This window comes from Gordonia sp. CNJ-863, from assembly GCF_001942325.1.
Classification (GTDB): Bacteria; Actinomycetota; Actinomycetes; order Mycobacteriales; family Mycobacteriaceae; genus Gordonia; species Gordonia alkanivorans.
This window is the reverse complement of sequence record NZ_MKKG01000088.1, coordinates 57672-173014: the sequence shown is the minus strand read 5'-3', so window position 1 is coordinate 173014 and position 115343 is coordinate 57672. Positions and strand designations below refer to the sequence as shown.

General features: G+C 68.6%; 87 protein-coding genes, 12 pseudogenes and 2 riboswitches (2 of these 101 cut by a window edge). Of the genes and pseudogenes, 31 read left to right on the top strand and 68 right to left on the bottom strand.

The features are described from left to right. Nucleotides 1-1000 (bottom strand): annotated as a pseudogene (locus BJF87_RS24540) (adenosylmethionine--8-amino-7-oxononanoate transaminase); it reaches 316 nt to the left of the window's first position. Between the two features lie 132 nt (nucleotides 1001-1132). Between BJF87_RS24540 and BJF87_RS24535 the strand changes: the two are divergent. From BJF87_RS24535 to treY, 4 genes and pseudogenes are all read left to right on the top strand, one after another. Then, entirely contained in the window at nucleotides 1133-1690 is a 558-nt protein-coding gene (locus BJF87_RS24535; protein WP_006359648.1) for a TetR family transcriptional regulator, read from the top strand. A 142-nt stretch (nucleotides 1691-1832) separates the two neighbouring features. After that, nucleotides 1833-4010, top strand: coding sequence for an acyltransferase family protein (locus BJF87_RS24530; RefSeq protein ID WP_006359649.1), 2178 nt, complete (start codon nucleotides 1833-1835; stop codon nucleotides 4008-4010). 119 nt (nucleotides 4011-4129) lie between these two features. Next, nucleotides 4130-6571 (top strand): glycogen debranching protein GlgX, encoded by a 2442-nt coding sequence (gene glgX, locus BJF87_RS24525; protein WP_035752618.1) that lies wholly within the window; start codon nucleotides 4130-4132, stop codon nucleotides 6569-6571. Between the two features lie 17 nt (nucleotides 6572-6588). Further along, nucleotides 6589-8894: pseudogene (gene treY / locus BJF87_RS24520) on the top strand (malto-oligosyltrehalose synthase). A gap of 9 nt (nucleotides 8895-8903) precedes the next feature. Here treY and BJF87_RS24515 read toward each other — a convergent pair. Genes BJF87_RS24515 through BJF87_RS24475 form a run of 9 tightly spaced genes read right to left on the bottom strand, consistent with a single transcriptional unit; the run spans nucleotide 8904 to nucleotide 18224 of the window. Further along, a complete protein-coding gene (locus BJF87_RS24515; RefSeq protein WP_006359652.1) occupies nucleotides 8904-9701 on the bottom strand; it encodes a hypothetical protein in 798 nt (265 codons plus the stop codon). 27 nt (nucleotides 9702-9728) lie between these two features. After that, nucleotides 9729-10901, bottom strand: a complete 1173-nt coding sequence (locus BJF87_RS24510) for an MlaD family protein (RefSeq protein ID WP_035752767.1) — start codon at nucleotides 10899-10901, stop codon at nucleotides 9729-9731. Continuing rightward, entirely contained in the window at nucleotides 10898-12055 is a 1158-nt protein-coding gene (locus BJF87_RS24505) for an MlaD family protein (RefSeq protein ID WP_372512876.1), read from the bottom strand. Before BJF87_RS24505 ends, BJF87_RS24510 begins: the two co-directional genes overlap by 4 nt. Continuing rightward, complete coding sequence (locus tag BJF87_RS24500; RefSeq protein ID WP_075864066.1) at nucleotides 12052-13155, bottom strand: MCE family protein; 1104 nt, start codon at nucleotides 13153-13155, stop codon at nucleotides 12052-12054. The genes BJF87_RS24505 and BJF87_RS24500 overlap by 4 nt, the downstream gene beginning before the upstream one ends. Beyond that, nucleotides 13149-14138 (bottom strand): MCE family protein, encoded by a 990-nt coding sequence (locus BJF87_RS24495; protein ID WP_075864074.1) that lies wholly within the window; start codon nucleotides 14136-14138, stop codon nucleotides 13149-13151. The genes BJF87_RS24500 and BJF87_RS24495 overlap by 7 nt, the downstream gene beginning before the upstream one ends. Then, complete coding sequence (locus tag BJF87_RS24490) at nucleotides 14135-15169, bottom strand: MCE family protein (RefSeq protein ID WP_042377405.1); 1035 nt, start codon at nucleotides 15167-15169, stop codon at nucleotides 14135-14137. Before BJF87_RS24490 ends, BJF87_RS24495 begins: the two co-directional genes overlap by 4 nt. Further along, nucleotides 15166-16488 (bottom strand): MlaD family protein, encoded by a 1323-nt coding sequence (locus BJF87_RS24485; RefSeq protein ID WP_035752626.1) that lies wholly within the window; start codon nucleotides 16486-16488, stop codon nucleotides 15166-15168. The genes BJF87_RS24490 and BJF87_RS24485 overlap by 4 nt, the downstream gene beginning before the upstream one ends. Before the next feature lie 10 nt (nucleotides 16489-16498). Further along, a complete protein-coding gene (locus BJF87_RS24480) occupies nucleotides 16499-17365 on the bottom strand; it encodes an ABC transporter permease (protein ID WP_035752627.1) in 867 nt (288 codons plus the stop codon). A 1-nt stretch (nucleotide 17366) separates the two neighbouring features. Beyond that, complete coding sequence (locus BJF87_RS24475) at nucleotides 17367-18224, bottom strand: ABC transporter permease (protein ID WP_035752628.1); 858 nt, start codon at nucleotides 18222-18224, stop codon at nucleotides 17367-17369. A 350-nt stretch (nucleotides 18225-18574) separates the two neighbouring features. Between BJF87_RS24475 and treZ the strand changes: the two genes are divergently transcribed. Continuing rightward, a complete protein-coding gene (gene treZ / locus BJF87_RS24470) occupies nucleotides 18575-20299 on the top strand; it encodes a malto-oligosyltrehalose trehalohydrolase (protein ID WP_035752629.1) in 1725 nt (574 codons plus the stop codon). A gap of 1 nt (nucleotide 20300) precedes the next feature. On the opposite strand, the gene ilvA is transcribed toward treZ, so the two are convergent. Then, nucleotides 20301-21680 (bottom strand): threonine ammonia-lyase IlvA, encoded by a 1380-nt coding sequence (gene ilvA, locus BJF87_RS24465; protein ID WP_035752631.1) that lies wholly within the window; start codon nucleotides 21678-21680, stop codon nucleotides 20301-20303. Nucleotides 21681-21971: 291 nt separating this feature from the next. On the opposite strand from ilvA, the pseudogene BJF87_RS24460 reads away from it, so the two are divergent. Beyond that, a pseudogene (locus tag BJF87_RS24460) lies at nucleotides 21972-22879 on the top strand (SMP-30/gluconolactonase/LRE family protein). Here the strand turns inward: BJF87_RS24460 and BJF87_RS24455 are convergent. From BJF87_RS24455 to lspA, 5 genes are all read right to left on the bottom strand, one after another. Beyond that, entirely contained in the window at nucleotides 22822-23091 is a 270-nt protein-coding gene (locus tag BJF87_RS24455) for a hypothetical protein (RefSeq protein ID WP_005198846.1), read from the bottom strand. The pseudogene BJF87_RS24460 and the gene BJF87_RS24455 sit on opposite strands and share 58 nt — an antisense overlap. A gap of 111 nt (nucleotides 23092-23202) precedes the next feature. Further along, on the bottom strand, nucleotides 23203-26745 hold the full coding sequence (dnaE, locus tag BJF87_RS24450) for a DNA polymerase III subunit alpha (RefSeq protein WP_035752637.1): 3543 nt from the start codon (nucleotides 26743-26745) through the stop codon (nucleotides 23203-23205). A gap of 221 nt (nucleotides 26746-26966) precedes the next feature. Continuing rightward, complete coding sequence (locus tag BJF87_RS24445) at nucleotides 26967-28358, bottom strand: serine/threonine-protein kinase (RefSeq protein ID WP_035752638.1); 1392 nt, start codon at nucleotides 28356-28358, stop codon at nucleotides 26967-26969. An 88-nt stretch (nucleotides 28359-28446) separates the two neighbouring features. Further along, a complete protein-coding gene (locus BJF87_RS24440) occupies nucleotides 28447-29373 on the bottom strand; it encodes an RluA family pseudouridine synthase (protein WP_005198843.1) in 927 nt (308 codons plus the stop codon). Then, the gene (gene lspA / locus BJF87_RS24435; RefSeq protein ID WP_127962844.1) at nucleotides 29366-30019 is read right to left on the bottom strand and encodes a signal peptidase II; all 654 of its coding nucleotides are present in this window, start codon (nucleotides 30017-30019) and stop codon (nucleotides 29366-29368) included. Before lspA ends, BJF87_RS24440 begins: the two co-directional genes overlap by 8 nt. Before the next feature lie 40 nt (nucleotides 30020-30059). Between lspA and BJF87_RS24430 the strand changes: the two genes are divergently transcribed. After that, nucleotides 30060-31004, top strand: coding sequence for a hypothetical protein (locus BJF87_RS24430; protein WP_187346543.1), 945 nt, complete (start codon nucleotides 30060-30062; stop codon nucleotides 31002-31004). Between the two features lie 38 nt (nucleotides 31005-31042). Here BJF87_RS24430 and BJF87_RS24425 read toward each other — a convergent pair whose 3' ends face one another. Continuing rightward, nucleotides 31043-31534: a hypothetical protein gene (locus BJF87_RS24425; protein ID WP_006356894.1), complete on the bottom strand. Its 492-nt coding sequence runs from the start codon at nucleotides 31532-31534 to the stop codon at nucleotides 31043-31045. Nucleotides 31535-31772: 238 nt separating this feature from the next. On the opposite strand from BJF87_RS24425, the gene BJF87_RS24420 reads away from it, so the two are divergent. Then, nucleotides 31773-32747, top strand: a complete 975-nt coding sequence (locus tag BJF87_RS24420) for an asparaginase (protein WP_006356893.1) — start codon at nucleotides 31773-31775, stop codon at nucleotides 32745-32747. Between the two features lie 25 nt (nucleotides 32748-32772). Here the strand turns inward: BJF87_RS24420 and BJF87_RS24415 are convergent, their stop codons facing one another. Then, nucleotides 32773-34332, bottom strand: a complete 1560-nt coding sequence (locus tag BJF87_RS24415) for a DNA polymerase IV (protein WP_042377403.1) — start codon at nucleotides 34330-34332, stop codon at nucleotides 32773-32775. A 39-nt stretch (nucleotides 34333-34371) separates the two neighbouring features. Beyond that, on the bottom strand, nucleotides 34372-34827 hold the full coding sequence (locus BJF87_RS24410; protein ID WP_006356891.1) for a nitroreductase/quinone reductase family protein: 456 nt from the start codon (nucleotides 34825-34827) through the stop codon (nucleotides 34372-34374). 120 nt (nucleotides 34828-34947) lie between these two features. Between BJF87_RS24410 and BJF87_RS24405 the strand changes: the two are divergent. After that, nucleotides 34948-35639: pseudogene (locus BJF87_RS24405) on the top strand (TetR/AcrR family transcriptional regulator). Between the two features lie 4 nt (nucleotides 35640-35643). Here BJF87_RS24405 and sigJ read toward each other — a convergent pair. The 24 genes and pseudogenes from sigJ to BJF87_RS24285 form a co-directional block, all read right to left on the bottom strand. Beyond that, a pseudogene (gene sigJ / locus BJF87_RS24400) lies at nucleotides 35644-36561 on the bottom strand (RNA polymerase sigma factor SigJ). A gap of 29 nt (nucleotides 36562-36590) precedes the next feature. Next, nucleotides 36591-37793, bottom strand: a complete 1203-nt coding sequence (locus BJF87_RS24395) for an NAD(P)/FAD-dependent oxidoreductase (RefSeq protein WP_006356888.1) — start codon at nucleotides 37791-37793, stop codon at nucleotides 36591-36593. An 86-nt stretch (nucleotides 37794-37879) separates the two neighbouring features. Then, nucleotides 37880-41021 (bottom strand): annotated as a pseudogene (ileS, locus tag BJF87_RS24390) (isoleucine--tRNA ligase). Between the two features lie 367 nt (nucleotides 41022-41388). Beyond that, nucleotides 41389-42186, bottom strand: a complete 798-nt coding sequence (locus BJF87_RS24385; protein WP_075864065.1) for a hypothetical protein — start codon at nucleotides 42184-42186, stop codon at nucleotides 41389-41391. Between the two features lie 34 nt (nucleotides 42187-42220). Then, complete coding sequence (locus BJF87_RS24380) at nucleotides 42221-43036, bottom strand: DivIVA domain-containing protein (RefSeq protein ID WP_035752654.1); 816 nt, start codon at nucleotides 43034-43036, stop codon at nucleotides 42221-42223. Between the two features lie 301 nt (nucleotides 43037-43337). Further along, nucleotides 43338-43679, bottom strand: coding sequence for a YggT family protein (locus BJF87_RS24375; protein ID WP_006356884.1), 342 nt, complete (start codon nucleotides 43677-43679; stop codon nucleotides 43338-43340). A 56-nt stretch (nucleotides 43680-43735) separates the two neighbouring features. Beyond that, nucleotides 43736-44449: a cell division protein SepF gene (locus BJF87_RS24370; protein ID WP_035752657.1), complete on the bottom strand. Its 714-nt coding sequence runs from the start codon at nucleotides 44447-44449 to the stop codon at nucleotides 43736-43738. A 122-nt stretch (nucleotides 44450-44571) separates the two neighbouring features. Next, nucleotides 44572-45336: a YggS family pyridoxal phosphate-dependent enzyme gene (locus BJF87_RS24365; RefSeq protein ID WP_040003905.1), complete on the bottom strand. Its 765-nt coding sequence runs from the start codon at nucleotides 45334-45336 to the stop codon at nucleotides 44572-44574. Nucleotides 45337-45362: 26 nt separating this feature from the next. Continuing rightward, on the bottom strand, nucleotides 45363-46088 hold the full coding sequence (gene pgeF / locus BJF87_RS24360; RefSeq protein ID WP_006356881.1) for a peptidoglycan editing factor PgeF: 726 nt from the start codon (nucleotides 46086-46088) through the stop codon (nucleotides 45363-45365). A 5-nt stretch (nucleotides 46089-46093) separates the two neighbouring features. Then, nucleotides 46094-47269 carry a cell division protein FtsZ gene (gene ftsZ / locus BJF87_RS24355; protein ID WP_006356880.1) on the bottom strand — a complete coding sequence of 392 codons (1176 nt, stop codon included), beginning with the start codon at nucleotides 47267-47269 and terminating at the stop codon, nucleotides 46094-46096. Between the two features lie 293 nt (nucleotides 47270-47562). After that, nucleotides 47563-48264: a cell division protein FtsQ/DivIB gene (locus tag BJF87_RS24350; RefSeq protein ID WP_006356879.1), complete on the bottom strand. Its 702-nt coding sequence runs from the start codon at nucleotides 48262-48264 to the stop codon at nucleotides 47563-47565. Further along, nucleotides 48261-49871 (bottom strand): UDP-N-acetylmuramate--L-alanine ligase, encoded by a 1611-nt coding sequence (murC, locus tag BJF87_RS24345; RefSeq protein WP_075864073.1) that lies wholly within the window; start codon nucleotides 49869-49871, stop codon nucleotides 48261-48263. Before murC ends, BJF87_RS24350 begins: the two co-directional genes overlap by 4 nt. Before the next feature lie 71 nt (nucleotides 49872-49942). Beyond that, nucleotides 49943-51205: an undecaprenyldiphospho-muramoylpentapeptide beta-N-acetylglucosaminyltransferase gene (murG, locus tag BJF87_RS24340; RefSeq protein WP_372512875.1), complete on the bottom strand. Its 1263-nt coding sequence runs from the start codon at nucleotides 51203-51205 to the stop codon at nucleotides 49943-49945. Between the two features lie 18 nt (nucleotides 51206-51223). Next, entirely contained in the window at nucleotides 51224-53086 is a 1863-nt protein-coding gene (gene ftsW, locus BJF87_RS24335) for a putative lipid II flippase FtsW (protein ID WP_035752664.1), read from the bottom strand. 5 nt (nucleotides 53087-53091) lie between these two features. Further along, a pseudogene (gene murD / locus BJF87_RS24330) lies at nucleotides 53092-54677 on the bottom strand (UDP-N-acetylmuramoyl-L-alanine--D-glutamate ligase). Beyond that, nucleotides 54670-55767, bottom strand: coding sequence for a phospho-N-acetylmuramoyl-pentapeptide-transferase (gene mraY, locus BJF87_RS24325; protein WP_075864064.1), 1098 nt, complete (start codon nucleotides 55765-55767; stop codon nucleotides 54670-54672). The pseudogene murD and the gene mraY overlap by 8 nt, the downstream one beginning before the upstream one ends. A gap of 94 nt (nucleotides 55768-55861) precedes the next feature. Continuing rightward, nucleotides 55862-56386 (bottom strand): UDP-N-acetylmuramoyl-tripeptide--D-alanyl-D-alanine ligase, encoded by a 525-nt coding sequence (locus BJF87_RS24320; RefSeq protein ID WP_075864063.1) that lies wholly within the window; start codon nucleotides 56384-56386, stop codon nucleotides 55862-55864. Further along, entirely contained in the window at nucleotides 56383-58068 is a 1686-nt protein-coding gene (locus BJF87_RS24315; RefSeq protein ID WP_035752773.1) for a UDP-N-acetylmuramoyl-L-alanyl-D-glutamate--2,6-diaminopimelate ligase, read from the bottom strand. Before BJF87_RS24315 ends, BJF87_RS24320 begins: the two co-directional genes overlap by 4 nt. 170 nt (nucleotides 58069-58238) lie before the next feature. Further along, nucleotides 58239-60173 (bottom strand): penicillin-binding protein 2, encoded by a 1935-nt coding sequence (locus BJF87_RS24310; RefSeq protein WP_006356871.1) that lies wholly within the window; start codon nucleotides 60171-60173, stop codon nucleotides 58239-58241. A gap of 103 nt (nucleotides 60174-60276) precedes the next feature. Then, on the bottom strand, nucleotides 60277-61185 hold the full coding sequence (locus BJF87_RS24305) for a hypothetical protein (protein ID WP_035752672.1): 909 nt from the start codon (nucleotides 61183-61185) through the stop codon (nucleotides 60277-60279). 2 nt (nucleotides 61186-61187) lie between these two features. Continuing rightward, nucleotides 61188-62174, bottom strand: coding sequence for a 16S rRNA (cytosine(1402)-N(4))-methyltransferase RsmH (gene rsmH, locus BJF87_RS24300; RefSeq protein ID WP_035752675.1), 987 nt, complete (start codon nucleotides 62172-62174; stop codon nucleotides 61188-61190). Nucleotides 62175-62418: 244 nt separating this feature from the next. Beyond that, entirely contained in the window at nucleotides 62419-62859 is a 441-nt protein-coding gene (mraZ, locus tag BJF87_RS24295) for a division/cell wall cluster transcriptional repressor MraZ (RefSeq protein ID WP_006356868.1), read from the bottom strand. Nucleotides 62860-63290: 431 nt separating this feature from the next. Continuing rightward, nucleotides 63291-63692, bottom strand: coding sequence for a DUF3040 domain-containing protein (locus BJF87_RS24290; RefSeq protein WP_035752676.1), 402 nt, complete (start codon nucleotides 63690-63692; stop codon nucleotides 63291-63293). Nucleotides 63693-63869: 177 nt separating this feature from the next. Further along, nucleotides 63870-64334: an SAV_6107 family HEPN domain-containing protein gene (locus BJF87_RS24285; protein ID WP_006356866.1), complete on the bottom strand. Its 465-nt coding sequence runs from the start codon at nucleotides 64332-64334 to the stop codon at nucleotides 63870-63872. 320 nt (nucleotides 64335-64654) lie between these two features. On the opposite strand from BJF87_RS24285, the gene BJF87_RS24280 reads away from it, so the two are divergent. The 3 genes from BJF87_RS24280 to BJF87_RS24270 are packed head-to-tail and all read left to right on the top strand — an operon-like array spanning nucleotide 64655 to nucleotide 67895. Further along, nucleotides 64655-65326, top strand: a complete 672-nt coding sequence (locus BJF87_RS24280; protein WP_035752678.1) for an N-acetyltransferase — start codon at nucleotides 64655-64657, stop codon at nucleotides 65324-65326. Between the two features lie 46 nt (nucleotides 65327-65372). Further along, nucleotides 65373-66986, top strand: coding sequence for an NAD(P)/FAD-dependent oxidoreductase (locus BJF87_RS24275; protein WP_035752679.1), 1614 nt, complete (start codon nucleotides 65373-65375; stop codon nucleotides 66984-66986). A 12-nt stretch (nucleotides 66987-66998) separates the two neighbouring features. Beyond that, nucleotides 66999-67895 carry an LppM family (lipo)protein gene (locus tag BJF87_RS24270; protein ID WP_035752681.1) on the top strand — a complete coding sequence of 299 codons (897 nt, stop codon included), beginning with the start codon at nucleotides 66999-67001 and terminating at the stop codon, nucleotides 67893-67895. 24 nt (nucleotides 67896-67919) lie between these two features. On the opposite strand, the gene BJF87_RS24265 is transcribed toward BJF87_RS24270, so the two are convergent. Then, a complete protein-coding gene (locus tag BJF87_RS24265) occupies nucleotides 67920-68897 on the bottom strand; it encodes a methylenetetrahydrofolate reductase (RefSeq protein ID WP_035752683.1) in 978 nt (325 codons plus the stop codon). Between the two features lie 11 nt (nucleotides 68898-68908). On the opposite strand from BJF87_RS24265, the gene BJF87_RS24260 reads away from it, so the two are divergent. Both BJF87_RS24260 and BJF87_RS24255 read left to right on the top strand, forming a co-directional pair. Continuing rightward, nucleotides 68909-70057 carry a polyprenyl synthetase family protein gene (locus BJF87_RS24260; RefSeq protein ID WP_035752684.1) on the top strand — a complete coding sequence of 383 codons (1149 nt, stop codon included), beginning with the start codon at nucleotides 68909-68911 and terminating at the stop codon, nucleotides 70055-70057. Further along, on the top strand, nucleotides 70054-71640 hold the full coding sequence (locus BJF87_RS24255; RefSeq protein WP_035752685.1) for an alpha-(1->6)-mannopyranosyltransferase A: 1587 nt from the start codon (nucleotides 70054-70056) through the stop codon (nucleotides 71638-71640). The genes BJF87_RS24260 and BJF87_RS24255 overlap by 4 nt, the downstream gene beginning before the upstream one ends. On the opposite strand, the gene BJF87_RS24250 is transcribed toward BJF87_RS24255, so the two are convergent. Next, on the bottom strand, nucleotides 71609-71974 hold the full coding sequence (locus BJF87_RS24250; RefSeq protein WP_035752774.1) for an Rv2175c family DNA-binding protein: 366 nt from the start codon (nucleotides 71972-71974) through the stop codon (nucleotides 71609-71611). The two genes, BJF87_RS24255 and BJF87_RS24250, sit on opposite strands and share 32 nt — an antisense overlap. 137 nt (nucleotides 71975-72111) lie before the next feature. On the opposite strand from BJF87_RS24250, the pseudogene BJF87_RS24245 reads away from it, so the two are divergent. After that, a pseudogene (locus tag BJF87_RS24245) lies at nucleotides 72112-73358 on the top strand (protein kinase). Nucleotides 73359-73361: 3 nt separating this feature from the next. Here BJF87_RS24245 and BJF87_RS24240 read toward each other — a convergent pair. Then, entirely contained in the window at nucleotides 73362-74759 is a 1398-nt protein-coding gene (locus BJF87_RS24240) for a class II 3-deoxy-7-phosphoheptulonate synthase (RefSeq protein WP_006356857.1), read from the bottom strand. A gap of 41 nt (nucleotides 74760-74800) precedes the next feature. Continuing rightward, nucleotides 74801-75295 carry a polyadenylate-specific 3'-exoribonuclease AS gene (locus BJF87_RS24235; RefSeq protein ID WP_075864062.1) on the bottom strand — a complete coding sequence of 165 codons (495 nt, stop codon included), beginning with the start codon at nucleotides 75293-75295 and terminating at the stop codon, nucleotides 74801-74803. Between the two features lie 135 nt (nucleotides 75296-75430). Between BJF87_RS24235 and BJF87_RS24230 the strand changes: the two genes are divergently transcribed. Next, nucleotides 75431-77023, top strand: coding sequence for a glycosyltransferase 87 family protein (locus BJF87_RS24230; RefSeq protein WP_006356855.1), 1593 nt, complete (start codon nucleotides 75431-75433; stop codon nucleotides 77021-77023). Between the two features lie 123 nt (nucleotides 77024-77146). On the opposite strand, the gene BJF87_RS24225 is transcribed toward BJF87_RS24230, so the two are convergent. The 6 genes from BJF87_RS24225 to BJF87_RS24200 form a co-directional block, all read right to left on the bottom strand. Beyond that, nucleotides 77147-77854 (bottom strand): 1-acyl-sn-glycerol-3-phosphate acyltransferase, encoded by a 708-nt coding sequence (locus BJF87_RS24225; protein ID WP_006356854.1) that lies wholly within the window; start codon nucleotides 77852-77854, stop codon nucleotides 77147-77149. Nucleotides 77855-77991: 137 nt separating this feature from the next. Beyond that, entirely contained in the window at nucleotides 77992-78996 is a 1005-nt protein-coding gene (locus tag BJF87_RS24220) for an ROK family protein (protein WP_075864061.1), read from the bottom strand. Then, nucleotides 78996-79430, bottom strand: coding sequence for a hypothetical protein (locus tag BJF87_RS24215; RefSeq protein ID WP_075864060.1), 435 nt, complete (start codon nucleotides 79428-79430; stop codon nucleotides 78996-78998). The genes BJF87_RS24220 and BJF87_RS24215 overlap by 1 nt, the downstream gene beginning before the upstream one ends. A gap of 177 nt (nucleotides 79431-79607) precedes the next feature. Then, nucleotides 79608-80801 (bottom strand): ArsA-related P-loop ATPase, encoded by a 1194-nt coding sequence (locus tag BJF87_RS24210; protein WP_075864059.1) that lies wholly within the window; start codon nucleotides 80799-80801, stop codon nucleotides 79608-79610. A gap of 20 nt (nucleotides 80802-80821) precedes the next feature. Then, nucleotides 80822-81259 carry an SRPBCC family protein gene (locus BJF87_RS24205; protein WP_006868119.1) on the bottom strand — a complete coding sequence of 146 codons (438 nt, stop codon included), beginning with the start codon at nucleotides 81257-81259 and terminating at the stop codon, nucleotides 80822-80824. Next, entirely contained in the window at nucleotides 81259-81702 is a 444-nt protein-coding gene (locus BJF87_RS24200; protein WP_035752694.1) for a hypothetical protein, read from the bottom strand. The genes BJF87_RS24205 and BJF87_RS24200 overlap by 1 nt, the downstream gene beginning before the upstream one ends. 108 nt (nucleotides 81703-81810) lie before the next feature. Between BJF87_RS24200 and BJF87_RS24195 the strand changes: the two genes are divergently transcribed. Together BJF87_RS24195 and BJF87_RS24190 are read left to right on the top strand one after the other, a co-directional pair. Beyond that, on the top strand, nucleotides 81811-83619 hold the full coding sequence (locus BJF87_RS24195) for a long-chain fatty acid--CoA ligase (protein ID WP_035752697.1): 1809 nt from the start codon (nucleotides 81811-81813) through the stop codon (nucleotides 83617-83619). A gap of 116 nt (nucleotides 83620-83735) precedes the next feature. Continuing rightward, entirely contained in the window at nucleotides 83736-84683 is a 948-nt protein-coding gene (locus BJF87_RS24190; protein WP_035752700.1) for an NADP-dependent oxidoreductase, read from the top strand. A 317-nt stretch (nucleotides 84684-85000) separates the two neighbouring features. Here BJF87_RS24190 and BJF87_RS24185 read toward each other — a convergent pair whose 3' ends face one another. From BJF87_RS24185 to BJF87_RS24165, 5 genes and pseudogenes are all read right to left on the bottom strand, one after another. Then, entirely contained in the window at nucleotides 85001-86125 is a 1125-nt protein-coding gene (locus BJF87_RS24185) for a glycosyltransferase family 4 protein (RefSeq protein ID WP_035752701.1), read from the bottom strand. Further along, entirely contained in the window at nucleotides 86125-87525 is a 1401-nt protein-coding gene (locus BJF87_RS24180; protein ID WP_035752702.1) for a hypothetical protein, read from the bottom strand. Before BJF87_RS24180 ends, BJF87_RS24185 begins: the two co-directional genes overlap by 1 nt. 9 nt (nucleotides 87526-87534) lie before the next feature. Continuing rightward, nucleotides 87535-88583, bottom strand: a pseudogene (locus BJF87_RS24175) (NlpC/P60 family protein). Between the two features lie 167 nt (nucleotides 88584-88750). Next, entirely contained in the window at nucleotides 88751-89431 is a 681-nt protein-coding gene (locus BJF87_RS24170; protein WP_006356842.1) for a C40 family peptidase, read from the bottom strand. 17 nt (nucleotides 89432-89448) lie between these two features. Continuing rightward, nucleotides 89449-89679, bottom strand: a riboswitch (cyclic di-AMP (ydaO/yuaA leader). A gap of 107 nt (nucleotides 89680-89786) precedes the next feature. Then, nucleotides 89787-90017: a hypothetical protein gene (locus tag BJF87_RS24165; protein WP_231380869.1), complete on the bottom strand. Its 231-nt coding sequence runs from the start codon at nucleotides 90015-90017 to the stop codon at nucleotides 89787-89789. A 333-nt stretch (nucleotides 90018-90350) separates the two neighbouring features. Here BJF87_RS24165 and BJF87_RS24160 point away from each other — a divergent pair, with 333 nt between their 5' ends. Both BJF87_RS24160 and BJF87_RS24155 read left to right on the top strand, forming a co-directional pair. Next, nucleotides 90351-92216, top strand: a complete 1866-nt coding sequence (locus BJF87_RS24160) for a DEDD exonuclease domain-containing protein (RefSeq protein ID WP_075864058.1) — start codon at nucleotides 90351-90353, stop codon at nucleotides 92214-92216. Beyond that, on the top strand, nucleotides 92213-92491 hold the full coding sequence (locus BJF87_RS24155) for an Lrp/AsnC family transcriptional regulator (protein WP_005200119.1): 279 nt from the start codon (nucleotides 92213-92215) through the stop codon (nucleotides 92489-92491). Before BJF87_RS24160 ends, BJF87_RS24155 begins: the two co-directional genes overlap by 4 nt. Here the strand turns inward: BJF87_RS24155 and trpD are convergent. Together trpD and BJF87_RS27050 are read right to left on the bottom strand one after the other, a co-directional pair. After that, entirely contained in the window at nucleotides 92488-93564 is a 1077-nt protein-coding gene (gene trpD, locus BJF87_RS24150; protein ID WP_006356839.1) for an anthranilate phosphoribosyltransferase, read from the bottom strand. The two genes, BJF87_RS24155 and trpD, sit on opposite strands and share 4 nt — an antisense overlap. 11 nt (nucleotides 93565-93575) lie before the next feature. Continuing rightward, nucleotides 93576-94048 (bottom strand): annotated as a pseudogene (locus BJF87_RS27050) (hypothetical protein). Between the two features lie 168 nt (nucleotides 94049-94216). On the opposite strand from BJF87_RS27050, the gene BJF87_RS24140 reads away from it, so the two are divergent. The 5 genes and pseudogenes from BJF87_RS24140 to BJF87_RS24120 all read left to right on the top strand — a co-directional run bounded on the left by BJF87_RS24140 (nucleotide 94217) and on the right by BJF87_RS24120 (nucleotide 100169). Further along, nucleotides 94217-94828 carry a heme-copper oxidase subunit III gene (locus BJF87_RS24140; protein WP_075864057.1) on the top strand — a complete coding sequence of 204 codons (612 nt, stop codon included), beginning with the start codon at nucleotides 94217-94219 and terminating at the stop codon, nucleotides 94826-94828. A gap of 91 nt (nucleotides 94829-94919) precedes the next feature. Beyond that, a pseudogene (locus tag BJF87_RS24135) lies at nucleotides 94920-95770 on the top strand (c-type cytochrome). Then, nucleotides 95767-96924, top strand: a complete 1158-nt coding sequence (locus tag BJF87_RS24130) for a ubiquinol-cytochrome c reductase iron-sulfur subunit (protein ID WP_006356835.1) — start codon at nucleotides 95767-95769, stop codon at nucleotides 96922-96924. Before BJF87_RS24135 ends, BJF87_RS24130 begins: the two are co-directional and overlap by 4 nt. Beyond that, nucleotides 96921-98543, top strand: a complete 1623-nt coding sequence (locus BJF87_RS24125; protein WP_006356834.1) for a cytochrome bc complex cytochrome b subunit — start codon at nucleotides 96921-96923, stop codon at nucleotides 98541-98543. Before BJF87_RS24130 ends, BJF87_RS24125 begins: the two co-directional genes overlap by 4 nt. Before the next feature lie 135 nt (nucleotides 98544-98678). Continuing rightward, nucleotides 98679-100169: a bifunctional phosphatase PAP2/diacylglycerol kinase family protein gene (locus BJF87_RS24120; protein ID WP_084813262.1), complete on the top strand. Its 1491-nt coding sequence runs from the start codon at nucleotides 98679-98681 to the stop codon at nucleotides 100167-100169. A 91-nt stretch (nucleotides 100170-100260) separates the two neighbouring features. Here the strand turns inward: BJF87_RS24120 and BJF87_RS24115 are convergent, their stop codons facing one another. Beyond that, nucleotides 100261-100677, bottom strand: coding sequence for a cytochrome c oxidase subunit 4 (locus tag BJF87_RS24115; RefSeq protein ID WP_005200127.1), 417 nt, complete (start codon nucleotides 100675-100677; stop codon nucleotides 100261-100263). A gap of 2 nt (nucleotides 100678-100679) precedes the next feature. Then, a pseudogene (locus BJF87_RS24110) lies at nucleotides 100680-101767 on the bottom strand (cytochrome c oxidase subunit II). Between the two features lie 332 nt (nucleotides 101768-102099). On the opposite strand from BJF87_RS24110, the gene asnB reads away from it, so the two are divergent. After that, nucleotides 102100-104025 carry an asparagine synthase (glutamine-hydrolyzing) gene (gene asnB, locus BJF87_RS24105; RefSeq protein WP_075864056.1) on the top strand — a complete coding sequence of 642 codons (1926 nt, stop codon included), beginning with the start codon at nucleotides 102100-102102 and terminating at the stop codon, nucleotides 104023-104025. Between the two features lie 36 nt (nucleotides 104026-104061). Here the strand turns inward: asnB and BJF87_RS24100 are convergent, their stop codons facing one another. The 4 genes from BJF87_RS24100 to BJF87_RS24085 all read right to left on the bottom strand — a co-directional run bounded on the left by BJF87_RS24100 (nucleotide 104062) and on the right by BJF87_RS24085 (nucleotide 107310). Continuing rightward, the gene (locus tag BJF87_RS24100) at nucleotides 104062-104376 is read right to left on the bottom strand and encodes a multidrug efflux SMR transporter (protein WP_035752779.1); all 315 of its coding nucleotides are present in this window, start codon (nucleotides 104374-104376) and stop codon (nucleotides 104062-104064) included. 11 nt (nucleotides 104377-104387) lie between these two features. Next, a riboswitch (guanidine-III (ykkC-III) riboswitch) is annotated at nucleotides 104388-104455 on the bottom strand. A 117-nt stretch (nucleotides 104456-104572) separates the two neighbouring features. Then, nucleotides 104573-105544, bottom strand: a complete 972-nt coding sequence (locus BJF87_RS24095; protein ID WP_187346541.1) for a carbohydrate kinase family protein — start codon at nucleotides 105542-105544, stop codon at nucleotides 104573-104575. A 121-nt stretch (nucleotides 105545-105665) separates the two neighbouring features. After that, the gene (locus BJF87_RS24090; protein WP_006356828.1) at nucleotides 105666-106019 is read right to left on the bottom strand and encodes an iron-sulfur cluster assembly accessory protein; all 354 of its coding nucleotides are present in this window, start codon (nucleotides 106017-106019) and stop codon (nucleotides 105666-105668) included. Between the two features lie 220 nt (nucleotides 106020-106239). After that, nucleotides 106240-107310 (bottom strand): glycerate kinase, encoded by a 1071-nt coding sequence (locus BJF87_RS24085; protein WP_006356827.1) that lies wholly within the window; start codon nucleotides 107308-107310, stop codon nucleotides 106240-106242. 149 nt (nucleotides 107311-107459) lie between these two features. On the opposite strand from BJF87_RS24085, the gene BJF87_RS24080 reads away from it, so the two are divergent. The 3 genes from BJF87_RS24080 to BJF87_RS24070 are packed head-to-tail and all read left to right on the top strand — an operon-like array spanning nucleotide 107460 to nucleotide 110736. Then, nucleotides 107460-108143 carry a DUF3043 domain-containing protein gene (locus tag BJF87_RS24080; protein ID WP_006356826.1) on the top strand — a complete coding sequence of 228 codons (684 nt, stop codon included), beginning with the start codon at nucleotides 107460-107462 and terminating at the stop codon, nucleotides 108141-108143. Between the two features lie 3 nt (nucleotides 108144-108146). After that, complete coding sequence (cobT, locus tag BJF87_RS24075) at nucleotides 108147-109925, top strand: nicotinate-nucleotide--dimethylbenzimidazole phosphoribosyltransferase (protein WP_075864055.1); 1779 nt, start codon at nucleotides 108147-108149, stop codon at nucleotides 109923-109925. Nucleotides 109926-109950: 25 nt separating this feature from the next. Then, entirely contained in the window at nucleotides 109951-110736 is a 786-nt protein-coding gene (locus tag BJF87_RS24070; protein WP_075864071.1) for an adenosylcobinamide-GDP ribazoletransferase, read from the top strand. Nucleotides 110737-110810: 74 nt separating this feature from the next. Here the strand turns inward: BJF87_RS24070 and BJF87_RS24065 are convergent, their stop codons facing one another. Further along, a complete protein-coding gene (locus BJF87_RS24065) occupies nucleotides 110811-111917 on the bottom strand; it encodes a branched-chain amino acid aminotransferase (protein WP_035752784.1) in 1107 nt (368 codons plus the stop codon). Nucleotides 111918-112005: 88 nt separating this feature from the next. After that, nucleotides 112006-113109 carry a glycine cleavage system aminomethyltransferase GcvT gene (gene gcvT / locus BJF87_RS24060; RefSeq protein ID WP_075864054.1) on the bottom strand — a complete coding sequence of 368 codons (1104 nt, stop codon included), beginning with the start codon at nucleotides 113107-113109 and terminating at the stop codon, nucleotides 112006-112008. An 88-nt stretch (nucleotides 113110-113197) separates the two neighbouring features. Between gcvT and BJF87_RS24055 the strand changes: the two genes are divergently transcribed. Together BJF87_RS24055 and sucB are read left to right on the top strand one after the other, a co-directional pair. After that, a complete protein-coding gene (locus BJF87_RS24055; RefSeq protein WP_075864053.1) occupies nucleotides 113198-114751 on the top strand; it encodes a leucyl aminopeptidase in 1554 nt (517 codons plus the stop codon). Between the two features lie 218 nt (nucleotides 114752-114969). After that, nucleotides 114970-115343: the start of a 2-oxoglutarate dehydrogenase, E2 component, dihydrolipoamide succinyltransferase gene (gene sucB, locus BJF87_RS24050; RefSeq protein ID WP_075864052.1), read on the top strand. Its footprint extends 1321 nt past the window's final position; only the first 374 of its 1695 coding nucleotides appear in the window; its start codon is at nucleotides 114970-114972; the stop codon falls past the right edge of the window.

Here is a 115343-nt window from a genome sequence, read left to right as displayed (position 1 = left end):
ACGCGCTCGGCCCAGGCGTCTCCAGCAGCAGCTCGATCGCGGCGACGGCCACCGCGCAGGCGAGCGGGTTGGCCATGAACGTCGGGCCGTGGGCGAGTCCGCCGGCCTCCCCCGCGCTGATGACCTCGGCGAGATGGGACGTGCAGAGTGTCGCCGCGAGCGTCATGTATCCGCCGGTGAGCGCCTTGCCGACACACATGATGTCGGGGGCGACCCGCGCGGCGTCGGCGGCGAAGAGGGTTCCGGTCCGGCCGAAGCCGGTGGCGATCTCGTCGAAGATCAGCAGGACGCCGTGACGGTCGCAGATGTCGCGCAGGGCGGACAGATATGCAGGGTCGTGGAAGCGCATACCGCCGGCGCCCTGGACGACCGGTTCGACGATGACGGCGGCGAGCTCGTCGCGGTGCTCGCGGACCGCGTCCTCCAGGGTGGCCACGTACTCCGGTCGGAAGTCGGCCGGAGGTGCGTCGACGAAGACCTGCCGTGCGAGCACCGCCGACCACATCGCGTGCATGCCGCCGTCGGGGTCGCAGACGCTCATCGGGGTGAAGGTGTCCCCGTGGTAGCCACCGCGCCAGGTCAGCAGACGGGTGCGCTGCGTCTCCCCGCGGCTCCGCCAGTACTGCAATGCCATCTTCGCCGCGACCTCGACCGAGACCGATCCCGAATCGCAGAAGAACACCTTCTGCAACGGTTCGGGGGTGAGTTCGACGAGGAGTTGCGCGAGCCGCGCGGCGGGTTCGTGGGTGAGGCCACCGAACATGACATGCGACATGCGCCCCATCTGGACGGCGGCCGCGGCGTCGAGGCGCGGGTGCCGGTAACCGTGGATCGCGGCCCACCACGAACTCATGCCGTCGACCACCGATCGTCCGTCGGCCAGCTCCAGGTGAACCCCCGACGCCGACGCGACCACCAGGGGTTCGGTCGTTGCGGGCAGTGCCCCGTAGGGATGCCAGATGTGCTCGGCGTCGACGCGGCTGACCTCGGCCTGGTCCACGACGCACTCCTCCTGCTCTCCCCGGATCGCCTGGACACCGTCCAGGATTCCTGAACACCGTACAGGGAGAGCCTGGACGGTGTACAGGTGGCTCGCGTCGGGCGGCCCGATCGGGGTCACTACGCTGACCGCGTGAGCAACAGCCGCACCGACGTCCTCCGCGCCGCCCGCGACATCCTGCGCGAGCACAGCCTGGCCGACCTGTCGATGCGCCGGCTCGCCACGGAGCTCGGGGTTCGCCCCAACGCCCTGTACTGGCATTTCCCCAACAAACAGACCCTGCTGGCCGCTCTGGCCGACGACATCCTGGGCGCGGTGACGATCCCCGCCGCCGATCTGCGGTGGGACGAGCGGCTGCGGCTGCTCGCCACCGGGATGCGCGCGGCCCTGCTGGAGGTGCCCGACAGCGCCGAGGTCGTGTCGTCGAGCTGGGCCAGCGGCCTGTCCACCAAGGCCATCGCCGCAGACATCGTCGCGGCCGGACATTCCGGCGGGCTCTCGCTGCGTGACGCGGAGGCCGCCGGCGTCGCGATCTGTCAGCTCGTCATCGGCCTGACCATCGAGGAACAGACCCGCGCACAGATGGAACGCCTCGGCGTCATCGAACCGTCGGGCCGCGACTTCACCGGCGAGTTCGTCGACGGACTGACGATCATCCTCGACGGGGCCCGCACCCGAGCGCGTCGCTGACATTCCTGCGCCCCGTGACCAACTCCACCGGGTGTCGCGACCGTCACGACTCAGGAATTCACAGCTTCTGCGGGTACATTGCTACCCGGCCGAAACCGTTCCCGACCCGAAAGACTTCTCTGTGGCATCGACGACTCGAGTAGTGGCGCCGGAGTCGGCCCCCTCGACGCCGACGACCCCTGCCTACCGCACCGACCTCGACGGACTGCGCGGCATCGCGATCACCCTCGTGGCCTGTTTCCACGTGTGGTTCGGGAAGGTCTCCGGCGGCGTCGACGTCTTCCTCACCCTGTCGGGATACTTCTTCCTCGGTTCGCTCCTCCGGCATGCGATCTACGCGCAGAAGCCGAACGTCACCTTCCGCGACACCCTCGATCCGTGGCCGCGACTGAAGCGACTACTGAAGCGACTGCTGCCCGCACTGATCACCGTGCTCCTCGCGGTCACGGTGCTCACCGTCGTGGTCCTGCCGCAGACCCGCTGGGCCAACATCGGCAACGAGGTCGTGGCCAGCGCCCTCTACTACCAGAACTGGTACCTGGCTCTGAACTCCCAGGACTACCTGGCCGCGAGTTCGGCCAACAGTCCCCTGCAGCACATCTGGTCGATGTCGATGCAGGGACAGTTCTTCCTGCTGACCCTGCTCGTCGCCCTGGCGTTCGCCGGCGTCCTCAAGCTGCTCGCACACTTCGCGCGCCCGTTCGCCGACCCGCGGGTCATCAGATTCCTGGTCGGCGCCGCGGTCTTCGTGGTCGCGCTGGGATCGTTCTGGTGGGCACATCGCGGCATGGCCATCAACCAGCCGTACAACTACTACTCCACGCTCTCGCGGCTGTGGGAGCCGCTGGCCGGTGGGCTGCTGGCGATCTGGCTGCCGAGCCTCCGCGTCCCCAACTGGCTGCGCAACGTCGCCACCGTCGCGGCCCTCGCGCTGATCGTCAGCTGCGGGTTCTGGATCGACGGCGTCGCCGAGTACCCGGGCCCGATGGCACTCGTTCCGGTCGGGGCGACGCTGATCATCATCTGGGCGGGCGCGACCGCATTGCAGAAGGCGCCGCGCGGTTCGCATGCCGCCCCGGACGGGATGCCGGCCGCCAACCGCATGCTGGCGAGTACCTGGCCGGTGTGGCTGGGCACCATCGCCTACTCGCTGTACCTGTGGCACTGGCCCCTGCTGATCTTCTACCTCACCTGGCGGGACAAGAACCACGCGAACTTCCTCGAGGGAGTCGGCATCCTCGGGGTGTCGATCGGTCTCGCCTGGCTCACCAAGCGCTACATCGAGGACCCGCTCCGCGGCGGTGACCGGGCGGCCCTCCCCCGGGGCAACCGCGCGGGACGGTCGCGGTGGCTGTCCTACACGTCGGTGGTGACGGCGATCCTGCTGCTCGGCAGCGTGGTGGCCGGCGTCGCCATCAAGGTGTGGGAGAACCACGTCGACAACATCGTCGTCGACACCAAGAACCTCGACCCGCGGTCGTACCCGGGTGCGCGTGCCCTGCTCGACGGGTGGCCGGTCCCCGCCCTCGATCCCCAACCGTCGGCGCTGGAAGTCATCCAGGACTACCCGGAGACCTCCACCGACGGATACATGAGCGACTTCACCGACAACGAGATCCATGTCGGTGTGTACGGCGACCCGAACGCCACCCGCACGATCGCACTGGCCGGCGGCTCGCACGCGGAGATGTGGATCTCCGCGCTCGACACCCTCGGCAAGCGCAACGGGTTCAAGGTCAAGACCTACCTGAAGATGGGTTGTCCGCTGTCGACCAACGAGGTCCCCAAACAGCGCGGCGTCCCCTACCCCGAGTGTTACGACTGGGGCCAGCGTGTCATCGAACAGGTCATCGCCGACAAACCCGACGCGGTGTTCACCAACTCGACGCGACCGCGCGACTACCAACCCGGCGACTGGGTGCCGCCGGACTACACCCCGATCTTCGATCGCTTCCTCGGTGCCGGCGTCCCGGTGTTCGGCATGCGGGACACGCCGTGGCCGAAGAACGGCAAGGGCACCATCGACACGCCCATCTGCCTCGCCGACGGCGGCGACGCGGAGAGCTGCGGTTCGCGACGTGCCGCCGTCCTCGCACCCGAGGACCCGGCGCTCGAGCTCGCCGCCACCCGCCCCGACTTCCACCCGCTGGACATGTCGAACGGCATCTGCACCGACGACTTCTGCCCGGCGATCATCGGCAACATCACCGTCTACAAGGACCCCCATCACCTCTCGGCCACGTTTGTCCGGAGTCTCACCGACGAGCTCGGCCGGCAGATGGAGGCCCAACTGCCCTGGACCGGCCCGCAGGTGCCGTGACCTGCGTCTTTCACATTCCTTCCGGTGTCGCGTATAAGCCGCCGGGCGGACCGGCCGCTCCGGGCGGACGTTTCGCTCTCCGAGATGACCACCTGACACAACACGACTAGGGTCAACCCATGACGTCGTCTCCGAAGGTGGGCAGTACCGCTTCGCCAACCGCGGGTGAACAACCGGATCCGGGTACGAGCGACACCCCGCCGCTCCCCATGCCGGACGACCCGGTCCAGGCCGACGCACTCGTCGAACCCGAACCCGCACCGATCCCGGTGTGGCCGGGCACCCCGTACCCGCTCGGGGCGACCTACGACGGTGCGGGAACCAACTTCTCGCTGTTCTCCGAGGTCGCCGAAGCCGTCGAGCTGTGCCTCATCGACCGGGACGGCAAGGAACGTCGCATCCGTCTCGAAGAGGTCGACGGCTACTGCTGGCACTGCTACCTGCCGAACGTGGTGCCGGGACAGTTCTACGGCTTCCGCGTGCACGGCCCCTACGACCCCTCCCGCGGACTGCGATGCGACCCGAGCAAGCTGCTTCTCGACCCGTACGGCAAGGCTTTCCACGGCGACTTCGACGGTGACGCCTCACTGTTCTCCTACCCCCTGCCGACGCCCGACGACGCGGAGGGCCCGCCCGAGGACCCCACCGAGGAACCTGTGGCGGACGCCGACGCTTCGGAGGTCGACGCGGCAGAGGACGAGGCCGCACCCGAGGCCACCGACGGCGAGGTCGCCGAGGCCACCGACGATGCGGAAACGGTTGAACTCGAACCTCTTCCGGAGAACCCGCCCGCTCCCGAGCACCCGATGCCCGGGCTCGACTCGCTCGGGCACACGATGGTCTCGGTGGTCATCAACCCGTATTTCGACTGGCAGAACGACCGCTCGCCCAATCGCCCCTACCACCAGACGGTCATCTACGAGGCCCACGTCAAGGGCATGACCGCCACCCATCCCGGCGTGCCCGAGAACCTACGCGGCACCTACGCGGGCCTCTGCCATCCGGTGATCATCGATCACCTGAAGTCGCTGGGTGTCACCGCGATCGAACTGATGCCGGTCCACCAGTTCATGCAGGATTTCACCCTCCGCGACCAGGGGTTGCGAAACTACTGGGGATACAACACCTTCGGATTCCTCGCGCCGCACATCGAGTACTCGTCGACCCCGGATCAACCCGCCAGCGCGGTCACCGAGTTCAAGGCGATGGTCCGCGAATTCCACAACGCGGGCATCGAGGTCATCCTCGACGTGGTCTACAACCACACCGCCGAGGGCAACCACCTGGGTCCGACGGTCTGCTTCCGCGGCATCGACAACGCGGCCTACTACCGCCTCGTCGACGGCGAGCCCGAGATGTACATGGACTACACGGGTACCGGCAACAGCCTCAACGGCCGGCATCCGCACACGCTGCAGCTGATCATGGACTCGCTGCGCTACTGGATCCTGGAGATGCACGTCGACGGATTCCGCTTCGACCTCGCCTCCACGCTGGCCCGCGAACTCCACGACGTCGACCGCCTCTCGGCGTTCTTCGATCTGGTGCAACAGGATCCGGTCGTGAGCCAGGTCAAGCTGATCGCCGAGCCGTGGGACATCGGCGAGGGCGGTTATCAGGTCGGCAACTTCCCGCCGTTGTGGACCGAGTGGAACGGGAAGTACCGCGACACGGTGCGCGACTACTGGCGCGGCGAGCCGTCGACGCTGGGCGAGTTCGCCTCCCGGCTCACCGGGTCGTCGGACCTCTACGCGGCGACCGGCCGGCGGCCACTCGCGAGCATCAACTTCGTCATCGCCCACGACGGCTTCACGCTGCGCGACCTGGTGTCGTACAACGAGAAACACAACATGGCCAACGGTGAGGACAACCGCGACGGCGAGAGCCACAACCGATCCTGGAACTGTGGCGTCGAGGGCCCGACGGACGATCCCGAGATCAACGCCCTGCGTGCCCGGCAACAGCGCAACATCCTGGCGACGCTCTTCCTGTCGCAGGGCACGCCGATGCTGGCCCACGGTGACGAGATCGGCCGCACCCAGCAGGGCAACAACAACGTGTACTGCCAGGACTCCGAATTGTCCTGGGTGGACTGGTCTCTCGCCGAGGAGAACGCCGATCTGCTGGAGTTCACCCGCAAGGCCATCGCGCTGCGGACCGCGCATCCGGTGTTCCGCCGTCGACGCTTCTTCGGCGGCAAGCCGATCCGGTGGGGCGATCAGTCCCTCGACATCGCGTGGCTCACACCCGCCGGTGTGGAGATGACGTCCGCGGACTGGGACAGCGGCTTCGGCAAGAGTCTCGCGGTGTTCCTGAACGGAAAGGGGCTCGGCGAGAAGGACGAACGGGGTGAATGGGTCGTCGACGACTCGTTCTTCATCTGCTTCAACGCCCACTACGAACCCATCGACTTCCATCTACCGCCGGAACAATACGGCCTCGAGTGGGTCGGTGAACTCGACACCACCCATCCGACCGGCGACTCGGATCTGACCGCCGCCTGCCGAGATTCGGTGACGGTCGGCGGCCGGTCCGTGCTCGTCCTGCGGAAGACGTCCTGACCTTGGGCACCGCCTCGATGAGCACACGACCGACACCGCGGGCCACCTACAGGTTCCAACTCAACGGCGACTTCGGGTTCGCCGATGTCACCGCGACGCTGGATCACCTCGTCGACCTGGGGGTCAGTCACGTCTACCTGTCCCCCATCGGCACGGCCGCGGCCGGGTCCACCCACGGCTACGACTGGCTTCCGCCGCCCGCCGTGTCCGATGTCCTCGGGGGCATCGACGGTCTGCGTGAACTCCGCCGCGCGGCAACCGATCGCGGGCTCGGCATCATCATCGACATCGTCCCCAACCACACCGGTGTGGCGGATGCGCTCGCCAACCCGTGGTTCGCCGACCTGCTCCGTCACGGCCACCGGTCGCAATACGCCTCGTACTTCGACGTCGACCTCAGCGACGACAACGGCGCCGACGGGAAGATCGCGCTGCCGGTCGTCGCCGCCGACGGCGACCTGAGTCCGCTCGAGATCGACGAGCAGGGCAACCTGCGGTACTACGACCACGCCTTCCCGATCGCCCCCGGGACCGCGGACGGGACCGCCGCGGAAGTCCATGCGCGCCAGCACTACAAGCTCGTGCCGTGGAACAGCGGGCTGATCGGGTACCGCCGGTTCTTCACCGTCAACGAACTCGCCGGCCTCCGGCAGGAGGACCCCGCGGTCTACGACGCCACCCACGGGTGGCTGCGGGAGCTCATCGCCGAGGACCTCATCGACGGCGTGCGCGTCGATCATCCGGACGGACTCTGGGACCCCCAGCAGTACCTCCGCAATCTCCGCCACGACGTCGGCGACGACCGGCTGATCTACATCGAGAAGATCCTCGCCCCGGACGAGCCCCTCGAACCGACGCTGCCCGTCGAGGGCACCACCGGCTACGACCAGATGCGGATCATCGACGGGCTGTTCGTCGCACCGTCTGGCGTCGTGCAACTCACCGAACTCAACGAGCACCTCACCGGCGACACCGGCGACGCGCAGTGGTTCGCGTCGGTGGAGCACCAGCGCAAGCTGACGACGCTGCGCGAGTCCTTCCCCACCGAACTGCGACGACTCGTCCGGACGATCACCCATTCCGACCCGGCCGCCGACTCCGAATCCATCGCCGACGCCTGCGCCGAACTCATCGCCGCCCTCGGGGTGTACCGCGCCGACTATCCGTCCCTGCGGCCGCGCCTGGAAACGACCGCCGTACGGATCGCCGCCGCGAACCCCTCGCTGACACGAGCACTCGATGCCATCATGCGCGCCACCCGGAGTCCCGGTGCCGCGACCTCACGCCTGGCGCAGACCTGTGGCGCGGTGACGGCGAAGAGCGTCGAGGACAGCCTCTTCTACCGCACCGCGCGGTTGGTGTCGGCTCAGGAGGTGGGCGGCGATCCGGCGAATCCGGCGGTGTCGCTCAACGAATTCCACGATCACAACGCCCAACGCGCCCGTCGCTGGCCGCTGGCGATGACCGCGACGTCGACGCACGACACCAAGCGGGGCGAGGACGTCCGCGCCCGGATCGCACTCCTCTCGCAGGTGCCCGAACGATGGTCGCTGGTCATCGAACGCGTCTGGCTGGGGACCGAGATCCCGGACAACCTGACGTGCTACTTCCTGCTGCAGAACATCTTCGGTGTCTGGCCGGCCGATGGCGAGGTCACGGATGAGTTGCGTGCGCGCCTCGTCGAGTACGCCCGCAAGGCCTCGCGTGAGGCCGGACTCCGCACCACGTGGACCGAGATCGACGAGGACTTCGAAACGGCGATCGAGCGCTGGATCCACCAGGTGACCACCGATCCGATCGCGACCGCGGTCAGCGATCTGGTCGCCCGGACCTCCTCCGCCTGGCGGCAGGAGACCCTCGCCCGCAAGGCGATCGCACTCCTCGGACCCGGCGTCCCCGACATCTATCAGGGCACCGAATGGTGGGACGACTCACTCGTCGACCCGGACAACCGACGGCCGGTGGATTTCGCTCGGTCCCTGGAACATCCGAAGGCCGAACTCGTGCGTACCGCGCTCGGTGTCCGCGCCGGCACCCGGAGGCATTCGGTGCATCGAGCACGTACCACCGCCTGCCGGTCGACGGTCCGGCCTCCGATCACGCCATCGCCTTCGGCCGCGGCTCCGACGACGCACCCGAGGTCGTCGTGATCGCCGCGCGGTTCACCCACAGCCTCAAACCCGAATCGGCGGCCGACACCGTCATCGAGTTGCCGCGCGGCACTCGCTGGCGTGATGTCCGCACCGGCGTCACCCATTCCGACACCGTCGATCTCGCCGCGGCGAGGACCGACCACCCGGTGGCGATCCTCGTCCGCGACTGAGCTCTCGGGCTAGCCGCCCGGGTTGGGGGCCGGCGCGGGACTCGGCTGCGGCGCGGGAGCACCGCCGGCACCCGGCAACGACTGCGACGGGTCGATCTGACCGCTGGGGCTACCGGGCGGGCCGTCGACCTTGGAGACCAGCCACTTGCCGTCCTCCTTGTCCAGGTCGAGCCGGAACACCATGAGACTGGTTCCGCCGGTGGGTAGTTTGACGCTTCGGCCGGTCACCTCGGCCATCACGACCGTCTTGGCGGAGTCGGTCTCCACCGTCTCGACCGCGACGACACTGATCTTCGAGGACACCTCGATCTTGAGGGCCTCGACATTCTGCTCGGTGTCGGCGCGCTCCTGCTCGAGACGCTTGCGCAGCTCCCCGGTCGACAGCGGACCGAGCAGTTCCTTGGAGTTGCCCGCATTGTCGGCGTTGAGGGTCGTCACCAGCTTGGTGACGAAATCCGCCGAGGCGGTCTTGGCGTCGGCGAAGGCGGTCGCCTCGCTCTGCAAGGTGTACGTCCGCCAGCCGAGGAACCCGACAGCCGCGATCAGGGCGATGACCAGGAACGCACCGAGTGCGCGCTTGATCCCGCTCGCGGTGACCGTCAGCGAGAACTCCTTACCGGTCGCGGGCTGCGGCTCGGGCGCGGTCGCAGGCTCGGGCCCCACAGGACCGGAACCGCTGCGACGCGCCGACTTTCCGCGCGGAGTGGCAGTGGCATCCGCAACGGGTTTCTCGGTGCCGACCTTCTCGGTGCTGGTCTCCTCGTCGGACACGTGCTTCTCGTGATCTGGCTTCTCAGGGTCTGTCATCTACAGGTCACGCAACTTGTCTGGTCGTCATTTGTCGAGCGGCACCGTGCGGGCGTTCGGGTCGTAACCCGGTGGGGGCCCTGCGGTGTCGTCGCCCGGCGGTCGTGGTGCGTTGGCCGAACCACGGATCTGCTGGTTCGGATCCTCGGTCACACAGTACAGATTGGTCGGGATGGTCAGCTCGAGGACTTGGGTCGGCCGACGCGGGGTGACCGGGTAGTTGCAGCTCGGTCGCGGATACACCGAACCGAACGTCCACCACGCGCCGTCGTGGAACATGGTGAGGCTCTTGATGCTCGCATCCCGGATCGATGGCATCAGCGTCGCGAGGGCCGGTGCACGCAGCGCGCCCTGCTCGGCGATGTCGAGGAACTGCTTCATCACGTCGGTCACCGGGTCGGTCAGCTGGTTGATCGAACCGGCGAGGCTGGTCATCTGCGACGGGCCGCGGTCGAGCAGCGTGCGCAGCTCCTTGTCGGAGGCCGCGGCGGCGTTGATCAGGTCGCTCAGCCCCGACACCGTGGTCCCGAAGTCGGGCTGGATGTCGGCGGTCGTCTTGAAGATGGTGCCCGCATTCTGGATCAGCTTCGTCGTCTCGGGCAATGCGGTGTAGAGCCGGGCGAAGATCGTTCCGCCCGAGTCGAACAGCACCTCGAGATCGTTGGAGCCGTCCTCGGAGTACAGCGCGATCTTCAGGTTGTCCACGGCCGAGCGCAGTTGCGCCGGATCGATCTGCTGGATGAGTTCCAGCGAGGACTCGAGGAGATCGGAGAACGGCACGGTGACCTTGGTCTGCCCGGCCTCGATCACGTCGCCGTCTTCGAGGTACGGGCCGTCGGTGGTGGTCGGTTGGAAGTCGACGTACTGCTCGCCGGCCGCCGACAACCCCAGCGCGGAGACCTGGGTGTTGCGGTTGATCTTGTACCGGTCGTCGACCGAGACCTTCACCGTCACCGAATCCGGCTCCACGCGAATGGTGTCGACCTCGCCGATACGCGCCCCGCGAAGGGTGACCCCCGAGGTCTCCTGCAGGCCGCCGGAGATCGGGAACTCGATGGTCAGCTTGTACTTGCCCGCCAACGGCTCCCACCGCAACGTGCCGAGCGACAGGTAGCCGAGCCCGACGACCATGACCAGGACGAGCCCGATGTTGCCGGCGAGTACGGAATGCTTGCGGAGGAAACCGAATACGCCGCTCATCCGCAGCACCCCTTGGTTCCGGTGAGTCGGGCGAGCAGCCGCGTGAGCGTCTGCTGGAGCGCTGCCGAGCCCGAATCGACGTCCTCGAGCTCGGGAAGCCTGCTCGCCGAGTCGAACCCGACGCCCGGGTTCAGCCAGTACACCTTTGCCGACACCGCAGCCGCGCTACCCGGCGTGGACTTGATCCACTTGGGGGTCAACGTGTGCAGGTTGTCGGCCAGCGACCCAAGCGGGCCGGCGGCCTGCCGCAGACCGGCCAGCACCGTCGACAGATGCCCGAGCATCTCCACGAGGTTGTCCTGATCGGTGCGCAGGAAGTCGTTGGTTGCCGCGGTCACCTGCTGGGCCTTGTCCAGCGAGGTCAGGATGGAGCCGATCTGGCCGTTCAGCGACTGAAGCGCGGGGCCCAGTTTGTTGATCGAGGCCATGATCTGTGCTCGGCCGTCCGCCAGCTGACCGGTCAGGATTCGGGTGTTCTCCAGCGACCTGTCGACCTGCGCCGAACTCTGATTGAGTTTGCGGATGCCGGTCGTCAGACCGCGGATCGCACCGTTGAGGTCCGTCGGATTGGTCGCGACGGCCGCGCTCAGTTCGGTGAGGATGACCGTGAGCGAGTTCAGCGATCCGCTGTCGACCACGCCGCTCATGCTGATGAGCAGATCCTCGACGGTCGACGCCGCGGAGGTGGGACCGGTCAGGGTGTCTCCATCGACCATGAAGCCCTTCGTGGCAGTGGGCGGCGGCAGCAACGCCACGAACACGTCGCCCAGCGGAGTCGCCTGCCGGAGTTCGGCACCCGTGCCCACGGGCAGTTCGGTCTTCTTGCTGACGTCCATGGTGACGATCGCCGAGTAGTCCTTGGCGACAATGGTGTCGACCTGCCCCACGTCGGTGCCGTTGAGCTTCACCTTGGCGCGTGTCGGCAGATTCAGGGCGTTGTCGAAATTCGCCGTCAGCCGGATGGAGTCACCGATGCCACCGGGGGCCGGCAGCGGGATCTGCTCGACGGTGAGGCCGGGCAACAGGCCACAGCCGGTGAGCCCCATCAGAGCGCTGAGCAGCACCGCCGTCACCGCGCCGCGTCGCATGCGGGAACGGCCACGTGTCGGTTCAGCGACCGTGCGACCAAGGGAAGCGCTTGTCACCGCTCTCATTTCGTCAGCTCCAGCATCGCGGAGTAGATGCCCATGTCCGGACCGAAGTCCTTCAGCTTGCCGGTGCGACAGCCGTCCTTCTGCAGGTTGATCGCGTCGCAGAACATGGCGAGCAACTCGTTGTCGAGGAGCGACTTGTCGAGCAGCACCTGTGCACGCCAGGCGCCCTGCTCGGCGGAGATCGAATTGCTCAGGTTCTGGAACAGCAGCGGACCGACGTCGATGGTCTCCACAACCTGCCGCGAGTAGTCGCTCAGGTTGGCGGTCAGCGCGGCGAGGCGGTCGAAGGAGACCGAGATCGTGTTGGTGTTGTTCTGCAGGAACGCCGTCGTGTTCTGCAGGCTCTGGTTCAGGTTGCGCATGGTCGCCACGAGACCGGGCGACTGCGCGCCGAGCAGCTGGGACACCTCGTTGACCGACTTCGAGAAGGCCGTCATCTTCGGGTAGTTCTTCACCAGCGTGGTGGTGAGTCCCTCGATGGTCTCGATGATGTCGACGAGCGCGTCACTGTTGCCCGAGATCACGTTCGACGCCTGGCCGAGCTGATCAAGGGCGGCACGGATTTCCTCGCCGTTGCCCGTGGCGATGCCCGAGGTGATGTCGATCATGTCCGCGAGAGGTCCCGGACCCGGGCCCTCCCCCTTCAGGCCCACGACGAGACCGTCGATGGCGTCGAACAGTTCACCGACCGAGACCGGGGCCTTCGTCTCCTTCAGCACCGAGCCGTCCTCGAGCTTGGGTCCGCCCTCGTAGGCCGGGGTCAGCTCGACGTGGCGCGTGGTCACGATGGAGGTGTTGACGATGGCCGCCGTCGCGTCGGCAGGCACCGGCACATCGTTGTCGATGGTCATGGTGACCTTGACCCGGTCGCCCTGCGGCTCAACGGCGGTCACCTGACCGACCGGCATGCCGAGGACCGCGACGTCGTTGCTGACGTAGAGGCCGGCGACGTTGTCGAAGTAGGCGGTGACCTCGATCGCCTGCCCGAAGGCGGCCTTCCAGCTGCCCGGGATCATCGAACACCCCGAGAGTCCCACGATGCCGAGCAGGGAGATGCACACGAGGAGCGTCGAACGACGCAGCTTCTGCGGATTCAGCATCCGTCCACCACCCGGGCGAGGCACAGCCAGTTGTCGGGGAAGATGCCCCAGGGCAGGTAACTGTTCGCGTAGGGGCCGTCGCCGATGACGTTGTTGGTCAGACGAGCCGTCACGGGGAGGATTTCCAGTAGCTTGCGCAGGTTGTTGCGGTTCTTCTCCAGCCCCTGCGTGATGGTGTTGAGGTTCGCCATGATCGGGGCGAACTGGTTGGCGTTCTCCCCTGCCACCGCACTGGCCTGTTCGGTGAGTTCGGCGATGCCGTCGAGCAGGCGTGTCACCAGTTCCTCACGGGCCACGATCTTCTGGGTCAGGTCGCGTCCCTGGCCGACGATCACCGCCAGTTGCGCCTGGTTGTCGTTGACGATGTTCGTGATCGTCTTGGTGTCGGCGATCAATTGATTGATCTGGTCCTTGCGGTTGGTGATGACCTCCGACATCTGCGTCAGGGCCTCGAACGTCGGCTCGGTGATCGCGGGGACACCGGCGAGCTGACGATTGAGTGTGCGGATGCTCTGCGAGAGGGTCTGGTCGTCGATACCGGTCAGGATCGGTGCACCCGCTTCGATGGTGCGGTTCAGGTCGTAGGGCACCGCGGTCCGCTCGATGTGGCCGTCGGGTGCTTCCTCGGGCGAATCGCCCAGCGACACATCGACGTAGCGCTGACCGAGCAGCGTCGACATCTTGATCTCGGCCATGCCGTTCTTCGTCACCTTGACGTCGGTGTCGACCTTCATGGTGAGCGCGACGTGCTGGCCGGCGAGTTCGGTTTCGGTGACCTCCCCGACGTCGATGCCGGCGACGCGCACCTTGTCCCCCGGCCGGATTCCGCCGGCCTGGGCGAAGTCGGCGGTGAGCGTCTTCTTCCCGAGATGCGCACCGGCCAGCGCCGTCACGCCCAGCAGAAGTGCGACGATGACGACCGCCCCGATCACGCCGTACCAGACGCGGGTGTTGCTGCGGAACTTCTTGCGGAACCAGCTCATCGGCACACCACCGAATGATTAGTGCCACCGATCTTGTTGAAGATCCCCGGCGGCAGCAGGACATCACCGATCGCGACGTCGAGGTCGCAGGCATAGATGTTCAGGTATGCACCCTCTCCGAGTACCAGCGGGAAGTGGCCGAGGAAGATCGGCGCGTCGACGGCCATCCGGTCGAGCTTGGAGCCGTTCTCGATGAGCGTCCTGGTGGCAATCCGCCCGTTGGTCGCGGCGGCGGCGAGGCTGCCCCGGCTGCGGCTCAGGACGTCGGCGAAACCGTCTGCCGTGCGGCCGATGTCGGAGACCGCGCTGCCGAACGCCGCCGAGTTCGAGTTGAGGTTCGCGATCAGATCGGACATCGACTCGATCACGGTGCCGAGCTGACCGCCCTGACGGGACAGGTCACGCATGACGGTGCTCAGGTTGTTGATGATCGCGCCGATCACGATGTCGCGGTTGGCGGTGTCCTCGGCCAGCCGGCCCACCTCGGCGACGGTGTAGCTCAACGAGACCGAATTGCCCTGGAAAGCCTCGAGGAGACCCTGCGACAATGCGTTGACCTGCTCGGCGTCGAGGGTCTCGAACACCGGCTGGAATCCGGCGAGGAGCTTGGTGACGTCGAAGGAGTCCTCGGACGGCAACTCCAGCGTCGACCCGGGCGCCAGCGGCTTGCTGTCGCGGCCCTCGACCAGGGTCAGATTGAGATACCGCTGACCGATGAGGTTCTGATAGCGGATCGCACCGCGCGTGTTGGTGTAGACCTGTTGGTCGTTCTGCACCTCGAATTCGACTCGGGCGCGCCCGTTGTCGAGTTCGATCTTGTCGACGCGCCCGACGCGGACGCCCGCCATGCGGACGTCGTCGCCGGCGGCGAGTCCCGAGGCGTCGGTGAAGAACGTCGTGTAGTTGTTGGTCGATCCCGACACCGATCGTTCTAGGGTCGAGAAGATCACATACGTCACGAGCAACGCGACGAGACCGAAGATCGTGAAGCCGATCAACGGTTTGCGGATCGAATCCGAGGCCGCGCTCATCGTCCCCCTCCCTGATCAGTGGCAGCGTCACGTGCGTCGATGGACTGGACCAGCGGTCCGAGCATGATCGTGTCGGCGGCCGACGGCGCCCGGCGCAGCACTGCGCCGAGGGTCTTGTTGTCGGCGTCGGTGGTCACCATGCCCACCGGACGGTTCTTGCGCATGCCGTCGGACGGATAGATCCGCAGCGGACCCGACATCGTCGGTCCGGTACCGGTTCCCGGCCCCACGCAACCCGGCCCGCGCAGCGTGCCGTACGGGCCGCCGTTGTACACCGGACAGTTCTGACGCGTGTAGCGGACGAAGGCACCGAAGCTGACGCCGATGTTGAGCTGGACGTGTCCGTTCGTCCCGGTGAAGACCGTGAGCACCCGAGCCGCCAGGTTGTTCAGCGCGATGACCGCCTGCGGCAACGAGTTCGGTTCGAGCACGGTGGCGCCGAGCATGCGGTTCAGGTCGGTGACGAGTCGCTGACCGCCGTTGCCGTTGCGGGCGAACATCAGCTGTAGCTGGTCGAGCAGTCCCTGGTTGCCGGACAGCAGCGCCGCGAGGTCACGCTGCTTCTCGGCGATGGTCACCGCCGGGATCACGCTGCGCCCCAGGGCGTCGAGCAGTTCCGGCGAGGACTCCGCGAGACCGCTGATCGCGGCGTCGAAGTTGTCGAATCCCGGGGGTGCACCCGGCGGGAACTGTGCGTTGATCGCGTCGAAGTAGGTCCGCAGCACGCCGACGAACGAGCCGAACACCGATCCGCCGCCCTTGAGGGCGTCGGCGACGACGCCGAGTACCTGGGCGAGTTCCTCCGGCGGCACCGCGTCGAGGATGGCATTCAACTCGTTCTGCGCGTCCTGCAGCTTGATCGTCTCGAGCGACGTGTCGGCGGGGATGGAGTCACCCGACGACAGTCGTTCGGTACCCGGCTCGGCGGGTCGGACGAGTTCGACGGAGTTGACGCCGAACAGGTTCGACGGCACGGTCCGTGCGGTCACCGACGCCGGGATGCCCTCGGCCTGCGCGGGCACGATGTCGATCTCGACCTTCTTGATCACCTTCGCGGCGTCGACCCGGTCGCCGGAATCGCCGACCGAGATGGACTTCACCGAGCCGACGATGAGGCCGTTGTACCGGACGTCGGCGCCCGACGTCAGACCGTCACCGATGTCGACGAGGTCGGCGGTCACACCCACCGTTTTGCTGAAGGTTCCCTGGTACCGCATGAACAGCAGCACGAAGATCACCAGCAGCACCAGCAGGAAGGCGATGCCGCGCAGCACGAATTGCATCAGCGAGGGGTTACGCCCGTCGGTTGCGATGTTCACCGGCGCTCCCTCATCCCGAGATCTTGATTCCGGGCGAGGTGCCCCAGAACACGAGTGTCATGACCAGGTTCGCGAACACGATCACGATGATCGCGAGCCGGATGGCATGTCCGGCAGCAATTCCCACACCTTCGGGTCCCCCAGCGGCGAAGTATCCGTAGTAGCACTGGATGAACGTCGTCAGCAGCACGAAGACGATCACCTTGATGAACGAGAACACCATGTCCCAGGACACGATGAACTGGTTGAAGTAGTAGAGGTAGGTGCCCTCGCCCTGGCCGCTCTGGAGCATGAACATGAACTGGCACGCAAGGTAGTTGGCGGCCAGCGACACCGAGTACAGCGGGACGATCGCGATGACCGCGGCCAGCATGCGGGTGGTGACCAGGTACGGCAGCGGCCGGATGGCGATCGCCTCGAGGGCGTCGATCTCCTCGGCGATGCGCATCGAACCGAGCTGGGCCGTGAAGCGGCAACCCGATTGCGCGGTGAACGCCGTCGCCGCGAGCAGCGGGGCGATCTCACGCGTCGTCGCGAACGCCGACAGACCACCGGTCACCGGCGACATGCCGAGCAGGTTCAGCGCGGTGTAACCCTCGATGCCGACGGTCGCACCGCCCATGATCCCGAGGATCACCATGACGCCGACCGTGCCGCCGCCCACGACGATCGCGCCGTTGCCCCACGCGACGTCGGCGAGCAGGCGCCAGACTTCTTTGCTGTAGTGCCGGAAGGCCAGCGGGACCGCGCCGATCGAGCGGACGAGGAAGGTGATGAGATGCCCCATCGCCGCGAGGGCGTCGCGCGGACCGCGATAGACGGCCTTGGCGGCCTCCAGGGGTTTCAGCGCGGGTGGCACATACCGTGACGCGGTCATCTCACACCACCTTCGCCGGGAAGAGGATCGCGAACAGCTGCGTGAGGATCACGTTCACGGTGAACAGGAGCAGGACGGAGTTGACCACCGCGGCGTTCACCGAGTTGGCGACGCCGGCGGGACCACCCTTTGTCGAGAGGCCGCGATCGCAGGCGACGATCGCCACGATCGCGCCGAATATGACGGCCTTGGCCAACGCGAACATCAGGTCCGCGGTCGTCGCAAAGGACGCAAAGGTGCCCGTGTAACTGCCTGGCGTACCGCCCTGGAAGTACACGTTGAAGACGTAACCGGTGATGAAGCCGACGAAGCAGACGAAGCCGCAGAGCAGGAAACTGACCACCATCGTGGCGAGCAGACGCGGCGAGATCAGACGCTCGATGGGGTTGACGCCCATCACCTTCATGGCGTCGATCTCGTCGCGGATGGTGCGGGAACCGAGGTCGGCCGCGATGGCCGAACCGACCGCGCCCGCGAGGAGCAGCGAGGTGACCAGGGGCGCACCCTGACGGATGACGCCGAGGCCGGTGGCCGCGCCGGAGAACGACGTCGCGCCGACCTGGCCGGCGATGTTGGACACCTGGATCGACACGATGACGCCGATCGGGATGGCGACGAGCAGGGTCGGGAACACCGAGGTGCTCGCCATGAAGGCGCACTGTCGGATGAACTCACCGAATGGGAAACGCCGCTTGAAGAGGTCGACGAAGAGCGTACGGAACACCTCGACGAACATGCCCAGCTGGCGTCCGAAGGTGTCGAAGGACGCGACGACATGTTTGTCGAACCACGACCGAACCGCACCCGGTCTCTTCCGACCGACCTCCTCGTCATCCGAGGTGACTGCGTCTGTGCTCAATCCCTACCCTTGCGTCTCGGCTTACCCGTTCACCGGCCGTCAGGTCGCCGTGCGTCGGTGTTGTCTCAAACTCCCGAACCGCTAGGCTGATCTGCTCGAGGTGCCCCCATGGGCATGAGCGTCGCCGTAATATACCCCACTCTCATCTTCGAGTGTGTGCGGCCTCACAGTATCGCGCGGTGCGACTTCGGTGACCCCGACATACCTTGCATGATGTGAGCAACTCCCCGACGATGTCCGCGACCGACCAGAGCACCACAACTTGGTCGGCCGACCAACGGGAACAGAACCCCCCACTTCGTTCCAATGCAGCTCCGTTTCAACCGCCGACCTCGGTGAACGAGATACGAGTGTGGGCCCCAGAGGCGGACAGGGTGGACCTCGTCGTACGATCCGGAGGTTCGGACTCCCGTTCACGGTCGGTACCGTTGTCCGCCGACGCGGGAGGGTGGTGGCGGGTCCCCGCGGACTCCGCGATCGAAACCGGTCCGGACCTCCGCTACGGGTTCTCGATCGACGGTGGACCGGTGCGTCCCGATCCGCGCTCGGTCCGTCAACCCGAAGGCGTCCACGAGATGTCGGCGCTGTTCACCGTCGACGACTCGTCGTGGAGCGACGCCGGCTGGACGGGCCGCGATGTGCACGGCGCGGTGATCTACGAACTCCACCTCGGGACCTTCACCCCGGCAGGCACTCTCGACTCCGCGATCGAAAGGCTCGACCACCTGGTCGATCTCGGCGTCGATCTCGTCGAACTGATGCCGGTCAACGCTTTCAACGGCACCCATAACTGGGGTTACGACGGAGTCGGATGGTACGCCGTGCAGGAAACCTACGGCGGCCCGGCGGCACTCGCCCGGTTCGTGGACGCGTGCCACGCCAAGGGGCTCGGCGTCGTCCTCGACGTCGTCTACAACCATCTGGGCCCGTCGGGCAACTATCTGCCTGACTTCGGGCCCTATCTCAGCGAAGGCACGACGTCGTGGGGATCGTCGGTCAACCTGTCCGGACCCGACTCCGACGAGGTACGGGCGTTCATCGCCGGCACCGCACTGCGCTGGTTCACCGAGTTCCACGTCGACGGACTACGACTCGACGCCGTCCACGCCCTCGCCGACCATCGTGCGGTCCACATCCTCGAGGAACTGGCCGCCGCGACGGATGCACTGTCGGCCGAACTCGGGCGTCCGCTGTCGCTGATCGCGGAGAGCGATCTGAACGACCCGCGGTTGTTCCTGCCGCGGTCGGCCGGCGGTCTCGGGCTGGCCGCCCAGTGGGACGACGACATCCATCACGCCGTCCACACCCTCGTCTCGGGTGAACGACAGGGCTACTACGCCGACTTCGGCAGTTTCGAGTGTCTCGCAAAGGTCCTGACGGGCGGGTTCTTCCACGACGGCACCTACTCGTCGTTCCGGCGGCGCTGCCACGGCCGGCCGATCCCGACCGATCGGGTGCCCGCGTCGTCGCTGCTGGCCTACACGTGCACCCACGATCAGGTGGGCAATCGCGCGATCGGCGACCGGCCGAGCGCCAACCTGGACGGCGGACAGCTCGCGATCAAGGCCGCCCTGATCCTGTTGTCCCCGTTCACCCCGATGCTGTTCATGGGCGAGGAGTGGGCCGCCGCAACGCCGTTCCAGTTCTTCACCTCCCACCCCGAACCGGAACTGGGCCGGGCGACCGCGGAGGGCCGGAAGGCGGAGTTCGCCGAGCACGGTTGGGACAGTGGCGATGTGCCCGACCCGCAGGACCCGGAGACCTTCGAGCGGTCGAAGCTGGACTGGTCGGAGCCGGCCCGGCCCGACCACGCCCGCGTGCTCGACTTCTACCGGTCACTGATCGCGCTCCGGAAAACCGAAGCAGCCCTGCATGATCCGGCGTTCTCCTCCGTCGACGCCGAATTCGACGAGGCGGCAGGCTGGTTCGCGATGCACCGCGGCGAGTGGTCGGTGGTGTGCGTCCCCGGCGACGCGCCCGTGTCACTCCCCTGGCCGCTCGACATCCGGCTGGCTTGGGAGCAACCGGCCGACGGTGTGTCGCCCGGCCATAACGTGATCGTCGGGCTGCGGTAGATCAGGTCAGATACTCGTAGGCCGGCGAACCGGGCTCGAGGCGCTCACAGTGCAGGCGCGAGCGCGCCATCCGGTCCATCAGGGCACCGAGGCCGTCGGGGCTGCCGAGCTCGACACCCACCAGTGCGGCACCGGTCTCGCGGTTGTTGCGCTTGACGTATTCGAAGAGGGTGATGTCGTCGTCGGGTCCCAAGACCTCGTCGAGGAAGCGACGCAGCGCGCCGGGCTCCTGCGGGAAGTCGACCAGGAAGTAGTGCTTCAGGCCCCGATGCACCAGTGAGCGTTCGATGATCTCGCCGTAGCGGGAGACATCGTTGTTGCCGCCGGACACCAGACACACGACGACCGTGTCGTCGGGCAGTCGCAGCTTGTCCAATGCGGCGACCGCCAGTGCTCCGGCCGGTTCGGCGATGATGCCCTCGTTCTGGTACAGCTCCAGCATCGCCGAGCAGATGGCGCCCTCGTCGACGTGCGTGATGTGCGCCGTCCCGGGGGTCGGAGACACCGGACCGTCGTCGATGATCTGCGCAGCGGGGGTCGCGGAGATGCCGGCGAGCATCGGGTGATCACTGACGCTCGCGCCGAGTTCGGACATCACCCGGTGGCCGATGGTGCCGATCCGCTTCACGGCCGCGCCGTCGACGAAGGGGTCGATCTCGTCGAGGGTGATCGGCCCGCCGTTGACCAGCGCCGCACTCAACGACACGGCGCCGGTCGGTTCGATGCCGATGATCGTCACCTCGTCGGAGAGTCCGCGCAGATAGGTGGCCATGCCGGCCAGACAACCGCCGCCACCGACGGGCGCGACGACGACGTCGGGCACGCGGCCCAGCTGTTCGACGATCTCGCGCGCGATGGTTCCCTGCCCAGCCGCGGTCCGCGGGTCGTCGAAGGCGTGAATCCATGCGGAGCCGGTGCTCATCACATCGGCCTGCGCGGCCGCCGCCGCGGCGTCGTAGGTCTCCCCGATCGCCTTCAGCTCAACGAAATCGCCGCCGTGCCATGCGATCCGGTCGCGCTTCTGCTTCGGGGTGGTGGTCGGGACGTAGATCCGTCCGGGCACCTTCATGCTCTTGCACGCGAAAGCGACGCCCTGGGCGTGGTTTCCGGCACTGGCCGCCACCACACCGCGGGACAGCTCCTCGGCCGAGAGTTGGGCCATCACGTTGTACGCGCCGCGGATCTTGTAGGAGCGTACGGTCTGCAGATCCTCGCGCTTGAGGTAGATCTGGGCACCCGACCCCGACAGTCGCGGGCAGGCCTCGAGCGGGGTACGCGCCACGGCGTCGGCGATTCGCTCCGACGCCGCCTCGATGGCGTCGAGACTCAGTGCCGGACCGTGCTGGTGAACGGGGACGTGGTGCGTACTCACGACTGCCATGGTCTCACTGCGCGAGATCGTTCGAGGCGCCCGGGTACATCGATTTCGGCAAGGTCGGTGTGCTCGGCCGCTGCGGTCGGCCTCATTCCGGGGTTGCCCCACCCCGCAGGTGGGTATGTTCGCGACGTCGCTCGTCGCACGCGGACGGTATGCAGGGCCGCGCGAGGAGAAGGCACGTACGACCCGCCACCTGAACAGGGAGCAGTCATGACATCTCGCCATCCATCTCCGCGCCGGTCCCGGCGTACCTCTCGCCTCACCCGGATCGCCGCCGGCGCGGCGTCCGCGGCCATGGCGCTGGGTCTGGCCACCGCCATCGGTCCGGCGCCCGCCTCGGCTGCGCCGTCGTGTCCGGGTGCCGCCCCCGCCCGACTCGTCGGCGTCGTTCCGGGCGCCGCGCTCGAAGGCCTCACCGTCGACGCCGGCGGACGCCTCTACACCACCGACCTCATCTCGGGTCGCGTGTATCGGCTGAACGGCCTGGTGCACCTGCGGTCCCGATCGCGCGAGTTCCCGGCGGTAGCGGTGCGGGCGCGCTCGCCTGGACTCCGGGTGGAACCCTGCTGGTCGGTTACGGAGCCGATCCCCGCGTCTTCGTCGGTGACGCGCTACGCCACGCGTCCATCGGGCGCCTGGATGTCAACACCCGCGCGTTTCGGCCGTGGGTGACCGGGCTGTCGGCCGCGAACGGGATGGATGTGGCCGCGAGCGGAAACGTGTACGCCACCAACGACTTCGGCAATCTCATCGGACGGGTCTCACCGGGCGGGGCGGTGAGCGCCGCGTGGGGCGCGCTGCCGAGTGCCAACGGCGCGGTCCTGAGCCGCGACGACCGCTGGCTCTACGTCTCGCGCACCTTCGTGAACACGGGTGTCAGCCGGATCTCGACGACGAATCCGCGCGTGGTGCAGAGCCTGCTCGGCGTGGGTGCACCGTCGACCCCCGATGGGCTGACGCTCGATTCACGTGACCGGCCCGTTGTGCCGTTCAACGCGACCGGTGAGATCGTCCGGATCACCTCGCCCGGACGCTACTGCGTGCTGGCGAGCGGACTGCCGACGTCGAGCGTGCTCTCCTACGGTCGCGGCGACCGCGGGTTCGCGGCCGGACGTCTGTACCGGGCCGGATTCGACGGACGGATCTACGAGATCCCGGGCGGGTTCGATCGGGGCGCGACCGCCGCGTTCCCGGGCAGGTAGCGCTCACCCCACCACACCGCGAGGACCGCCACCGCCGTCACCCACGCAGTGGCCTGCAACGATCCGAAGATCAGCAGGGTCACGACGGCGGTGGCGACACCTGCGAGGACCGCGTGGGCCTTGTGGGCCGGCCACTCGACGCCGAAGACCTCGACCGTGCGCTGCGCACGCCGAACCGGACGGTGCGCGTTGATGCCGATCATCGTGGTCATCTGCGAACACTCCCCTCGACGGCTGGGCGTGACTGGACGTGCCGTCGAGTATAGCGCCTGTCGAAGAGAAATGTTCGGCGGGGCGAAACCATGGTGATGGTCGCCCAGGAATCAGCCCAGACAACTGGGTCCGAGCAGTGCTTTCAGGTCGCCCATCAGCGCGGAACTCGGCGCGACCCGCAGGGACTCGGTCAGCTTGAGCTGCGTCTGCCGCTTGTCGCTGACCAGCGTGACGTGCACGTCGGCCATACCCGGATGTCGGGTCAGCACCTGCTTGAGCGCCTGCACCCGATCCGGGGTGCAGAGTCGGGCGGACAGCGTGAGTGCGACCGGCTTGGTCGCGCCGGCGGTCTCCAGGTCGGGGACGGCGAGGTCGTTGGCGGAGATCATCATGCTGTCTTCGCGCAGGTTCACGCGGGCCTTGATCAGCACGATGTTGTCGGCCACGATGTCCATCCCGTACGCGACGTAGGCGCGCGGGAAGAAGTAGACCTCGACACCACCGACCATGTCTTCGAGGGTGACCGCGGCCCACGGCTCGCCCTTCTTGTTCACCCGGCGCGTCACCGACGAGATGATGCCGCCGATCGTGATCTGCGCACCGTCGGAGATGTTGCCTTCCAGCAGCGACGTGATCGAGGTGTCGGTGTGCGCGGCGATGGCGTGTTCGACGCCGGCCAGCGGATGCCCGGAGACGTAGAGGCCCAGCATCTCCCGCTCGATCGCGAGCTTGTGCTTGGTGTCCCACTCCTCCTCGGGGACCTTGACGGCGAAGACCTCGGCCATCGAGTCGTCGGCTCCGCCGGCATCGCCGAAGAGGTCGAACTGTCCGATCGCCTCGGCCTTCTTGGTGCCGATCACCGATTCGACGGCTTCGGCGTGCACGAGGAACAAGCCCTTGCGCGGATGGCCGAGAGAGTCGAAGGCGCCCGCCTTGATCAGCGATTCCGTCACCTTCTTGTTGCAGGCGGTGACATCGATCTTGCCGAGGTAGTCGGAGAAGCTGGTGAACTTCCCCTTCTCCTCGCGCGCGTTGATGATCGACCCGACGACGCCCGACCCGACGTTGCGGATGGCGGCGAGACCGAAGCGGATGTCGGCACCGACGGCCGCGAAGTTGCGCTGCGACTCGTTGACGTCCGGCGGGAGGACGGTGATACCGAGCTTGCGGCAGTCGGCGAGGTAGATCGCCGCCTTGTCCTTGTCGTCGCCGACCGAGGTGAGCAGACCGGCCATGTACTCGGCGGGATAGTTCGCCTTCAGGTAGGCGGTCCAGAAGGAGACGAGACCGTAGCCCGCGGCGTGCGATTTGTTGAACGCGTAGCCGGCGAACGGCAACACCGTGTCCCACAGGGCGGTGATCGCCGCCTGCGAGAAGCCGTTGTTGCGCATACCCTCCGCGAAGCCGTCGTAGGCCTCGTCGAGGATCTCCTTCTTCTTCTTGCCCATCGCGCGACGGAGCAGGTCTGCTTGTCCGAGCGAGTACCCGGCGACCTTCTGCGCGATCTGCATGATCTGCTCTTGGTAGACGATCAGACCGTAGGTCTCGGAGAGGATCTCCTTCAGCGGCTCCTCGAGCTCCGGGTGGATCGGCCGGATCTCCTGGAGACCGTTCTTGCGCTTGGCGTAGTCGGTGTGGGCGTTCACACCCATCGGACCGGGTCGGTACAGCGCCAGGACGGCGACGATGTCCTCGAACCCGGTGGGCTGCATCATCTTCAGGAGTTCGCGCATGGCCGCGCCGTCGAGCTGGAACACGCCGAGCGTGTCGCCGCGGGCGAGCAGCTCGTAGGTCTTCTCGTCCTCCAGCGGCAGCGAGTCGAGGTCCAGGTCGATCCCGCGGTTGAGCTTGATGTTCTCCAGGGCGTCACCGATGACGGTGAGGTTGCGCAGACCCAGGAAGTCCATCTTCAGCAGGCCGATGGCCTCGCACGACGGGTAGTCCCAGCCGGTGATGATCGCGCCGTCCTGCGCACGTTTCCACACCGGGATCGCGTCGGTCAGCGGCTCCGACGACATGATCACGGCACAGGCGTGGACACCGGCGTTGCGGATCAGGCCCTCGAGGCCGAGTGCCGTGTCGTAGATCTTCTTGACATCCGGGTCGGTCTCGATGAGCGTGCGGACCTCGGTGGCCTCGCCATAGCGCTCGTGCTCGGGGTTGGTGATGCCCCAGACCGGGATGTCCTTGGCCATGATGGGCGGCGGCAACGCCTTGGTGATGCGGTCGGCGATCGCGAAACCCGGCTGGCCGAACTGGACTCGGGCGGAGTCCTTGATGGCGGCCTTGGTCTTGATGGTTCCGAAGGTGATGACCTGGGCGACCTTGTCGCTGCCCCACCGCTCGGTCGCGTAGCGGACCATCTCGCCACGACGGCGGTCGTCGAAGTCGATGTCGATATCGGGCATCGACACACGCTCGGGGTTGAGGAATCGCTCGAACAGCAGTCCGTGCGGGATGGGGTCGATGTTGGTGATGCCCAGCGCCCAGGCGACGAGCGAACCGGCCGCCGAACCACGGCCCGGGCCGACGCGGATGCCGACCTCGAGGGCGTGGCGGATCAGGTCGCCGACCACCAGGAAGTAGGCCGGGAAACCCATCTGGATGATGACGTCGAGCTCGTAGTTGGCGCGATCGAGGTACTCCTGCGGCACCTCGGTACCGGCGAAACGACGCTCCCGGAGACCCTTCGCGACCTCCTTGCGCAGGAAGGTCTGCTGGGTCTCGCCGTCGGGCACCGGGAAGACCGGCATGCGGTCGCGGTGGGTGAAGACTTCTTTGTAGGACTGGACGCGCTCGCCGATCTCGAGCGTGTTGTCACATGCGCCCGGGACCACCGAGTCCCACTGCTCGCGCATTTCCGCGGCCGACTTCAGGTAGTAGCCGTCGCCGTCGAACTTGAAGCGGGTGGGGTCGGACAGAGTCTTGCCGGTCTGCACGCACAGCAGCGCCTCGTGGGCGGCGGCATGCTCCTTGGTGACGTAGTGGCAGTCGTTGGTGACGATCGGCTTGATGCCGAGCTTGCGGCCGATGTCGAGGAGACCGTCGCGCACGCGGCGCTCGATCTCGAGGCCGTGCTCCATCAGCTCGAGGTAGAAGTTCTCCTTGCCGAAGATCTCCTGCCACTTCGCCGCGGCCTCGAGGGCTTCGCGGTCGTGACCCAGGCGCAGACGGGTCTGCACCTCACCCGACGGGCAGCCGGTGGTCGCGATGATGCCCTCGGCGTATTCGGCGATCAGGTCGGCGTCCATACGGGACCACTTGCCGAGCTGCCCCTCGATGGAGGCGAGCGAGGACAGCTTGAACAGGTTCCGCAGACCGGTCGCGTTCTCGGCGACCATCGTCATGTGCGTGTAGGCACCCGAACCCGAGACGTCGTCGCTCTTCTGTTCGCGCGAACCCCACTGGACACGTTTGGTGTCGAACCGCGAACCGGGTGCGATGTAGGCCTCGATACCGATGATCGGCTTGATGTCGTTCTTGATCGCGGTGTTGTAGAACTCGCTGGCACCGAACATGTTCCCGTGGTCGGTCATGCCGATCGCGGTCATGCCCAGCCGTTTGGCCTCGGCGAACAACGGTGACACCTTGGCCGCACCGTCGAGCATCGAGTACTCGGTGTGGTTGTGCAGGTGAACAAACGAGTCCGTCACTGTGCCTCTTCTGTGCTCGCTGGTTGCTGTGCTCGCTGGTTGCTGTGTCCGTGGTCGTTTCGCGCGCTGATCGTGCGCACGCCGGTCGCCGAGTCCGGGTCTACTTTAGGCGCGCGCACCGACACCCACCGGAAGGCACTCCGGGCCGTGACGAATGGGGCGGCTGTGACACCATGTGCGCCTCGCGCACGCCCACCTCGCGGGCTGCAGCATCAGACGAACTACAGGGCCACGACGAACACGAGGACGATCAGGATCAGCAGCACGGCTGCCACCCCGGCCAGCACCAGGGGCAGGCGGTTCGAACCCGACCGAGTGGGACCACCGGAGGACACGGTCCCGCCCGGGAACGGTGGGCCGCTCGGGGGGCGGCCCATCGGACCCGACCCCGCGGCGCGGAGGTGGTCGTTGGTCTGGCGGTGCGGGCCGGACGGCGGGTGTTGCCAGACGGCGGGGTCCGCGCCGGTCGCCGGACGCGATGGTGCCTGCCGTTCTTGCCGCCTGTCCGGGACGGGGCGTCCCGGGGTCTGGCGCGGTGCGGCCCGCCGAGTTGCCTCCCCGCCGGGCGGGGTCGGTGACGGTCCGCGGTACACCGGACGTCCCGGGGGCGGAGATGTGGGCGGACCCGGTCGACGGGCCGCCGGCGTCGAGGCGGGATGGTTCCGGAGGACCGGCCGGGGTGAGGGTCCGCGTACGGTGACGGCTCCGGCGTCGGGTACCGGCGACGGTTGCACCGGCCGGACACTCGCCGTCAGCGCCTCGGCGAACTCGCGGCAGTTCGCGAACCGCTCCTCGGGCGTCTTCGCCATGGCCCTCGAGATCACCGCGTCGACCCCCGACGGCAGTCCGGGTACGAGCTCGGACGCCCGCGGCACCGGCTCCTTGAGGTGTGCGCCGATGACCGCCCCGGTGTCGCGGTCGTCGAACGGCACCCAGCCGGTGAGCAGATGGAAGGTGGAGGCCGCCAGGGAGTACTGATCGCTGCGGCCGTCGAGCGTCCGCCCCATGAGCTGTTCGGGTGAGGCGTAGGACAGGGTCGCGAGGACGGTGCCGACCGACGTGAGCGCCTCGGTCTCGTCGGAGATCTTGGCGACGCCGAAGTCGGTCAGCAGCACCCGCTGCTCATCGACCGGCGAGTCCTCGTCGACCTCGGCGAGCAGGATGTTGCCGGGTTTGACGTCGCGATGGGTGAGGCCACGGCGGTTGGCATGGTCGATGCCGCGGGCGACCTGCGAGACGATGTGGGCGACCCGCGGCGGCGCGAACCGTCCGATGCTGTGCAGTTCGCGGGCACAGTCGGTGCCCGGCACGTACTGCATCGCGATCCAGAGCAGGTCGGACTGACCGGATTTCGACGCGACGGGGACCGTCGCCCGGCCACGGTTGAAGACGGTGACGATGTTGGGGTGGTCCAGCGTCGCCGCCACCTCCGCTTCCCGGAGGAACCGGCGACGGAAGTTGTTGTCGGTCAGGCCCGCCGAGTCCTTCAGGACTTTCAGGGCGTCGTACCTGGGGAGCTCGGGGTGCCGCGCGAGGAAGACAGCGCCCATTCCACCGCTGCCGAGGAGTCGCTCGACGCGGTACCCGGCGATCACCGTTCCAGGCTCGAACACCCTCTCAATCTAGGCGAGTTGCCCGGTGATGTCGCCGGTTGACGACCGAACGAATGCCGCCACCACCGGCACGGATCCGGCAAGTCGGTCAGGTGTCGCGCAGCACGTCGAGCGCGTGCTGGAGATCGTCGGGATACTCCGAGCTGAACTCGACCATGCGCCCGTCCGCGGGGTGGGCGAAGCGCAGTGTCCGAGCGTGCAGCCACTGCCGTTCGAGACCGAGTTTCTTGGCCAGGACCGGGTCGGCACCGTAGGTCGGGTCACCGCAGCACGGATGGTGCAGCGCCGAGAAGTGGACGCGGATCTGATGTGTCCGACCGGTTTCGAGGTGGACGTCGATCAGCGACGCCGCGGCGAACATCTCGAGGGTGTCGTAGTGGGTGATGCTCGGCTTGCCGTTCGCGGTCACCGCGAACTTCCAGTCGTTGCCGCGGTGACGGCCGATCGGCGCGTCGATCGTGCCCGACGGCGGATCGAGGTGCCCCTGGACGAGGGCGTGGTAGCCCTTGTGGACGGTCCGCTGTTTGAATGCCCGCTTCAGCAACGTGTAGGCGCGTTCGGACACGGCGACGACCATGACGCCGGACGTCCCGACGTCGAGCCGGTGGACGATCCCCTGGCGCTCATGGGCGCCGGAGGTCGAGATCCGGAAGCCGGCGGCGGCCAGCGCGCCGATGACGGTGGGCCCGCTCCAACCGAGCGAGGGGTGCGCGGCCACACCGACCGGCTTGTCGACGACCACGATGTCGGAGTCGTGGTAGATGACCTCGAGGTCCTCGACCGGCGTCGGTTCGACCCGCAGCGGCTCGTCGGGCTCGGGCAAGGTGACGTGCAGGAGGGTCCCCGCGGCGAGCTTGTGCGACTTGCCGACGACGACCCCGTCGACCATGACGTCGCCTTCCTCGGCGAGGGTCGCCACGACCGTCCGCGACAGACCCAGCATGCGGGAGACCCCGGCGTCGACGCGCATGCCGTCGAGTCCGTCGGGTACAGGCACGACACGTGATTCACGCATGGGTACTGCCCCCGTCTTCGCCGTCGTCGTCGTGCCTGTTCCGGCGGGCCGCCCACCCGGTGCGGCTGCCGTCATAGTCGAAACCCAGCGCCGACAGAGCCACCAGCAGGATCGCCCCGCAGACCACGGCGGAATCCGCCACGTTGAACACCGGCCACCAGCCGACCGAGACGAAGTCGACGACGTGACCCTGGAGCGGTGCCGGGGCGCGGAAGATGCGGTCGATCAGGTTACCGATCGCCCCGCCGAGCACGAGAGCCAGACCGATCGCCCAGCCCCAGGACTTCAGCCTGCTGCTGTAGCGGACGATGACGGCCACGACGACCAGCGCGATGATCGTCAGCACCCAGGTGTATCCCGAGGCCAGTGAGAAGGCGGCGCCGCTGTTGCGCACGAGTCGGAGGGTGACGACGTCGCCGATGATCTTGATCGGGCGCTGCGGGTCGAGCGTCGCGACGGCGATCACCTTGGTCAGCAGGTCCAGCCCGATGACGACGAGCGCGACGCCGAGAACGGCTGCGGTCATCTGGGAGAAGCGTCGTGCGGGGGTTGCGTCGTCCGATCGGACTCGATCGCGGTCGGCGTCCGGAGAATCGGCGCCGTGCGGATCCGCGTTGCCGGAATCCGTCAGGGGTTGGTCATCCACAGCCTCATTGTCCACGACCGGTCGAATACGCTGGCTACCCGTGTCCTCGCATCGTCGTCTCCTCCGGTCCGTTGTGTCCTCGTGCGCCGTCATCGCGGCGGTATCCGTGCTGGTCGCGGGGTGCTCGTCGGAGTCCGACGACGCCCCGGGCGCCAGTTCGGCGACGGCTGCCGGTTGCGCGAACGAATCGCCCTCCCGTGCGGCCGGAGCGGCGCCGGTGCCGATCGCGGGGGCCACGGTCACCCTGGTCGACCCGGGTGAGGGCGAGCGTCGCGTGGCCGCTCCCGCTCCCGACACCACGTCGGCTCAGACGGTGACGCTCGTGACGACCTCCGACGTCGCCTCACCGGGGTCGACGGACGCCGAGACCGTCGAGACCCCGATGACCGCCCGGTTCTCGTGCGCCGAGAAATCGGAGCTGGAACTCGAACTGGGCACCGTGACGTCTCCGGACGCGTCCCTCAACGGACAACTGCCGGCGATGGCGGGCACGAAGGCCGGCCTGACCACCGGGCCCGGACTCGCGCCGGTCGCGTTGCGTCTCGCCCCGCCCGAGCAGGCGGGCCAGGAAGCGCGCCTGGCAGTCGAGCAGTCCCTGGTGACGGCGTTGAACACCTCCATCGCACTGCCGACCGAACCGATCGCGGTGGGTGCGCGATGGCGCACCGAACGTGTCATCTCAGCCGCCGCGACGGTCACGCAGACGATCGACGCGCGTCTGTCGGCGTGGGACGGCAACCGTCTCACCATCCAGTTCTCCGCCGAGGAGACCCCGGTGAACTCCGTCTTCGCCATCCCGGGCGGCAGCGACACCCTCACCATCAGCCGCTTCAGTTCCGAGGGCGGCGGGACGGTCGAGATCGACCTGTCACGCGGCCTGCCGGTCGGCGGTCAGCTGACCTACACCGGTGCGCGGGAACTCGTCGGGGCCGACCCGTCGCGTCCCCTGGTACAGAAAACCGGGTTGTCCGTCACCTGGCGGTGAGGACAACCCGGTTCTCCGGGGTCAGCCGAACGGTCCGGCTAGCTCGCCGGGGTGCACATCGCGCTCTTGACCTGGTAGAGGCCGAGCAGGTTGCACACGGTCTGGTTGGAGAGCTTCCAGCGGCCGTCGTCGAAGACGATGGTCGACTCGGCGTTGGTCGGCGGGTTGCCGGCGGTCTCGATGCGAACCTTGACGCGGGCCTTGTTCGGGCCGGCGCTGATGACCGGGTTCACCAGGACCCAGTCGACGTCGGAGTTCTCCGCGCGGGCGTTGACCAGCTCCTCGAAGATGGCCGGGTCCTTCTCCGAACCCTCGACGAGGACGATCTTGTCCTTGCTCGGGATCTTCGGGTCGACGGCGGTGTCCACGAGCTCGTTGAGAGCCGCGATCGACGGCGGCTTGCTGTCGTTGGTGATCTCGGACTCGGTGTCACCACCGGCGGCACCGGCACCGGCATCCGCGGTGCTGGTCAGGGTCGGGGCGGGCGGTGCGTCGCTGTCGTCGCCACCGCAGGCTGCGACACCGGTCATCAATGCGGCCGCGATCATGGTCGCGCCAAGAAACTTCCGATACTTCAACGATCTCCCTCACTATGTCTGTGGACGTGGGCGCGCCGTGGCGCTCTCCCATGACTCGCCGATGGGGTCTGCCGGGTCGGGCCCGGCGACAACCCACACCACTATGCCAAACGCCGGCGGATGATCCCGGTTCCACGCCGCGCCGCTCGAGGCTTGACGGTTCGGCGGCCTGCCGTGAGGCTTGACGACCATGTCCGCTTCTCCCCCGCCCGGTCCGTCGACGACCGTGCTGATCACCACCGGCGGCACCATCGCCGCGCAGACCACGACCGACGGTGCCGTGCCCGCGCTCGGCGCCGACGACTTGCTGTCAGCAGCCTCGAACACCGGGGCCGGGAACGCCGGGATGGAAGCCGTCCGCACCGTCGATCTGATGTCGGTGGACAGTTCGGCGATGACCGTGGCCGACCAACTCGCGGTGGTGCGGGGGATCGCCGACGCCCTCGCCGACCCGGAGGTCGCCGGAGTCGTGGTCACCCACGGCACCGACACGATGGAGGAGACGGCGTTCCTCGCCGATCTCTACTGTGTCGACTCGCGGCCGGTCGTGTTCACCGGCGCCCAGTTGCCGGCCGACCGCCCCGATGCGGACGGTCCGCGCAACCTGGCCGCCGCACTGGCCGCGGTCGGCGATCCCGAAAATCGGGGCCGCGGCGTCCTGGTGGCGGCCGGCGGTCGCATCCTGCCGGCGCGCGGGCTGTTCAAGGTGTCGACGTCCGACGCTGTCGCCTTCGACTCGGTGCGCACCGATCTGCCGCGTCCGGTGCTGACCGACGAGATCCCGCTCGGCCGGACCGCCCGGGTCGACCTCTTCGCGCTGTATCCCGGGGTGTCCCCCGGTCTGATAGCGGCGGCGGTCGCGCAGAACGCCGCGGGCATCGTGCTCGCCGCGACGGGCTCGGGGAACACCCACCCGGACATCACCGCCGAGGTCGCGCTCGCCGTCACCCACGGCGTGACCGTCGTGGTGACGAGCCGGGTGCCCTACGGCGAGGTGTCGGCGACCTACGGCGGCGGCGGGGGCGCCGTCGATCTGCATCGCGCCGGCGCGATCGTGTCGCCGTGGCTGCGTGCGCCGCAGGCCCGCATGGCACTGATCGCACTGCTCACCGCCAAGGCGAGTCCCGAGACGATCGCCGAGTTCTTCTCCGCATCCGGGAAGTGATGTGGCACTGGCGCTCCCGCGACGTTCACTCGTCGTCGGCGCCAAGGTCCCACTCGAGGCTGTCGAGCGGGTCGGCGGGCCGTAGATCGGGATCGTCGACGCCGAAGGTGCGGGTGCGCCCGGGGCCGGTGGTGCGGGTCTCGAAGCGGACGGTGACGACGCCGTGCCCACTCCCCTGCACCCAGCCGTGACCGAACTCGGGGTGGGTCACGTCGGCGCCCGGGGCGAACGGCGCGCGGCTCAGCGGGTTGCCGCCCGGGGCGAAGCGCACGGCTTCGGGCGACTCGGTGTCGGCGGTGGGATCGTGGACGGTCTCCGACACCTCCACGATGCCGCCGGATTCCGATGACGATCCCGATGCGCCACCCGCGGAAGCGGTGTCGTGGTGGGTCGTCTCGTCCGGCGAGGCGTCCAGGTCGTCGAACAGCGCGTACTGCTGCACCGCACTGAGACCGGAGAACCCCACGCCCACAAGACGTATCGCTCCGACGGTGCGCGGGTCGAGGGCCAGACGCTGGGCCGTTCGCTCGAGGTCGTCGAAGTCGGTGGTGGCCGCGGCGGTGGTCGCCGACCGGGTGAGGATCGACATGTCGGAGCGTTTGAGCTTCAGCACCACCGTGCGCGCGCCGCGTCCGTCCTTGAGCAGCCGACGATGTGCGTCGGTGGCGGCCTTGCGGATCGCCTTGCGTAGTTCGTCGAGGTCGACGATGTCCTCGGCGAACGTCGACTCGGCGCTGATCTGTTTGGCCGAGGCGCGTTCGGCGACCGGCCGGTCGTCGACGCCCTGGGCGAGCCGGTGCAGTGCAGGTCCGACGGTGGCGCCGAGCACCGAGGCGACCTCGACGGTCGACATCCGCGCGAGGTCTCCGATGGTGTCGATTCCCAGGCGTGCGAGGCGATCACCCGAGACCGGACCGATCCCCCACAGCTTGCGCACCGGCAGTCCGTGCAGGAACTCGATCTCGCCCGACGGCGGGATCACCATCACGCCATCGGGTTTCGCCATTCCCGAGGCGATCTTGGCGAGCTGCTTGCCGCTGCCGAAGCCGACCGACGCGGCGAGCCCGCACTCGGTGCGGATGCGGGCGCGCACCTGCTCGGCGAACTCGCGCGCCTGCGCCACGGTGGCCCCGGCGAGTTCGGCCGGTTCTGCGAACGCCTCGTCGAAGGAGAGCGTCTCGATCACCGGAACCGCTTCGCGCACAAGCCGGAACACCCGCTTGCTGACCTTGCCGTAGACCGCGCCGCGAGGGGGCACCACGACGCCGGTCGGGCCGATGAGGCGTCGGGCCTGATGCATCGGCATCGCCGACCTGGCACCGAACACCCGGGCCTCGTAGCTCGCTCCGGCCACCACTCCCCGACCTCCGGAACCGCCCACGAGCACCGGGCGACCGCGCAGCGTCGGACGGGTGAGTTGTTCGACCGAGGCGAAGAAGGCGTCCATGTCGAGATGCATCACCCAGCGTGCGCCGCGTTCGGAATCGGCACCGGCCGGCGCCCCGCCCGACCCTCCGCCGGTCACCCACCGTTCGGGTACGGATGATCCGTCCGCGATCGTCGAGTCGGAATCGGGGCGCACCACCCGTCCGAGTCTAGTGAGCAGACGTGACGGCGAAACCCGCTAGTCGGCGGATGTGATCGCGAAGACCGGGATCGATCCGGCGTGTGCGGCGAGGTCGGCGTCGGACGGCTTGGCGTCGAGCCCTTCCGGCAGGAAGCGGCCGACCTCCCAGCCCCACTTGCGCAGGTATTCGCCGATGATCGGCGGGCGCCGGTCGGCGTCGACCTCGGTGAGGGCCACCACGGTCCGACTACGACCGCGCCGGAGTTCGACGGTCTCGGCGGCGCGTGCGTTCCGGGCCCACTGGGTGTTGCCGCGCGGCGAGACGAGGTAGTCCCCGCCGTCGAATCGCAGGACGTTGACGGGGACGGTCTGCAGCTTGCCGGTCCGGCGGCCGGGAACGGTGAGGTTCTGCGCGCCGGCGAGGTTGACGCCGTGGTCGGCGAGCCAGCGAACGGTGCGGTTGAAGACGTTGTCGAACCCCTCGGGAGCGCGGTAGTGGGTGGTACCGGTCATGGTCGTGACCCTTTCGTGGCGGATGGAAAATTATCGAGAGCACCGCTCTCGGTTTTGAGTGTGCACCCGGAAGCGCAAGAAATCAAGAGCACTGCTCTCGAAATGTGGAAGGATCGATCCATGGCGACCGGACGAAGCCGCGCGGAGAACCGCGCGATGATGACCGACGAGATCCGCAGACTCGGGCGCGAGCACCTGGCCACCCACGGCGCAGCCGGACTGTCGCTGCGCGCGATCGCCCGAGAGATGGGCGTCGTGTCATCGGCCGTCTACCGGTACGTCCCCAGTCGCGACGACCTGCTCACCATGCTGCTCGTGGAGGCCTACAACGACGTCGGCGACGCGATCGACGCGGCGGTCTCGGCCATCGAGCCCAGCCGCCGTCGCGAACGCGTGCTCGCCGCCGCGGAGGCCGCCCGGGACTGGGCACTCGACGACCCCGCCCGCTGGGCACTCCTCTACGGCAGCCCCGTCCCCGGTTATGCCGCACCGGGCGAGGAGACGATGGTGCCGGGCACGCGCATCCCGGCCCTGCTCCTGCGCGAGTGCGCGGCCGCACACGCCGAGGGCCTGATCCGCGACGACCTGCCCACACCCACAACCGGGGTCGCCGGCGACATGGCCGCCATCCGCGACGAGTTCGGCATCGACGCCCCCGACGCCGTGCTGGCCGCGTCGACGACCCTCTGGGCAGCCCTCGTCGGCGCGATCAGCCTGGAGCCTTCGGCCAGTACGGCAAGGACACCTTCGCGCACCCCGCCGAGTTGTTCCGGTCGCAGATCGAGCTGACGCTGTCGAGCCTGTTCGCCTGAGCGCTCAGCGCGCGACAGTCCGCCGCTCCTCCACGCCGGCCAGCTTGTCCGGGTTGCGCATGGCGTAGATCTGCTCGATGACGCCGTCGACGATGTGCAGGGTGAACGTGCCCGCCAACTCGCCCTCGATGTAGATCGCCACTCCCGACTGGTTGTTGAAGACCGCCGGTTCAAGGCGGTAGTCCATGCCCTTCCCGAGCCGGGCGAAGCCGGTCAGCAGACGCGCCACGGCCGGCGCGCCGTGGATCGGGTGACGCACCGCGGTCACCTTTCCGTCGCTGTCCGCGGTGAACTCGACCTCGGGTGCCAGCATCGTCAGCAACCTCTCGACGTCACCGGACTACGCGGCCGAGAGGAACGCGTCCACCACCGCGACCGCACGTTCGGAATCCACCGGGTCGAACCGGGGGCGACGCGCCTCGACGTGGTTCCGGGCTCGGTGCCCGATCTGGCGCACCGTGGCGGCCGGCTTGGCGAGCATGTCGCCGACCTCGTTGTAGGAGAAGCCGAACACCTCGCGGAGGACGAACACCGCGCGCTCATCCGGGCTCAGCGACTCCAGCACGATCAGCATCGCCGTGGACACCGACTCCGCGAGCACCACGTCGTCGGCGAGGTCGCGTTCGTCGGTCAGGATCGGCTCGGGCAGCCACGGTCCGACGTACTCCTCGCGTCGCCGCGACCGTGACCTCAGCACGTTGAGTGCCTGGCGCGTGACGATCTTCGCGAGATACGCCTTGGCGTCCGCGATGTCGGTGTCGTCGACCTCCGCCCACCGCAGGTAACTGTCCTGTAGTACGTCGTCGGAGTCGGTCGCCGTCCCGACGATCTCGTAGGCGACGGTGAACAGCAGCGGCCGCAACTCGTCGAAACGCGCTGCCCGCCGGTCGCTCTCGCTTGCCTGGGAGTCGCTGCTGTTCACCGGGGTCCTGCCTCTCGTCGGCGAGCCGGTCACTGCAGAACCGGCTCACGCTCGGCGGTCACCTCGCGACCGCGCAGCCAGCCGAATGCGCCGGGATGCGCGGCCTCGCGTCGGATGTTCCACACGGTACCGCGGCACACCAGCTCCTTGGCCAGAGCTGCGAGACGACCTGTCACCACCGCTCGCGCGGGCGAGTCGTCCCGCCGGGTGAACTGGAGGGTGGCCGCGTGGCGGCCGATGCTCGTGCACTGTGCGACGAAGGCCTGGTCGACCGGGATCGGCCGGTCACCGGCGATCCGGGCGAGGACGGCCTCGGCGGCCTGTGCACCCAGCGGCTGAGCCGCCTGGCAGCTCATCCGGAGTGTGACGCCCTCGACCGCGACCGCGTCTCCCGCGCCGACGATCCGGGCGTCGTCGACGCTCGTCAGGCTCTCATCCGTCTGCAGACGGCCGATTCCGTCAGTGGTCAGGCCACTGTCCGCAGCCAGCTCCGGGGCCTGGAAACCGGTGGCGAACACCGTTGCCGCACTGGACAACACCAGCTCACGCCCGCCGGTCTCGACGATCACCCGCGACGCCTCGACCCCGGTGACCCGCGCATCCTCCAGGACGTCGACGCCGAGTCGTTCGAGTTGCCGGAGGGTGGCCCGGTGGCCACGCTCACCCACCGACGGGGCGACGACACCGCCACCGGCGAGCGTCACCGCGAAGCCGCGTTCGGCGAGTTCGCCGGCGAGCTCCACCCCGGTGAGGCCGCCGCCGACGACAACCACCGGCGCGCCGGCGTCCAGCGCATCGACGCGTTCCCGGAGTTGTTGTGCTGCAGCCCAATCCGAGGCCGACAGCGCATGTTCCGCGGCGCCCGGGATCGGCGGCAGGTGGAGCCGGCTCCCGATCGCGTAGATCACGTAGTCGTAGTCGAGGTGGGTCCCCGACGCGAGGTGTACGCGTCGTGCGCCGGCGTCGATCCGGGTGGCGGTGTCGACCACGACGTCGAGGCCGTCACCGAGCACGTCGTCGAATCCGACCTGCGGCTCACCGGTCCGTGCGATGAACTGGTGCAACCGGATGCGCTGCACGAAGAACGGCTGCGGGTTCACGACCGTGACGTCCACGGCGGGGTTGCGGCGCAGCCGGTTGGCCGCCATGGCCCCCGCGTAGCCGGCGCCGAGCACGACCACATGCGTCCGTGCGACCGTCTGGATTTCCTGCGTGATGTCGGTGGTGCTCATCGTTCTGCCTTCCGTCGGTGTTCGAGGTGGTCATCCTCGAGACACCGACGGCGGCAGAAATGTGACAGCTACTACGAAGTAGCTGGTCAGCCGACCTTCGCGACGTCGGCGGTGACGCCGTCGCCGAGCTCGATGGCGCCCGGCGCACCGTCGGCCGTGACGTCGAACTCCACGGCGAGGACCTCACCGGCGACGAGGCCCGCGTGCGTCTGCGCCCACTCGAGACGCTCGGCCGGCACGACGAGGCGCACCGTGATGCGGTCGGAGACGTCCAGGTCGAGGTTGCGGCGCGCATCCTGCAGTTCGCGCACGCGGTCCTTGGCCCAGCCCTCGGCCTCGAGCTCGGGGGTCACCGTGGTGTCGAGCACGACGAGGCCCTTGCCCCCGGGCAGCTCGGCGGTGGAGTCCGGTTCGACCGCCACCAGCTTGCGGCTGTACTCGCCGTCGTGGAGCTCGATGCCGTCGGCGATGACGACCTCGGCGCCGTCGGCACCGGTACCCACCGACCAATTGCCGGACTTCACGGCCTTGATCGCGCGCTGGACGTCCTTGCCCAGGCGCGGACCCGCCGCGCGTGCGTTGACCGCGATCTCGTAGCGGCCGTACTCGCTGGCGTCGGTGGCCAGCGAGACGGACTTGACGTTCATCTCGTCCTTGACCAGGTCGACGTACGGCTCGAGTGCGGCCGCGGTCGGCGAGGCCACGGTCAGACCGGGCAGCGGCAGGCGGACGCGCAGCTTGTTGGCCTTGCGCACGCTCGACGCGACCGAGCAGACCGCCTGCACCTCGTCCATGGCCGCGACCAGGTCGGCGTCGGCCGGCAGCTCGTCTGCGGTCGGCCAGTCGGTCAGGTGCACCGAACGGCCACCGGTGAGACCGCGCCAGATGGCCTCGGTCGCCAGCGGCAGCAGCGGTGACGCGAGCCGCGATGCCACCTCGAGCACCGTGTACAGGGTGTCGAAGGCGTCGGTGTCCTCTTCCTGACCGGCCCAGAACCGTGCACGCGACCGGCGCACGTACCAGTTGGTCAGCGACTCGACGAACTCGCGGAACGCGTCGCACGCACCGGCGATGTCGTAGGTGTCGAGCGCCTCGGTCATCGTGTCGCGGGTGGTCGCGAGCTTCGCCAGGATGTAGCGATCCAGGACGTTCTGCGAGTCGGTCCGCCACGTCGCCGGACGATCTGCGTACAACTGCAGGAAGCTGTAGGCGTTCCACAGTGGCAGCAGTGCCTGGCGGACACCCTCGCGGATGCCGCGCTCGGTGACGACGAGGTTGCCGCCGCGCAGGATCGGCGAGGCCATCAGGAACCAGCGCATCGCATCGGAGCCGTCGCGGTCGAAGACCTCGTTGACATCCGGGTAGTTGCGCTTGGACTTGGACATCTTCTGCCCGTCGTCACCCAGCACGATGCCGTGTGCAGCAACGGTTTTGAACGCCGGACGGTCGAAGAGCGCGGTCGCCAGCACGTGCATGGTGTAGAACCAGCCGCGCGTCTGACCGTTGTACTCGACGATGAAATCGCCCGGGTTGTGCGCGGGCGCCGACGCGGAGTCGCCGCCGTCGAACCAGTCGCGGTTCTCGAACGGGTAGTGCACCTGGGCATACGGCATCGACCCGGACTCGAACCAGCAGTCGAGGACCTCGGGCACACGACGCATGGTCGACTGCCCGGTCGGGTCGTCCGGGTTCGGGCGGGTCAGCTCGTCGATGTGGGGCCGGTGCAGGTTGTCCGGGCGCACGCCGAAGTCGCGCTCGAGCTCGTCGAGCGAACCGTAGACGTCGATGCGCGGGCACTCCGGGTTGTCCGAGATCCACACCGGGATCGGCGCGCCCCAGTAGCGGTTGCGACTGATGTTCCAGTCGCGCGCACCCTCGAGCCACTTGCCGAACTGGCCGTCGCGGATGTGCTCGGGCACCCAGGTGATCTGCTTGTTCAGCTCCACCATGCGGTCGCGGAACTGGGTGACGGCGACGAACCACGACGGCACCGCCATGTAGATCAGCGGCTGTCCCGACCGCCACGAATGCGGGTAGGAGTGCTCGATGGTCTCGTGGCGCAGGATGCGGCCCGCCGCCTTGAGGTCCTTGATGATGACCGGGTTGGCGTCGAAGACCATCTGGCCCTCGTACGGCGGGACCTGCGAGGTGAAGCGGCCGCCCGGATCGAGCGGCTGGACGACCTCGATGCCGTTGGCGGTCGCGAGGTCCATGTCCTCTTCACCGAAGGCCGGTGCGAGGTGGACGACGCCGGTACCGCTCTCGGTGGTGACGTAGTCGCCGAGCAGCACTCGGTGTGCGTTCGGGTGTCCGACGAAGAAGTCGAACGGCGGTGTGTAGGAGAGGTTCTCGAGGTCCTTGCCCAGATGGGTACCGATCACCTCGGGTTCGGCGATCTCCTTGGCGTACGCACCCAGCAGCGCCTCGGCCAGCAGGTACTGCTGCCCGTCGGCGGCCTTGACGTGCACGTAGGTGACCTCGGGGTTGACCGCGATCGCGAGGTTCGACGGCAGGGTCCAGGGCGTGGTGGTCCAGATCAGCGCGTTGACACCGTCGAGTGCGGCCAGCGGACCCTCGGGCACCGACAGCGGCATCCGCACGGTGACCGCCGGGTCCTGGCGCATGCGATAGGCGTCGTCGAGCTTGGACTCCTGGTTGCTCAGCGGCGTCTGCTCGTACCAGCTGTAGGGCAGCACGCGGTAGCCCTGGTAGATCAGACCCTTGTCGTAGAGGGCCTTGAACGCCACATGACCGACTCCATGAAGTCGAGGTCGAGCGTCTTGTAGTCGTTGTCGAAGTCCACCCAGCGCGCCTGGCGGGTCACGTAGTCGCGCCACTCACCGGTGTAACGGAGAACCGAGTCACGGCAGTACTCGTTGAACTTCTCCATGCCCATCTTCTCGATCTCCGACTTGTCGGTGATCCCGAGCTGGCGTTCGGCCTCGAGTTCGGCGGGCAGACCGTGTGTGTCCCAGCCGAATCGACGATCGACCTTCTTGCCACGCATGGTCTGGTACCGGGGGACCACATCCTTGACGTAGCCGGTCAGGAGATGGCCGTAGTGCGGGAGCCGTTGGCGAAGGGCGGGCCGTCGTAGAAGACGAACTCCTCGGCATCGGCACGGTTCTCGATGGACGCGGCGAAGGTCGAGTCGGCATCCCAGTACTCCAGGACGTGCTGCTCCACGGACGGGAAATCGGGGGCGCTGCGGCCCGTCCCACCCGTCATGTCGACTTTGGGGTACACACGGCCGGTCGCGTTCGCGCCCGTCTCGTTCGTGTCGGTCACGGCTCGTCTCCTCGTGCCTGGTGATGTCTCTCCTCGGCACGGGGACGCACACCGTCAGGTCTGCGCGGTACCACCCCGCTTGCGCCGGCACTCCGGCGCCACTCATCGGATCGCGCGGGTCTCCCCGTACGGTCCCGTGGCTGTGACGGGCCACGCCCGCCCGGTTCTACTGGGAGCGTCGTGCTCTGTTCTTCCGGGTGCTCCCCGGTGATGGCCGGATCAACGCGTCAACCAGTGTAACGACGCACCGCCCGGACAGGCGAATCGGTATCGCCTGTCCGGGCGGTGCGGGGTCGAGAACGGGAGATCAGTCGAGCGGTGGACGCCAGTTCGGGTCGAGCGGATCGAAATCCGGCGCACGACGCCGACCCGGCCTCGGTTCCGGGGACTCGGACTGCTCCCCCTGCGGCTGGGGATCCGACGGCGGGTTCCCGTACTGCGGAGGACGCGGACCCGGCTGGGACTGACCTGATTGGAACGGTCCGGACTGCGGCGACCTCGGCGGGTTCGGCCGCGGTGGCTGACCGCCGGTCTGCTGCGGACCCGGCGCCTGGTACGGCTCGCGAGGCGGCCTGCCCGGCGCACCCCGACCGGGCGGTGTCTGACCTGGGGGCGCCTGACCGGGTGCGGGTGTCGGACCGGCGTTCGGCGGGCCGACCGGCTCGCCGACCGACCGCAGGTAGTCCTCGAGGTTGCCCTCGCGACGCTCTGGTGCCGGGCGGCTCTCGGGCACCGTCGGCCGAGACGGCGTCGGTCCCGACGGTGCGGCCATACCGGGTTCGAAGGAGGGCCGCTCGTAGGCGGCCGTCTCTTCGTCGGCATCGGAAACCTGCGCAGACGGCATCGCCGTCGGGTACCGGCGTGTTCGGGACTCGTCGGCATCGCGATCGTCGTCGTCCTCATCGCGTCCGGCTCCGGGGACCATGTCTTCCAGCGATCGGCCGGAATCCCGGTTGCGCCCCGAGAACACATCGACGAGCAGGAAGGCCAGGCCGAGGAGACAGATGACGATGCAGGCGACGGCGAGCCACACGGTCCCGGTGATGAGACCGAGGATGAGCAGCACGAACCCGACGAGGGTCGCGCCCAGGGCCAAGGTCAGCACATCACCAGCCTAGGGTGCATGTCCGGCGCGGAGGTCAGCTCGGCGAGTAGCTGCTGAAACCGCCGCTGCCCGGATCGTTCGAGAACGACTGGTCGGGACGACCACCCTCGACCGGTGCCGCGCTGCCGCGCTGCTGCAGCTCTTCGAGCTGCGACTCGAGGTAGGTCTTCAGGCGGGTGCGGTACTCACGCTCGAAGGTCTTGAGCTGTTCGATCCGTCCCTCGAGCACGCCGCGCTGCTGGTTGATCGTGCCCATGATCTCGCTGTGCTTGCGCTCGGCGTCGCTCTGGAGCGCGTCCGCGCGCTCCTGTGCCTGGCGCAGCTGCGCCTCGGAGCGAGTCTGGGCGTCGGCCAGGATGGCCTCCGAACGCTGGCGCGCGTCGGCGAGCATGGCGTCGGACTTGCTCTGCGCCTCCGAGACCAGCGTGTCGGCGCGGGTCTGCGCGTCGGCCAGCATCGCGTCGGCGTCGGCGCGGGCACTGCCGGTGAGGCGGTCCGCGGTGTCCTGCGCGAGCGCGAGGACGCGGGCGGCACGGACGTTGGCGTCGTCGTTGACCACAGGCGCGGCGGGCTGCTGGACGGGAGCGGGCTGCTCCTGAACCGGCGGCTTGGCGAACATCTGGGTCCGCTCCTCTGCGGGGGCGGCGCCGGCACCCGAGCGGGCGTCGGCGAGCTCACCCTCGAGCTCCTCGACGCGCTGCTTCAGGTCGGTGTTCTCTTCGATCAGCCGGGCGAGCTCGGCCTCGACGAAATCGAGGAACTGATCGACCTCATCCTCGTTGTAGCCGCGCTTACCGATAGGCGGTTTGCTGAACGCGACGTTGTGCACATCAGCTGGAGTCAGCCGCATGTCGGTTCCCCTCGTGTCTGTGGTGAAGCTTGTGTTCAGTTGGCGTGCCGTCCAACCCCGATCGCGCGACGTGAGTCGTTCGACCAATACAGGTTGTCACTAACTATTCATACCAGTCAAAAACTGTAACTGGCGTCCAATCCTGTCACATGCGAACCGTAGGTCGCACTGTTGGATGCTCAGCCCGATCGAAACTCCTCCGAACGGGCAGGGCATCCGAAGACGACAACCAACGGTAGTCCATCTGCGTACCTCAAGGTACCCGGGTCACAGGGGTCCCGGTGCGCGACGCGTCGGCGGATCAGGAGCGGGTGAGAACCAGAGCGGTGGCCAGCGAATCGGCGACCGCGTCGGCGCGGAGACCGTTCACGATGTTCATGGCGATGATGACGACGAGCATGACGATCATCAGCGACAGATCCAGGCGGATCGGACCGAGCGGGATCGGCGGCAGGACCCGCCGCAGCGCCTTGATCGGCGGATCGGTCAGAGTGAACACCGTCTCGATGATCACGACCGCCACCCCGGTGGGTCGCCACTCGCGGGCGAACGTCCGCACCAGCTCGACGACGAGCCGGCCGAGGAGAAGCAACCAGAAGACCAACAGGATGTAGTACAGGACACCCAACAAAATCGCAGCCACGCGTCAAGATTGCCTGAAGAGCACCGGCCGGTGCGAACCGAGGGTGCCCACCTGCATCAGGAGTGGTTGTAGAAGCCGGTCTCGGCGATCTTGCGGCGGTCATCGGGCGACACGTCGACGTCGGCCGGCGACAGCAGGAAGACCTTGGTGGCCACCTTGTCGAAGGAGCCGCGCAGAGCGAAGGCCAGGCCCGCGGCGAAGTCGACGAGGCGCTTGGCGTCGTCGTTGGTCATGTCGACGAGGTCCATGATGACCGGGTTGCCGTCGCGGAAACGCTCACCGATGGTGCGGGCCTCGCTGTAGTCCGAGGGACGCAGGGTGGTGATCTTCTGCAGCGGGCCGTCGGCGAAGACGCGCTCGAGCTCGCGGTGCTCGGGGCCGGCCGGGCGCGACGAGGCGGCACGCAGGGCGGCACTCGACGAACGCTGCAGCGGTTCGAGGCGCGCAGCGGAACGCATCGGGGCCTCGGGCGTCGGACGCGGTCCGGCGTAGGCGAACTCGGGGACGAAGTCACCGGCGAGTTCGTATCCGCCGTCGAAATGACGGTCGTCGTAGGCCATCTCGTCGCGGTAACCGGCCTCACGGAAGCCGGGGTCACGCAGGGAGGGCTCGTAACCGGGGTCGTAGGAGCCCTCACCGTAGTAGTCGTCACGGTAGGCACGCTCACGCGACGGGACACGCAGCGCGGAGCCGTCCTCGAGGTAGTCGTCCTCGTACTCGCTGGGCGGCACCATGCCGAAATAAGCCTTAAACTTCTGCATCGTGGTCATTGTCGGCCTCTCTGTCGTGCGACGCCGGTGTGCAGCCGTGCCGGATGGTGCATCTGATGTCACTGTGCTTGTTGAGATATTTGCGCTTGTTGTGCCACTTGGTTCTGTTGTTACCAATGTGATTACTGAGAGAGTAGCGGCCGATCGCCCATGATCGCGGTTCCGACACGCACACATGTCGAGCCGGCTGCAACCGCCTCTTCCATGTCACCGGACATACCCGCCGACAGTTCGACGGCGTCGGCGTACCGATCGCGAAAAGCGTTGTGGATACGAGCGGATTCGGCCATCCAGTACTTCCGCTCACCGGTGAGTGGGGCGATGACCATCAGTCCGCGCAACTGCAGAGAGTCCTCGCTCGACACCTGCTCGGCGAGTGCGGGAAGATCCGCCTCGACGACGCCGCCTCGCTGCGGGTCCCCGTCGAGACTCACCTGCAGCAGCACCCCGAGACGCGCGGTCCGCTCCCCCTCGTCGAGCGCGGCTCGCGCGGCCCGGCCCAGGGCCTCGACCACCTTCGGACGATCCACCGAGTGCACCGCACGCGCCCAACGCGCGATGGAACGGGCCTTCTTCGACTGGACGGTCCCGATCATGTCGAACACCGGGACGTCGGTGGAATCCTCGGGTGTCCAATCGGCGAGGACCTCGGCGACCTTGCGTCCGGCCTCCGGCTCACGGGACTCGCCGAACGATCGGACGCCCAGGTTCAGCAACCGGCGGACGTCGTCGGCCGGGAAGTATTTCGTCACCACCAGGAGCGCACACGCCCCGGTGGGTCGGCCCGCGGCCGCGACGGCCGCGTCGAGCCGCCCGCGTACGGCTTCGAGTCGCTCGGACAGCTCGGCGGTGCGTGCGTCATCGAGAGAATCGCTCATGTCCCCCATCATTCTCCGCGTGGAGCACCGGGGGTCTACTCGCCGTCCGGCGCACTCTCGTCGTCCATCCAGATCACCGATGCCAGGCGGCCGGTCGGTGCGCCGCGCCGGTGGCTGAAGAGACTCAGGTCCGAGATCGTGCAGCGCGGGTCGACGGCGACCCCGGCGACCCCGGCCTCGAGGAGCTGGCGGCGCAGACCGGAACGGAGGTCGAGGCCCGTCGTGCCCTTCTTCGTGCGACTCGCACTCCCGGGCAGATGCTTCTCGACGTCGGCCTGCATCGCCGGGGGCACCTCGTACTGCTCACCGGACGCCGCCGGGCCGAGAAACGCTCCGATCGACTCGATGCGCGCACCGAGTTCGACCATCACCTTCAGGGTCTCGCGCACGATGCCGATGCGTGCCCCGACGCGCCCGGCATGGACACCGGCGATCACGCCGGCCTCGTCGTCGCTGAGGAGCACCGGCACGCAGTCGGCCGACAGCACGGCGAGCGCGAGGCCCGGTGTGGTCGTCACCAGCGCATCGGTCGCCGGAACCGGTTCGGGGACCGGACCGTCGACGACCGTCACGTTGCGGCTGTGGATCTGTTCCATCCAGACGACCGAGGACGCGGGCAACCCGATCTGCTCGGCCAGACGATTCCTGTTGGCGGACACCGCTTCCGGGTCGTCTCCGACATGGTCACCGAGATTGAACGAGTCATACGGTGCCACCGAGACGCCGCCGGCACGCGTGGTGACCACACGACGCACCCGCATGCGGGTCAGCGCTTCATGAAGGACGGCACGTCGACGTCGTCGTCGTCGAGATGCACGGTGTTGCGACGCGGGGGCTCCGGCTCACGCTCACCACCGAAGGGATCACCCGACCCCTTGGGGATGTCACCGAAGAGCGGATCGCTCTTCGGCGGCGCCGAGACCGCGCCGGCTTGTCCCTGTCCGACAGCCGAACGGCCGGCGGCCGCAGCGGGCACGTCGGACCGCTTCTTCGGGGTGCCGCCGTCGAAACCGGCGGCGATGACGGTCACTCGGACCTCGTCGCCGAGGTTGTCGTCGATCACGGTGCCGAAGATGATGTTGGCGTCCTCGTGGGCCGCCTCCTGGACCTGGGTGGCCGCGTTGTGGATCTCGAAGAGACCGAGGTCGCTGCCGCCGGCGATCGAGATCAGCACGCCCCGAGCGCCTTCCATCGACGCCTCGAGCAGCGGCGAGTTGATCGCCGACTCGGCCGCCTTCTTGGCACGGTCCTCACCTCGGGACGAGCCGATGCCCATGAGTGCGCTGCCCGCGTCGCTCATGACGCCCTTGACGTCGGCGAAGTCGACGTTGATCAGACCAGGGGTGGTGATGAGGTCGGTGATCCCCTGGACACCGTTGAGGAGGACCTCGTCGGCGCTGCGGAACGCGTCCATGAGGCTCACCTGCGCGTCGCCGAGCTGGAGCAGGCGGTCGTTCGGGATCACGATGAGGGTGTCGCAGGACTCCCGCAGCGCGGTGATGCCCGCTTCGGCCTGTCCGCCGCGACGCTTGCCCTCGAAGGAGAACGGGCGGGTGACCACGCCGACGGTGAGAGCACCGAGCTTCCGGGCGATCTGCGCGACGACCGGTGCACCACCGGTGCCGGTGCCGCCACCCTCGCCCGCGGTCACGAAGACCATGTCGGCACCCTTGAGGAGCTCCTCGATCTCGTCGCGGGCGTCCTCGGCGGCACGGCGGCCGACCTCGGGGTCGGCGCCGGCACCCAGGCCACGGGTGGAGTCGCGACCGACATCGAGCTTGACGTCGGCGTCGCTCATCAGCAGGGCCTGCGCGTCGGTGTTGATCGCGATGAACTCGACTCCCTTGAGTCCCTGCTCGATCATGCGGTTGACGGCATTCACGCCGCCGCCGCCGATGCCGACGACCTTGATGACGGCCAGGTAGTTGTGCGGTGGCGTCATGCGCTCGCCTTCCTCGTAATGGGTCGTGCTCGATGTTCCGTTGCTGATCTCTCAGCGCGTTCCGGTGCTGATGTGTCAGCGGCTAAGTGCTGACAAAACCCTAAACCTGAACCATAGATCTAGAGTTATGTCAAGTAGTTCGTTGTGGAGATGACGCTAGGCATCCCGGGCCCCGGTATCCACAACAGCGCCCGGCGTGTCGGGAAGTCGCGCCGAAATTCGGTGAATTTCTCAGATCTTCAACGAATCTGGCGTCGTTCCCGGCCCGTGCCGGCGGCCGCGGGCCGACACCATCACTTGTAGGCCGGGAACTCAGGGCTCGAGACGTTGTACATCTTGGCGTCCCGGCTCAGCAGATACGTGAGGGTTCGCGCCTTCTCCGCTCCCCGATCGCTGTCGCCCCAGATGACCCGGCGGTCCTCGGTGAGGAGGAACTCGATGTCGACCGGAGAGTTCGCCGACACCCGGATGACCTGTCGCGCCAGCGATTCCGGGAGTCCGGCGACCGCGGTGATCGCCTCCCGGGTGGTGGGGTCGGCCGGGCCCGGGTTCGGGGTCTCGAGAACCGGGAGCTTGAGCACCTCCGGCGGCACGCCCTGGGCGCGGACGTAGTGCAGGAAGGACACCCCCGACCGGTCGAGGACGTGGACCTCGTCCCCGCTCGTCACGATCACCACCGGCACCCGCTCGACGACGGTGATGGTGAGCGACGAGGGGTAGGACCGCTGGACGCGGACGGATTCGACAGACGGGATGGTGGCGACCCGCTGCGCGACGGCGCGGGTGTCCACCTGGAGAAGCGGTGTCCCCTGGGGGACGGCTGCGACGCGGAGGATCTCGTCGGCCGGGACCGAGCCGTTGTCCAAGATGTCGGTGCTGCGTACCGACATCAGCGGGGTCAGATAGGCGATCAGGACCAGCCCGACCCCCGCGGCGACGACCATCAGGGTGCCGAGGATCAGGCGGGACCGGCGGCGGGTCGGCCAGCGGATCACGAGACCCGTCCCGTGAGGCCCCCGTCGCCGGGGCCCTCACCGTTCGCGTGCGTCGTGCGCTCGGACCCGGTGTCCGCACCGAGCGCGGCGAGGATCTCGGGACCCTGCATGGTGATGTCGCCCGCACCCAGGGTCAACACGAGGTCACCGGGTCGCGCCAGGCCGGCGACCTGACCGGCCAGCCGCGACAGGTCCGGCGCGAACACCGACGGGCGGGTCAGCTTGTCGGCGATCGTCCGGCCGCTGACACCCGGTATCGGTGCCTCGCGGGCGCCGTAGACGTCGGCGACGACCACGGTGTCGGCGAGGTCGAGGGCGGTGGCGAACTCGTCGGCGAACTCGACCGTGCGCGAGTACAGGTGGGGCTGGAAGACCGCGATGACGCGACCGCGCGGCGCGTCGGGGCCGACCCGCGCGGCCATCATGGCCTGCGCCGCGGACAGCACCGAGCGCACCTCGGTCGGATGGTGGGCGTAGTCGTCGATGACCTCGACGCCGCCCCGGCGGCCGCGGAACTCGAAGCGACGATGGACCCCGCCGAACGCACCGATGCCCGCGAGGATTCCGTCGAGGGCACCCGCGGCGTCGGCGGTCTGCGCTGCGTTGACGCGGACGGCGCCGATCACCGCGGCGATCGCGTTGAGCGCCATGTGCTCTCCCGGGAGCGGGAGGATGAGTTCACGTTCGACGACCGTGCCGGTCTCGTCGGCGGGACCGGTCACCGGCGCGGTGAAGCGGACCCGTGCCGCTCCCCCGGCGGCCCGCGGCTCCCACGACAGCAGGGTCGCCACGTTGGGCACGCCGGGCGCGAGGCCCGCATGGGTGCCGCGGCCGTAGCCGAGGACCGCGACCCCGCGCTCGGCGAGATCGCCGCGGACGCGTCCGGCGAGTGCGGCCGATCCGGGATCGTCGAGGCAGACCACGAGGGTGCCGCCGGTCCGGATGCGTTCGGTGAACTTGTCGAACACGTCGACGTAGGCCTCGATCGAGCCGAAGAAGTCGAGATGGTCGGCGTCGATGTTGGTGACGGCGACGACGTCGGGCGTGTACTCGAGCAGCGAACCGTCGCTCTCGTCGGCCTCGGCCACGAAGACCGGGTCGCCGCCGTGATGGGCGTTGGTGCCGGATTCGTTGAGCTCGCCGCCGATCGCGAACGACGGATCGCTGCCGGCGTGCTGAAGGGCGACGACGGCCATCGAGGTGGTCGAGGTCTTGCCATGGGTCCCGGCGAGCAGCATCGTCCGGTCGCCCTCCATGAGCTGGGCGAGCACGCGCGGGCGCAGCAGGATCGGGATGCCCCGCGAGCGGGCGGCCACCAGCTCGGGGTTGGTCTTGGGGATGGCGGCGTGGGTGGTGACCACCACCGACGGGCCGCCCGGGATCTGGTCGAGCGCCGACGGATCGTGTCCCACCTGGACACGGGCGCCACGCGTGCGGAGTTCGAGGATGCCGCGGCTGTTCTTCGCGTCCGATCCGGACACCTGGCCGCCGCGGGCGAGCAGGATGCGCGCCAGTCCGGACATGCCGGCGCCGCCGATGCCGACCATGTGCACGCGGGCCAGCTGCGGCGGCAGTCCTCCGGTTCCCACGGTCGTCCCCTCGCTCATGTCGTCACCTCCCACGCCTTCTCCGGTCGTCTCGCCGGCCGTGTCCCGTCCGACCCGGTCCCGTCCAATTGTCACTGCTCGCCGGCCGATCGGCGGGAACGAAACGCCTTGCGGACCGAGCCCCGGCCCGCGCGGAATCCGCGAGCGAGTTCGAGAGCGGCGTCGGCGACGGCCGCCGCGGCGTCACGATGGCCCGTGCCCGCGGCCGCCGCGGACATCTTCTGCAGTCGCTCCGCGTCCTGCAGGAGGGCCGGCACCTCGCGTGCCACCCACTCCGCGCTGACCGCCGAGTCCTCGACGATGAGTCCGCCACCGGCCTCGACGACCGGTAGCGCGTTGAGGCGTTGTTCGCCGTTGCCGTGTGGCAGCGGGACGTAGACGGCGGGCAGACCGGTGGCCGACACCTCGGCGACGGTCATCGCACCGGACCGGCACATCACCAGGTCGGCCGCGGCGTAGGCGAGATCCATCCGCTTGAGGTAGCCGACGCCGCGGTACGGCGGGGCGCCCTCGACGATCACCGGATCGATCGAGTTCTTGGGCCCGTAGGCGTGCAGGACACCGATGCCCGCCTTTGCGAGGGCTTCGGCCGCACCCGAAACCGCGGCGTTGATGCGTTGCGCGCCTTGGGATCCACCGAAGACGAGCAGGGTCGGGGCGTCCTCGTCGAGACCGAAGTAGTGTCGCGCCTTGGCCCGCAGAGCAGGCCGGTCCAGCTCGGTGAGGACACCGCGGACCGGCATGCCGACGACGGTCGCGTCGAGGCCGGAACCGTCGACGGCGGCCAGGATTCGGTCGGCGAAGCGGGCGCCCACCTTGTTGGCGATGCCCGCCGAGGCATTCGCCTCGTGGATGACGATCGGGATGCGGTTGCGTCCGCGCAGGTGCATCTGCGCGGCGAGGTAGGCCGGCACGGACACGTACCCGCCGAAGCCGATGACGACGTCGGCATCCACGTCGGCGAGCACCTTGCGGGTCGCGGCGACCGAGGACACCAGGCGGCCGGGCGTCTTGGCGAGGTCCATCCCGGGTTTCCGCGGCAACGGGACCGGCGGGATCAGCCGAAGGTCGTATCCGCGTTCGGGCACCAGGTCGACCTCCAGGCCGCGGCTGGTCCCGAGTGCGGTGACGCGGGCCGTCGGGTCGATGCGGGTGATCGCGTCGGCCACGGCGAGCGCGGGTTCGATGTGTCCGGCGGTACCACCGCCCGCGACCACCACCGACAACGGCCGCCCGCCCGGGCCTCCGGTCGTATCAGATTGTGCTGCACCCGAACTCACCGGCTCTGTCACTCCATCTCCAGCCACTTCGCACGTCTGTCCCACGCGGGGCATCGCCTGCCGCGGGAGCCGTCAGCGGCGTCCCGCGCGGCCGTGTGTCGGCCGATCGCGCCCGGGGTCGGCGGACCTCGGCGTACGCGGCTGATGCGCGCCCGCCCGCCATCCCGGTGACGCCGAGCGACGTGCACTGCCGGCGCCGGGATACCCGCCACGGTAGTCGACGCCTGCTCGTGTCGACGGCGCAGGTCGGGTGCGACCTGCCGTTGCCGGACGCCGTGCGGACGCACCACGAGCAGGTGCCGGTTCGGCGGCCTTCGCCCGTTTCCACGGCATGGTGAACCGGCCCAGGCTCGGCGCAGGCTCGGCCGGTCGTCCGCGACGACCCGACGGTCCTGTCCGACCGGACGCTCCCGCCCGTCCCGATGCACCGGCACGTACGGCCGTACGGCCGCCGGACCGTTCGCCCGCCGAGCGACGCCGGTCGAGCCGATCGCGCAGGGTCTCCGCCCGCGTCTGCCGGTAGGCCACCGGCGTCGGGAGCCGCAGGATCCGGGCCAGTCGGCCCTGCGACCCGGTGGTGAGGGCCGCGACGGCCTCGGGTTCGTGTCGTGCGGCGTTGGCGAGGAGCCCGAGCATCGCGAGCACGGTCAGCGTCGACGTACCGCCCGCCGAGATGAGTGGCAGCTGGATACCGGTGACCGGTAGCAGGCCGATGACGTAGCCGATGTTGATGAACGCCTGCGCGAGGATCAGCACGGTGATGGTCGCGGTCATCAGGCGCAGGAACGGGTCGGTGGAACGGTGCGCGATGCGGAAGCCGATGTAGCCCAGCAGCACGAACAGGAACACCACCAGCAGACCGCCGAGGAGGCCGAGTTCCTCGCCGATGATGGCGAAGATGAAGTCGTTGTGCGCGTTGGGCAGATAGTTCCACTTGGCGCTCGACTGGCCGAGACCCACACCGAAGACGCCGCCGTTGGCCAGTGCGTAGGTCGCCTGGCGCGCCTGGTAGCCGGCGCCCTGCGGGTCGTCGATGCCGCCGAGGAAGCTCATCACGCGCTGTGAGCGGTAGCCCTCGGCGAGCGCGAGGATCACCGCGAGGGCCACACCGGAGACGGCGAACGCCGAGAACACCTTGATCGGCAGCCCGGCGAACCAGAGCATCGCGCCGACGATGATCGCGATGGTGATCGTCGTCGAGAGATTGGGCTCGAGGATGATCAGCACGCAGACCAGCATCGCGACCGGGACCAGCGGGATCAGGAGCTCTTTGATCGAGGCGTTGTCCCGACGCCGCGAGGCCAGCAGGTGCGCACCCCAGATACAGAGCGCCACCTTGACCAGCTCCGAGGGTTGCACCGACACACCGGAGATGACGAACCAGCGTCGCGCGCCCTGGCTGAGCGTGCCGATGCCGGGGATGAGCACCAGTCCGAGCAGGAGGATGGCGATGGCCATCGACGGCGCGGCGAAGCGCCGGAGCAGGCGGATGGGGACCCGCAGCATCAGGTAGAAGACGATGAGGCCGAGTCCGGCGAAGATGACCTGGGTCGTGAACAGTCCGTACGCCGATCCCTCTTGCGAGTACCCCTCGACCGACGACGCCGACAGCACCATGACCAGACCGAAGGCCGTCAGCATGAACGCCATCGTGAGGACCAGCTGGTAAGAGGCCAGCGGCCGCGCCAGGAGGTTGCGCACGGCCTCGACGAGCAGGGCCGGCAGCGAGGCCGTCACCGACGCGGCGGTCGAGGCCGCCGCGGAGACCTCGGCGGCCGGCTTCGACAGCGCGGCCGCACCTTCCGACGCCTTCCGCCGTACGGTGGCCGCCCTGCTCTCGTCCGAGTGCTCGTCCGTCACGTCATCCAACGAGTCGTCGAACGTGTTCTCGTCGTCGACCGCGCTCTCGTCAGCCGCGGTCTTGTCGCTGCTCACGCGACTCACCGCGAGGTGGAGGTGCCGGCGATGTCCTGTGCGGCGTGCGCGAACGCGTCACCGCGCCGGCCGTAACCGGCGAACATGTCCAGCGACGCCGCGGCGGGTGCGAGGAGCACCGCGTCGGGCTTCGGGTCGCTCGCCGCGGCGAGCTCCCACGCCTCGGCGACCGCCCGGTCCATCACGGCGACGGCGGGGTCTGATCCCGAGGCTCGAGTCGACGAGTTCGGGATCGACGAGAGGACGGGTGCGGTCTGACCCTGGCGTTGCACGTTCACCGTGCCATCGTCCCCTGTGAATACTGTGACTGTTGGGACTTCTGGGGCGTGTCGCGCGATCGCTTCGACGACCAGTTCCCGATCCCGGCCGATGGCGACCACTCCGGCGAGCCGATGGCCGACCGCGGTGAGCATCCCGTCCATCGACGCACCCTTGAGCAGGCCGCCCGCTATCAGCACCACACGGTCGTACGCGGCGACCGCGCCTGGGCGGCATGCGGGTTGGTGGCCTTGGAGTCATCGACGAAGCGGATGCCGTCGCGCGTCGCCACGACCTCGCCGCGGTGGGCGGCGGGCCGGAAATCGGTGAGCGCGGCGTCGACGGCGTCGCGCTCGACTCCGATCGACAGTGCGAGTGCGGCGGCGGCGAGAGCGTCGGAGACACCCGACGGACCGGCCGGATGCACGACGCCGGCGGACAGCAGACGACCCGCACCGAAGGCGCGGTCGACGAGTTGCCCGTTCTCGACGCCGAGCTGACCGTCCTGCGGCGGGTTCAGCGTGAAGCCGACCCGGCGTCCCGCGCCCGGCAGACCCGACGCGACCGCGTCGTCGAGGCCGACGACCGCGATGTCGCCGCGCAGCGCACCCGCCTTGGCCAGCGCATAGGCGTCGAAGGTGCCGTGCCAGTCGAGATGGTCCTCGGCGACGTTGAGCACCACCCCGGCCGCCGGGGTGACCGACGGCGCCCAGTGCAGCTGGAACGACGACAACTCGGCGCACAGCACGTCGACGCGGGGCGTCGCGCGCATGGCGTCGAGGACCGGCAGACCGATGTTGCCGCAGGCCGCGCCGGCACGGCCGGAGCGCTCGACGATGTCGGCGAGCATCGAGGTGGTCGTGGTCTTGCCGTTGGTGCCGGTGACGACCAGCCAGGTGCGCGGCTCACCGAGCAGACCAGCGGCGTCGACCCGCCAGGCCAACTCGACCTCACCCCACACCGGCACACCGCCCGCCGCGGCCTGCGCGACGAGGTCGTGGGTGGGTGCGAATCCGGGCGAGACGATCACGACCGCGGTGTCGCCGGTCCACGACGGGTCGGCGAGCAGATCGGAGATCGCGACCGCCTCCGCGCCCTGCGCGATCAGGTCCGCGACCCCGGGGACGGCGGCGATCGCCGCCTCCCGGCCGGCGGCGTCGGCATCGCGTGCGGCGAACCGGTCGTCGGCCAGCAGGATGCAGACGTCGCGGGTGATGAGATACCGCGCCGCCGACATCCCGGCGGTGCCCGCACCGCCGATCACCACGGTCTCCCCGGTCAACCCCAGCGGATCGCCGGCAGACGCGGGGCTCTCGGCGAGCGGATCAGCCATTGGTGGCCAGGAACTCGCCGTAGAAGAGCGACAGTCCCAGCGCACAGGCGATGGCCGTGAGCAGCCAGAACCTGATGATCACCGTCGTCTCGGCCCACCCGCCCAGTTCGAAGTGGTGGTGGAAGGGCGCCATCCGGAACACACGGCGGCCGGTGGTCCGGAAGAAGGCGATCTGGATGACCACCGACATGATCTCGGCGACGAACAGCGCGCCGATGACGACCGCGAGGAGTTCGGTACGGGTCGTGATGGACAGGCCGGCGAGCATGCCGCCGAGCGCCAGCGAGCCGGTGTCACCCATGAAGATCTTCGCCGGTGCGGCGTTCCACCACAGGAAGCCGAGGCAGGCACCGCCGCCGGCCACCGCGATGATCGCGAGGTCGAGGGGATCGCGGACCTGGTAGCACCCGGTCGGGATGTCGCTGGGCGGCTTGGCACCGCCGGCGCAGGCGTTGACGAACTGGAAGAACGTCACGAGGACGTAGGACCCGAGGACCATCGCCATCGAGCCGGCGGCCAGACCGTCGAGTCCGTCGGTGAAGTTCACCCCGTTGGACCAGGCGGCGACCACCAGCCAGCAGAACACCACGAAGACCACCGCGCCCAGGCCGATGGCGTTGATGTCGCGCACATAGCTGAGGTGGGTGCTGGCCGGGGTGAGGCCGTAGTCGTTGCGGAACTGCAGCACGAGGATGCCGAACAGGATCGCGGCGATGAACTGCCCGATCGACTTCGCGGTCTTGTTCAGTCCCAGGTTGCGGTGCTTGCGGATCTTGATGATGTCGTCGAGGAAGCCGACGATGCCGAGCGCCGTCGCGAGGCCCAACACGAGCAGACCCGACGCGGTGGGTCCGTTGCCGCCGTCGGTGAACAGGCCGACCAGGTGCGAACCGAAGTAGCCCGCCCACAGTGCGGCGAGGATCGCGACGCCGCCCATCGACGGTGTGCCGCGCTTGGTCTGGTGGCTCTCGGGGCCCTCGACCCGGATCTCCTGGCCGAATCCCTGACGGGAGAACACCTTGATGAGCACGGGGGTCAGCAGGATCGACACCGCGATCGCGATCGCACCCGCGAGGAGGATCTGGGTCATCGTGCTGCCCTCGTGTTCGCTCGTCCGTTCCCCGCCACGCTCTTGTCTCCGACTCTGTTCGGTGTTCTCGGCCGGCGCGCCTCGCCGCGCGCCCTCATGATGCGGTCCCCTCGTCGCCGGGACCGGCGTCCGTCTCCTCGCGGATCTGCCAGCCGCAGCCCGCACCCCACGCCGTGACCACCGAGTCGAGGTCGGCGCTCGCGGCCGCGAGGAGGATGACATCGCCGGCGGCGGGCCGCCAGTCCGGGTCGGTGTCGACGAGTGCCGCGGCGGCTTCGACCGAGTCGACGATGCGCGCCTCGTCGCCCCACGACCCCTCCATGACGGCGCCCTGGTGCAGGGCGTGGACAGATCTGGAGTCGCCCACGCAGAGAGTCTTGTCGACGGCCAACCGGACGGCCAGACGTCCGAGGAGATCGTGTTCGACGACACGCTGGTTCTCCGGCGTCCCCTCGGGGGTGGCGACCTCGGCGATGATGGCCCAGGTCCGCGGCCGATCCACCGCGGCGCTGCCATGCATCGCTCCGGCGTGCTCGGCGAGTCGGCGGATGAGCAGACGTGCGTCGTCGACCGTCACCGGCGCATCCCCGCGGATCACCGTGACGAACGGTCCGGTCATCGATCACCCTCCGCGGCCACCGAATCGGTGGATGCGCTCTGTGGGGTCGACGACTCCAGCGCTTGTGCGACGACGTCACGGTCGTCGAACGGATGCTTCACGCCGTTGATCTCCTGCCCGGCCTCATGTCCCTTGCCCGCGACCAGCACGATGTCGCCGGGCCGCGCCCACGCGACGGCCTCGGCGATCGCGGCCGCGCGGTCCCCGACCTCGCGCACCGGCTCGGCACCTGCCGGGCGTTCGGCGGCGTCGACGCCGCGGGCGCCGGCGAGAACCTCGGACCGGATGGCGGCCGGTTCCTCCGACCTCGGGTTGTCGTCGGTGACGATGACGAGTTCGGCTCCGCGTGCGGCGGCCTCCCCCATCAGCGGACGCTTGCCGGCATCACGGTCGCCGCCGGCACCGACCACGATGGCCACGCGGCCGGGTCCCTCGCCGAGCTGCCCGCGCAGGGTCGCGAGCACGGCCTCGACGGCACCGGGTTTGTGGGCGTAGTCGACCAGCGCGAGGAACGGCTGTCCGCGATCGACCCGCTGCAGACGTCCCGGCACGCTCACCGACGCGACCGCGTCGAGTGCGGTGGAGATCGGCACACCCGCGGCATGGGCCACGGCGACCGCCAGCAGGCCGTTGGCCACGTTGTAGCGGCCCGGGAGAGGCATGACGAGGACGTGGTCGCCGTCGGGTTCGGTGATCGGCGTGTGGGAGGTGCCTTCGCCGGTGAGATCCGACGGTCCCGCGTGCCAGTGTGCGGGCGTCGGACCGGTCGACACCGTCACCGGCTGCAGGTGCGCCGCCTCGCCGGGCCGGCGGGCGAGATCGGCCATCCGCTGCCCCCACTCGTCGTCGACGCACACCACGGCGCGTACCGCGTGGTTCGGCGACGACGGCACGAACAGCTGCGCTTTGGCGTTGAAGTAGGCGCGCATCGTCTGGTGGAAGTCCAGATGGTCCTGCGAGAGGTTCGTGAAGGCACCGATAGCGAAGTGCGCGCCGTCGACGCGCCCCAGCGACAGCGCGTGGCTGGACACCTCCATGACGACGACGTCGACGCCGTCCTCGAGCATCGACGCCAGCAGCGCCTGCAGGGTCGGGGCCTCCGGTGTCGTCAGCGAGCTCGGCTGCGCGACGCCGTTGACGCGGGTCTCGACGGTTCCGATGAGCCCCACCGAGTGCCCGGCGGCGAGCAGGGCGGCCTCGACGAGATACGACGTGGTGGTCTTGCCCGACGTGCCGGTGATCCCGATCAGCTTCAGCCGCTGCGAAGGGTTGCCGTAGACACGGGCACTGACGCTGCCCAGCACGGTCCGCGGGGCGGGGTGGATGAGGACCGCGACGGCGGTCTCGGGCGGCAGGACGCGGCTGAGTTCGGCGCGGCCGGCCGGATCGGTCAGGATCGCGGTCGCCCCGGCGGCGACCGCCTGGTCGGCGAACCGCGCACCGTGGGTGGCCGCACCGGGCAGGGCCGCGAACAGATCGCCGGGCTGTACGTCCTGGGCACGCAGGGTCACGCCCTGGACGCTGGTGTCGCGATCGGCGCCGCCGACGAGGTCGAGCCGGGCGCCGGTGGCCGTCGACAGGACCGTCACGGACGTCGGCGCGATCTCGCGCGGACGACCGGCGACCTTCCTGCCCTTGCGCCTGCCGGCCGATCCCTTGTGCGAGGAACCACGAGACGTCATGTGTTCGCCTCCTCGGGTGTTCTCGGTCGGTGTGCTGGTGGTGCTGGTGGTCTGGATACCTGCGGTCTGGTTACCGGGGCCTGGGTTCGTGTTCGGCGCAGAATTGCACTCACGATACCGACCCCGGGATCGGCGTCCGGGATGCGGTGCGCCGACCCCTCCGGTCGTGATCAGTTCGCGGTGAGGGTCAACCTCGGCGTCGGCGGGGACAGCGGGACCTGGGCGCGCTGCAGCATCCACGACGCGATGGTCGAGAAGAGCGGTCCGGCGGACTGGCCTCCGGTGCCGTCGGAGCTGCGACGCGGGTTGTCGAGCATGATCCCGATGACGTAGCGCGGCGCGTCGGCCGGGGCGATCCCGGCGAAGGTGATGTTGTAGCGCGAGTTCGAGTAGCAGCCACACGACGGGTCGACCTGCTGGGCGGTACCCGTCTTTCCGGAGACCTGGTAGCCGCTGACGGCGGCCTTGGTGCCGGTACCCATCTGCACGCCCATCGGATCGTCCTGCACCACCGACCGGAACATGTCGCGGACCGTCCGGGCGGTCTCCTCGCTGACGACGCGGACCGGTTCGGGACGAGCGCGTCCCTCCGGGGTGCTGCCGTCGCGCTCCTCGCCGGCGAGGATGCGCGGCGGGATGCGCAGACCGTCATTGGCGATCGCCTGGTACATCGCGGTCATCTGCAGCAGCGTCATCGAAAGACCCTGTCCGATGGGCAGGTTGGCGAATGAACCGCCCGACCACTGGCTCAGTGCCGGCACCTCGCCGGCACTCTCGGCCGGGAGTCCGACGCCGGTGCGCTGGCCGAGCCCGAAACGCTTGAGCATGTCGGCGAAGCGTTCCTCGCCGATGCGCTTGGCGAGCATCAGCGTGCCCACGTTCGACGACTTACCGAAGATGCCGGTGGTCGTGTACGGCTCGACGCCGTGCTCCCAGGCGTCGCGGACGGTGACGCCGGACATCTGGATGCTGCCGGGCACCCGGTGGACCGTGTCCGGCCGGGTGAGGCCGTATTCGATGGCGGCGGACGCCGCGACGAGCTTGTTGACCGAGCCGGGCTCGAACGGTGAGGTGACCGACGGATTGCCGAGCTCGGCCTTCGGCTGATCCGACAGTGGGAGCGAGGCGTTGAAGGTGCCGTCGTTCGCCATCGCCAGTACCTCGCCGGTCCTGGCGTCGAGTACCACTGCCGAGGCGCCCCGCGCGCCGGATGCCTGTTTGGCCTTCATGACCTGGCTCTGGACGAACCACTGGGTGTCGGAGTCGAGGGTCAGGCGGACGGTGGAACCGTTGATCGCCGGGTGCACGTTGCGGGTGCTGCCCGGGATGATCGCGCCGTCCGATCCGCGGTCGTAGGTACGGGAACCGTCGGTGCCGGACAGGATCGCGTCGAGCGAGGCCTCCAGACCGATGAGACCGTTGCCGTCGTAGTTGACGTCGCCGATGACGTTGGCCGCCAGCGAACCACCGGGATAGAGCCGGATGCTCTCCGGGTCGGCGCCGACCTCGGGGAACTCCTCGGTGATGCGTTTGGCGACGTCGGGGCTGACCGCCCGGGCGAGGTACACGAAGGGTTCGTCACCGGTGATCTTCTCGAGGAGGTCTTCTTCGCTGATCGAGCCGCCGAGTGCGACCGACACACCCTTGGCGATCTCCTTGAGCCGCTCGTCGACGCCGGGCAGTTCGTCGTTCTTGCGGTGCTCCTCGTCGATCGACTTGCGAACCGCCTTGGGCAGGAACGTCAGTGACCGGGCTTCGTCGGTGTAGGCCAGCGGGCGACCGTTGCGGTCGAGGATGGAACCACGCTTGGCCGTCAGGACCTGGGTGTACTCGCGCTGCTGGGCGGCCTCGGCCGAGATGGACCCGGCCTGGATGGTGTGGACGACGATCATCCTCCCCGCGACCGCGAGGACCACGAGCAGCACGACGACACCGAACACCTTGGTCCGGAAACCGAAGCTGTGCAGTCCCCCGCTGTTCCGCGGGCCGCCCTTACCCGGTCCGCGGCCACCCGGGCCGCCTGCGGTCGCGCGGGATCCCTGGCCCGGGCGACGTCCCGGGCGAGACGGCGCGTGGCCGAGTCGCTCGAAGGTCGCACGTGTCATGGTCGTCAATTGTTCACCGCTTCAAGGTCGTGACAGGGATTTGGCGTCGGCGGGTTGCAGATCGGTGGGCGCACTGTGACAGTCCCCACGACCCGCGGGCACCTCACGTCCGGGGCACGACATTCGGCGCCGGGACCGGGGTCGAGGGCTGGGGTGTGGACCCCGACTCGGTCGGCGCCGACGAACCCTCCCCCTGCCCGGGGGCCGGATCGGGTTGAGCCGGAACGGGTTGCGGAGACGGCGCGGACTGTCCCGGGGTTGAGGGGGCCGGGGCCTGTTGGCCCGGGGTCTGCTCGGCCGGCGGGTTGGGGGCGCCGACGGCGCCACCGCCCAGGCCGATCGAATCGTCCACCTTGCGCGGGTCGATGGTCTCGGTGGGGTCGGGCTTCAGTTCGGGGTTGAGGTCGGCCATCGGCTTCCCCGATGCCGGTGCGGGTTTCCCGACGATTCGGGGCCGGCGCGGGTCGTCGACGATCATCCGTGCCGGATTGTCCGACGGGATCATGCCCAGACGGGTTGCCTCACGGGACAGTTCCGGCGCCGAGTTGCCGGATTCGTAGGTCCGCTTGAGCGCGTCGCGCTGGTCGATGAGCGACTGGTTCTCCGTCCGCTCGATGCCGAGCTTGTAGGAGTCCTGGGCCGACTTGGTCGACAGCCACAGGCTCAGACCGAGGCCCAGGACCAGCAGCGCGATGACCGGGACCACGAAAGGTGTGTGCTGCAACCGTTCCCGGAGCGAGACACCGGACATCGACAACCCGCCGCGGGCCGCGCGCGGTGCGCTCGCACCGGTGGCCATGCGCTTGTGGCGCCGGTCCAGCGCGCGTTGGGCAGCCCGCGAACGGGTCGCGCGTTCGGATTCGATGCGTGCACGCCGCGACCGCCGACTGTCACGCTCGGCATCCGACCGCCCGGCGTCGGAGCGGGTTGCTCCGGAACGGGCTGTGCCGGAACGCTTGTCGTCGGAACGGCCGGAGCCGGGACGACGAGGGGCGTCGTGCAGGATCGTCATGATCAGCCCTTCTTCTCGACTCGTTCGACCGCCCGGACTCGCACCGGTGCCGATCGCGGATTGATGGACAGTTCCTCGTCGTCGGGACGCTCGGCGCCACGGGTCACGAGGCGGAACTCCGCGGCGGTGCCCGGCAACTCGACGGGCAGGCCGGGCGGGGAGGTCGAGGTCGTACGAGCTGCGAACTCCCGCTTGACGATCCGGTCCTCGAGCGACTGGTAGCTCATCACCGCGACACGACCGCCGACCGTGAGCACCGACAGCGCGGTCGGCAACGCCTCACGGAGGACGTCGAGTTCGTGGTTGACCTCGATACGCAGGGCCTGAAATGTTCGCTTGGCCGGGTGGCCGCCGGTACGCCGTGTCGCCGCCGGGATGGTGGCGTAGAGCAGTTCGACGAGGCGCGCACTCGTTGTGAAGGGTTCTTTCTCGCGCTCACGCAGGACCGCCGAGGCGATCTTGCCGGCGAAGCGCTCCTCCCCGTACTCGGAGAGCACACGGGCCAACTCGCCGTGACCGTAGGTGTTGAGGACGTCCGCCGCGGTGAGGGGGTCGTCGGAGTTCATCCGCATGTCCAGGGGCGCGTCGACCGAGTAGGCGAATCCCCGGCCGGCCTGGTCGAGCTGCATCGACGAGACGCCGAGGTCGAACAGCGCGGCGTCGATGGATTCCTCACCGGCGTCGTCGAGGACGTCGGCGATCTCGTGGAAGGTGGCCTGGTGCAGGGATATCCGGTCCGCGTGCGGCGCGAGCCTGCGTCGCGCGATGTCCAGGGCGGAGGCGTCGCGGTCGATGCCGACGAGGTGCACGTTGGGGAATGTGTTCAGGATGAGTTCGCTGTGCCCACCGGCGCCGAGCGTCGCATCCAGGAACACCCGCCGGTCTTCTGATTCCAGTGCCGGGGTGAGCAATTCGACGATCCGCCGGCCCATGACCGGGATGTGGCCGAACTCGCCCGAGCGGCGAGTGTCGTCACCAGTGTCATCCACGGAGGGCCCCCATCGGCGTGTCGGCCATGTCGGTCGGCAGAGTCGGCGTTTCGGTGCGAAGGACTTGTCGGAGGAGTGTCATGTCGCGGGCGGGACGGCGGATCACCGTCGGGCCGCGCCCCGGATGGAGCGAGGTCCCGATCCGATTCCGTACCTGGCGTTGGGGAAGTACGCCAGGGTCGGACCGGATCGGGGCCTCGTGCCACCCGAAGCCCGAGTACCGCTCAGCCCCGTCCCCTCTCGGCTACAAGACCGCGTTCAACGCGGCCGAGTTGGCTGCCGAGAAGTTCTCCTCGTGCTGCGTCTGGTACTCGTCCCATGCGGCCGAATCCCAGATCTCGAGGTGATCGAAGCTGCCGAACACCACGCACTCCTTGGACAGTCCCGCATAGATGCGATGGTCGGAGGACAGGCTGATCCTGCCCTGGCCGTCCGGTCGCTGTTCTTCCGAACCGGCGAAGAAGGTCCTCTGAAACGCACGCAGGTCAGGGTCGTTGCGTGACGCCTCGACGATCCTCGCCGCGATCGCATCGAACTCTTCGGTCCGATACACCGACAAGCTGTGGTCTTGGCCTTTGGTGACCACTACCCCTCCTGCCAGTGCATCGCGGAACTTCGCGGGCAACGTGAGTCGCCCTTTGTCGTCCAATTTGGGCGTGTAGGTGCCGACGAATCGCACAGACATGTCGACACCTCCTGCCCCTGGGTTCCGCGCTCCGGATCGCCTCACCCAGTGCTGCCACAGTACCCCACTTTCCTCCACTTTCCACCCCAGAGGCCCACACGATCTCCCACGTTCAGCAAATCCCCAGTTCAAGCGGGCAAAATGTGTGGAACTTCGTGCGTGTCCCGTGCGCAAACGCGCGTCTACACCTCCCGGAGCCGTGTGGCAGACGTGTTTCCTGAGGTGCCAGATACCCGTGCGACCAGCAGTTCCGTCATAAGTGGGGCAAAGTGGGGACCCCCGGTGGGGGAAGGTGGGGCCCGGGAGTGGGTGACGGTGGGGCGCCTGGGGCGCACGGCCGGGAGCGCGCTGGATCGCACATACGAAAGAGCCGCGCACCCACTGGGGTGCGCGGCTCCGGATGAGTCGTGGCATTCAGGCCGGCCGGGGATCTACTCCTGCTCGAACCGACGGTTGAATCGTTCTTCCATCCGCTCCGACAGCTTGCGCTTGGAGCCGGACGACCCGGACTGCTTCTTGCCTCCGGCACGCGGCGCGGACGTCGCGGAGTCGGCGAGGTCGTCACCCCAGAGGGCGAAGAGACCGGCGCCGAACATCACCAGGAAGCCGAGGAGGCTGACGATCGGGAATCCCCCGATGTCGATCTTGACGATGAGACCGCCGACGAGCATCACGAGGCCGACGACGAAGATGGCCACCGCCTGTAGGCGACGACGGCCACTCGACTTACCCAGCCGACGACGCTTGACACTGGACGCAAACTTGGGGTCTTCCGCGTACAGAGCGCTCTCGATCTGTTCGAGCATGCGTTGCTCGTGCTCCGAAAGTGGCACCGACCCTCCTTCTCCCTGATCCGCGACGCCGACGACGGTCAACCGCGACCGGTGAGGCGTCTGCGCCTTATTCTCCCATGATACGAGGTGAAATCAGCCGCGACCACCATTACTCGCTGTTGTTGGTCCGGATGCACATACCGGAACGACAACGGAACGCCGAATGTGTGTCCGGCCTCACGCAGTTCGCCCGATTTGGGGCTCCTCTGTCCCGAATTTGCCTTGCTCGTAAGCAATGACCAAGGTCTCGACCCGGCGGAGGAAATCAAGGACGAGGAGTCGCATGCCGGCGACACTGTCGGGGTCGAGTGTTCGGATGATCCCCGACTCGATCTTCATCCGGACGGGCGACAGCGTGGCGAAGCGCGCGGCCAGCGGGGCGAGGTCGGGAGCGACAACTCCGATGCGGGTCCAGGCGTTCGACGTCTTGCGACGGGCGGGGCCGGCCGGCTCGCCGATCGCGAGCGCGGCGCCTGCCGCACGGAGGGCGACGAGATAGAACTGCCGAAATCGCTCGGCGTCGTCGGAGACGCCGTCGGCGTTGTCGAGGAGGAGATGGGCGCGCTGGAGGAGGTCGCGCGCACGTCCGACCATCACCGGGTCGACGGGGGCGGACCGGCGGGATGTGGGCCGTCCGGGCATGGCATCCTCCTCACTCGCTGGCGACGGTGTCCGGTGGCAGACGCTTCCCTCGTCCGCCACCGGACCGTCATGTCGTCGGGATGAACGCGAACAGCTTGCGGAGGCACATTCATCGAACACCCGTTCGACACGTTCAATATAGCTAGCGGCGCGCGTCTCTTCAAGGCGTGGGTCCGCGCCCGCATCCTTCTTCAACACCGGGTCCCGCGACCCGATTCCGCGGAGTCCGCCGTACCGAGAGGACAGTCACGCCAGATGGTCGGAGAACGCATGGCCGGGGCGGTGCGGGCCCGCTCGGTGAACCCGGAAGCGACCCGACGTTGACGCTCCGGCTGGTGAACCTCAGTGGTCAGGACTCCCGCGTGTGGCTGGAGCCCGCTCTCGACGTCTACGTGACCGCGATGGGATATCCCCGCGGGACCGAGATGCATCGAGCGTCTCTGTGGCGCGAGCACATCGCCCGGCCGGGCTGGCGCGCGATCGGCGCGGTCGCCACCCTGCCCCCGCACGAGGCGCAGTCGATGCCGACGTCCCGTCGCCGGGTCGGACCGCCGGTGGGTACGGGTCCCGACGACGTCCTGGTCGGCATCGCGTACGGCTACACCGGCGCGACCGGACAGTGGTGGAATCAGCAGCTCCGGCTCGGGCTGCGGCAGACCGGACGCTCGCCCGCGGACATCGAGATGATCGCCCGGGACTACTTCGAGCTAACCGAGCTCCACGTTCATCCCACCGCACAGGGACGCGGCATCGGACAGTTGCTGCTGGCACGGCTCCTCGCCGAGCGGCCCGAACGTCATGTCCTCCTGTCTACGCCGGAGATCCCCGCCGAACAGAACCGGGCGTGGTCGCTGTACCGGCGGATGGGCTTCACGGACGTGCTCCGGCATTTCACCTTCACCGGCGACCCCCGTCCGTTCGCGTTCCTCGGCCGTCCGTTGCCGCTGAATCTGCAACCGCCGCCCCCCGGTCCCCCACCATCCGGAAGATAGAGGGCATGGCACAGACAAAGACGACAGCGCACGGCACGGAACACGCATGAGCGGGCACGGGGAGCGGCGCGACGCGGTGGTCGTCGGCGGCGGCCACAACGGCCTGATCGCCGCGGCCTACCTCGCGAAGGCCGGTCGCGACGTCGAGGTCTTCGAACGCGACGACATCCCCGGCGGGGCGGTGTCGACCGTCGAACGTTTCCCGGGGCACCGCATCGATCGCGGTTCCTCGGCGCACCTGATGATCCGGCACTCCCCCGTTCTGGACGACCTCGACCTCGCCTCGCACGGACTCCGGTACGTCGACTGCGACCCCTGGGCCTTCGTGCCGGCGACCGACACGGCCCCGGCGATCGTTTTCCGCACCGATCTCGACGCCACGTGCGTCTCCATCGAACGATCTTGCGGCGCAAAGGATGCCGCGGCATACCGGCAGTTCGTCGAGACCTGGACGCCGCGCGCGCGGGCCGTCATGGACGTCTTCTACCGACCCGCGTCGATGGGACAGTTCGGGCGGGCGTTCGCCGGTCTCGGTTCGACGGCCACCACCGAACGCACCGGCCTGATCGGACGCCGCAGCGGCGCGATGCTGAATCTCACCGCCGAACTCATGGCGTCCGGCGACTCGCTCCTCGACCGATACTTCGACTCCGAACAGCTCAAGGCCGGGCTCGCCTGGTTCGGTGCGCAGTCGGGACCGCCGATGAACGCACCCGGCACCGCGCCGATGGTCGGGTTCGCCGCCCTGATGCATCTCATCCCGCCCGGCCGCGCGATCGGCGGCAGCGGTGCGCTGACCGATGCGCTCGTCCACCGCATCGGCGCCGACGGCGGCCGGATCGTGTGCGGGGACCCGGCCGTCTCGATCACCCGGTGCGGTGACCACTGGCGGGTGCAGACCGAATCCGGCGAGCGTCGGTGCACACCGACCGTGATCAACGCCTGCCACGTGCTGGCGACCCTGGACCTGCTGGCGGCGGGCGGTTTCGACGCCGGGACCATCGACCGCTGGCGACGCGACATCGTCGTCGGCAGCGGGATCGGGATGGCGGTGCGTCTCGGCACGACCGCGCTGCCCGTCTACCGCGACCTCCCCGACGACCTGCCCGTCCACGGCGTCCACTCGGCACTCGGCCTGCTGGTCACCGACCGTGCGCACCTGATCCGCGCGCACGCCGCTGCGGCGGTCGGTGTACTACCGCCGCGGCCCGCGGTGGTGGCGATGAGCTTCTCGGCGATCGACCCCACCCTCGCCCCGGAGGGCAGGCACGCGATCAACCTGTGGGCACAGTGGCACCCCTATCGGCTCGCCGGGGGCGACTGGTCGACGCTGGGGGCACAGGCGGCGGCCGCGGTCTGCGACGAAGTCGACCGTCATGCACCGGGTTTCGCGGAGTCCATCGCACACCGGTACATCCAGACCCCCGAGGATCTCGAGTCCGAGCTGGGCCTGATCGGCGGCAACATCATGCATGTCGAGATGTCGATCGACCAGATGTTCATGTGGCGACCGACCCCCGACCTGGCGGGCCATCGCGTCCCCGGCGCCGACGGACTGTTCCTGGCCGGGGCGTCGACCCACCCGGGCGGCGGGGTGACGGGCGCGAGCGGTTACATCGCCGGGCACGCCGCACTGCGTAGGAGACGTTTGTTCAGCTGAGCGTCTGGCACGATGAGCAGCGTGCGATTGTCGATTCCCGAGCAGGGTGCACCGAAGTCCTCCCGCGGTCAGTCCCGACCCCGCCGGCTGATGCCGCTGGCGGTGGCGGTCGTGACTCTCCTTCTGTCGCCGCTGATGGCCGGCTGCCTGGAGCGTTCGACGACGGTGGGCGATCGGTATTCGGGCAGTGTCATCGTCGCGACGTCACCGGACAATCCCCGTGGCGCTCCGCAGCTGGATCTCCCCGAGTCGATGATGGGGCAGGTCTCGGTGACCGAGTACAAGGAGACACCCGAGGAGTCGGCTGCCCCATCGGGGTCCGCCGACCGCGATGACCGCAGCGGGGACGCCGGGAACGGCGAGGAGGCGGTCACCCGCGTGGGCAGCCGCGCGAGTTTCTCCGATCTCACCGCCGGCCAGTTCGGCCAGCTCGGCGACATCATCGCCGACGCCTACGGCGACACCTCGCTGACGATGGACCTCACCGCCAAGCGCAGCGGCGAGGTGGTTCGTTTCCGCGGTGACACCGACCTGTCCGAACTCATCCCGGGTCGCGACTTCGTCCAGCTGACGGTCACCTTCGGCGGGCCGGTGACGGCGACCAACGGCGACCAGGTCGGCGAGTCGACGGTCACCTGGACCCCGGCTCCGGGCGAGCCGTCGGACTTCACCGCCGATGCCACCTACCCGGATCCCGCGACCGCCGCGGTCAGCAGCTGGTCCTGGTTCGTCGCCATCGTGTGTCTCATCGCGGTGCTGATCATCGCGCGGCTCGCCTATGCGAAGCGGTACCGCGGCCCGCGCCCGGGAAGACCGGTCGCCACCAACACCGCACCGTCGACCCTGTCGGGTGAGGGACTCTCGGCGGCCGCTGACCCGAAGGCCTCGACAGCGCCCGAGAAGAGTTAGGACCCGAACAGCCAGGTTCCAGGGTCAGGCGGGGACGTGGAGCGCGGCGTCGACGTCCACGCCGAGGCGGCCGAGTACCTCTGAAGTCGCCTTGGCGAAGTTGAGGCTGCAGAAGTGCAGGCACGGTGCGCCCTCGGCGATGAGCCGTTCCGCGGTCTCGGTGGCGAAGTCGATGCCGACGGCGCGAACCGTCGCACGATCCTCCTCGGGACCATCGCCCGCGGCCTTGGTGAATCGCTCCACCACCTTCGGCGGGATCACCGAACCGGACAGCTCGGCCATGCGCTTGATGCTGGCCAGCGACGTCACCGGCATGATGCCCGGGATGATCGGCTTGGCACCCTGCTCGGGGTCGGCGGCCTGCACCCGGTCGCGCAGACGCAGGTAGTCCTCGACGTCGAAGAACATCTGGGTGATCGAGTACTCGGCACCCGCGCGGAGCTTGTTCACCAGGTTGCGGGTGTCGTGCTCGAGGTCGGGGGCACGGTGGTGGCCCTCCGGGAACGACGCCACCCCGACGTGGAAGTCGCCGAGGGTGTCGATGAGATGGACCAGCTCCTCGGCGTATTCGACGCCCTCGGGATGGGCGATCCACTCGCCGAGCGGATCGCCCGGCGGGTCGCCGCGCAACGCGAGGATGTTCGCGATGCCCTGATCGGCGTACGCGCCGACGAGTGCGCGCAGTTCGGCGATGCTGTGGTTGACGGCGGTCAGGTGCGCCACCGGCAGCAGGGTGGTCTGGGCGGCGAGTTCGCCGGTGATGCGGACCGTGCGGTCGCGCGTCGAACCGCCGGCACCGTAGGTCATCGACACGAAGGCCGGGGACAACCGCTCGAAGATCCGCACCGCGCGCCACAGCCGGGCTTCGCCTTCGGCGTCGCGCGGGGGCATGAACTCGACGGAGAACGGCACCGGTCCACGGTGCGGGGCGGACAGGCGTTCGACGATCGAGGGTGCCGGAGCGGTTGGGGTCACCCGAACAGTGTAGATAGCGATTCGCATAGCCTGGCAGGGTGACCTCCGCCTCCCCCACGCCGACCTCGCTCGATGCGGTCCCGGCGGCCGTCGAGACCGAATTGCGCAGTTTCTTCGACGTCGCGGTCCCCGCCGCGGCCGAGATCGCCCCGGTGGTCGGCACCGCGGCCGAACTGGTCCGCGACTTCGTCCTGCAGGGCGGCAAGCGCATCCGGCCGGTCTTCGCCTTCGCCGGATGGCGGTGCGGTATGACCGAATCGGGTCGCGCCGACTCCGACGCGGCGTCGAGCGTCGGCCGTGAGGCTCGCGACGCCCTGCGGGTGGGTGCGGCCCTCGAACTCGTGCAGGCGTGCGCCCTGATCCACGACGACATCATCGATCAGTCCGACACCCGGCGCGGGCACCCGACGCTGCACCGTGTCTTCCAGTCGCGGCATGCCGCCGCCTCCTGGGCCGGCGACGCCGCCGGCCACGGGGTGGCCGCGGCGATCCTGGCCGGAGACCTCGCGCTCGCGTGGGCCGACGACCTCGTGCACGATCATCGGCCGGGGGTTTCGGACACCTCCCGGTACCGCGCTCTCCCGCCGGCCGTCGGCGCCACCTGGGCGGCGATGCGCACCGAGGTGCTCGGCGGCCAGTTCCTCGACATCGTGAACGAGGCCAGCGGCGACGACTCGGCAGCCGCCGCGTATCGCGTGATGGAGTTCAAGACCGCCGCCTATACGGTGGCCCGCCCGCTCGAGCTCGGGGCACGTCTCGCCGGGGCGTCGGAGATTCTGGTCGCGACGCTGCGGAAGATCGGGCACGACCTCGGTATCGCCTTCCAGTTGCGCGACGATCAGCTCGGCGTTTTCGGCGACCCCGAGCGGACCGGCAAGCCGTCGGGTGACGACCTGGTCTCGGGCAAGCGCACGGCTCTCCTGGCCACCGCCCTACGACGCGCCGACGACTCCGACCCCGCCCTCGGGAACCGCTTGCGGGACTTCATCGGTCGCCCGCTCGACGAGGACGAACTCGGCTCCGCGCGAGCGCTTCTCGTCGACGTCGGCGCGGTCGCCGAGATGGAGGGCCAGATCGACGACCTCCTCGGCGCCGCCCTCGGCGCACTGGACACCGCCGACATCGGCGACGACATCCGCAGCGAACTCACCGCGGTCGCCCACCGGACCGCGCATCGCGAGGCGTGAACTCCCGCGTGAAGGCATCGACTCCGACGCCCACTCGCCCGGACGTCGCTGACCGGACCGCACGCGGCGATCTGATCACCGGCGCAATCGGCGCGATTCTGGTGTGCGTGGGCAGTTTCGGCGTCGGCGACCCGCCCCGCAACACGACGACACTCGCCGACCTGGGACTCAGCTGGATCACCTACGGTCACGGCAAGAACCTCTTCGGTACCTTCTTCTGGCTCGGCGTCTTCCTCATGGTGTTCGCCTGGGTCCGGCTCGGCCGTCGGATCGCCCGGGGGGCCGCGGACCCCCCGTCCGTCCGGACCCTGCAGCGATGGCTGCTCGTCTGGGCGGCGCCGCTGCTCGTGGCCGTGCCGGTCTACAGCCGCGACGTCTACGCCTACCTCGCGCAGGGGGCGGTGTTCGGTGCCGGGTTCAACCCCTACGCCGACGGTCCGGCCCACCATCCGGGCCCGCTCGTCGACAGCATGGCCACGGTCTGGGCCACCACCACGGCGCCGTACGGGCCGTTCACCATGGGTCTGTTGCGCGTCGTCACCGAGGTGACCGGCGACCACGTCGTCGCGGGCATCCTCGCGGTGCGACTCGTCCTCCTACCCGGACTGTTCTTGTCGCTGTGGGCGATCCCGCGACTCGCACGCCATTTCGGCGCCTCGCCACAGGCGGGACTGTGGCTGGCGCTGTTCAATCCGATGGTCCTCATCCATCTCGTCGCGGGACCCCACGTCGAACTCCTGATGGCCGGCGTGCTGACCACCGGTGTCGTCCTGGTCGTCAGTGGACGGCACGTCGCCGGCACCGCGGTCCTCGCGCTCGCCGTGTCGATCAAGATCACCGCCGGGATCGCGGTGCCGTTCGTGCTCTGGATCTGGCTGTCCCACATACGCTCCCGCCGGCAGGTGACCGCCCGCGACGTCGTCGGCGTCTTCGCCGCGATCGTCGGCATCTCGGTTGCGGTGTTCGGACTCTGGACCCTGCTGGTGGGCCTGGGATTGGGCTGGCTGACGGGACTGGGCTGGGCCGACGTGATCATCAACTGGTTCACCATCCCGACCTTCGTCGCGCATCTCGTCACGCTGGTCGCCGCACCGTTCGTCGCACTCAATCTGCAACCGGTGCTGGAGATCACGCGCGCGATCGGGTCCGTGGTCCTCGCGATCACCCTCGTCGCCCTGTGGTGGCGTCACCGGCGCAACGAGAGGGATGCGGTCGCCGGGATGGCGTGGGCGATGCTGGCCGTGCTCCTGCTCGAGCCGTCCACGCTCCCCTGGTATTACACGTGGGCGCTGGCGATCGCGGTGGCGTTCACCCTCCCGCCGTGGGCGCGCGCGACCGTGGTCGGAGCGTCGACGTTCATGCTCATCGTGTTCCAGCCGGACGACGCGATCGTCTTCTACAAGCCCTTCGAACTCACGCTGGCGTTCCTGCTCGCGGGACTCGCCGCCTGGTCGCTGCTGCGTCCGGACCCCTTGCGGCTCGGCCGGTTCGGCCGATGGGCGTGGGGCGCGGACCGGACCGGCGCACCGGAGGAACCGGCGGCCGGCGAGGTCAGAAAGCCTGAGCCTGCGCCCGGCGGATGACCTCGCGGGCGGAGTCGGTGTGCAGCGCCGCGGCCGGATACAGGTCGAGGTCTTCGTGCACGGTGAACAACCAGTTCATCGCCTCGTCGCGGGTGAAACCGCCGTCGAGCAGGACCCCGACGAGACCGTAGAAGTGTTTGACGACGCCCTCGTCGTCGAAGAACACCGCCGGAATGACCGGATGCCCACCGCGGGAGACGGCGAGCAGGTTGTGGTCGCGGATGAGTGTGCGCACCCGGTTGGTTGACACCGCGAGCCGGTCGGCGACCTCGTCGACCGACAGCATCTCGACATCAGCGGACAGGGTGTCAGGCGACAACGGAATGGAACCCACGGGGAGAAGCGTAGCCGTACATCCGGGCACGATGAAACCGTCGATCTCCGCGCGCGGTGTCGCGACCGCCGACACCCGGGGTGGGTCACACGCGGTGATGACGCCGACGGTCTGGTCCTGCAGGTAGATTCAGCGGGGTGAACTCCCCCGTCGACCCGATGCTCGGGACCGTCCTCGAGGACCGGTATCGCATCGACGCCCCCATCGCGCGGGGCGGAATGTCGGCGGTCTACCTCGGTGTCGACGTCCGGCTCGGACGCGAGGTCGCGGTCAAGGTGATGGACTCCCGGTACTCGGGCGACCCGCAGTTCCTGCGCCGCTTCGAGTTCGAGGCGCGTGCGGTCGCCGGCCTCAAACACCCGGGTCTCGTCGCGGTCTACGACCAGGGCATCGACAACGGCATCGCCTTCCTGGTCATGGAACTCGTCGACGGCGGCAGCTTCGTGAGCTCCTCCGCGAACGAGGTCCGATGCCGCCGCATGCGGTGGTCGCCGTCGCCGAACCCGTGCTCGGCGGCCTCGGGACGGCGCATGCCGCGGGCCTCGTTCACCGCGACGTCAAGCCGGAGAACGTGCTGATCTCCGACGCCGGCGAGGTCAAGGTCGCCGACTTCGGTCTCGTACGCGCCGTCGCCGAGGCAGGGGTCACCTCGGCCAGCGTCATCCTCGGCACCGCCGCCTACCTGTCCCCCGAACAGGTCGAGTCCACCCACGCCGACGCCCGTAGCGACGTCTACTCCATGGGCGTGATGATGTTCGAATTGCTCACCGGCCGAACCCCTTTCCACGGGGACTCGCCGCTGTCACTGGCCTACCAGCGACTCACCTACGACGTCCCCGCCCCGGGTGACGTGATCGCCGGCGTCCCCGCGGAGTTCGACGAGATCGTGCTGCGCGCGACGGAACGCAATCCGGCCGACCGCTTCGCCGACGGTTTCGAGATGCAGCATGCGCTGCTCGCGGTCGCCGACGACCTCGACCTGCCGCCCTTCACGGTGCCCGCACCGAAGCGGTCCCGTGAGCGAGAGATGAAGTCGCGCTACCACGCAGCCGGTGCGGTCGGCCACGACACCCGGGTCCAGTCGGCTCCGGGGCCCTACGAGCCCGGATCGTCGTCGCCGGATTCCCCCGCGGCACCGGTCCGCCCGGTCGCCGGGGTCGGCGACGCGGATGATCGGCCCGCGCCCGCGCGTGGGCGCGAGAACCGGGCGGATTCACGGGGCCGAGGCGTCGTCGCCGCGCGCGACCAGGACCCGCTCGAACCCGACCTGAGCGGAGGCGGGCGACTGGGCGCGTTCCTGTGGATTCTCCTGGTGCTGTTGCTCGCCGTGGGCCTCGGTGCTGCCGGGTTCTGGGTCGGCAGCACCTATCTCACGATCGGCTGAACCTCAGCCGCGCAGCATCTCCGCGACGAGGAATGCCAGCTCCAGCGACTGCTGGGTGTTGAGGCGCGGGTCGCAGGCGGTCTCGTAGCGGCCGGCGAGGTCGAGATCCGAGATCTCCTGTGCGCCACCGAGACATTCGGTGACGTCCTCACCGGTCAGCTCGACGTGCACGCCACCGGGGTGGCTGCCGAGCGCGCGGTGGACCTCGAAGAAGCCCTGCACCTCGTCGACGATGCGGTCGAAGTGACGCGTCTTGAAGCCGGTCGACGCTTCGTGGGTGTTTCCGTGCATGGGGTCGCACTGCCAGATGACCTTGTGTCCGGTCGCCTCGACGGCGGCGACGATCGCCGGGAGCACCTCGCGCACCTTGCCGTTGCCCATGCGGGCCACGAGGGTCAGGCGGCCGGGGACGTTGTGCGGATCGAGACGCTCGACGTATTCGACGGCCTGCTCGGGCGTCGTCGTCGGACCGATCTTCACACCGATCGGGTTGTTGATCAGTTCGGCGAAGGCGATGTGCGCGCCGTCGAGCTGGCGGGTGCGCTCACCGATCCACAGGAAGTGTGCGGACAGGTCGTAGAGGACCTTTTCCTGCGCGTCCTTGTCCGGGGCGTCGGCGAGGCGCAGCATGGCGCGCTCGTAGTCGAGGACGAGCGCCTCGTGCGAGGCGAAGATCGACGCGGAGTGGAGGCTCGAGTCGGTGACGCCACAGGCGTCCATGAACCGCAGGCCGCGGTCGATCTCCGAGGCCAGTGCCTCGTAGCGGGCGCCGGCGGGCGAGGTCCGTACGAACTCGCGGTTCCAGTCGTGGACGCGGTGCAGGTCGGCCTCGGCCTGGGTGAGTGCCCGGACCAGGTTCATGGCCGCGGCCGCATTCGCATAGGCGCGCACCAGACGCGACGGATCGTGCTGGCGCACGGCCTCGTCGGCCGGGAACCCGTTGACCATGTCGCCGCGGTAGGACGGCAGGCCCAGGGCGTCGACGTTCGACGACCGCGGCTTGGCGTACTGACCGGCGATACGCGCGACCTTGACCACCGGCATGCTCGCGCCGTAGGTGAGGACGACGGCCATCTGCAGCAGCGTCCGGATGTTGGCCTTGATGTGGGGTTCGGTGTTGTCGGCGAAGGTCTCCGCACAGTCACCGCCCTGCAGCAGGAAGGCGCGTCCCTCGGCCACGTCGGCCAGCTGCGACGACAGCGACTGGACCTCGGCGGGCATGCAGATCGGCGGCACCGACTCCAGGACGGTGCGGATCTTGCGTGCTTCCTCGGCGGGCCAGCTCGGCTGTTGCAGCGCGGGGCGGCTCATCGCGTCGTCGAAACGCTCCTGGAGGCCACCGGGCAGCGGCGGCAGTTCGGGGAGTTCGTCGATAGGAACGTCTACGGTCCAGTTCACCACTGTTCCAGCGTAAAGCAGGCTCCCCGGCGATTTACGCGGGGTCAGCCACGCGGGTCGAGACGGGCCTTCTCGATCGCCTCCCAGCGCCGCAGGTTGTGTCGCGCGTCGCTCAGTGCGTCGTGGGCGTCGGACGGCGCCGGCGGGAGTGCGGGACGTCCGGCGGCCTCCCAGTGCTGGCGGAGTTCGCGGGTGAAACGCGGGATGGGACGGGGCAGCGCGGTCATCGGACCCCACATCTGGCACATGACGACGTGGTCGTAGGCACCGATCCACGCCCACAGTTCGATGTCGGCCCCGTCCGCGGTGAGGAACTCGAGGAGGTCCTCGCGGATGCGTCGACGGCCCTTCCAGACCGGCGACGACGGGGACGGCAGCTTGGGCAGCACGTTGGCGCGCACCCAGTCGCCCGCGCGGCCGGGGTCGAACTCGGTGGACACCGCGTAGAACTCACGGCCGTCCTCGCCGACGACCCCGATCGAGACCAGCTCGATGGTGTTTCCGTCTTCGATGAACTCCGAGTCGTAGAAGAACCGCATGGGGACAGTATTCACACCCGCCCCGGACGGCCTCGACGCGCGGCGAGATGGGGCGCGGATACGCGCCCGGACGAGTCACGTTTCGCCATTGCCGTCCTTTGCTGGCTACCCTGGTAATTCGTGCGCTCCAGGTCTGTGCTGGCGACCGCTCTCCTGGCGGCGTCGATCATCGCGCGGCTCGTCTGGGACACGCTGACCGTGAACGGCAGGAACTTCGTGGACCTGCACGTTTACCGCGACGGTTCGGCGGGTCTCGCCGACGGGTCGCTCTATTTGTTCACCTATTCCGGTGAGACGGACTTCGCGCTCCCCTTCACCTATCCGCCGTTCGCCGCGGTGGTCCTCTATCCCCTGTCGCTGATCCCGTGGGACGTCGTGGCGATCGGCTGGCAGCTCGCGACCTTCGCGGCCCTCTACGCGTGCGTGGTCCTCTCGCTCCGACTCTGCGGCCGCACCACCGACGTCCACGCGCTCGCCGCGCTGTGGACCGCACCGGCCATCTGGTGCGAACCGGTCCGGGTGACCCTGGACTACGGCCAGATCAACGTCTTCCTCATGCTCGGCACCCTGCTGGCGATCTCCTGGGCACGCCGCGCCGACGGGACCCCGAGCGAACGCGGTGTGCTCGCGGGTGGAGCGCTGATCGGTCTGATGGCCGGCATCAAGCTCACCCCGGCGATCAGCGGCCTCTGGTACCTCGTCGTCCGCAAGCCGTGGGGCGCGCTGTCGGCGGCGTTCGCCTTCGTCTTCACCGTCCTCGGCTGTCTGCTGCTCTTCCCGGAGGTCACCCGGACCTACTACGGCACCCTCTTCGGGGACGCCGAACGGATCGGCCCCGTCGAGGCGGTCATCAACCAGAGTCTGCGCGGGACGCTGTCGCGGTTCGTCGGCTTCGACGTCGGTACCGGCTGGATCTGGTTCCTCGGTGTCCTGGTCGCCACCGTGGTGGTCGTGTTCACCTGGCGCGCGGTGTCCGACGCGCTCGGCGTCCTGCTCGTCGTGCAGTTCTTCGGACTGCTGATCTCGCCCATCTCCTGGGTCCACCACTGGGTCTGGGTCGTTCCGCTGGGCATCTGGCTGGTGCACGGTGCAGGCGCCCGACGCCCCGGTGCCCGCGCGATCCTCGGTCTGTGGCTCGTGGTCGCCGGCCTCGGCATCCCGTGGATCCTGCGCGTCCTCATCGAATACGGCCCCGTGCCGCCTGCCGCCGTCGAGGCCGTGTTCGGCGCGGCCTGGACGATCGCCACGTTCGTCACGATGGGTTGGTTGATCGCGACCCGTTCCGCGCGCGGCGCCGCGGAGACCGACGACCGTCCGAAGGACGTGGTGGCCGCGGCCATCGTCGACGGCGGTCGGGTGCTGCTCGCCCAGCGCGCCCATCCGGCCGACCTCGCCGGCAAGTGGGAACTGCCCGGCGGCCGAGTCGAATCGGGCGAGACCCACGCGGCCGCCCTCGCCCGGGAGATTCGTGAAGAGCTCGGCGCCGAGGTCGAGGCGGGCGACGGTGTCGGGAAGCCGGTGACCCTGCCCAACGGCCTCGTCCTGCACGCCTACCGGGCACACCTCCGCGGCGGCACCCCGGTCGCGCTGGAACACCTTGACATGCAGTGGTTCACGGCCGACGAACTGCGCCGGCTCGACCTCGACGACGTCGTCCCCGCCGATCGCGACTGGATTCCCGAGCTGTGCGTCGTCCTCGACGAGGCGCGCGTGGGCGAAGCGGGATAGCCGGCTCGCTCTGTTGTTCCCTCAGCGCGAGCGCCCCTCGCTCCCTGAGGTGCGAGCGCAGCGCCCCCCTCGCTCCCTGAGGTGCGAGCGCAGCGAGCTCGCAGGGCCGAACCGTATCCCTGCTCAGGCAGCGTCGGCGGCCGGCGACTCGACCGCCGGCGCCTTGTTCTTGAGGCTCGCGGCGTAGACGTCGACGTACTGCTGGCCGGAGAGCTGCATGAGCTCGTACATGATCTCGTCGGTGACGGCGCGCTCGATGTAGCGGTTGCCCTCCATGCCCTCGAAGCGGGAGAAGTCGAGGGGCTTGCCGATGCGCACGGTCACCTTGGTGGGGCGCGGGAGGACGGACCCGGGCGGGTTGAACTTGTGGGTGTCGATCATGGCGACCGGGATGACCGGCACGCCGGTGTCCATGGCCAGACGTGCGAGCCCGGTCTTGCCCTTGTACAGGCGGCCGTCGGGTGAGCGGGTGCCCTCCGGGTACATGCCCATCAGCTTGCCGCTGTCGAGCTGGCGGCGGGCTGCGGTGAGGGCGCCCTCGGCGGCGGCAGCGCCCGACCGGTCGATGGGGATCTGTCCGACCGCGGTGAAGAACCACCGCTGGAATGCACCCTTGAGTCCGGTGCCGGTGAAGTATTCGCTCTTGGCGAGGAAGTAGATGCGGCGGTCGACCATCAGCGGCAGGAAGAAGCTGTCCATCACCGCCAGGTGGTTGCTCGCGAGGATCGCGGGCCCGTCGGTCGGGATGTTCTCATGCCCTTCGATGGTCGGGCGACCGAGGACACGGAGGATCGGTCCCAGGAAGATGTACTTGAACGCCCAGTACCACATGAGACTCTCCTCGCCGCGCCACGAACTCGACCCGACGTCGCTGTCGACATCGGACCCCCACTGCCCGAACCCCTCACCCCTTGGTCCCGACATCAAGACCATACCTGCGTCGGACCGTACCGACCTCTCCGGTTTGGTCAGCGGGCGGCCGACGGCGGCGCAGACTGACTCGTCGCAGCCCGAAGTCCTTGGCGCGCAACCTCGGCCGCGCCGACGACGCCGGCCGTCTCGCCGAGCTGGGTGCCGCGGATGCGGGCGAGCTGACGGTGGCCGGCACCGGTGACCTGACGCGCGTAGTGTTCGCGGGCCTCGTCGAGGAACAGACCCGACGCCGCGCCGACGCCACCGGCCAGCACGATCAGGTCGGGGTCGAAGATGTCGGCGATCATCGCCAGCCCCTGCCCCAGGGACGTCGCGAACCGGGCAAAGGCCGCCAGGGCCACGGCGTCGCCGTCGGCGGCCGCCCCGGCGACCCGGCGTCCGGTCAGAGAACCGGGATCGGCGGCCACGTCGGCGGCGAGCTGGCTGCGTCCCCAGTCGCCGTTCAGGGGTGCACCGTCGGCGAGCAGCTCGACCACCGTGTCGACCAATGCCGTTCCGCTGCAATACCGTTCCCAGCAGCCGCGTTTGCCGCAGGCGCAGGCGCGCCCGTCGGGGACGATCGTGAGATGTCCGAGTTCCGGCGCGACGCCGTAGCTCCCGCGGTAGATCTCACCGTCGATGACGAACCCGGCGCCGATGCCGGTCCCGATGGCCAGCACCACGGTGTTGTGCCCGCGGGCGGCGGCACCGAACCGCACCTCCGCGACTGCTGCCGCGTTGGCGTCGTGTTCGGCGAACACCGGGATGCCGACGCGTCGGGTCATGTCCTCGGCCACCGGGGCCTCACGCCATGGCAGATGGGGTGCGAACCGGACGATGCTGCGGTCGGTGGTGAGGAAGCCGGCGATCGCGAGCCCGACGGCCTTCGCGTCCCAGCGCGAGATCAGCTCGCCGACGAGGCGGTCCAGGCAGTGTTCGAGGGCCTCCACCGTCGACGGGGTCTGGGCGCGCAGGGTGTCGAGCATCGTGCCGCGGTCGTCGACCACCGATGCCCGCACGCTCGTGCCGCCGATGTCGATCCCGATCGTCAGCTCACCCATCACTGCTCCTCGTCGGACCCGGTGTGTGCGTCGAAGCGTCGGGAACTGCCGATCCGGACCGCGATCGGCTCATAGTGCCGGGGTTCGGAAATCGTGCTGGGGGCCGACCGCAATGCCTCGGCGATGGCCTCGAGGACGGCGATGACCGCTGCGAGGAGCCGAGCGACGAGGTCACCGATCTCGCTCAACAGCGAACCGATCTCCCCCGACGCGCCCGCCAGCGCTTGGCCGACGGGCCCCTCGGCGCCGAACGCGGCGGCATAACCGGAGGCCGCGGCGGTCGCTTCCTGACGACCACCGGCGAAGAGTGCCGCCAGCGCGTCGATCTGATTGGCCAACCCGAGAAGCAGGTCCCGGACCGGATCGCCCTGTGCAGCACCACGGTCGTCACGACCGGGCCCGTCACCCCGTGACGTTCCCTCGTCCGTGCCCATTCGCGTTCTCTCCCCTCGCCGCTGGTACCCGGAGGCTCGTGCCGCTGTCACCCGTCACCACCGGTGGGCGGGCGTCCCAGCACCGTACCGTGTGGTCGCCGACCGTGTGATCCACGAGTCTGTGATCGCCACGAGCTACGCGGTCTTCGAACGTACCCGGTGGCCGTGCGAGGCCGGCTACCGGCGCGGCCAGACCGCGGGGTCGGGCACGAAGCCGACGGTCAGCCGCCCGTCCTCCCACGCCGCGTCGACGACGATGCACCGGCGCAACACCGACGGCAGCCGCACCGGATGGCGGAAACCGGAGATCGTCACCAGCAGGTCGTCGCCGCTGCGGCCGAGTGCGAGCGAATCGGGTTCGGGCAGGCGCTGCGGCCACGACAACCGGAAGGCGGTCTCCGTGCCGGCCACGGGCTCCACGACCGACGCGGCCGAACCGCGCGCGACGCCGTGCGGATCGGGCAGCCGAACCGCGAGCTTACGCAGCCGTGCCACGCGATCGATCGTCTCCGCGGACCGCTCGACCAGGACCACCCGCACATCGCGGCTGCCGCCGGGACCGTCGAGCATCCCCTCGACGTGTGCGGCGAGGTCCTCCGGCGACTCCGAACCCACGCCACGGTTCACCTGGACCGACGCCAGCGGCAGCCCCATGACGTCGGCACCGGCGACATAGTGCTCCGCGAGGCGGCGGGCACGGTCGTCGGCACCGAGGACGAGGTGGACCGCCACCGCGTGCGCGTCGGAGAACAGCTCTGCGACATCGGCACAGTCGCGGTCGATGGCGTCGACGGCAGCGGTCAGTGGGGCCATCACCGGCCGCTCGGACGCCGTCGCGAGGCGTCGGTGCCGCGGCCAGAAGCGATTGAGCGCCTGACTGAGCACCGATCCCCCGCGCAGGAACTGCAGCGGGTCGCCGCACCCCGAGAGGTCGACGATGATCCGCTGCCACCGACCGCTCGTCGCCTCGTCGCGGATGCGCCGCAGCAGCAGGAAGTCGTCGATACCCGGGAGCGAGGTGAGCTCCGCGGCGTCGATGCCGGAGAGGGTCCCCACGCCGGGAAGGACGGCCTTGCTGCGACCCGCGGTGTGTTCGAGGACGTCGATGAACGCCGACCAGGTGCGCTCGGTCAGATCCAGGCGGTCGAGGGTCAGCAGGTGGAGGAACTTCGAGACCGCCACCGGCTCACCGGGCTGCCGGTAGACGCGGGCCCAGTCGTGCACCGGCGACCAGCGGTCGACGGTGATGAGCAGGGTGTGCTGCTCGGGCCGGGTGACGGCCTGACGCGAATCCCGAGGCGTGCTGGGCCGCTGGGAGGCCGCCGCGGCAGCGACAGCGGAGACACCGGAGCCTCCCGGACCGAGCACCACATGTATGGGTGTGAGATCGATCAGCCTTCGACCCTCTTCTTCAGGTCGTGCAGCGCGGCCTCGGTGATCGCTTTCTCCGCTCGGCGTTTCAGCTGTCCGATCATCGGCACCTGCAGGTCGACCATGAGCTCATAGGTGACTTTGGTCGAACCCGGGACCTGCTGGGTGAGGCTGTACCGACCGCGCTGGTCCTTCTGCAGATCGCTGGAGACCAGACGCCACGAGACCGAGGTCCCGTCCGGATCCCACTCGTAGGCAAGCACATACGTGTCCTGCAGGACACCGGCGTCGAGCACGAAGCGCACCTCTAGGGCACGCCCGGCGTCGTCGGTGCGCAGGACCTCGACCTCGCGCGCCGCGGTGACCCAGTCCGGGTAGTGCTCGAAGTCGGAGATGACGGCCAGGATGTCCTCGGCGTCTGCGCCGATGACGATGTCGCGTTCGGTGTGATCGGCCATCACACGGCCTCCGCGGTCTCGGCACCGGCGGCCGGACCGCCCACGTGCCGGCCCGCCTCGAGGAGCTGTTTCACCTCGAAGGACATGTCCTTGCCGGCGACCCGACGCCGCTTGTTCTCCTCCGCGAGCGCATCGGCACGGGCACGCGGGTCGTCGCCGCGTTCACCGGGCAGGGCCCGCGTAGGTTCCGCGTGGAGGAAGTAGTGCAGCACGAAGCCGTCGAGGACCGCTTCGTTCCAGATCTCCATCGTCCCGGCCACCGGTCCGTCGACACGCCACCGGACCCCTTGCTCCGCACGGTCTTCGGTGACCGCCAGACGAAGGTCGGGCCACCATCGCCGCCAGTTGGCGGGGTCGCCGACCACGGCAGCGGCCAGACGTGGTGCCGCGGCGACGAAAACCTCGTCGGCCACCTGGATGCTCGTCACGCCCACTAGCTTCACATACTCGCGTCGGCGCAGGGTAGTGCACCCGAACGGCAGTGGGGTGATCGTCGCGCTTTGCTGCAGGGATACGATCGGCAGAACGGCATCTACTGGAGGGTAACGACGATGAGTGAGTACAGCGTGCCAGCGAAGTTCTCGATCGCCGACGACGAGAACTGCACGAACATCATCTTCAACCTGGCGCAGCGATCACCTCAGCACGTCGTCTTCCGCCAGAAGCAGGGTGATGAGTGGGCACCCATCACCGCCGCCGATGCCGCAGCACGCGTCTCGTCGATCGCCAAGGGCCTGATCGCCTCCGGCATCAATCCCGGTGACCGCGTCGCACTTCTGTCGCGCACCCGCCTCGAGTGGAACCTCTTCGACTTCGCCATCTGGTCGGCCGGCGCTATCACCGTGCCGATCTACGACTCGTCGTCGGCAAGCCAGATCGAGTGGATTCTCCGCGATTCGGGCGCCGTCGCAATCGTGCTCGAGGACGACGCCCACCGTGCCGCCTTCGAATCCATCGACTCGTTGACCGAACCGGTCAAGGTCTTCCAGATCGACCGAGCCGACGCACCCGGTGCCGTCGACGAACTCGTGTCCACCGGCGCCGACGTCCACGACGACGAGGTGACCAAGCGCCGCTCGACCCTCGGGGCCGCCGATCCCGCCACCCTGATCTACACCTCGGGCACCACCGGCCGCCCCAAGGGATGCGAGCTGACCCATTCGAACATGCTGTCCGAGGTACGCGCGGTACTCGCCGGCGACATCCTCGACGACCTCATCAAGCGCGACGAGAAGCGCCTGCTGATGTTCCTTCCGCTGGCACACGTCCTGGCCCGTGCCATCACCCTCGTCGCGATCGAGGCTGGAGCCGAGGTCGGGCACACCAGCGACATCTCGACACTCGTCGACGAGTTCGCCGTCTTCAAACCGTCCCTCATTCTCTCGGTGCCGCGCGTGTTCGAGAAGGTCTACAACTCGGCTCGCCAGAAGGCGCACGACGGCGGCAAGGGCAAGATCTTCGACGCCGCCGCCGAGACCGCGATCTCCTACTCCGAGGCGCGCGAGAAGGGTCAGATCGGTCTGGTCCTCAAGGCCAAGCACGCCGTGTTCGACGCACTGGTCTACAAGAAGCTGCGCACCGCCCTGGGCGGCGAGTGCGGCATGGCGATCTCCGGCGGCGGCCCGCTCGGCGCGCGCCTGGGTCACTTCTTCTCCGGAGTCGGCATCCCGGTCTTCGAGGGTTACGGCCTCACCGAGACGACCGCCGCGTTCAGCGTGAACACCCCGTCGGCATGGAAGATCGGCACCGTCGGAAAGCCGTTGTCGGGCAACACCGTCCGGATCGGTGAGGACGGTGAGATCCTCCTCAAGGGCGGCGTCGTGTTCACCGAGTACTGGCAGAACCCGGAGGCGACGGCCTCCGCGATCGTCGACGGCTGGTTCCACACCGGCGATCTGGGCACCGTCGACGCCGACGGCTTCATCACCATCACCGGTCGCAAGAAAGAACTCATCGTGACCGCGGGCGGAAAGAACGTCTCCCCCGCCGGCCTCGAGGACGTCATCCGCGCCCACGCCCTCATCTCGCAGGCGATGGTCGTCGGAGATGCGAAGCCGTTCGTGGCCGCACTCATCACCATCGACCCGGAGGCCTTCCCGGCGTGGAAGGAGCGCAACGGCAAGCCCGCCGATGCCGAGGTCGCCGACCTCATCGACGACGCCGAGCTCGTCGCCGAGGTCCAGGCGGCCGTCGACTCGGCCAACAAGACCGTCTCGAGCGCCGAGGGGATCAAGAAGTTCCGCATCCTGCCGTCGGACTTCACCGAGGAGACCGGCGAGATGACGCCGACACTCAAGGTCAAGCGCAACGTGGTCGTCGAGAAGTTCTCCGACGACATCGAGGCGATCTACCAGCGATGAGACGCGCCGCCGCCCTCCCGGCGGCGGCGTTCTGACTCCGGTGTCGGGGCGTTCGATACCCGGCACCCGCGGTCGGGTCATGGAATCAATGCGTCCGGGCACCCGTTGGTGCCATCATGCGAGCTATCACCTACAGCCGCTTCGGCGGCCCCGATGTCCTGGAGATCACCGACCTCCCCACCCCCAAGGTCGGCCCCGACACCGTCCTGGTCCGAGTGCGCGCGTCGAGTGTGAACCCGGTGGACTGGAAGATCCGGCAAGGTCACCTCGCCGAGGTCCTGGACACCGTCTTCCCGGTGGTGCCAGGTTGGGATGTCGCGGGCGTCGTCGAACAGGTCGGCCTGGACACGCCCGAGTTCCGGGTCGGCGACGAGGTGTTCGGTTACGTCCGTAAGGACCTCGTCGGCGGCGAGGTCGCCGGGGGTACCTTCGCCGATCTGGTCTCCGCACCGGTCCGAACACTCGCCCACAAGCCGGCCGCCTGGTCGTTCGAGGAGGCCGCTGCCGTTCCGCTCGCCGGACTGACGGCGTACCAGACCATTCGACGGGCAGGCGTGACGTCGGGCCACACGGTGCTCGTACATGCCGCTGCGGGCGGCGTCGGATCGTTCGCGGTCCAGATCGCGCGGTCGCTGGGCGCGCGGGTCATCGGCACCGCTTCCGAGTCCAATCACGACTACCTACGGGGTCTCGGCGCCGAGCCCACCACCTACGGCGACGGCCTGGCCGACCGGGTGCGCGAGCTCGTGCCCGACGGCGTCGATGTCGTCCTCGACTATGTCGGTGGTGACGCACTCGACTCGGTGCCGGGCGTGCTGCGCGACGGCGGTACCGTCGCCTCCATCACCGATGCTCGGGCGCGTGACGAGTTCGGGGGCGAGTACGTCTGGGTCCGCCCCGACTCCGCGGATCTCGCCGCTCTGGCCCGGCTCGGCGACGCGGGCGAGCTCGAGCCGGAGATCGCCGAGGTCTTCGACCTGGCCGACGCTTCCGCCGCCCACGAGCGCAGCCAGTCCGGGCACGTGCGCGGGAAGATCGTCGTACAGGTGTCGACCGAGGCGTAATTCGGCGACGGACCGGCCTGGCCAGGCGTCGGCCCGCTGAAAAGCGCCCCTCGAATCCGCCCCGGCCCGAGAAGCGCCCCCGATTTCCGCCCCTCGAATCCGCCCCGGCCCGAGAAGCGCCCCTGATCTCCGCCCTCCAGCGCCGCACCGCGAGTGATATGCCGGCAGTGCTGTGGAGGGCACTTTTCGGGGGCGGTTCTCGACGCCGCGCGGAAACCGGGGGCGCTTTTCGGGGGCGGTTCTCGACGCGGGGCGGAAACCGGGGGCGCTTTTCAGGGGTGCATTTCAGCAGCCAAGAGGCCCAGGGGCTCAGTGCCTCAGAGCAACTGCCGCAACCGGGCGGCCATCTGACTCCACTGCCAGTTGTCGACGACGAAACGCCGTCCGGCAGCGCCCATCTCAGCCGCAGCGGCCCGGTCGCCCAGGATCGACAGGATCGCCAGGGCGACGGCGTCGACATCGGTGCCGTCCACCGTCGTGCCGGTGACCCCTTCGACGACCGTCTCCGGTGCTCCGCCGGACAGACCCGCAACCACCGGTACACCCGTGGCCGACGCCTCGAGGTAGACGATCCCGAGCCCTTCGACGTCGAGCCCTCCCCCGCGTGTGCGGGACGGCATCGCGAAGACGTCGGCGATGTTGTGGTACGCCGAGAGTTCTTCGGCCGGAACCGATCCCGTGAAGATCACCTGGTCCTCGACACCGGTCCGCGTCGCCAGTGCATGCAGCTTCTCCGCGTACGGCCCTCCGCCGACGATCACCAGGACGGCGTCGGGCATCGTTCGACGGATGAGCGGCAGCGCCCGGATCAGCACGTCCTGTCCCTTGCGCGGCACGAGGCGCGACAGGCACAGGATCGTCGGCCGGTCGCCCAACTCGTGGCGGTCCCGGAACTTCTGCCGCAGAACAGGATCGGGCGAGAACCGCGCGACGTCGACGCCGGGCGGCAGGTATTCCAGTGCCGCGTGCGCACCGAAGGCCGACGCGAATCGACCTCGGGTGTACCGGCTGACGAAGGTGATGACGTCGGTGTGGCGACCGATGTGGCCCAGGACCTGACGCGCAACGGGGAGCATCGACCAGCCGACCTCGTGACCGTGGGTGCTCGCGAGGATGCGTTGTGCCCCTGCACGGCGCATCGCAGGCGCGAGGACGGCGAGCGGCGCAGCCGCACCGAACCAGACGGTCGAGATCTGTTCGCGCCGAATGATTTCCGCCGCGCGCCGGGCGACGAACGGGGTCGGCAGCATCAGGGTCGTGCGATGGCGGTATACCCGGTAGGGCACCTCGGCGTCGAAGTCGATGTGCGATCGGCCGCGCCACCGCGGCGCGTACACGACGATGTCCTCCGGCGGGAGCAGATCGACCAGATTCTGCAGGTACGACTGGATCCCACCCGGTCGGGGCGGGAAGTCGTTGGTGATCAACAGGGTTCGTGCCATCAGCGGACCTGTCCCTCGAGCCATCGGCCCCACCCGGTCACCAGCTCGCCGCGGCTGACACCGAGCGCGGCCCGGATGGCCGCATCCTGGCGAGCCGGGTCGGCGGTCGCCGCGACCCCGAGATAGAACCGCTTCAGGCGCTCCTCCCCGTAACGATCGGCGACGTACGCGGCCATCGACCATGCGCTCTGGTAGGCGAGCTGCGAGGTCGGGCCGTCCATCGCGAAGGCAGCATCGTCCGGCAGCGCGGTGGGAGTGTTTCCCGCCCGGACCGTCTCGGTCAGGTCGGGCGCAGCGTCCGCGAGGCGGCGATATGTGCCCTTGCGGCCGACATATTCGGCCACTCCCTCGGTGATCCAGAGGGGGGCGTCGAGAGCCGTTTGCGCGCGGGCCGCAACATGCGTGAGTTCGTGACGCAACACGACGGCGAGCGTCGGCGGGGCCAGATCATCGGCGGCCGGGGTGAAGACCACGCGCTGGCCGATGGCGGTGCGCCGAGGGAAATCCACCCGGCTGTAGACGGTCGCCGCGGCCGCCGCACCTATCGCGCCGCCTTGCCCGACCAGGGCGGCGAACTCGTCCTGGTCGGAGGTGGTCACGAGCACGGCGCGCCGATCCCAGGACTCTCCCCAGAAAGCGGTCACCGCGTCGACGGCGTCGGGCAGCAGCTTGCGCAGGTTCGCCGAAGCCGGGCTGGTGCGGAGATAGCGGGCGATCACCGACGTCCCGCCGGCGGTGGCGGCGTCGGAGACAGACAGTCCGGGCAGTTCCCACAGCTGGGGCGGGGTCGGCTCCCCGCCGAGTGCCCCCGTGTCGCCGACGAGCTTCCACTCGTCGCCGTAGCGGGCGACCACGAACTGGGTCGTCACGACGACCTCGGGTTCGTCGACACCGGGTGCGCGTTCACCACCGAGGGCGTAGCGCAGCTCCACCGGCGCCACCCAGGCGTCCGAACTGCCGTTCGCGTCGAGAAGGCCTTGGACTTCGGCGGGTACCAGTGCCTCGGCCTCCTCCGTGGGGGCCAGCTGGTAGCGGAAACGGGCGAACTGCAACCGACCGTCGGAGTCTCCGCGGACAAACTGCCGGGGACGGAAGTTCTCCGCCGCGGTGACCCAGCGATTCTCGAACGCCGGGGTCGCCGCCTCGTCGAGCAGCGACCCGATCTTCTGCACCTCCCCGGAGGTGATCGTCGCGGTGAGGTCGTCCAGCAGGCGCGTCACGCCCTCGGCACGCTGTTGTTCGTAGGGATTGGCCGGGGTCGACGTCGTCGAGGGGCTGCCACGGGAGATCGACCCGTCGGCCGCGGACGGCTCCTGGCCGCCGCATCCGGTGGTCACACCGATGAGCAGCACGACCGCGGACGCGAGCGTCGGGCGCCAACGCCCGCGGAGTGAAACCACCAGTGGAGTCTAGAACCGACGGCCGGAGTTGAACGGACCGGCCTCGTCGAGCGGGACGACCTTGACCGGGACACCGAAGGTCGAGGCGTGGATGACGTATCCGTCACCGACGTACATCCCGACGTGGTGGGCGTCCGGGTAGTAGATGACCAGGTCGCCGGCCTTGAGGTCCTCGCGGGACACCGGCTGACCGCCGGCCAACTGCGCCTCACTCGACCGCGGGAGGGTCTTGCCGGCCTGCTTGTAGGCCCACACCATCAGACCCGAGCAGTCGAACGAGCTCGGGCCGGTCGCGCCCCACACGTAGGGATCGCCGATGCGCGTCAGCGCGGCTTGGACCGCGACGAGTGCGGCGGCGGTGCCCTTGGGGACGATCCGCGGGTCGAAGTCGAACTTCGGGCCGAGGAGGGCGGCGAGCTGCTTGCCGGTCATCGACTGGTAGATCGCGCGGATCTGGATCGCCTGCATCTGCAGGTCGGCCTGCTTGGTCTGGAGGTCTCCGCGGACCCGTTCGGCGCGCGAGACGGCCTCCGACGCCGCGAGTGCGGTCTGGTCGGCGTCCTTCTTGGCGGCCGCGGTGCGGGCACGGACCTTCTTGATGGCGGTCAGGTCGGAAGCGGCCTGCCGCGAGATCATGTCGAGTCCCGACATCTGGTCGAGCAGCGCCTGGGGCGAGTCGCTGACCATCACCGCGTAGAGACCGCTGACGCGGGCGCCTGGTAGCTGGCGCGCACGATGGCGTCGACCCTGGCCTGGTAGGAGGCGAGCTGCTCACGGCTGATGTCGAGTTTGCGCTGGGCGTCGGCCGCGGCCCGCTTGGCCTGCGCAACGACCGAGCGCTGCTTGTCGTACTCGATCTTGGCGTTGTGCATCGCCTCGGTGGTCTTCTCGGCCTCGGTGCCGAGCTGTTTGTATCGATCGAGAAGCTGGTCCGCCGATCGCGCGGGCGCGGCCTGGGCCTGCCCGACGCCGCCGGTCGTCAGCGGGACGACGGTCACGATCGCCGCCAGCAGACACAAGGCGAGCATCATCGGGCCCGATCGAGCGCGCAGACGCATCGCGTTCACTAGTCCCTCCCCGGAAAGCACGGTCCAGTCACTCCTCTACCGCTTCGTTCCTCCCCCGCGGACCACCCTAAGTTCCCCCGATGGCCCCCGAGACTGGATCGGGCGGATCGCACAAAGCTCGCGACCCGCCCTCTCCTGATGCTCTTGTTCAGTTGGTCTCAGTACCGCCGGATACCGGTGAGCTGCCATTCCTTGACCGCGTCACGCTTCACGGGCGTGCCGTAGGTCGAGGAGTGGACGAACTGTCCGTTTCCGACGTAGATGCCGGCATGGCCGCCACCGTTGAAGATCATCACGTCGCCCGGCTTGGCCTCGCTGTAGGAGACCGCGCGCCCGCCACCGAGCTGGCCGTAGCTGTCACGGGGGATGTTCTTGCCGGCCTGCTTGTAGGACCAGTAGACGAGACCCGAACAGTCGAAGGCGTTGGGGCCGGCCGAACCGTACGAGTACGGCGAGCCGATCTTGCTCTCCGCAGCCTTGACGGCCTTCTGGCCGGCGGTCAGCTGAGGCTGCCCGAGGGGGGCGCCACCATGCGGACGGAACTGCTGCGGGATCTGGTTCTGACCGATACCCGGGATGGTGAACTGGCCGACGTTGGGGATCTCGACCGTGGCAGCCGGCGACTTCGCGACGGGCTTGGGTGCCGGGGCCGCTTCCGGGGCCTTCTGCTCACCGGGCAGTGCCGGGATCTCGAAGGTACCGAGCGGGGTGTGGACCGGGGCTGCAAGAGCAGGGCCGGCCGCGGCAGCGAGCGAACCGAGCGTGATCGATCCAGCGATCACCGCCTTCTTGGCAACCGTGCTCCCACGATTGGGCTGTTCCAAACGATGTTTGGCCACGAAGCGAGTTCTCCTTCAGTTTCTCCCTGTACCGCCGACCGAGTTAGCTGTCGGGTTCGGGCCGGAAGAGTGGCCCTACGCGTTTTCGGCACAGCCGTATCCCAGAAGGACACGTTTGCGCGTTGACGCGATTCACCCCGATCGGGACAGTCTCAGCTGGTCGTGTCAGTACCGACATCCCTGGCCGCGCTGCCCGAAGTAAGTGGTTCCCCGGTTCGCCCGTGAGGGCGATTGAGCGGTGACTTGTGCGGACCACTTCTGTTGAAGCGGGACGCTCCGCAAAGGTCTCAGAAAGGTTACGAAATCGTCGGCGCTGTGTCCACTAGGCACCAGACACGCAGTTCGCCACCGCTTCTCAGCCCGCCCGGAGTTCGGTCGACGAGATGACGCGAAATGGCTTCTGACGTGCAGTTTTCTCGGTTCTTGCAGATCGTGCAGCGGCACTGGTGACCATTGCAGCCGACTGGAACACATCGATCGCGAGGTCCAGTTCCGCATCGTCGTCGAGGGCCTGCACCGTTACCGAAGCTCCACCTTCAACGGGTGCATCGTCCCAGTTCGGGCCACCGAAAAGCACGGTCATCATGCACCCGTCACAGGCGACGGGGCGGGCCGGGCAGGTTGCGCAGTCGACATGCATCGTGTGATCTCCATCTCATCTGGCCGTCGGAGGCGTTTGAACTCCGGATCGGGCGGGTCACGGCGGGCGATTTCGGCGCCGTCGGCGTCGATCTCTCACTTCGAGATGGAGACTAGGGACCACCACCGACAAACTCGCTCGCACAGTGTTCGACACATGCGTCACACGAGTAACAGGTGACATCGGCGTACGTCCCCGCCGCGGCCCCGGGACCGAAACGGAACGAACGATCGGGGTGTCACATCCGCCGTGTCGGTGCGTCGAACTAATGTTCGCCTCGTGACGCGCAGGGATGGTGGCGGTGCAGCCGCAGGACAGGTGATCTCGGGACAGCTGACCTTCGCGGATCTCGAGGCCGCCGACCAGGCCACCGGCGGCGACGCCATGTCGAGCGAGTTCAGCGATCGCGCTCTGTTCGACACCACGCTCGTCGTCGTCGACCTCGAGACCACCGGCTCGAATCCCGCAGGCGACCGCATCACCGAGATCGGCGCGGTGAAGATCCGCGGCGGCGAGGTGATCGGCGAGTTCGCCACCCTCGTCGATCCCGGCCGGCCCATCCCTCCGCAGATCGTCACGCTCACGGGGATCACGACGGCGATGGTCACCGACGCCCCCCGGATCGAATCTGTGCTGCCCTCGTTCCTCGAGTTCGCCCGCGGCGCGATCCTGGTCGCCCACAACGCGCGCTTCGACATGGGGTTCCTGCGGCAGAACGCCCTCCGGCTCCACCTGGACTGGCCGTTCAGCCTCAGCCTCTGCACCGTGACGATGGCCCGTCGCATCCTGCCCCGCGACGAGGCGCCCACGGTCAAGCTGAGCGCCCTCGCCGAACTCTTCGACGTCTCGGTCCGTCCGACCCACCGGGCCCTGGACGACGCCCGCGCCACCGTCGAGGTCTTCCACCGTCTCCTCGAACGCGTCGGGAATCAGGGCATCTCGACGGTCGGGGAACTCACCTCATATCTGCCGCGCACCGATCCGCGCCTGCGGGCCAAACGTCAGATGGCCGACCGTGTGCCCGCGCGGCCGGGCGTCTATCTCTTCCGCGGACCGTCGAACGAGGTCCTCTATGTCGGCACCGCGGTGGACCTCCGACGCCGCGTCCGTTCCTATTTCTCCGGCAGCGATCCCCGACGCCGCATCACCGAGATGGTCCTGCTGGCCGAGCGCGTCGACGTCGTCGAGTGTTCTCACGCGCTCGAGGCGGCCGTCCGCGAGCTGCGATTGCTCGCTGCCCACGCGCCGGCCTACAACCGGCGTTCGACGCAGCCCCACAAGGGATGGTGGGTGACGCTCACCGAGGAGCGCTTCCCGCGCCTCAAGGTGAGCCGCACGCCCACCGACGAATCCATCGGTCCGGTGGGCAACCGCAACAACGCGGCGACAGTGGCCGACGTGATCGCCGCGGCCGCCGGACTGCGCACGTGCACCAAGCGCCTCGGCGCCACCGGGTACCACTGGTGCCCCACTCCCGATGGCGTCCGTCAGCCCGGGGGATGCCATGCCGCCGCGGCGCAACCCCAGACCGTCCCGGATTACCTGCCGCGCGTGACCGCGGCCCGCCGGCTGATGCGCGGCGAGACCGACGACCTCCTCGACGAGCTGACCGCGCGCCTCGCCGAACTCTCCGAGGCGCAGATGTTCGAGACCGCCGCCCGCCATCGCGACCGGCTCGCGCTGACCATCGACGCCCTGGCGCGGTGTCAGCGGCTGGCCGCACTGTGCGCGATCGCCGAAATCGTCGTCGCCCGTCCCGATGAGGAGCGCGGCTGGCATTTCGCCGTCGTCCGTCACGGACGGCTCGCGGCGGCCGGGCGTGCACGGCGGGGCGTCTCCCCCATGCCGGTCGTCGACGCTCTCGTCGCCGCCGCCGAGACGGTCATCCCCGAGCCCGGGCCGCTGCGCGGAGCCCCGGCCGAGGAGGTCGCACTGATCTATCGGTGGATGACCGAACCCGGGGCCCGCATCGTGTCCACCACTGATCCCGTGGCACTCCCGGCGGGTTGCGCCGAACGCCGGCGCGGCTGGTCACAATCCGCGCGAGACGCCCGCTCCGACGCCCGCGCCGTTGTGCACCGGACACCACGGGCGGCGCAGCGCTCGCCGATCCGCGAGCTCGTGGCCACTAGGCTTGCGCCATGATCACTGCCATCGTCCTCATCCAGGCCGACATCCACCAGATCCCGGAGACCGCTCAGGCCGTGGCCGACATCGCCGGCGTCGAAGAGGTGTACTCCTGCGCGGGCGACGTCGACCTCATCGCGAAGATCCGCGTCCGCGATCACGAGCACATCGCATCCGTGGTGACCGGGCAGATCAACCGACTGCCCGGAGTGCTCAAGTCCGCCACCCACATCGCGTTCCGCAGCTACTCCAGCTCGGACGTGGAGGGTGGCTTCTCGATCGGCGAGAACTAACCGCGGGCGGCCGCCCCCAGCTGAGTGCTGAGCGCGGCCCATCGGTCGAGCAGCGCCGCCGCCGCACCCGAGTCGATGGCGTCGGCGGCGCGATCCTTGGCGGCGCCGAGCGCCTCGGTCAGCTCGACCGAGGTCATCGGGCCCTGCTGTTCGAACGCCACGATCGCGCCGGCGGAGTTCAGCAACACCGCGTCGCGTACGGGACCTGTTGTCCCCGAGAACAATTCGCGCGCGATAGCAGCGTTCGCGACCGCATCGCCGCCCTGCAGCGCGGACAGCTCCACGCGAGCGATGCCGAGATCGGCCGGGTCGATGCTGAGCTGGGACACCTGGCCGCCGACGACCTGCCACACCGTCGAGGTGGTGGTCGTGGTGAGTTCGTCGAGGCCGTCGTCGCCGCGCACCACCAGAGCCGAGCCGCCGCGATCGGCGAACGCGCTGGCGAGAACCGGGGCGAGGTCGGCGAAGGCGCAGCCGATGAGGCCGGAGGTGGGCCGGGCCGGATTCGTCAGCGGTCCGAGCACGTTGAACACGGTCGGGATGCCGATCTCCTTGCGCGGCGGCCCCGTGAACCGGAAGGCCGGGTGGAACACCGGCGCGAAGCAGAACCCGATGCCCAGTTCCTCCACACACTGCGCGACCGCGTCGGCCGACAGGGTGATGTCCACCCCGAGCGCCTCGAGTACGTCGGCACCGCCGCTCTTCGACGACGCCGCGCGGTTCCCGTGCTTCACGACCGGGACTCCGGCGGCCGCGATCACGATCGAGGTCATCGTGGAGATGTTGACGGTGTGCGACCGGTCGCCGCCGGTGCCGACCACGTCGACCGCCGGACGGCTCACCTCGACGAGCGTCGCATGGTCGAGCATCGCCTGCGCCAGCCCGACGAGTTCGCCGGGCGCCGCGCCCTTCATCTTCACGCCGACACCGAAGGCGGCGATCTGGGCGCCGCTGGCGCTGTCGGTCATGATCTCGTTCATCGCCCACCCCGCCTCTTCGGCGGACAGGTCGATGCGATCGGTGATCTTGCCGAGGATCTGCGGCCAGGTGAAGGCAGACTGTGCGGTACTCACAGGCAGAGAGCCTAGTGCCCCGCCCCGCCCGGCGGACGCTGCAGTACGGACCATCGTCGTGCGATTCCGCCGTGGCGGGAGCCTGGGACAGATGCATGGCGTCGAGCAACTGGACCCGCGCCAAGACGAGAACCTCGAGCCGATCGTCGACGGTCTGCGGCCGCGGCCCCCAACGCTCGTCGTCGACCACCTCGTACCCGTCGAGAGCGGCCACCGCGGCGGCGTCGGCGAGCCGATCCGCGGGCACCTCCAGATCGTGGCGGAGGATGACCTCTTCCTCGGCCCGCCACGACGACGCGTCGAGGGCCGTCGACGAGGCGATCGCGTCGTCGTCCGAGCCGGCGACGACCACCACGTCGTCGGCGAGCCCGAGCGGGCCGGTGCCGCCACCGCCCCGCAGCCGGGATCGCAGGCGCGCCAGGCGACCCCGGGCGACGACCCGCCCGTTGAGGTCGCGGGGACCGGAGGAATCCGAACTCGACATGAACTCACCGTAGCCACCGCGTCATGGACGGGAACAGAGCGTCGGAGAGGGTGTGCGGACACGCCGGAGACGACATGACATGGCCCCCGACCTGCAGCGGAATAAAAAGGCGAACCCAATATCCGACCCGGGTGGCCACCGCTTACTACGAACCGTCATACTTCACATGTGACAAGCGCTGTAGGTACCTCAGGGACTGCGATAACCTCGCGCGTGCACTCGCTGAACCGGCCCAACATGGTCAGCGTCGGCACGATCGTCTGGCTGTCCAGTGAGCTCATGTTCTTCGCTGGCCTCTTCGCGATGTACTTCGTCGCCCGGGCCAACTCCGCCGTCGGGTGGCCGCCGCCACCGACCGAGTTGAATCTCGCCCTCGCCATCCCGGTGACGACGGTGCTGATCCTCTCGTCGGTGACCTGCCAGATGGGCGTCTTCGCCGCTGAGCGCGGTGACGTCTTCGGCCTCCGCCGCTGGTACGTGATCACCCTCATCATGGGCACGATCTTCGTCCTCGGTCAGGCGTACGAGTACACCGTGCTCGTCGGCCACGGCACGACCCTGGCCTCGGATGCGTACGGCTCGGTCTTCTACATGACGACAGGCTTCCACGGCCTCCACGTCATTGGCGGACTGATCGCCTTCGTCTACCTGCTCATCCGCACCAAGCTCTCGAAGTTCACCCCGGCGCAGGCAACCGCCGCAATCGTTGTCTCCTACTACTGGCACTTCGTCGACATCGTCTGGATCGGACTGTTCGTCACGATCTACTTCATCCGATGACCCCGTCGACCCCGCGCGACGCGCGATCCGCCACCTCAGAGCGCAGCTCGCTCTAGATCTCCACTCCGTCCCGCTTAGTAGAGAGTCACAGATGAGTTCATCTCCACCGCGACCGTCGGACAGCGGCACCGACACCCGCCGCGCCAAGGCCCGACGCAAGCTCCGTCGCCGCGCAAGCGGTACCATCGTGCTGCTGGCCGGTCTGGTCATGGCCGGTGTGCTCGCCTCGGTTCTCACCCCCGACCCCCAGGTCGCGGTGGCCGACGAGAGCAACGCCGCGATGATCAACGACGGCCGCAAGCTCTACGAGACCTCGTGCATCACCTGTCACGGCGCCAACCTCCAAGGTGTCGTCGATCGTGGTCCCGCACTGCTCGGCGTCGGCGATGCCGCCGTGTACTTCCAGGTGTCGACCGGCCGTATGCCGGCCGCGCGTGGTGAGGCACAGGCGCAGCGCAAGCCGCCAAGTTCACCACCGAACAGATCGACCAGCTCGGCGCCTTCATCCAGGCCGAGGGCGGCGGACCGCAGGTCCCGCGTGACGCCAACGGCGAGGTCGCCTCGAGTTCACTCCGCGGCGACAGCATCGGTCGAGGCAGTGAGCTGTTCCGCCTCAACTGCGCGTCCTGCCACAACTTCACCGGTCGTGGCGGCGCCCTGTCCTCGGGTAAGTACGCACCCGTGCTCGACGGAGTCGACGAGGCGCAGATCTACACCGCGATGCTGACCGGCCCGCAGAACATGCCCAAGTTCTCGAACCGGCAGCTGAATCCGGAGGAAAAGAAAGACATCATCGCCTACGTCAAGTACGTGACCGAGGCCCAGCCCAGCGGCGGACTCGGACTGGGCGGCTTCGGGCCGGTCAGCGAGGGCATGGTGATGTGGTTTGTCGGCGTCATCGCCATCGTCGCAGGCGCCATGTGGATGGGATCTCGAGCATGAGCGGCAGTGACAAGGACGTCCCGTCGAGGGACGAACTGGAGCAGATGAGCACCGAGGAGCTCGTCAAACTCGGTACCAATCTCGACGGTGTCGAGATCATCCATCGGGCCGAGCGGTACCCCGAGCCGGGTACGAAGGTCGAGAAGCGCGCCGAGCGCCAGGTCGCGATCTGGTTCACGATCGCCGGCATCTCCGCCCTCGCCTGCCTGGGCATCTTCCTGTTCAACCATTGGGAATTCGCCCTTCCGGACGACCCGAACTACTGGTGGTACACGTTCAACACGCCGCTTCTCGGCGCGACGTTCGGTCTCTCGGTGCTCGCCATCGGCATCGCGATGATCCTGATCACCAAGAAGTTCATCCCGTCGGAGATCTCCGTCCAGGACCGCCACGACGGCGGTTCGGCCGAGATCGACAAGAAGACGATCGTCGGACTCCTGCAGGACACCGGCACCACCTCGACCCTGGGTCGTCGCAAGATGCTCATCGGTTCGGCCGGTTTCGGTCTGGGCGCCTTCGCGCTGACCGGTCTCGTCGCCTTCCTCGGTGGCTTCATCAAGAACCCGTGGGCCGAGCGGGAGAACTCTCCCCTGTGGCACTCGGGCTGGTCGCCGATCTACAACTCGAAGGCCGACCCCAACGAGACGATCTACCTGCGTCGCGACACGGGCAATCCGTACCAGGTCGCCCTGGTCCGTCCCGAGGATCTCGACGCCGGCGGCATGGAGACCGTCTTCCCGTGGCGTCGTTCCAACGGGTTCGGCGAGACCGAGCACTCCCGTCACGCGCTGATGGAGAGCCTGCACGAGGTCCGCAACCCCGTCATGCTCATCCGCCTGCGTCCCGAGGACGCGGCCCGCGCCATCAAGCGCCAGGGTCAGGAGAGCTTCAACTACGGTGACTACTTCGCCTTCACCAAGGTCTGCAGCCACCTCGGTTGCCCCGCCTCGCTGTACGAGCAGCGGAGCAATCGCATCCTGTGTCCCTGCCACCAGTCGCAGTTCGACGCGCTCGAGTACGCCAAGCCGATCTTCGGACCGGCTGCCCGCGCTCTCGCACAGCTGCCGATCACGGTGAACAACGAGGGTTACCTCGTTGCGGCAGGCGACTTCATCGAGCCCGTCGGACCGGCATTCTGGGAGCGTAAGTCATGACCATCGCAGACCGTCTCGGCACACAAGCCGAGGAAGTGGACTCGCGGTATCACCTCGCCGCGGGTATGCGTCGCCAGATCAACAAGGTGTTCCCCACCCATTGGTCGTTCATGCTGGGTGAGATCGCGCTCTACAGCTTCATCATCCTGCTGATCTCGGGTGTCTATCTCTCGCTGTTCTTCGATCCGTCGATGACGCAGGTCGTCTACGACGGCGCGTACCAGCCGCTCAACGGCGTCATGATGACCAAGGCGTACGAGACCACCCTGGACCTCTCCTTCGAGGTTCGCGGTGGCCTGTTCGTCCGCCAGATCCACCACTGGGCAGCACTGCTGTTCGCCGCGTCGATCATCATCCACATGGCGCGCATCTTCTTCACCGGTGCGTTCCGCCGGCCGCGTGAGGCCAACTGGATCATCGGCTGCCTGCTGCTGATCCTGGCCATGTTCGAGGGCTTCTTCGGCTACTCGCTCCCCGACGACCTGCTCTCGGGCACCGGCGTCCGCGCCGCGATGAGCGGCATCGTCCTCGGCATCCCGGTCGTCGGTACCTGGATTCACTGGGCGCTGTTCGGCGGGGACTTCCCCGGCGACATCATCATCCCGCGCCTGTACGTGCTGCACATCCTGCTCTTCCCGGGCATCATCCTGGCTCTGATCGGCGCTCACCTGGCGCTCGTCTGGTACCAGAAGCACACGCAGTTCCCCGGCCCCGGCCGCACCGAGAAGAACGTCGTCGGTGTCCGGATCATGCCGGTGTTCGCGGCCAAGGCCGGCGCGATGTTCGCCTTCGTCACCGGTGTGCTGGCCATCATGGCCGGCATATTCCAGATCAACCCGGTCTGGAACATCGGCCCGTACAACCCGGCACAGGTGTCAGCAGGCTCGCAGCCGGACATCTACATGCAATGGACCGACGGTTTGATCCGTCTGTTCCCGGCATGGGAGCTGTACCTCGGCAACTACACCGTGGTGATGTCGAACTGGGTCGTCCTGATCATGACCATCATGTTCGGTCTGATGTTCGCCTACCCGTGGATCGAGAAGAGGCTCACCGGCGACGACGCTCACCACAACCTGCTGCAGCGTCCGCGTGACACCCCGGTGCGTACCGCGATCGGTGCGATGGCGTTCTCGTTCTACATCCTGCTGACGCTGGCGTGCATGAACGACATCATCGCGTTCAAGTTCCACATCTCGCTCAACGCGACGACGTGGATCGGTCGAATCGGTCTGATCATCCTGCCGCCGCTGGTGTACTTCATCGCATACCGCTGGGCGATCTCGCTGCAGCGCAGCGACCGCGAGGTCCTGGCACACGGCATCGAGACCGGCATCATCAAGCGCCTGCCGCAGGGTGAGTACATCGAGCTGCACCAGCCGCTCGGCCCGGTCGACAGCCACGGTCACCCGATCCCGCTCCCCTACGAGGGTGCCGCACTGCCGAAGCGGATGAACAAGCTCGGCTCCGCGGGTGCCCCGGGTACGGGTTCGATCCTGACCGCCGACCCGCCGGAGGAGCAGTTGCGCCACGTCGAGGTCGAGCACGAGCTCGAGGCTGCGGAGCGCAAGGCTCTTCGCGATCTCCAGGCCAAGGGTGGCAATCCCTTCGACGAGTAGTAACCACACGAGACAGCGGGCCGTCGCGCACCATCAGGTGCACGGCGGCCCGCTGTTTTGTCCCGCTCCCCTCCCCCACCATGCCGGGCCCGTCGGCTCCGACGGACACGGCGCGGATGTGGCACGGTGGACACCATGCGCCGGTTACGACATCGTGGTTCCGGCCTGTCCCAGATCACCCGCGGGATGGGCACTCTCGACGCCGAGATCTACGACACGATCGCCCGGTCGCCGAGCCCGCTGCTGGACAAGACGATGCCGGTGCTGACCCATGCTGCCGACCACTCGAAACTCTGGATGGCGATCGCAGCCGGTCTGGCCGTCTCCGGCCGGCCGTCACTCCAGCGGGGAGCCGCCCGAGGAGTGGCCTCGCTGGCCGTCACCAGTCTCGTGACCAATCAGGGCGCCAAGCGGATTCGACGCCGTGCACGTCCTTCTCCGGGGCTCATTCCGGTCCCTCGTCGCGGACGTCGGCAACCGACGTCGAGCTCGTTTCCCTCCGGACACTCCGCCAGCGCCGCAGCCTTCGCGGTGGGGGTGGCTGTCGAGAGTCCGCCCGCAGGTCTGCTGCTGTCGGCGCTGGCCGGCCTCGTCGGACTCTCCCGCGTCGCGACCGGCGCCCACTACCCAGGTGATGTCGTGGTCGGGCTCGGAATCGGTGCCACGGTCGCGACACTGGGAACCCGGGTCGTACCCCCGATCACCCGCCCGTCGATATCTCTCGCCGACCCGACGGTCGTCGAGGCGGAGCCGCGCCCGGACGGCGCCGGTCTCGTCGTGGTCGTGAACCCTGCCTCGTCGGACGGACGGGGTCGTCGGGTTCTGGATGACATCCGGGACGCCCTTCCCGCGGTCGAGATCGTCGAGCTCGGCGAAGATGACGACGTCGCAACGGTATTCGCCGAAGCCGCGGCGCACGCGTCGATCCTCGGCGTCGCCGGCGGAGACGGCACGGTCGCCTGTGCGGCGCGCGCGGCCATCGACGCGGACCTGCCGCTCGCGGTGTTCCCGGCCGGTACCTTCAACCACTTCGCGCGCGACATCGGTTGTGGCACGGTCGAGGACACCGTCGGTGCCATCGCCACCGGTTCGGTGTCCCGGGTCGACGCGGTGTGGCTCAACGACTCCCGGCTGATCCTGAACACGGCGAGCATCGGCGCGTACCCGCATTTCGTGCGAATCAGGGAGCGTCTCCGGCATCGCATCAGCCGTCCGCTCGCCACCGCCACCGCGATCTTCCGGGTGATCCGCCAGGACGCCCACGTCTGCATCGAGGTCGACGGACGGATCCTCGACGTCTCCCTGTTCCTGATCGGCAACTCGATCTACCAGCCCACGGGATTCCTCCCCACGCGGCGCCTACGGCTCGACGACGGCCTGCTCGACGTCCGGATCCTGGAGACCGGTCACCGCTGGGCGACTCTGCGGCTCTTGGGATCTCTCGCTGCCGGCCGTCTCGAGCGCTCCCGGCTGTACCACGAGATGCAGGTCCCCGAATTCCGGTTCACCGCCGTCGGCGGCCCGGTGGCCGTGTCCCACGACGGTGAGGTCGAGGACAGCTTCACCGACGCCCACTTTCGTGTGGACTACCGCAGACTCAAGGTGTACGGTCCCGTGCGCCGATGATCCGACGGTCCCCCAAAGCCGCTGACACAGACAAAAAGACGACGCCCCACCCCGGAGGTGGGGCGTCGTCTGTACTGGTTCTTGCGAGCGCTCAGTGCTTCTCGGGACCGACGTGGTACTCGAAGACGAGACCGGCGGCAGCACCCATGATCGCCACGGCCGCGAAGATCGCGAGCCACCAGTTGCCGGAGGCGAATCCGACGGCGAAGGTGGAGGCGCCGAGGGCGATCAGGATGGGCCACCAGGAATGCGGGCTGAAGAAGCCCAGCTCGCCGGCGCCGTCCTCGATCTCGGCATCTTCGTAGTCCTCGGGGCGGATCTCGACGCGCCGCGACACGAACCGGAAGAACGTGCCGGCGATGAGCGTCAGGCCCGCGGCGAAGAACAGGCCGACGACGCCGACCCACTCGATGCCCTTGCTGGTGAACGCGGTGAAGAGGGTGTACGCGACACCGGTCAGCGCGAAGAAGGCTGTCAACATCTCGAAGAGTCGGGCTTCGATCTTCATCGTCAGCTCTCCTTCTTGGTGCAGTTGGCGAGGGTCGGGTCATCCGGGTTGCCGGATGCGGTCACCGAACCGTCGGACTTGCGGCGGCTGTCGAAGGGAACCGTGGTGACGGCTTCCGGAGCCTGGCAGATCGACGCGAGCGCTCGGCGTTGGTGGCCTCGGGGTTCGACTGACGGAAACGGATGTAGCTGTCGAAGTCCTCGGGAGAGACCGCGCGGACCTCGAAGTTCATCATCGAGTGGTAGGTGCCGCACATCTCGGCGCAGCGACCGACGAATGCTCCGGTCCGGTCGATCGAGCCGATCTGGAAGATCGGGTCGGTCGAGTTCTCCTTCGGGAACGGCATCACGTCGCGCTTGTACAGGAACTCCGGTACCCAGAACGAGTGGACGACGTCGGCCGAGGCGATGTTGAACTCGATGCGCTTGCCGGTCGGAAGCACCAGGACGGGGATCTCCGTCGACGATCCGAGGGTCTCGATCTTGTCGAACTTCAGGTAGTCGCGGATGTCGTCGTCACGGCCGCCGGCGGGGCCGGGCAGCTCGCCACCGTGCTCACCCTCGACCTCGGGCTCGGCGACGGCCTTGCCGGCCTGCTCCTGGACCTGGAACGGGTTACCCGCGGCCTCGAAGCCGTCGTAGGTCGATCCGTCGCTGAAGATGACCTTGTTGTAACCGAACTTCCAGTTCCACTGGAACGCCGTGACATCGACCACGACCTTGGAGTCGTCGTTCTTGCCCTCGACGTCGTTCTGCACGATCACGGTGAAGTAGAACAGCACCGCGATGATGACGAACGGGATGGCCGTATAGGTGAGCTCCAACGGGACGTTGTACGCCGTCTGACGCGGGAAGACGCCCTTCTTGGCGTCGTTCGCACGATGGAACGTGATCGTCCAGAAGATCAGGGCCCAGACCAGAATGCCCATCACGAGTGCGGCGATGACGGACCAGGTCCAGAGATCGACCATCTTCTTACCCTGGGGCGTGACGCCCTCGGGCCAACCGAAACGCATCGCCTCATTGGCGTCACATCCCGACATCAGCAGTGCGCCGAGTCCGAGAGCGACGACGATTCCCAGTCGCTTCATCGTCTGCGACGCGGATGAGACACGCCGCGCTCGGGGCCGTCCACCGTGTGCCAATTTCACGCCTTCCTGCTCGCTCACCGGCGCCCTCGCGCCGCAGTGAGTGCATGCCACATGACCTGCAAGGGCAAGTACCCGCCGTGGACACACGACGAGAGCCTTGCACCTAGTACTACGCAGCGTAGACCAACCGGGAGAAGCTTTCGTGATTGGGGTTTGATCCGGTCGTGTCCGAGCCCTCCAGGTCGGAATCCCGCTGGTGGCTCAGGCATACTCGGACGCGACCCGACGCCCGTCGGGACCTGTGCGCGCGACGAGATTGGGGAGAAGCCAACGTGTGTGGTCTGCTCGGCCTTCTGACTTCCGACCGGACGGCCGCCGAGGTCGTCGACGCGGTGGCGGTGGCCTCGCACTGCATGCGGCATCGCGGCCCCGACGAGCCCGGCACCTGGCACGACGAGAACATCGTCTTCGGCTTCAACCGCCTGTCGATCATCGACATCGAGCACTCCCACCAGCCGCTGCGCTGGGGCCCGCCGGAGAACCCGAACCGGTACGCCCTGGTCTTCAACGGCGAGATCTACAACTACCTGGAGATCCGCGCCGAGCTCACCAAGGACGAGGGTGCGATCTTCCGCACCGAGGGCGACGGCGAAGCCATCGTCGCAGCTTTTCACCACTGGGGTCCCGACGCCGTGCGCCGTCTCCGCGGCATGTTCGCGTTCGCCATCTGGGATACCGAGAATCGCTCGCTGTTCCTCGCGCGTGATCCGTTCGGCATCAAGCCGCTGTTCGTCGCGTCGGGTCCGGGCGGACTCGTCTTCGGCAGCGAGAAGAAGTCACTCCTCGAGCTCATCGAACGCGTGGGCCTGTCGAAGGACCTGGACCCGCGGGCCGTCGAGCACTACACCGTGCTGCAGTACGTCCCCGAACCCGAGACCATTCACGCGTCGATCCGCCGGCTCGAGTCGGGTTGCCACGCGACCGCCTCCCCCGGCAGCCCGCTGTCGATCCGCCGCTACTTCACGCCGCAGTTCGGCGTGAAGCCGTTCACCGACGCCACGCGTCAGAAGCGCTACGACGAGATCGCCGACGTCCTGGCGGACTCGGTCGCCAAGCACATGCGTGCCGATGTGACCGTCGGCTCGTTTCTGTCTGGCGGTATCGACTCGACGGCCATCGCCGCGCTGGCGATCCGCCACAACCCCGACCTGATCACCTTCACCACCGGCTTCGAGCGCGAGGGCTATTCGGAGGTCGACGTCGCCGCCGAGTCGGCGGAGGCGATCGGCGCGAAGCACGTGGTGAAGGTCGTCGGACCGTCGGAGTTCATCGAGGCGCTGCCCTCGATCGTGTGGTACCTCGACGACCCGGTCGCCGACCCCGCCCTGGTCCCGCTCTACTTCGTCGCGGCCGAGGCACGCAAGCACGTCAAGGTCGTGCTGTCGGGTGAGGGCGCCGACGAACTGTTCGGCGGCTACACCATCTACAAGGAACCGCTCTCCCTCGCGGCGTTCGACCGTCTCCCCCGCCCGCTGCGCCGGGCGGCCGGCAAGATCTCCGACCGCATCCCGGAGGGCACCCGCGGCAAGAGCCTGCTGCACCGCGGTTCGCTCACCCTCGAGGAGCGCTACTACGGCAACGCCCGCAGCTTCGACGATGCGCGGCTCCGCGCGGTGCTGCGCGACTACCGCCCCGATTGGACCCACACCGACGTCACCGCCCCGATCTACGCGATGAGCGAGGGCTGGGACCCGGTGGCCCGCATGCAGCACCTCGATCTCTTCACGTGGCTGCGCGGCGACATCCTGGTGAAGGCCGACAAGATCACGATGGCCAACTCCCTCGAGCTCCGCGTTCCGTTCCTCGACCCCGAGGTCTTCGCGGTCGCCGAGCGCCTCCCCCACGACGAGAAGATCGCGCACGGCACCACCAAGTACGCCCTGCGCAAGGCGCTCGAGCAGATCGTCCCGGCGCACGTCTTGCACCGCAAGAAGCTCGGCTTCCCGGTCCCGATCCGCCATTGGCTCGCCGGCACCGAGATGTACGACTGGGCCCACGACACGATCGTCAAGAGCCAGACCGACCACATCTTCGACAAGAACGCGGTCATCGCGATGCTCAACGAGCACCGGGAAGGCGTGGTGGACAACAGCCGTCGTCTGTGGACGGTGCTGATCTTCATGATCTGGCACGGGATCTTCGTCGAGGGCACGATCGTGCCGGACATCGTCGACCACACGTACCCGGTCCGCCTCTAGTACCGCGCCTCGCCGAGAAGCGCCCCGGAGAACGCGTCAGTGGGCCAGTTTGAGGCCGACCACGCCACCGACGATCATCACCAGGCACAGCGCCTGAATCAGCGAAACGGGTTGCTCACCGGTCAACATCGCGTAGACGACGGTCAGCACCGCGCCGATGCCGACCCAGACCGCGTAGGCGGTACCCACCGGCAGGTCGCGCATCGCGTATGCCAGACCGGCCATGCTGATGGCGAGTGCCACGAAGAAGACCACGGACGGCGCGAGCTTGGTGAATCCCTCGGACTTGCCGAGCGCGGTGGCCCAGACGGCCTCGAAGACACCGGACAGCACCAGGATCAACCATGACATGACAGCCTCCCTGCGGGCCGTCTTGTCGCACACCGGGTACAGCACCCCTCGTCCGGGAGTCCAGTAGAACGGACTCTGCCTCCACGTTGGCACACCGTCGATCACGACGGCAATGTCAGACCGGTCACCGCCGGCGGAAACGACGAAAACGGGTGGCACAGGCCGAAGCCCGCGCCACCCGTTCCGAAAGAGGTTCTCAGAAGGCGGCTTTGATCTCCGCCGCGGCCTCGGCACCGTATGCACCCTCGATACGGGCGAGTGCGGACTCGATGTCCCAGGACCAGTCCTGCGTCGACACCGTCTCGAGCACCAGCACGGCGACCATCGAGCCGACCTGAGCGGCGCGCTCGAAGCCGAGCCCCTTGGACAGCGCGGACAGGAAGCCGGCGCGGAACCCGTCGCCGACGCCCGTCGGGTCGACCTTCTCGGTCTCCGGGACCACCCCGACGTGGATGCTCGTACCGTCGCGCTCGACGATCTCGACGCCGTCCTTGCCGAGGGTGGTGACGCGCACGCCGACCATCTCGGCGACCTGCGTCTCGGACAGGCCGGTCTTCTGGCGCAGCAGGCCCCACTCGTACTCGTTGGTGAACAGGTAGTCGGCACCTTCGATGAGCGTCCGGGCCTGTTCGCCGTCGAGGCGGGCGAGCTGCTGGCTGGGATCGGCGGCGAACGGGATACCGGCGGCACGGCAGGCCTCGGTGTGGCTGAGCATGCCCGCCGGGTCGTCGGCGCCGATCAGCACGAGTTCCGGCGTCCCGGTCTCGGCGATGACGTCGGCCAGCGAGATGTCGCGACTCTCACTCATGGCGCCCGCGTAGAACGTGGCGAGCTGCGCCATCGTCTCGTCGGTGGTGCACATGAAGCGAGCGGTGTGATGGGTCTCGGAGACCCGGACGCCACGGCAGTCGACGCCGTTGGACTCGAGCCACTTGCGGTAGTCGTGGAAGTCCGAGCCGACCGCGCCGACGAGCACGGGGTTACCGCCGAGCTGGCCCATGGCGTAGCAGATGTTGCCCCCGACGCCGCCGCGCCGGACGACGAGGTCCTCCACGAGGAAGCTGAGAGAGATGTGCTCGAGGTGATCGCCGAGCAGCTGCTCGGAGAACTTTCCGGGGAACTTCATCAGATGGTCGGTTGCGATGGAGCCGCATACAACGATTGCCACTGGCGTTCTCAGCCCTTCGGTTGGTTGGTCGGACAGCTGTCCACGCTACCCACTCCCCCGACACACGACACCGGCCGCATCCCGAATCGGGATACGGCCGGTGTCGGAAGACGTGTTCGACTCAGTTGAACGAGTCACCGCAGGCGCAGCTGCCGGTGGCGTTCGGGTTGTCGATGGTGAAGCCCTGCTTCTCGATGGTGTCGACGAAGTCGATGGTGGCGCCCTGGACGTAGGGAGCACTCATGCGGTCGACGGCCAGCGTGACGCCGCCGAAGTCCGAGGTGATGTCGCCGTCGAGGGTGCGATCGTCGAAGAAGAGCTGGTAGCGCAGACCAGCGCATCCACCCGGCTGCACGGCGATGCGCAGCGCGAGGTCGTCGCGACCTTCCTGCTCGAGCAGTGCCTTGGCCTTGGCGGCGGCTGCGTCGCTCAGGATGATGCCGGTGGCAGTGCTCGTTTCGTTCTGCACGGTCATTGATGCTCCTGTAGTGGTGTGGTCCCGGTGTGACGTGGTCCGATCACGTCGCGGAGCCCTCTGCCCGCGCATGATCGGGAAACACCCCGCTCGCCGGGAGGTCGACCGGTTGTGCCCGTGCGTACAACCGTACTCCTTCCAGGACTATTCCCGCCTATTCGGACCTGGTTTCCATGCGGCTCGTCGCACGCTCGTCGCCTGCCCGACCGGCAGGAGAAAATCACCTTGCGAAAGAGCCGGCAACCGCCTCCGCAAGCTTCACGAGCTGGTTCTCGGCGTCGCTCATCGCGACCTCGACCGAACCGGCGACGTCGACGATGGCGTGCGCACCCGCGATCCCGGCCTCCTCGACCTCGGCCGGGGACAGCGCGACCTGTCCCGCGAGTACCAGGGTCCGCGCGCCGGCACCCCCTGCGCCCGATGTCGACGCGGCGTGGTGCAGGGCCGATACGACCTTCCCGCGGAGTGTCTGGGCGTCGAACTTGCCCTCGCCGGTGATGACGAGGTCGGCGGCCGCGACGTCGTCGGTCAGGTCGGTGGCGTCGGCGACGACGGTCGCCCCGGACACGCGACCACCGCCCAGGGCGAGAAGCGCGGCGCCGAGCCCGCCCGCGGCACCCGCACCGGCGTCGGCGGTGATGTCCCGTCCGGCGAGCTCGTTCAGTGTGACCGACCACTCGGTGAGCCGCTTCTCGAGGAGTTCGACGGTCTCGGGGTCGGCGCCCTTCTGCGGCCCGAACACCGTGGCCGCACCCAGCGCACCGAGCAGCGGATTCTCCACATCCGAGGCCACGACGATCTCGACCCCGGTGAGTCGCTCGCGCGCCGCTTCCGGGCCGCCGAGGGCGTCGACGAGTCCCGCGCCGCCGTCGGTGGTGGAGCTGCCGCCGAGTCCGACGACGAGGCGTCGTGCGCCGCGCGCCAGGGCCGCCGCGACGAGTTCGCCGACACCGTGTGTGGTGGCGGCGACCGCGGTCCGCGGGGTCGGCCGGCCGCCCAGTTGATGAAGACCGCAGGCCTGGGCGCATTCGACGTATGCGGTCGACGACGCGGCGTCGAAGAGCCAGCGCGCGGTGACGCCCGCGCCGAGCGGACCGTGCACGTCCTCGGTGACGAGGGTGCCGAATCGCGAGGCCAGGACGTCGACGAACCCCGGACCGCCGTCGGATTGCGGTGCGCGGACGAGGGAGTCGTCGGGCCGGGCGGCCGCCCAGCCGCGGGAGATGGCGTTCGCGGCCACGACGGCGGACATGGTGTCGCCGAAGGAGTCCGGCGCGATCAGGATGCGCAAACGCCGACTTCCGTCCCGGGTCATGAGCACGAAGTATAGGAGCGCCGTGGCCACCCGGCAGGGTGACCGATTCGGGCGCCCGCGAGGGTCCACCGAAAAGCGACGACCACGCGTTTCGACCGCGACCACGATCACCTACCCTCGTAGGCGTGAAGCTGCCATGGAAGAAGGACGAGACGTCGGAGGAATCCGGCGAGAGCACGGTGACCACGTACGCCGCCGACGACGCGGCCACCGAGGACTCCGCGCCGGCCAAGGGCAGCAAGACCACCCCCGGAAAGGGCCGCCCGACCCCCAAGCGTCGTGAGGCCGAGAAGCGCCGTGGGCCCGTCGCGCCGCCCCCGACCACCCGGTCCGAGGCCCGCGCGCGCAAGAAGGAACTGAAGAACACGCTCTCCAAGGACGAGAAGAAGCAGCTCGCCGCGGAGCGCCGCGCCAAGCGCCTCGAGCAGCGCGAGCGGATGATGGAGGGCGACGAGGCCTACCTCATGCCTCGCGACAAGGGCCCGGTCCGTCGTTACACCCGCGACATCGTCGACGCGCGCCGCAACTTCGCAGGCCTGTTCATGCCGTTCGCGATCCTGCTGATCGTGCTGATGTTCATGGTTCCGCAGGCAGCCGCGCTCACCAACCTGATCCTCGTCGCCTTCGTCGTCCTGATGGCCGTCGACGGCTTCATCCTGGGCCGTCTGGTGAATCGCCGTGTGGCCGAACGCTATCCCGACTCGCAGGACGGCGGTTTCAAGCTCGGCTGGTACGCGTTCACCCGTGCGATGCAGCTCCGGAAGATGCGTGCGCCCAAGCCCTCGGTGTCGCGCGGCGACGAAGTCTGATCGATGGCCGATCGCGCTACGCGCACACTCGTCCTGGGCGGTGTGCGTTCGGGTAAATCCGCCCACGGCGAGTCGCTGCTCCGCGCGCATCAGCAGATCCGGTACCTGGCCACCGGTCCGGTGACCACGTCCGACGCCGAGTGGACGGCGCGGGTCAACACGCACAGGCAGCGTCGGGACGCCCGCTACACGACAATCGAGACCACCGACCTCGCCGAGGCCCTCCGCGCGGCACCCGACATCCCGGCCCTGGTCGACGACCTCGGCAGCTGGCTCACCGCGCGGATCGACGCCGTCGACGGCTGGGAATCGGGTTCGGGGATCGACCTCGACGCCGACATCACCGAACTCTGCGACTCGCTGCGGGCGATGAACGCCGACGTGGTGCTGATCAGTTCCGAGGTCGGGCTCTCGCTGGTTCCCCCGACGCCGGCGGGCCGGTTGTTCCAGGACCTGCTGGGCACTCTGAACTCGGCGGTGGCACAGGCGTGCGACCGGGTGTCCCTCGTGGTCGCCGGCCGCGTACTCGACCTGCCCGCCGACCCGTCTGCCGAAGACCACACCGGCGCAACGGTTTCCGCGGCACCCGCATCCGCCGTCGCGCCGGTCCTGACGGCACCGGTGGCGACTCCCGCCCCGGTCACGCCCGGACCTGTCGACGAGCCCACACCCGTCACGACCGCCGCCGAGCTCCCCGATCCCACCGACGCCGAGGTCTTCGGACCGATCACGCCCCCGAGCGAGGCGGTCGCCTTCGAGGCCCGCGAGCGCCAGAAGACGCTGACCAAGCCGCCGGGTTCGCTGGGACGCCTCGAGGAGATCGGGGTCTGGATCTCCGCGTGCCAGGGGCAGTGCCCGCCCGCGCCGATCACCTCGCCGAGCGTCGCCGTCTTCGCCGGCGATCACGGCGTCGCGCGCGGCGGTGTGTCGGCGTTCCCGCCCGAGGTCACCGCGCAGATGGTCGCCAACATCTCCTCGGGTGGCGCCGCGGTCAACGTGATGGCCGCTCGTGTCGGAGCCACGGTGATGGTCGTGGACATGTCCGTCGACGCCGACACATCTCCCCATCTCTCGACGTTCAAAGTCCGCCGCAGCAGCGAGGATCTACGCACCACCGACTCGATCACCCTCGCCGAGGCCCGCGCGGCGCTGGCCGCCGGCCGGGCGATCGCCGATCGGCTCATCGACTCCGGCAGCGACCTGCTGATCGCCGGCGAGATGGGCATCGGCAACACCACCCCGGCAACCGTCCTGATCGGTGCGCTCACGCGACGCGAGCCGGTCGAGATCGTCGGGCGCGGAACAGGTGTCGACGACCACGGCTGGATGCGGAAGACCGCCGCGATCCGCGACGGCATGCGCCGGGCCCGCAAGGTCGTGCACGACCCGCTCGCCCTCCTCGCCGCCGTTGGTGGCGCCGACCTGACGGCCACCGCGGGTTTCCTCGCGCAGGCCGCGCTCCGGCGCACGCCCGTCATCCTCGACGGCGTCGTGATCACCGCGGCCGCGATGGTCGCCAACGAACTCGCACCCGGCGCCATGCGCTGGTGGATCGCCGGGCACCGCTCGGTGGAGCCCGCGCATCAGATCGCGCTCGATCACCTCGATCTCGAACCGGTCCTCGACCTGTCGATGCGCCTCGGCGAGGGCAGTGGCGCGGTCCTGGCGCTGCCGGTCGTGCAGTCGGCCGCCGACATCCTCATCTCGATGGCGACCTTCGCCGAGGCCGGGGTGACCGACCGCGACGACGCGGCCGTTCCCGAAGCCGCCGAGTCGTCCTGACACCCACGACATGTCCGGTCGCGCGATGATGTCGCCGCTGCGGGCGGTCCGGACCGCGTTGAGCTGGATGACCGTCCTCCCCGTCGGTACGGGGGCCGATGCGGAGGAGACACCGGATCGCGCGGTGGGCGGTGCGGTGATGTCCGCACTCCCCGTCGTCGGCATCGTGGTGGGTGCCGCAGCGGCGGCCCTCGCGTTCGGGGTGTCGTTCACCGACCTCCCCACCGCACTCATCGGCGTTCTCGTCGTCGTCCTGACCGCGGCGCTCACGCGGGGAATGCATCTCGACGGCCTGGCCGACACCGCCGACGGACTCGGTTGTTACGGACCGCCGGAGCGGATCGCCGAGGTCATGCGCAGCGGCACGGTCGGTCCGTTCGGCGTCGCGACCCTGGTGCTCACACTGGGCGTACAGGCCGCCGGGTCGACCGGCCTCGTCGGCGAATCCCGTTGGTACGAGCTCGCTTTTGCCATCGCCCTGGGACGGCTGGGAGCTGTGGTCGGTACCCGGCGATCGATCTCCCCGGCTCATCCGAACGGCTTCGGTGCCCTCGTCGCCGGCACGCAGCGGTTGTCGATCCCGGTGTGGGGTCTTCTCGCCGCCGTAGCCACGGTCCCGATCGGATTGCGCGACAATGGATTCGACGCCGCCGCGGTGGTACAGGCGCTCGTCGTCGTTCTCGCGGTCGTGGTGTTCGCGTGGGTCTTCACGCGGCACTGCGCGCGACGCATGGGCGGTCTCAACGGCGACGTGCTGGGGGCGACCATCGAACTCGGTGTCGCCCTCGCCCTCGTCGGCCTGCTCATCTGAATCGCCGCCCAGAATGGTTCTGGCGCCACGATCAGCGGATCGTGGCGCCAGAAACGTCTGTGCTGCGGTCGGACTCAGGCCCGGTACAGCTCCGTCATCCACCCGTGGGTATCGGCGAAGGTGCCGCGCTGGATGCCCGTGAGGGTGTCGCGGAGGGCCTGGGTGACCTCACCGGTCTGACCGTTGTTGATCGTGTAGTCCTCGCCCACACCCTTGACGTGACCGACCGGGGTGATCACCGCGGCGGTGCCACAGGCGAAGACCTCGGTGATGTCTCCCGAGGCGACACCCTTGCGGAGCTCCTCGGTGGTGATCTTGCGCTCCTCGACCGCGAAACCGGCGTCGGTGGCCAGCGTCAGCAGCGACGAGCGGGTGATGCCGGGGAGAAGCGAACCCGAGAGTTCCGGGGTCACGAGGCGGGCGTCGGCGCCGGAGCCGAACACGAAGAACAGGTTCATGCCGCCCATCTCCTCGATGTAGCGGCGTTCGATGGCGTCGAGCCACACGACCTGGTCGCAACCCTGCTCGGTGGCCTGACGCTGCGCCAGGAAGGCCGCGGCGTAGTTGCCGCCGCACTTGGCGAAGCCGGTGCCACCGGGCGCGGCGCGCACGTACTCGGTGGACAGCCACACGCTGACGGGCTTGATGCCGCCCGAGAAGTAGGCGCCGGCCGGCGAGGCGATGACGGAGTAGATGTACTGCGACGACGGCGCATTGACGCCGAGGCCCGCCTGCGAGGCGAACATGAAGGGCCGCAGGTACAGCGCCTCCTCACCGCCTGACGGCGGAACCCACGCGTTGTCGGCGTCGAGCAGCGCCTTGAGCGACTCGATGAAGTCCTCGACCGGGAGCGCCGGCATGGCGAGACGCTCGGCGCTGCGCTGCATCCGCTCCGCGTTGGCCTCCGGGCGGAAGGCGGCGATCGACCCGTTGGGCTGACGGTAGGCCTTGAGACCTTCGAAGACCTCTTGACCGTAGTGCAGCACCATCGCCGAGGGATCGAGGGCGATCGGTCCGTACGGCCGTACCTGCGCGTTGTGCCAACCCTTGTCCGCGTCGTAGTCCACCATCACCATGTTGTCGGTGAAGTAGCGGCCGAATCCCGGGGCGGTGAGAATCTCCGCCCGACGGTTCTCCGACACCGGATGGGGATGCTCGGTACGGTTGAACTCCAAGGTCATGCGGCCCATGGTACCGCTGGCCGCAAAAGCATTTCCGCGCCCGTCCGATGCGTGCGAGGCGGGCCCATGGACCTGCGGCACACCGCGGTCACACGTGCGAGGGCACGAACGGCGGGATGACGACCTCGCAGGCGAGATCCCGTCCGCGCACGTCGACGACCACCTGATCGCCCTTCTTGACGCCCGAGGCGGTATCCAGCAGCGCGAGCGCGATTCCCTGCTTGAGGGTCGGCGAGAACGTTCCGGAGGTGCACACCCCGATCCGGGTGTCCCCGAGCTTGACCGCGCAGTCGGCGCGCGGCACACCACGGCCGGTCGCCTTCAGTCCGTAGAGACGACGCGCCGGGCCCGCCTCCTTCTCGGCGAGCAGGGCGTCGCGGCCGAAGAACGACGGCTTGTCCCAGCCGACCGCCCAGCTCGACCGCGCCTGCACCGGGGTGATCTCCGGGCTGAGTTCGTGACCGTGCAGGGCGTAACCCATCTCGGTGCGCAGGGTGTCGCGGGCACCCAGGCCGGCGGCCTGCCCACCCGCCGCGGTGATCGCCTCGAGCAGCACGTCGAAGACGGCGCCGGCGTCGTCCCAGCGGGGCAGGATCTCGTAACCGCGTTCGCCGGTGTATCCGGTGCGGCACACGCGGACCGGCTTGTCGCCGTCGGCGGTGGACAGCTCGGCATCGGCGAATGCCATGTACTCCATGTCGGCGGGCAGGCCGAGTCCGGTGAGGACCTCCGGCGAGCGCGGCCCCTGCACGGCGAGGACCGCGAAGTCGCGGTGCTGGTCGGTGATCGAGATCCCCTCCGGCGCCACGGCCGTCATCTGCGCGACGACGGCCGCGGTGTTCGCCGCGTTGGGGACCAGGAACACCTCGTCATCGCTCACCAGATAGGTGATGAGGTCGTCGACGACACCACCGGATTCGTTGCAGCACAGCGTGTACTGCGCCTTCCCGGGACCGATCTTGCCGAGATCGTTGGTGAGGGTCGAGTTCACGAACGCGGCGGCGCCGGGACCCGACACCAGCGCCTTGCCGAGGTGGCTGACGTCGAAGATCGCCACGGACTCACGGACCGCGGTGTGCTCGGCGACGGTGCCCGCATAAGCAACCGGCATGTTCCAGCCGCCGAACTCGGCGAAACTCGCACCGAGTGCTGCGTGACGGTCGGCGATGGGTCCGGCGAGGAGTTCACTCATGGCCCATACGGTATCGGGCCGCACCCGCCGGGCGGGCCGGTCCCGCGGTCACCGTCGACATCCGGCGCGCTGTGGCAGAGTTGAGCGGATGAGCAAGAACGACACCGTCGACCGCGTACGCGGCCCCGAATTCGACCTGTCCACCTCGATCGGCAAGGGCGACACCGCCCTGGTCATCGGCCTGATCAGTGCGCCGGACGGCGACGAGAAGGCCGACGGCAAGGGTGAATCCACCGCCGAACCGACGCTCGCCATCGGCGACGGCGTGCTCGACGACGCCCAGGCCGCGGCGATCACCGCCGCACTGACGGCCCTCGGCGCCACTGGTAAGCACGGCGAGGTCACCCGCCTCGCGGCACCCGAGTCGCTGCCCGTCGACCTCGTCGTCGCGGTCGGTCTCGGCGACGCCGACAACCTCGACGACGCCGACCAGGTTCGTCAGGCTGCCGGCATCGTCGCCCGCGAACTCGACGGCCTCGAGTCGGTGGCGACCACCCTCTCGTCGGTCGACCTCGCCGCCGCCGCCGAGGGCCTGTTCCTCGGCGCGTACCGGTTCGACGAGTTCCGCTCCGAGTCGTCGAAGCCGAAGAAGACACCGCCGCAACACATCACACTGCTGGTGGAGTCGAAGTCCAAGGAGGCCAAGGCTGACCTCGACCGCGCGATCGCGGTCGCGGACTCCGTCGCCATCGCCCGCGACTTCGTCAACACCCCGCCGAGCCACCTGTTCCCCGAGGAGTTCGCGGCCCGCGCCCGCACGCTCGGCTCGAAGGCCGGACTGAAGGTCGAGATCCTCGACGACAAGGAACTCGAGGCCCAGGGTTACGGCGGCATCATCGGCGTCGGCAAGGGCTCCTCACGTCTCCCCCGCCTGGTGCGCCTGACCCACACGGGCAAGAAGGCGACCAAGAAGGTCGCCCTCGTCGGCAAGGGCATCACCTTCGACACCGGCGGCATCTCCATCAAGCCGGCCGCGAACATGGACCAGATGACCTCGGACATGGGCGGTGCAGCCGCGGTCATCGCCGCGACCATCCTGGCCGCCCGGCTCGACCTCGACGTCTCGGTCACCGCGACCGTGCCGATGGCCGAGAACATGCCGTCGTCGACGGCCCAGCGTCCCGGCGACGTGCTGACCCAGTACGGCGGACGGACGGTCGAGGTCCTCAACACCGACGCCGAGGGCCGGCTGATCCTCGCCGACGCGATCGTGCGCGCGGCCGAGGACGACCCCGACTACCTCATCGACACCGCGACCCTGACCGGCGCGCAGATGGTTGCGCTCGGCACCCGCACCCCGGGTGTCATGGGCACCGAGGAGTTCCGCGACCGCGTCGCCGCCCGGTCGGCCGACGTCGGCGAGAACGCATGGGCGATGCCGCTGCCCGCCGAGCTGCGCGCGGACCTCAAGTCCCGGGTCGCAGATCTCGCCAACGTCACCCCGCACCGCTGGGGCGGCATGCTCGCCGCGGGCATCTTCCTCAAGGAGTTCGTCCCGGAGGACGTGCAGTGGGCCCACATCGACATCGCCGGACCGGCGTTCAACACCGGCGGACCGTGGGGCTACACCACCAAGGGCGGCACGGGCGTACCCGTCCGCACCATCGCGGCGGTCCTCGAGGACATCGCAACCAACGGCTGAGATGTCATGCCGTCGCCGGTTGAGAATCGTTACCCGCGAGTACGAGCCGAATCCGGTCGGCGGAGCGGCGTACGGGTAGGGTGATCCGCGGGGATGAGTGGCTGACCCGCCACCCATCTCGGCGGTCCCCTGACCGCTTCCCACCCCCGTGCCCACGGAGCACACACCGACGGGCCACCCCCTACAGACCACCACGTCGAGTTCAGGAGTTCACAACGATGGCCTTCTCCGTCCAGATGCCCGCCCTTGGTGAAAGTGTCACCGAGGGGACAGTCACCCGGTGGCTGAAGGAGGAGGGCGACACCGTTGAGGCCGACGAGCCCTTGCTCGAGGTGTCGACCGACAAGGTCGACACGGAGATCCCGGCCCCGACGTCGGGCGTGCTGACGAAGATCATCGCCCAGGAGGACGACGTCGTCGAGGTCGGTGGCGAACTCGCACTGATCGGCGACGCCGACGATTCCGGTTCCGACGATTCCGGCTCGGACGATTCGGCCGGGGGCGACGAGCCCACCGAGGCCGCTCCGGAGCCCGCGCCCGAGGAGGCGGCCGAGGAGCCGTCCACCGAAGAAGAGGCACCCGCCGAGAAGCC

Bases quoted from the DNA above. Each gene is read 5' to 3' on its own strand.
- glgX (WP_035752618.1), top strand. From the start codon at position 4,130: ATGACGTCGTCTCCGAAGGTGGGCAGTACCGCTTCGCCAACCGCGGGT.
- BJF87_RS24515 (WP_006359652.1), bottom strand. From the start codon at position 9,701: ATGACAGACCCTGAGAAGCCAGATCACGAGAAGCACGTGTCCGACGAG.
- BJF87_RS24510 (WP_035752767.1), bottom strand. From the start codon at position 10,901: ATGAGCGGCGTATTCGGTTTCCTCCGCAAGCATTCCGTACTCGCCGGC.
- BJF87_RS24505 (WP_372512876.1), bottom strand. From the start codon at position 12,055: ATGAGAGCGGTGACAAGCGCTTCCCTTGGTCGCACGGTCGCTGAACCG.
- BJF87_RS24500 (WP_075864066.1), bottom strand. From the start codon at position 13,155: ATGCTGAATCCGCAGAAGCTGCGTCGTTCGACGCTCCTCGTGTGCATC.
- BJF87_RS24495 (WP_075864074.1), bottom strand. From the start codon at position 14,138: ATGAGCTGGTTCCGCAAGAAGTTCCGCAGCAACACCCGCGTCTGGTAC.
- BJF87_RS24490 (WP_042377405.1), bottom strand. From the start codon at position 15,169: ATGAGCGCGGCCTCGGATTCGATCCGCAAACCGTTGATCGGCTTCACG.
- BJF87_RS24480 (WP_035752627.1), bottom strand. From the start codon at position 17,365: ATGACCGCGTCACGGTATGTGCCACCCGCGCTGAAACCCCTGGAGGCC.
- ilvA (WP_035752631.1), bottom strand. From the start codon at position 21,680: ATGGCAGTCGTGAGTACGCACCACGTCCCCGTTCACCAGCACGGTCCG.
- BJF87_RS24455 (WP_005198846.1), bottom strand. From the start codon at position 23,091: ATGACCACGATGATCGGCATCAACGCGCACCGTCCGGTTCGGCGTGCG.
- BJF87_RS24440 (WP_005198843.1), bottom strand. From the start codon at position 29,373: ATGCGTGAATCACGTGTCGTGCCTGTACCCGACGGACTCGACGGCATG.
- BJF87_RS24425 (WP_006356894.1), bottom strand. From the start codon at position 31,534: ATGACCGGTGTCGCAGCCTGCGGTGGCGACGACAGCGACGCACCGCCC.
- BJF87_RS24420 (WP_006356893.1), top strand. From the start codon at position 31,773: ATGTCCGCTTCTCCCCCGCCCGGTCCGTCGACGACCGTGCTGATCACC.
- BJF87_RS24410 (WP_006356891.1), bottom strand. From the start codon at position 34,827: ATGACCGGTACCACCCACTACCGCGCTCCCGAGGGGTTCGACAACGTC.
- BJF87_RS24395 (WP_006356888.1), bottom strand. From the start codon at position 37,793: ATGAGCACCACCGACATCACGCAGGAAATCCAGACGGTCGCACGGACG.
- BJF87_RS24380 (WP_035752654.1), bottom strand. From the start codon at position 43,036: ATGCGGCTGACTCCAGCTGATGTGCACAACGTCGCGTTCAGCAAACCG.
- BJF87_RS24370 (WP_035752657.1), bottom strand. From the start codon at position 44,449: ATGACCACGATGCAGAAGTTTAAGGCTTATTTCGGCATGGTGCCGCCC.
- BJF87_RS24365 (WP_040003905.1), bottom strand. From the start codon at position 45,336: ATGGGGGACATGAGCGATTCTCTCGATGACGCACGCACCGCCGAGCTG.
- pgeF (WP_006356881.1), bottom strand. From the start codon at position 46,088: ATGCGGGTGCGTCGTGTGGTCACCACGCGTGCCGGCGGCGTCTCGGTG.
- ftsZ (WP_006356880.1), bottom strand. From the start codon at position 47,269: ATGACGCCACCGCACAACTACCTGGCCGTCATCAAGGTCGTCGGCATC.
- murC (WP_075864073.1), bottom strand. From the start codon at position 49,871: ATGAGCGAGGGGACGACCGTGGGAACCGGAGGACTGCCGCCGCAGCTG.
- murG (WP_372512875.1), bottom strand. From the start codon at position 51,205: ATGCCCCGCGTGGGACAGACGTGCGAAGTGGCTGGAGATGGAGTGACA.
- mraY (WP_075864064.1), bottom strand. From the start codon at position 55,767: ATGACCCAGATCCTCCTCGCGGGTGCGATCGCGATCGCGGTGTCGATC.
- BJF87_RS24320 (WP_075864063.1), bottom strand. From the start codon at position 56,386: ATGACCGGACCGTTCGTCACGGTGATCCGCGGGGATGCGCCGGTGACG.
- BJF87_RS24315 (WP_035752773.1), bottom strand. From the start codon at position 58,068: ATGACGTCTCGTGGTTCCTCGCACAAGGGATCGGCCGGCAGGCGCAAG.
- BJF87_RS24310 (WP_006356871.1), bottom strand. From the start codon at position 60,173: ATGACACGTGCGACCTTCGAGCGACTCGGCCACGCGCCGTCTCGCCCG.
- BJF87_RS24305 (WP_035752672.1), bottom strand. From the start codon at position 61,185: ATGACGATCCTGCACGACGCCCCTCGTCGTCCCGGCTCCGGCCGTTCC.
- mraZ (WP_006356868.1), bottom strand. From the start codon at position 62,859: ATGTCTGTGCGATTCGTCGGCACCTACACGCCCAAATTGGACGACAAA.
- BJF87_RS24285 (WP_006356866.1), bottom strand. From the start codon at position 64,334: ATGCCCGGACGGCCCACATCCCGCCGGTCCGCCCCCGTCGACCCGGTG.
- BJF87_RS24275 (WP_035752679.1), top strand. From the start codon at position 65,373: ATGAGCGGGCACGGGGAGCGGCGCGACGCGGTGGTCGTCGGCGGCGGC.
- BJF87_RS24270 (WP_035752681.1), top strand. From the start codon at position 66,999: ATGAGCAGCGTGCGATTGTCGATTCCCGAGCAGGGTGCACCGAAGTCC.
- BJF87_RS24265 (WP_035752683.1), bottom strand. From the start codon at position 68,897: ATGCGAATCGCTATCTACACTGTTCGGGTGACCCCAACCGCTCCGGCA.
- BJF87_RS24235 (WP_075864062.1), bottom strand. From the start codon at position 75,295: ATGCGGTTCTTCTACGACTCGGAGTTCATCGAAGACGGAAACACCATC.
- BJF87_RS24225 (WP_006356854.1), bottom strand. From the start codon at position 77,854: ATGTGGTACTGGGCGTTCAAGTACATCTTCCTGGGACCGATCCTCCGT.
- BJF87_RS24220 (WP_075864061.1), bottom strand. From the start codon at position 78,996: ATGGGTGAGCTGACGATCGGGATCGACATCGGCGGCACGAGCGTGCGG.
- BJF87_RS24215 (WP_075864060.1), bottom strand. From the start codon at position 79,430: ATGGGCACGGACGAGGGAACGTCACGGGGTGACGGGCCCGGTCGTGAC.
- BJF87_RS24205 (WP_006868119.1), bottom strand. From the start codon at position 81,259: ATGGCCGATCACACCGAACGCGACATCGTCATCGGCGCAGACGCCGAG.
- BJF87_RS24195 (WP_035752697.1), top strand. From the start codon at position 81,811: ATGAGTGAGTACAGCGTGCCAGCGAAGTTCTCGATCGCCGACGACGAG.
- BJF87_RS24190 (WP_035752700.1), top strand. From the start codon at position 83,736: ATGCGAGCTATCACCTACAGCCGCTTCGGCGGCCCCGATGTCCTGGAG.
- BJF87_RS24185 (WP_035752701.1), bottom strand. From the start codon at position 86,125: ATGGCACGAACCCTGTTGATCACCAACGACTTCCCGCCCCGACCGGGT.
- BJF87_RS24165 (WP_231380869.1), bottom strand. From the start codon at position 90,017: ATGATGACCGTGCTTTTCGGTGGCCCGAACTGGGACGATGCACCCGTT.
- BJF87_RS24155 (WP_005200119.1), top strand. From the start codon at position 92,213: ATGATCACTGCCATCGTCCTCATCCAGGCCGACATCCACCAGATCCCG.
- BJF87_RS24130 (WP_006356835.1), top strand. From the start codon at position 95,767: ATGAGCGGCAGTGACAAGGACGTCCCGTCGAGGGACGAACTGGAGCAG.
- BJF87_RS24125 (WP_006356834.1), top strand. From the start codon at position 96,921: ATGACCATCGCAGACCGTCTCGGCACACAAGCCGAGGAAGTGGACTCG.
- BJF87_RS24120 (WP_084813262.1), top strand. From the start codon at position 98,679: ATGCGCCGGTTACGACATCGTGGTTCCGGCCTGTCCCAGATCACCCGC.
- BJF87_RS24115 (WP_005200127.1), bottom strand. From the start codon at position 100,677: ATGAAGATCGAAGCCCGACTCTTCGAGATGTTGACAGCCTTCTTCGCG.
- BJF87_RS24100 (WP_035752779.1), bottom strand. From the start codon at position 104,376: ATGTCATGGTTGATCCTGGTGCTGTCCGGTGTCTTCGAGGCCGTCTGG.
- BJF87_RS24090 (WP_006356828.1), bottom strand. From the start codon at position 106,019: ATGACCGTGCAGAACGAAACGAGCACTGCCACCGGCATCATCCTGAGC.
- cobT (WP_075864055.1), top strand. From the start codon at position 108,147: ATGGCCGATCGCGCTACGCGCACACTCGTCCTGGGCGGTGTGCGTTCG.
- BJF87_RS24070 (WP_075864071.1), top strand. From the start codon at position 109,951: ATGATGTCGCCGCTGCGGGCGGTCCGGACCGCGTTGAGCTGGATGACC.
- BJF87_RS24065 (WP_035752784.1), bottom strand. From the start codon at position 111,917: ATGACCTTGGAGTTCAACCGTACCGAGCATCCCCATCCGGTGTCGGAG.
- gcvT (WP_075864054.1), bottom strand. From the start codon at position 113,109: ATGAGTGAACTCCTCGCCGGACCCATCGCCGACCGTCACGCAGCACTC.
- BJF87_RS24055 (WP_075864053.1), top strand. From the start codon at position 113,198: ATGAGCAAGAACGACACCGTCGACCGCGTACGCGGCCCCGAATTCGAC.